This is a genomic window from Mycolicibacterium brumae (assembly GCF_025215495.1).
GTDB lineage: Bacteria > Actinomycetota > Actinomycetes > Mycobacteriales > Mycobacteriaceae > Mycobacterium > Mycobacterium brumae.
The window spans coordinates 1-114,589 of the sequence record NZ_CP104302.1 but is presented as its reverse complement, the minus strand read 5'-3'; the positions used below and the strand labels follow the sequence as shown (position 1 = coordinate 114,589).

The following is a 114,589-nucleotide window of genomic DNA, read 5'->3' as shown; positions in this document are numbered from 1 at the left end:
ATGAAGGCGCGCTCCGGAATGTGCAGGTACTCCTGGCGGATGGCCTCCGAATTGGCCCGATAGGTGTCCGGGTCGACGGCCAGCGCCGACAGGTCGGCGTCGGAGAGCACGGCGCCGTTGCGGTCCTCCGGCGGCGGGTCGTGGTGCACGGTCATCCGGATCAGCCGGCCGACCTCGGAGACCAGCGCGGGCGGCAGGCCCAGCTCGGTCAGTTCCCGTTCGGCCTTGACCGCGGAGAGCTCCTCGTCGTCGGGGGATCCGTTGTAGACCGCGTCGTGATACCAGGCGGCCAACCGGACGGTGTCGGGGTCCTCGGCGTCGGCGGCGAGCTCGTCGACCTTTTCCAGCACGTCCTGCAGGTGCGCCACCGAGTGGTACCTGCGGCTCGGGTCCGACCAGGCCGCGAGCAGGCCGCGGCCGGTGGCCAGCGCGGCGTCGCCGGTCGCGCCGACGCGGGTCGCCAACTCCCGCCACGCCTGCTCCAGATCCACCACGGGAACCATCTTGCACCAGCGGCGAAGTAGCATTCCGGCGATGTCTGAAGTTGTAGGCGAAACCACACCGCCCCTGAGTTTGCGGACCCAGGTGCTGCGGTTCGTGCTGACCGGTGGGTTCTCCGCGGTGGTGGACTTCGGGCTGTACATCGCGCTGATGGCGCTCGGCATGCACCGCGACGCGGCCAAGGCGTTGGGCTTCGTCGCCGGCACCACGACCGCCTACCTGATCAACCGCCGCTGGACCTTTCAGGCCGCCCCCAGCAAGGCCCGCTTTGTCGCGGTCTGGGTGCTCTACCTGGTCACCTTCGCGGTGCAGGTGGGGCTCAACCATCTGCTGGCCGAACGGTGGGACGGCACATCCTGGGGCATTCCGGTGGCGTTCGTGATCGCCCAGGGCACCGCCACGGTGATCAATTTCGTGGTCCAGCGGACGGTGATCTTCCGCGTCCGCTGAGCCGCACGCATCAATGCATCATTGCCGGTGATGCTATGATGCGCATATGCGGACGACGGTCACCCTGGACTCCGATGTGGAGGTGCGGCTGCAGGCTCTGATGCGCGATCGTGGTCTGTCCTTCAAGGAAGCCATCAACACCGCGCTGCGGGCGGGCTTGAACGCCGGCGGGCCGGTTGACGTCGCATTTCCGGTCTACGACATGGGAACGCCGACCGTGGACCTCACCCACGCCGGTCGGCTCGCCGCGGCGCTGGAGGACGAGGAGATCGCCCGCAAGTTGGCATCCGGCCGATGAACATCGTCGACGTCAACGTGCTGCTCTACGCCGTAAACCGCCAATCCGCCCAGCACAGCGCCGCGCACAGCTGGCTGAGCGGCCAGTTGCGCGGGCCCGGGACCGTCGGGCTGTCGTGGACGGCGCTGCTCGGCTTCGTCAGAATCGCCACCAACCCGTCGATCCTGCCCCGCCCGCTCCGTCCGGCCGAGGCCTTCGACATCATCGACGCGTGGCTGGCGTCCCCCGCCGCCGTCGTCGTCGAACCGACCTCCCGGCATCTGGCGATCCTCCGCGGACTGCTCACCGAATTCGGAACGGCCGGAAATCTGACCAGCGACGCGCACCTGGCCGCACTGGCCGTCGAGTACGGCGGCGTCGTGGTGACCTTCGACCGCGACTTCGCCCGGTTCGGCGTCGACACCGTCACGCCGGCCGGATAGCCATCCTGAACGCGGTACCCTGCCAACGTGTCAACGCTGCCGACCAAGAGCCTGTCCGGCTGGGGCCGCACCTCCCCCACCGTCGCCCACGTGCTCTCCACCCCCGACGCCGGCGAGATCGTCGAGGCCGTCACCCGCGCCGCCGACGACCCAGGGCGAGGCATCATCGCCCGTGGGCTGGGCCGCTCCTACGGCGACAACGCCCAGAATGGCGGCGGCGTCGTCATCGACATGCCGGCGCTGAACCGGATCCACTCCTGCGGCCCGGACTCCACGCTGGTCGACGTCGACGCCGGGGTGAGCCTGGACCAGCTGATGAAGGCCGCGCTGCCGCACGGACTGTGGGTCCCGGTGCTGCCCGGAACCCGGCAGGTCACCGTCGGCGGGGCGATCGCCTGCGACATCCACGGCAAGAACCACCACAGCGCCGGCAGCTTCGGCAATCACGTCCGCTCGATGGACCTGCTCACCGCCGACGGCCAGGTCCGCCACCTGACCCCCTCCGGCGGCTCCGAAGACGACACGAAACTGTTCTGGGCGACGGTCGGCGGCAACGGCCTGACCGGCATCATCCTGCGCGCCACCATCGAGATGACCCCGACCGAGACGGCGTACTTCATCGCCGACGGCGACGTCACCCGCAGCCTGGACGAGACCATCGCATTCCACAGCGACGGCAGCGAAAACAACTACACCTACTCCAGCGCCTGGTTCGACGCGATCAGCAAGCCGCCGAAGCTGGGCCGCGCCGCCATCTCCCGCGGCAGCCTGGCCACCCTGGATCAGCTGCCGCCCAAGCTGGCGAAGGATCCGCTGAAGTTCGACGCGCCGCAGCTGCTGACACTGCCCGACGTGTTCCCCAACGGCCTGGCCAACAAGTGGACCTTCATGCCGATCGGCGAGCTCTGGTACCGCAAGTCGGGGACCTACCGCGGCAAGGTCCAGAATCTGACGCAGTTCTACCACCCGCTGGACATGTTCGGGGAGTGGAACCGCGGCTACGGCCCGGCGGGTTTCCTGCAGTACCAGTTCGTGGTGCCGACCGAGGCGGTCGACGAGTTCAAGGCGATCATCCGCGACATCCAGGCCAGCGGCCACTACTCGTTCCTGAACGTGTTCAAGCTGTTCGGGCCGGGCAATGACGCGCCGCTGAGCTTCCCGATCCCGGGCTGGAACGTCTGCGTGGACTTCCCGATCAAGCCCAGCCTCAACGACTTCGTCATCGAGCTGGACCGCCGGGTGCTGGAGTTCGGCGGCCGGCTGTACACCGCCAAGGACTCGCGCACCAGCGCCGAGACCTTCCACGCCATGTACCCGCGCATCGACGAGTGGATCGCGGTGCGCCGGCAGGTCGACCCGGACGGGGTGTTCGCCTCGGACATGGCCCGCCGCCTCGAACTGCTCTAGCCCGCTCGCCCATCAGGAAGGCTTCACCCGTGATCGACGCCATTGGCAACCCCCAGACCATCCTGCTGCTCGGCGGCACCTCGGAGATCGGGCTGGCCATCTGCGAGCGCTACCTGCGCGACTCCCGCGCCCGGGTCATCCTGGCCGACCTGCCGAACGCCCCCAAGCGCGACGCCGCGATCGCCCAATTGCAGGCCGCCGGCGCGCGCGAGGTCACCTACTTGGACTTCGACGCGCTGGACCCGGCGAGCCATCCGGCCGTCATCGACGCGGCGTGGGCGCAGGGCGATGTCGACGTGGCGATCGTCGCGTTCGGGGTGCTCGGCGACGCCGAGGAACTGTGGCAGAACCAGGCCAAGGCGGTGGCCACCGCCACCATCAACTACACCGCCGCGGTGTCGGTCGGGGTGCTGGTCGGGGAGAAGATGCGCGCCCAGGGCTTCGGGCAGATCATCGCGATGAGCTCGGTGGCCGGCGAGAAGGTGCGCCGGTCCAACTTCGTCTACGGCTCCACCAAGGCCGGCCTGGACGGGTTCTACCTGGGATTGGGTGAGGCGCTCGCCGAGTTCGGCGTGCGCGTGCTGGTCATCCGGCCGGGCCAGGTCCGGACCACCACCACCGTCGAGCACTGGGCGGCCACCGGCGCCAAGGAGGCCCCGTTCACCGTCGACGCCGCCGAGGTGGCCGAGTTGGCCGTCGATTCGGCGCTGGCCGGCAAGACGCTGGTGTGGGCGCCCGGGCAGGTCCGCTACCTGATGAGCGTGCTGCGCCACATCCCGCGCCCGATCTTCCGCAAGCTGCCCGTCTGACATGCGGGCCGGGATCACCGGCGCCGGTCAGCTGCTGGCCGCGGCGCTGATCGCCGCCGTCGTCGCGGTCGTCGGGCTGGAGGCCATCGGGCGGGTGGACTGGCCGGCGTTCCCGTCGTCGAACCAACTGCACGCGCTGATCACCGTCGCCCAGTTCGGCTGCCTGGCCGGGCTGACCGCGGCCGGCTGGCTGCACCGGCGCGGCCGGACGCGGTTGGCGTGGGCGGCGGCGGTGACGTTCCTGTCGGCGTTCGTGGTCGCCACCCTGGGCATGGCGCTCGGCGCGACCCGGCTGTACCTGTTCGGGGTGTCGGTCGACCAGCAGTTCCGCACCGAATACCTGACCCGGCTCACTGACAGCCCTGCGCTGTCGGACATGACCTACGCCGGACTGCCGCCGTTCTACCCGCCGGGCTGGTTCTGGTTGGGCGGTCGCGCCGCGGCGCTGACCGGCACGCCCGGCTGGGAGATGTACAAGCCGTGGGCGATCGCCTCCATCGCGATGGCGGTGGCGGCGGCGTTCGCGCTGTGGTCGGCGATGGTCCGATTCGAGTACGCGCTGGTGGTCACGACAGCGACGGCTGCGACGACGCTGGCCTACGCCTCCCCGGAGCCCTACAGCGCGATCATCACGGTGCTGCTGCCGCCGGTGCTGGTGCTGGCGTGGGCCGGGCTGCGAGCGACCACTCACTCCGGGCGCGCCGCCCTCGTCGGCGCCGGGATCTTCCTGGGCGTCACCGCCACCTTCTACACCCTACTGCTAGGGCTGGCCGCGCTGACGGTGACGGTGATGGCGCTCGCGCTGGCGGCGTCGCGCCGTAGCGTCGGCCCACTGCTGCGGTTGCTGGCGATGGCCGCCGTCGCCATCCCGATCGCGCTGATCACCTGGGCGCCGTTCCTGCTGGCCGCCGGCCGGCAACCGATGTCAGGGACCGGCAGCGCGCAGCACTATCTGCCCGGCGACGGCGCGGTGCTCAGCTTCCCGATGCTGCAGTTCTCTCTGCTCGGCGCGCTGTGCATGCTCGGCACGATCTGGCTGATCGTCCGGGCCCGCAGCTCCACCCGGGCGGGTGCGCTGGCCATCGGCGTCGCCTCGGTCTACCTGTGGTCGCTGCTGTCCATGCTGACCACGCTGGCCGGCACCACGCTGCTGAGTTTCCGGCTGCAGCCGACCCTGACGGTGCTGCTGGCCGCCGCGGGCGGGTTCGGGTTCATCGAGCTCGCCCAGTCCGCGGCCCGGCGCTGGGGCGCGAAGCTGATCCCGGTGGCCACCGTGATCGGCTTCATCGGCGCCATGGCGTTCTCCCAGGACATCCCGCACGTGCTGCGACCCGATCTGGCGGTGGCCTACACCGACACCGACGGCTACGGCGAGCGCGCCGACCGCCGCCCGCCGGGCGCGGAGCGCTACTACGCCGAGATCGACGCCGCCATCGGTGAAGCCACCGGCAAACCGCGGGACCAGACGGTGGTGATGACCGCCGACTACGGTTTCCTGGCCTTCTACCCGTACTACGGTTTCCAGGGCCTGACCAGCCATTACGCCAACCCGCTGGCGGAATTCGACGCGCGCGCCCAGACCATCAAGGACTGGTCCAAGATCCGCACCCCGGAGAAGTTCGCCGCCGCGCTGGACGAGCTGCCGTGGCAGGCGCCGACGGTGTTCCTGATGCGTCGCGGCGGCGGCACCGGCTCGAACGCCACCTACACGCTGCGGCTGGCCGAGGACGTGTACCCCAACCAGCCGAATGTGCGCCGCTACACCGTCGAGCTGGACTCGGCGCTGTTCGCCGAACCGCAGTTCGCGGTGACCGAGATCGGGCCGTTCGTCCTGGCAATCCGGCAGAGTCCCTGATGCGCGGCGATGGCGGCGAATTACCATCTAGCACCGTGACCACCCCGTCCGGCGACTACCGCACCGCGAAGCTGGTCGCCGTCGTCGCCGGGGTGCTCGGAACGTTGCTGGCGCTGGCCACCCCGCTGCTGCCGGTCAAACAGACCACCGCGGAACTGGACTGGCCGCAGCGCGGCGAACTGGCATCGGTCACCGCGCCGCTGATCTCCTACGTCGCCACCGACCTGGAGATCAGCGTCCCCTGCGAGGTGGCCGCCGGGCTGACCGGGACCCGTTCGGTGCTGCTCTCGACGGTGCCCAAGCAGGCCCCGAAAGCCGTCGACCGCGGTCTGCTGATCGAGCGGATCAACAACAACCTCAACGTCATCGTGCGCAACACCCCGGTGGTGGTCGCCCCGATGAGCGCGGTGCTCTCCCCCGAGTGCGAGAAGCTGACGTTCACCGCGCACGCGGACAAGGTGACCGCGGAGTTCGTCGGGCTCACCCAGGCCGACTCGATCGACCCCAGCCAGACCGACGCCGACGAGCCGCTGGCCGGTGAGCGCGGCGGATACGACTTCCGCCCGCAGATCGTCGGGGTGTTCACCGACCTGGACGGCCCCGCGCCGCCCGGCCTGAGCTTCGCGGCGACCGTCGACTCCCGCTACAGCAGCGCGCCGACCGCGCTGAAGCTCGTCGCGATGATCCTCGGGGTGCTGTGCACGCTGATCGCGCTGGTCGCGCTGCACCGGATGGACACCGCCGACGGGATGCGGCACCGCCGGTTCCTGCCGGCCCGGTGGTGGTCGGTCAAGCCGCTGGACGTGCTGGTGCTGGTCACGCTGGTGTGGTGGCATTTCGTCGGCTCCAACACCAGCGACGACGGCTACATCCTCACCATGGCGCGGGTGTCGGAGAACGCCGGCTACATGGCGAACTACTACCGCTGGTTCGGCACCCCGGAGGCGCCGTTCGGCTGGTACTACGACCTGCTGGCGCTGTGGTCGCACGTGTCCACCTCGAGCGTGTGGATGCGGCTGCCGACGCTGGCGATGGCGGTGGCCTGCTGGTGGGTGATCAGCCGCGAGGTGATCCCCCGCCTGGGCGCGGCGGTGAAGCATTCCACCGCGGCGCGCTGGACCGCGGCAGGCATGTTCCTGTGCACCTGGCTGACGCTGAATAACGGTCTGCGCCCGGAGCCGCTGATCGCCGTCGGCATCCTGCTGACCTGGTGCTCGGTGGAGCGCGCGGTGGCCACCAGTCGGCTGCTGCCGGTGGCCGTCGCGATGATCCTCGGCGCGCTGACGCTGTTCTCCGGGCCGACGGGCATCGCCTCAATCGGCGCGCTGCTGGTGGCGATCGGGCCGCTGCGCACCATCCTGCGGCGACGCTCGGCGCAGTTCGGGCTGCCCGCGCTGCTGGCGCCGCTGGCCGCCGCGGCGACGGTCTGCGCGATCCTGATCTTCCGGGACCAGACACTGGTCGGCGAACTGCAGGCCAGCTCCTTCAAATCGCTGGTCGGGCCGAGCCTGGCCTGGTTCGACGAGCCGACGCGCTACACCCGGCTGTTCATGGCCACCCCGGACGGCTCCATCTCCCGGCGGTTCGTGGTGCTCTCGCTGCTGGCGGCGCTGGCCGTCGTCGTCGCGATGATGCTGCGCAAGGGCCACATCCCGGGCACCGCGGGCGGGCCGGCGCGGCGCATCGTCGGCATCACCATCATCTCGTTCCTGGCGCTGATGCTGACGCCCACCAAGTGGACGCACCACTTCGGGGTGTTCGCCGGGCTGGCCGGGTCGGTCGGCGCGCTGGCCGCCGTCGCCGTGACCGCGCACGTGATGACCTCGCGGCGCAACCGCAGCATCTACGCGGCCGTGGTGCTGTTCGTGGTGGCGTTGTCGTTCGCCAGCGTCAACGGCTGGTGGTACGTGTCGAACTTCGGGGTGCCCTGGTCCAATGACTTCCCGTCGATGAAGTTCGGCTTCACCACCATCTTCCTGGGCGCCTCGCTGCTGATGCTGCTGCTGGCCGCGATGTTCCACTTCTCCGCGCGTGGGGAGAAACCGTGGGAACCCACCCGACTCGGGCAGCTGCTGCACTCCCCGCTGGCGATCGCGTCCTGGGCGATGGTGGCGTTCAACGTGGTGTCGCTGACCATGGCGATGATCTCGCAGTATCCGGCCTGGTCGGTGGGCCGCTCCAACCTGCAGTCGCTGAGCCCGGCGCCGAATTCGGCGTGCGGGCTGGCCACCGACGTGATGGTCGAATCCAATCCCAACCAGGGCATGCTGACCCCGGTCGACGTCGACCCGGCCAAGGCGCTCGGCGCGGTCACCGCGATCGGGTTCGGCCCCAACGGGATCCCGTCGGACGTGTCCCCGGACTCGGTGATGGGCCAGCCCGGCATCGGGTTGCAGACCGACACCGACCCGACCGAGGTCACCGACGGCGAACCGTCGACCACCGGCGGCACCACCGCCCGGTTGGGCATCAACGGCTCCCGGGCGAAGCTGCCGTATGACCTGGACCCGGCGAAGGTGCCGGTGATGGGCAGCTGGAGCGCCGGTGTGCAGCAGCCCGCCGTGCTGCGCTCGGCCTGGTACCGGCTGCCGGACCGGGACAGCGTCGACGACGACAACCAGCTGCTGGTCATCTCGGCGGCCGGCCGCTTCGACGCCAGCGAGGTCGTCGTGCAGTGGGCCGGCGACGACGGCAAGCCGGCCGGCGCGATGGCGTTCGCCGACATCGGCGCGGCCCCGGCCTGGCGCAATCTGCGCGCGCCGCTGGCCGGCATCCCCGACGACGCCACCCAGATCCGGATCGTCGCGACCGACGACGACCTGGCCCCCAACCACTGGATCGCGGTGACGCCGCCGCGCATCCCGACGCTGGACACCCTGCAGGAAGTCGTCGGGTCGGCGGATCCGGTGATGCTGGACTGGCTGGTCGGGCTGGCGTTCCCGTGCCAGCGGCCGTTCGGGCACAACCACGGCGTCACCGAGGTGCCGAAGTGGCGGATCCTGCCGGACCGCTTCGGCGCGGAGGCCAATTCCCCGGTGATGGACTACATCGGCGGCGGCCCGCTGGGCATCACCGAGCTGCTGTTCCGCGCGGTCACCGTCCCGACCTACCTGAAGGACGACTGGTACCGGGACTGGGGCTCGCTGCAGCGCCTGGACCTGTACTACCCCGACGCGACGCCCGCCGAGCTGCAACTGGGGACCGCGGTGCGCAGTGGTTGGTGGAGCCCGGCGCCGCTGCGGCAGTCCTGACCCGGATCCTGCGCACGCGGACACCCGCGCTTCGTCGCCAGTGACCCTGGGCCGATCCCACACACCCGCGCTTCGACGCGAGTGACCTCAGGACGATGTCCTTCGTCGCCAATAACCACAGGGCGAAATCTGGGCCGATTTTCGCCCTGTGGTTACTGGCGACGGCGCGCTCCGTCCCACCGTTACTGGCGAGCCCCCCGAACCCCATGAGCACCATGAACCTCGCCCTGACGTCACTGGCGTCCCACCTGACCGACGCCGACGGCGAGCCGACGGGGTGCCGACGGGAAGCCAACAGGAATCCAACGGGAAGCCAACGGGATCCGACGGGGATCAGCCCAAGCTGACCGAGGCGAGGTCACGTGAACGCATCAACCTCCCGGCGCGCCGCGGGCGTCGGCAACAGGTGTCAACGCGTCGAATACCATCGATCCTCGTGCCCGACGACCGAACCACCCGGACCGACGAGCCGTCCAGTTCCGCGAAGACGTCGTTGGGCGACCTCAAAACCGCCCGACTGATCGCCCTGTTCGCCGGGATCGCCGGTGTGCTGCTGTGCGCGCTGGCGCCGCTGCTGCCGGTCAAGCAGACCACCGCCGCCATCAACTGGCCCCAGGGCGTCGGCGCCGACGGCTTCGTTCAGGACGTCACCGCCCCGCTGGTCTCCGGCGCCCCGCAGAACCTCTTCGTCAGCGTGCCGTGCGCCGCGGTGGCCACCCTGCCCGACGACGGCGGCTTGGTGCTCTCCACCATCCCGCCCGCGGGCATCGACGCGGGCCGCAACGGCCTGTTCATCCGCGCCAACGCCGACGTGGTGACGGTGGCCATCCGCGACACCATCACCGCCTTCGCCCCGCGTGATCAGGTCGAGTCCGGGGCCTGTCAAGAGATCCGGGTGTGGGCCGACCCGGGCGCCGTCGGCGCGGACTTCGTCGGCATCCCGGACGCCACGGGAACCGTCACCGTCGACAAGAAACCGCAGGTCGCCGGGATCTTCAGCGACCTGAAAACGGGCCCCCAACCGGGACTGTCAGCACGAGTCGACGTCGACACCCGCTTCATCACCTCCCCCACGCTGCTCAAGCTGGCCGCGATGACGCTCGGCGTGCTGTGCGTGATCGCCTCCATCCTCGGCCTGGCGATGATCGACAAAGCGACCGGCCGCAAACCCGCGCACGCCTGGCGGCGCCTGATCAAGGTGTCCCCGTCGACCTGGCTGGCCGATCTCGGCGTGATCGGCACGCTTGGGTTGTGGCACGTCATCGGCGCGACGTCTGCCGACGACGGCTACAACACCACCATCGCCCGGATCTCCGGTGAGGCCGGCTACACCGCGAACTACTACCGCTACTTCGGGGCCACCGAGGCCCCGTTCGACTGGTACCAGTCGCTGCTGGCCCAGTTCGCGCAGATCAGCACCCAGGGGATATGGCTGCGGCTGCCGGCCACCCTCGCCGGGGTCGGCGCCTGGCTGCTGCTGAGCCGGTTCGTCATCCCACGGCTCGGAAGACGCCTCGCCGACAGCCCGATCACGGTGTGGACCGGCGCGGCGGTGTTCCTGGCCGCCTGGCTGCCGTTCAACAACGGCCTGCGCCCGGAGCCGCTGATCGCGTTCGGCGTGCTGGCGGTGTGGGCGCTGGTGGAGAACGCCATCGCGACCCGCCGGTTGTGGCCGGCCGCCGTGGCGATCGTGCTGGCGGTGTTCAGCGCGACCACCGCCCCGCAGGGCCTGGCGGCGCTGGCCCCCCTGCTGGTCGGAGCCCGCGCGCTGGCCGGCATCATCCGCGCCCGCCGCGCCGAAGCCGGTCTGCTGCCGCAGCTGGCGCCGCTGGCCGCCGCGCTGTCGCTGGTCTTCGTGGTGATCTTCCGGGACCAGACGCTGGCCACCGTCGCCGAGTCCGCGCGGATCAAGTACAAGATCGGCCCGACGATCGCCTGGTACCAGGACTTCCTGCGCTACTACTTCCTGACCGTCGAGGAGAGCAACGACGGCACCATGACCCGGCGCTTCGCGGTGCTGCTGATGCTGCTGTGCCTGTTCGGCATGCTCGCGGTGATGCTGCGCCGCGGCCACGTGCCGGGCGCGGCGAACGGCCCGCTGTGGCGGCTGGTCGGAACGACGGTTGTCGGGCTGCTGCTGCTGACCTTCACGCCCACCAAGTGGGCGGTGCAGTTCGGGGTGTTCGCCGGGCTGGCCGGCGCACTCGGCGCGGTGACGGCGTTCGCGTTCGCCAGGGTCGGGCTGCACAGCCGACGCAATCTGGCGCTCTACATCACCGCGCTGCTGTTCGTGCTGGCCTGGGCCACCTCTGGCATCAACGGCTGGTTCTACACCAACAACTACGGCGTGCCGTGGTTCGACAAGCAGCCGGTGCTGGCCGGGCATCCGGTGACGACGATGTTCCTGGTCGCCGCGATCGCGACCGGCCTGCTGACCGCCTGGCTGCACTTCCGGATGGACTACGCCGGGCACACCGAGGTGGCCAACACCCGCCGCAACCGGCTGCTGGCGTCGACCCCGATGCTGATCGTGGCGGTGCTGCTGGTGCTGCTGGAGATCGGCTCGCTCGGCAAGGGCTTCGCGCAGCGCTACCCCGTCTACACCACCGGCAGCATGAACGTCGGCGCGCTGACCGGCGCGAAGTCCTGCGGGATGGCCGACGACGTGCTGGTCGAGGCCGACGTCAACGCCGGCATGCTCACCCCCGTCCCGGGCCAGCGTTTCGGCGCGGACGGCCCGCTGGGCGGCGAGGACCCCGTCGGCTTCACCCCCAACGGCGTCAACGAAACCCTGGAGCCGGCCGAACCCGTCGTCGGCAACCCGGGCACCGTGAACTCCGACGGCCCGCCGGACAAGCCGAACGTGGGCAACGCCTACGCGGCCGGCACCGGCGGCGGATTCGGGCCCGAGGGCGTCAACGGGTCGACGGTGTTCCTGCCGTTCGGGCTGAACCCGGACACCACCCCGGTGATGGGCTCCTACGGGGAGAACAGCACCGCCGCCGAGGCCACCTCGGTCTGGTACCAGCTGCCCGATCCCAGCCCGGACCGACCGCTGGTGACCGTCGCCGCCGCGGGCGCCATCTGGTCCTACGACGAGGAGGGCGCGTTCAACTACGGCCAGGGCCTCAAGCTGCAGTACGGCCGGACGCTGCCCGACGGCGGCTTCGAGCCGCTGCCCGCCAGCCCGGCCGCGATGAAGCCCGACGCGCAGGGCCGGGTTCAGCCGATCGACGTCATCCCGCAGAAGGCGTGGCGCAACCTGCGCTTCCCGATGTCGTGGGCGCCGCCGGAGGCCAACGTGGTGCGGATCGTCGCCGACGACCCGAACTTGAGCGAGGACCAGTGGTTCGCGTTCACCCCGCCGCGCTCCCCGATCCTGACCACCGCGCAGGACTACCTCGGCTCGGACACCCCGGTGCTGCAGGACATCGCCACCGCGGCGAACTTCCCCTGCCAGCGCCCGGCCGGCCAGCAGCTGGGCATCGCGGAGTTGCCGGACTACCGGATCCTGCCGAACTTCAAGCAGATCGTGGTGTCGAGCAACCAGTGGCAGTCCGCCCGCGCGGGTGGCCCGTTCCTCTATATCCAGGCGCTGCTGTCCACCGAGACGGTCCCGACCTATCTGCGTGACGACTGGTATCGGGACTGGGGCTCCATCGAGCGCTTCATCCGCGTGATCCCCTCCGACGACGCGCCCGACGCCGTCGTCGACACCGGCGTCCAGCGCGTATTCGGCTGGTATCGCCCCGGACCGATCAGGGCCCTGCCATGACCACTACCGTGACCCCGCCGCCCGCCGCAGCACCGCCGGCGCCCGACGCCGGTCGGGAGGTGACCATCGCTCGCTGGGTGGCCTCGGTCGCCGGCCTGCTCGGCTTCGTGCTCGCGCTGTCCATCCCGATGCTGCCGGTGGTGCAGACCACCGCGGTGCTGAACTGGCCGCAGGGCGGGCAGCTCGGCGACGTCACCGCGCCGCTGATCTCTCAGGCGCCGGTGTCGCTGGAGGCGTCCATCCCGTGCCAGGTGATGCGAGACATGCCGCCGTCGGGCGGACTGGTGCTGGGTACCGCGCCGGCCAAGGGCAAGCAGGCCGCGCTCAACGCGCTGCTGGTGAACGTGACCAGCACCCGCGTCGACGTCACCGACCGCAACGTCGTGGTGGCCAGCGTGCCGCGCTCCCGGGTGTTCAACGCCGCCTGTGAGCGCCTGGACATCGTGTCCACCGAGGCCGGCACATTCGCCACCTTCGTCGGGCTCACCGACAAGGACGGCAACGAGCTGACCAGTGGGTTCGCCGACCCGAACCTGCGTCCCGCCATCGTCGGGGTGTTCACCGACCTGGTCGGCCCTGCCCCGCCGGGGCTGAGCTTCTCGGCGACCATCGACACCCGGTTCACCAGCTCGCCGAGCGTGTTGAAGCTGACGGCGATCGTGTTGGCGATCGCCTCGACGGTGATCGCGCTGCTGGCGTTGTGGCGCCTCGAGCGCACCGACGGGCACCGCGCGCAGAAGCTGATCCCGGGCCGCTGGCGGAACTTCACCCGCGTCGACGCGGTGGTGATCAGCGCATTCCTGATCTGGTACGTCGCCGGCGCGAACTCCAGCGACGACGGCTACATCCTGGGCATGGCGCGGGTGGCCGAGCACGCCGGTTACATGTCGAACTATTTCCGCTGGTTCGGCAGCCCGGAGGACCCGTTCGGCTGGTACTACAACCTGCTGGCGCTGATGACGCACGTCAGCGACGCGAGCCTGTGGATCCGGCTGCCGGATCTGGTGTGCTCGATGATCTGTTGGCTGCTGCTATCGCGGGAGGTTCTGCCCCGGCTCGGGCCCGCGGTGTCCTCGTCGCGCCCGGCGCTGTGGGCGGCGGGCATGGTGCTGCTGGCGGCGTGGATGCCGTTCAACAACGGCCTGCGCCCGGAGGGCCAGATCGCCACCGGCGCGCTGGTCACCTACGTGCTGGTGGAACGGGCGATCGGCTCGTCGAGGTTGACGACGGCGGCGCTGGCGATCATCACCGCCGCATTCACCCTCGGCATCCAGCCGACCGGTTTGATCGCCGTGGCCGCGCTGGTCGCCGGCGGCCGGCCGATCATCCGCATCCTGGTCCACAAACGCCGTCGGTTCGGGCTGTGGCCGTTGCTGGCGCCGCTGCTGGCCGCGGGCACCGTGATCCTGGCGGTGGTGTTCTCCGACCAGACCCTTGCGACGGTGCTGGAGGCCACCCGGATCCGCACCGACATCGGGCCCAGCCAGGAGTGGTACACCGAGAACCTGCGCTACTACTACCTGATCCTGCAGACCGTCGACGGCTCGATCTCTCGGCGATTCGGGTTCATGATCACCGCGTTGTGCCTGTTCACGTCGATGTTCATCATGCTGCGCCGCCACCGCGTGCCCGGCGTGGCGCGCGACCCGGTGTGGCGGCTGATGGGCGTCATCTTCGCGACCATCTTCTTCCTGATGTTCACCCCCACCAAGTGGGTGCACCACATGGGGTTGTTCGCGGCGGTGGGCGCGGCGATGGCCGCGGTGGCCACCGTGCTGGTGTCGGCGAAGGTGCTGCGCTCGCCGCGCAACCGGATGGCGTTCCTGTCGGCGCTGATGTTCGTGATGGCGCTGTGCTGGGCGTCCACCAACGGCTGGTGGTACGTGTCCACCTACGGGGTGCCGTTCAACGGCGCCGTCCCGGCCATCGGCGGCGTCACCGTCAGCACCATGTTCTTCGCGGCGTTCGCGGTCACCGCACTGTGGGCGTTCTATCTGCACTTCGCTCCGCGTTCGGCGGGTGAGACCCGCGCGGTGCGGGTGCTGACCGCCGCCCCGATCCCGGTGATGGCCGGCTTCATGGTGGTGGTGTTCATCGCCTCGATGCTGATCGGCGCGGTGCGCCAGTACCCGACCTATTCCAACGCCTGGGCGAATCTGCGGGCGATCGCCGGCGGCTGCGGCATGGCCGACGACGTTCTGGTCGAGCCGGACCCGAATCAAGGCTTCCTCACCCCGGTCGGCGGCGGCTTCGGCAAGCTCGGCGCTTTGGGCGGGGATAAGCCCGTCGGCTTCACCCCGAACGGGGTGCCGGAGAAGATCGTCGCCGAGTCGATCCGGCTGAACAACCCGAAGCCGGGCACCGACTACGACTGGGATCAGCCGGTCAAGCTGAAGACCCCGGGCGTCAATGGCTCGACGGTGCCGCTGCCCTACGGCCTGGATCCCGCGCGGGTGCCGGTGGCCGGCAGCTACACCGACGGCCCCCAGCAGACCTCGGTGCTGACCTCGGCCTGGTACTCGCTGCCGGCCCGCGATGACGCGCACCCGCTGGTGGTTGTGACCGCCGCGGGCACCATCACCGGTGACAGCGTGGCCGACGGCCACACCGAGGCCCAGGACGTGGAGCTGGAGTACGGCGTCGCCGGTCCCGACGGCGCGCCGGTCCCGACCGGCCGGCTGACCCCGTATGACGTCGGCCCGACCCCGTCGTGGCGCAACCTGCGCTACCCGCGCGCCTCGATCCCCGACGACGCGACGTTCGTGCGGATCGTGGCCAACGACCGGTCGCTGAGCCAGGGCGACTGGGTGGCGGTGACCCCGCCGCGGGTGCCCGAGCTGCGCAGCGTGCAGGAGTACGTCGGCTCGGAGCAGCCGGTGCTGATGGACTGGGCGGTCGGGCTGGTGTTCCCGTGCCAGCAGCCGATGCTGCACGCCAACGGCGTCACCGACATCCCGAAGTTCCGGATCTCGCCGGACTACTTCGCCAAGCTGCAGTCGACCGACACCTGGCAGGACGGCATGAACGGCGGACTGCTGGGCATCACCGACCTGCTGCTGCGGGCGCATGTGATGGCGGCGTACCTGTCGCGGGACTGGGGCCAGGACTGGGGCACCATCCACCGGTTCGAGACGGTGGTGGACGCTCCGCCGGCCGAGATCTCGCTGGGCACGGCGACGCGCAGTGGGTTGTGGAAGCCAGGTGAGATCCGGATCAAGCCGTAGGGCGTACCGAACCGAGCGCTCGCTGCGCCACGCACCCGCGACCGCTCGGTTACGTACAACGGTGCGCGTACCCAGCCCAGCGTTCACGGCGCCATCCACCCGCGACCGCTCGCTTACGTACGGCAGGGCGGGCGCCCAAGCGGCTTCGGGGGCTGAGCTCAGCCCAGACGGACGACCGTCGGCGGCGCCGGCGCGGGTCCGTCCCAGATCTGGGCGACCGGCGCGGGCATGGACTCGTAGCTGGAGGCGCCTTTGCTCTTGTCCTTGCCGGCCCCGGAGATCAGCCCGATGACGATCACCACCAGCATCAGCATGGCGATCAGGCAGAACAGCCCGATCGGGATCCACAACCACCACCGGCGCGGCGGTCGGTATTCCGGCGCCACCCACACCTGCACGCTCGGGTCGTGCTGGCCGTAGTTGTCGACCCACCATTGCGAGTAGGCCTGCGCCTCGCCCGCCTGGCGGTGCAGTTCTTTGCGCTGACGGGCGTTGCCCGCCATGGTGATCGGGTTCATCACCAGTGACACCGGGCTCCACCAGCCCATCAGCGTGCACCACGTCTGCGCGTCGGACAGCTCCTGCATGCAGTGGTTGTACGGAGCGTTGACGGTGACGGACCGGCTGTGCCAGAGGATCATCGCGCCGGTGTGCTTGGTGGCCTTGATCTGGAATACCGGCACATCGGCCGGTCGCGCCGGAATCTGTTGCGGCGCGGGAGGAACGGTCATGGCCAAATCGCAAAGCGGCGCCGACGCGCTTCAACGCACCGATTCAGCCAGCAGGGTCAGCGCAGGCCCCTAGCGTTCGGCCCTGGCCAGCTCGCGGACGTCGTCAGGAATCGGGTCGCCGGTCTGCTCGCTGGCGGCGACGGCCACCTTGGCGGCGGCGATGCGCACAGCGCGGCTATACCCCCGGGCCTTGCCCTCCGGGGCTCCTCCGACTGGCTAGGTGCGCTCATCGTCGTCCTCCTGACTGAGCTCGGCCATCGCGACTTCCCCCGAGGCTTGACGATGGATGCCTACGCCGAAGCGCGCTCGTCCAGCAGCCGCGAGAACCCCTTGGCGCGGAGGCTGTACTCCATCGCGGGCACGGGGTCGTTGGTTCGAAGCCACTGAGCAATGCCCGCAGCCTGCGCGTCGAACGGGGCATCGGAAAGTTGCAGTTTCCGCAGCAATGCGGCGACGGAACTCGTCACAGTGGAGCCGCGCGGAACGAGGCGGATATCCTCGTCGTCCCACCTACTCATCGCTCACCTCCACTTCGAGTACAGGGATAGTGTACGACGCATCGGCGCCGACGACGTAGAGCACGAGCTCTGGAGACAGCAGAAGTTCCTGCTGGTAAGCGTCCTCCGGACGACCAGCGCTTGCCCACCGATGGCAGAAGCAGCGGCTCGCGCCAGCTCCCCCGCGCTGGAATACCGCTGAACTGGGTCCTTCGCGAGCCCGCGCGAGCTCACCTCGTCGAACGCCGCCAGCTCCGGGCGCGCGTGCGACACCCGCGGGATCGGCGAATTGATTTGCGCGCCAATCAAAGTCGGCGTGTCTGCGGCACCCGCATACGGTTGCGTACCGGTCAGGCACTCGTACAAAACACAGGCCAGCGCGTAGACGTCGCCGCGGTGATCCGCGGTGTCCGGGGCGATGAAGCGTTCCGGCGCGAGATAGGCCACCGTCGAGATGGTCGACCCCGCGCTGGTCAGCCGGGTGTCGCTGGCCGCGTTGGCCAGCCCGAAATCGACCAGGCAGGCGAAGTCGTCGTCGGCCAGCAGGATATTGGCAGGTTTGACATCGCGGTGCACCAATTCCGCGGCGTGCGCGGCGTCCAGCGCCGAAGCGATCTGCCGGACGATCCACACCGCTCGGCCCGGATCCAATGCCCCTCACCCTGAAGCACCGAAGCCAGGTCGCGACCCCGGATCAGCCGCATGTCGATATAGAGCCGGCCGTCGATCTCCCCGTAGGAGTGGATCGGCACCACATGCGGCTCGTGCAGACGGCCGGCAGTGCTGGCCTCGCGGAACAGTCGCTTGCCGAACACCGGGTCCGCCGAGCAGGCCGGGGACATCAGTTTGAGCGCGACCAAGCGCCCCTTCTCGGTGTCCTCGGCCTCGTACACCTCGCCGAACCCACCGGGCCCCAGCAACCGGATCAACCGGTACGGCCCGACTCGCGAGCCCTCCCCCAGAGCCACGCCGGTTTAGATCGGGGTCAACCCGTGGGTGCGGTTCACCCGGTGGTACTGCTGCTTGTCGCGCAGCAGGTTCAGCGACTGGCGCAGCAGCAGCCGGGTCTCGTGCGGCTGGATGACCGCGTCGATGAACCCGCGCTCGGCGGCGATCCACGGGGTGGCCATGTTGAGGTTGTAGCCCTCGATGAAGTCGGCGCGGATCTTCTGCACCTCCGGCGCGGTCGGATCCGGGAACCGCTTCACCAGCAGCTGGGCCGCGCCCTCGGCGCCGATCACCGCGATGCGGGCGGTCGGCCAGGCGAAGTTCAGGTCCGCCGACAGCTGCTTGGAGCCCATCACCGCGTACGCGCCGCCGTAGGACTTGCGGATGGTGATGGTCACCTTCGGGACGTCGGCCTCGACGACGGCGTTGAGGAACCGGCCGCCGCGCTTGATGATGCCGCCCTTCTCCTGCTCCACGCCGGGCAGGAAGCCGGGGGTGTCCACCACGAACACCAGCGGCAGGTGGAAGCTGTCGCAGAACCGGACGAAGCCGGCGGCCTTGTCGGAGGCCTCGTTGTCGATGGCGCCGGACATGTACATCGGCTGGTTGGCGATGATGCCGACCGGCCGGCCGTCGACCCGGGCGAAGGCGGTGAGCATGGCCTGCCCGCGCTGCTCGGCGACCTGGAACACGTCGCCGTCGTCGAAGATCCGCAGCAGGATCTCCATCATGTCGTAGGCCTGGTTGTCGGAGTCCGGGACGATGGTGTCCAGCTCCATGTCGTGCGAGGTGAGCTCGGGCTCCAGGCCCGGGTTGATCAGCGGGGCGTCGTCGAAGATGTTCGACGGCAGGAAGCTCAGGTAGTCGCGCACGTACTGGAACGCGGCGGCCTCGTCCTCGACGACCTGGTGAATGTTGCCGTAGCGGGCCTGGGCGTCGGCGCCGCCCAGTTCGTCCAGCGACACGTCTTCGCCGGTGACGTCCTTGATGACGTCCGGGCCGGTGACGAACATGTAGCCCTGATCGCGGACGGCGACCACCAGGTCGGTCTGGATCGGCGAGTACACCGCGCCGCCGGCGCACTTGCCCAGGATGATCGAGATCTCCGGGACCATGCCGCGCAGCATCTCGTGCCGGCGGCCGAGCTCGGCGTACCAGGCGAGCGAGGTGACGGCGTCCTGGATGCGGGCGCCGCCGGAGTCGTTGATGCCGATCATCGGGCAGCCGACCATGGCAGCCCACTCCATCAGCTTGGCGACCTTGCGGCCGAACATCTCGCCGACGGTGCCCTGGAACACCGTCTGGTCGTGGCTGAACACCGCGACCGGGCGGCCGTCGATCTGGCCGTGGCCGGTGACCACGCCATCGCCGAGCAGCGCGTTTGGGTCACCCGGGGTCTTGCACAGCGCGCCGATCTCCAGGAACGTGCCGGGATCCAGCAGCGCGTGGATGCGCTCGCGGGCGCTCGGGATGCCCTTCTTCGCGCGCTTGGCGATGGCCTTCTCGCCGGCCGGTTCCTTGGCCAGCTCCAGGCGCTCGCGCAGCTCGGCGAGCTTGGCGGCGGTGGTGTGCGGCGCCCCTTCGGTCACTTGGCTGCCTTCCATTCGTTCTGCACGCGGTTGACGGTCTGGCTCATGTGCGCGCCGACCTTGGCGATGATCGGCTCGTCGATGGCCTGGATGTGCTCCCCACCAATCTGCACCACCTCGAGATCGGTGGCGAAGGCGCCCCAACCGCCGTCGGGCGCGCGGGTGCCGTAGGCGGGTTCGAAGGTGATGGCGTCGTCGTGGTAGCGGTCGGCCATGTACAGGGTGACGTGCCCGTCGTACGGCTTCGGCTTGACCACGTCGAGTGCCCGCTGGTCCAGGTACGACGTGCGCTGGTGCTCGATGATGCCGCCCGGGATGTGCACCCCGGACTCGCGGACCGCGTCCAGCACGAACTGCACCTGCCCGGCGTCGTCGCGCTTCTCCAGCTCCTCGTACGGGATCTCCGGGATCGTCACGTTGAACGTCTTCTCGGCGAACTTCGCGTAGCGGTCCCAGCGCGCCCGGACGGCTTCGGAGGTGGTCTCGATCGGGGTGCCCGGGAAGACCGTGTCGATAAGGCCGACGAACTCGACGTCAGCGCCGGCTTCCTTGAGCGCCAGCCCGCAGGCGTAGGACAGCGCCCCGCCCAGGGACCAGCCGGCCAGCAGGAACGGCTTGCCCTTCTTGCCGTCGGTCCAGCCGTTGAGCTCCAGCAGCTTCGGCGCGTACTGCGCGGCCCGCTCCTCGATGGTGCCCTCGACGCGCTCCAGCCCAATCATCGGCGTGTCCTCCGGCAGCCGGTTCAGCAGCGGCTCGTAGACGACGGTGGAGCCGCCGGCGGCGTGGAACACGAACACGGGCACCTGATCGTCCTGCGGCGCGCGGATGGTCCGGACGAAGCCGTCGAGCTCACCGGCCTCCAGGAACTCGCGCACCGTGGTGGCCAGGTCCTCGATGGTCTCGGCCTTGCGGACGTCGTCGACGGTGATGGCGCCCTCGGCGCGTTCGCTCAACCGCTGCGCGAGCTTCTCGGCCTGCGCGTCGTCCAGGGTGGGCAGCGGGTTGAAGATGCCGCCCGGGCTCTTGCCGGTGGCGATCGCCCAGGTGGCGAAGGTGAGCCGCTCGGCGGCGTCCCGGGGCGGGACGTCGGCGTTCAGCGCGGCGGCGACGGCCTCCTGGTTGAGCGCCGCGGCGGCCGCGGCCAGGTTCGGGTTGGCCGGGTCGGCCGGCGTGGCGGCCGCACCGCCGGACGGACCGGACGGACCGGACGGGTCGCTCGGCGGGGGCGGCAGCGGAGCCCCGCCGGGGCCCGACGGAGCAGCGCCTGATTTGTCGGGCTCGTCCGCTCCGCGCTCCGCAGGCTCCGCGCTCACTCCCTCGCCCTCCGAAGGCGGCGGAGGCAGATCCGGGTGGGTGTTGGCGGCCTCGGCCGCAGACACGTTCAGCTCGGCGGCCTCCAGCGGCTGGCCCCCGGCGGCTGCGGCATCGAGTGAGGCCAGCCGTTCCTTCATCTCGGCGGCCGTGGTGGCCCCGCCGAGCAGCTCGGCCTGCGCCTTTGCGACTTCCTCGGCGCTGGCGGTCTGCTGGAACTGGTGCAGCTGGCCGAGCTCCTCGCGGTGCTCGATCGCGTAGACGATCAGCTGCTCGACGTCGTTGACATTGGCGTCGCGGACCGCCTGCAGCTGGATCGGGGGCAGGTCGAAGTCGTACTCCACCCGGTTCTTGATCCGGACCGCCATCAGCGAGTCCAGGCCCAGTTCGATCAGCGGCACCTCGCGCGGCAGATCCTCGGGTTCGTACCCCATCGCCGATCCGACGATGGTGCCCAGCCGGTGCCCGACAGTCTCCCCGGACTCCGGGGTCCACTTGGCGAACCCGGCGCCGACGCCGGCGCCCTGGGTCAGGTGGTCGTGCAGGATCTCGGCGTCGGGATCCTCGTCCTCGACGACGGCGACCTCGGTGACGGCCGACGCCCCGGCGGCGGTCGGCAGCGCCTCGGCGGTGACCGCCACGGCGGCGGCCACCGGCAACGCGGCTGCGGCCCCGCCCCGGCTCACCACCGCGTCGTAGACCAGCGTGAACGACTCGCCGATGCGCGAGTGCACCTGCACCGTCGCGCCACCCGGGTGCCGAGTCAAGGTGGTGACCAGCCGCGAGTCCGGCGCCGGGATGGCGCGCTGCTCGTACGCGGTCACCGTGGCGTCCGAGAACACCTGCGCGGCAGCAGATTTCACCAGCGCGGCGAGTTCCTTGGCGGAAATCTCGCCCTTGGGCGCGTACTCCCAGACGTGCCTGCCGTCCGGGGTGGCGACGTGGTTGCCGGGCATCATCACCGAACTGTCGCCGGTGAAGCGGGCGTTGAGCCAGTGCGGCTTCCGGCGGAACTTCGTCGCCGGGACGTCGGCGTAGGCCGGACCGTCGGTCACCGTCGACGCGGGCGCGAACAGGGTGCGGAAGTCCAGCGGGTGGCCGTAGACGAACAGCGTCGCCATCGCCACGGTCATCGAGTCGACCTCGTCCTGCTTACGGGCCAGGGTGCCGATCAGCTGCGCGTCGGGCAGCCCGGCGGCCATGGTGGTCAGCCCGACCTGCATGAGCGCCACCGGGTTGGGGGCCAGCTCCAGGAAGGTGGTGAAGCCGGAGTCGACGGCGTTGCGGACGCCCTGGGTGAAGTAGACGCTGTGCCGCAGCCCCTTCTTCCAGTACTCCACATCGTGGATCGGGTCGGCGCTCGGGCGGATGTAGGCGCCCTCGTGCACGGTCGAGAAGTAGCCCATCTCAAGGGGTTTCGGCTCGATACCCTGCAGTTCGGCCATCAGCTCACCGAGCAGCGGATCCATCTGCTGGGTGTGGCTGGCGCCCTTGGTCTGCAGCTTGCGGGCGAACTTGCCCTCCGCTTCGCAGCGGGCGACGATGGCGTCGACCTGCTCGGGCGGGCCACCGATGACGGTCTGGGTCGGCGCGGCGTACACGCACACCTCCAGGCCCGGGAAGTCGGAGAAGACGGTTGCGATCTCCTCGGCGGAGTATTCGACCAGCGCCATCAGCCGGATGTACTCGCCGAACAGCATCGCCTCGCCCTCGCCCATCAGGTGGGCGCGCGAGCAGATGGTGCGGGTGGCGTCCTCCAGGCTCAGACCGCCGGCGAAGTAGGCCGCGGCGGCCTCGCCGAGGGACTGGCCGATCACCGCGGCCGGGGCGGCGCCGTGCGCGCGCAGCACCTCGCCGAGCCCGATCTGCAGCGCGAAGATGACGGTCTGCACCACCTCGATCGGGTAGTCCAGCGTCGCATCGGTGTAGTCGATCGCGTCGTCCAGGATGTACTCGACGACGGAGTAGCCGCGCTCATCCTGAATCAGCGCGTCCACCTTGTTGATCCACTCGGCGAAGGTCGCATCCCGCAGGTACAGGCTCTTGCCCATCTTGCGGTGCTGGGCGCCGAATCCGGCGAACACCCAGACGGGTCCGTTGGTGACCGGCCCGTCGGCGGCCAGCACCAGCGGGCTCTGCTTGCCGTCGGCCAGGGCGCGCAGACCCTTGACGGCCTCGTCGTGATCGTGGGCCAGGATGACCGCGCGGGAGCGGCCGTGGTTGCGGCGGGACAGCGAGCGCCCGATCGCCTCCAGCGGGGTGGCGCGGCCGGCCTCGCTGTCGATCCAGTCGGCCAGCTCGGCTGCGGCGGTCCGCTTGCGGGAGGTGAGGAACGCCGAAATTGCGAGCGGCACAACGGGTTTGTGCGGGTTCTCCGCTTCGGCGGCGGCCAGCTCGGCCAGCGCCGCGTCGCGCAGCGCGATCGCTTCCGCGGTCAACTCGGGCAGTTCGTAGGCGTCGCCGTCGTTGGCGTGCTCGAGCGCCTCGTCGATGAACTCGCCGTACTCGTCCATCCGCAGCCCGCTGGAGAAGCCGGACTCCTCGGATTCGGCGGCGATGTCGATCGTCTTGTGCTCGGGCTCTGCGGGCTCGGGCTCCACCAGGTCGGAGTCCAGCAGCTCGCGGACCACCAGGTGCGCGTTGGCGCCGCCGAAGCCGAAGCCGGACACACCGGCGATCTTGTGCCCGCTGTAGCGCGGCCAGTCGCTGACTTCGTCGACGACCTTCAGCCGCTCCTTCTCGAAGTCGATGTACGGGTTGGGGCCCGCGTAGTTGATCGACGGCGGGATCTTGTCGTTGCGGATGGCCAGCGCGATCTTGGCGATGGACGCCGCGCCGGCCGCCGACTCCAGGTGTCCCACATTGGATTTCACCGCGCCCAGCAGCGCAGGCTTGTCGGCGGGGCGGCCGCGGCCGATGACTCGGCCCAGCGCGTCGGCCTCAATCGGATCGCCGAGGATGGTGCCGGTGCCGTGCGCCTCGATCAGGTCGACGGTGCGCGGGTCGACGCCGGCGTCCTTGTAGGCCTTGCGCAGCACCTCGGCCTGGGCGTCCGGGTTCGGGGCGAGCATGCCGTTGGACCGGCCGTCGTGGTTGACCGCGGAACCGGCGATGACGGCGTAGATCTCGTCGCCGTCGCGGCGGGCGTCGGCCAGCCGCTTGAGCACCACCATGCCGCCGCCCTCGGAGCGGGCGTACCCGTCGGCGTCGGAGGAGAAGGATTTGATCCGGCCGTCCGGGGCGAGCACGCCGCCGACCTCGTCGAAGCCGATGGTCACCAACGGGGTGATCAACGCGTTGACGCCGCCGGCCAGCACCACGTCGGCTTCCTTGGAGCGCAACGCCTTGACGCCCTCGTGGATGGCGACCAGCGAGGACGAACACGCGGTGTCGATGGCCATCGACGGGCCGCGGAAGTCGTAGAAGTAGGACACCCGGTTGGCGATGATGGAGCTCGCGGTGCCGGTGATGGCGTACGGGTGGGTGGCGGTCGGGTCGGCGACCGACAGGAAGCTGTAGTCGTTGGTGGACGAGCCGACGAACACGCCGACGGCTTCGCCGCGCAGCGCCGAGGCGGGAATCCTGGCGTCCTCCAAGGCTTCCCAGGTCAGCTCCAGCGCCATCCGCTGCTGCGGGTCGATGTTGTCGGCTTCCATCTTCGACAGCGCGAAGAACTCGGCGTCGAAGCCCTTGATGTCACTCAGGTAGCCGCCGCGGGTGCGGGCGCGGGCCACCCGCTCGGCGATGCGGGGCTCGTCGAGGAATTCCTCCCACCGGCCCTCGGGCAGGTCGGTGATGGCGTCGCGGCCCTCGAGCAGCGCGGCCCAGGTCTCGTCGGGGGTGTTCATATCCCCGGGGAACCGGGTGGACAGCCCGACGATCGCGATGTCGGCGGTGGCGGGGTCGATGTCGGCGGGACGGGACCAGTCCGCGTCGTCGTCGGCGCCTTCGGGTTCCGGCTCGCCCTCGACGATGACCTGCGCCAGCGCCTCGATGGTGGGGTGCCGGAAGGCGACGGTGGCGGTCAGGGTGACGCCGGTGAGGTCTTCGATGTCGCTGGCCATGGACACCGCGTCGCGCGAGGACAGGCCGAGTTCGACCATCGGCGCGGACTCATTGATGCCGTCGGCCGGCTGACCGGTGGCGTTGGCCACCCAGTTGCGCAGCCATTCCCGCATCTCCGGGACGGACATTTCGGTTCGCTGGGTCGGCGTCGACGACGCCGCCTCGACCGCGTCGTTGGTGGCGTTGTCTTCAGACATCAGCTCTCTTACCTCTTCTGGCTTCACTCGCCGCGCTACCGGGGCGGTGGTGGTTCAGTCCGTCTCGTCGGGGAAGGCGTTGGCGACGCGACCCTCGCGCAGCGACCCGTCCAGGTAGGCCGCGCGGCAGGCGCGCCGGCCGATCTTTCCGCTGGAGGTGCGCGGGATCGCTCCGGCCGGGGTCAGCAGCACGTCGCGCACGGTGACGCCGTGGCGCACCGCGATGGCGGCCCGGATGTCGTCGGCGATCGGCTGCGGTTCCAGCTTGTGCGCGCCGGCGGCCCGCTCAGCCACGATCACCAGCTGCTCGGAGCTGTCATCCGGGTCGCGGTGCAGGCCGGAGTGCGTGTCCTCGAACACCGCGTCGGGCAGCTGGTTGGCCGGCACCGAGAAGGCCGCGACGTACCCGACCCGCAGCGCCCGGTTGGCTTCCTGCGCGGAGTACTCCAGGTCCTGCGGGTAGTGGTTGCGGCCGTCGACGATCACCAGGTCCTTGACGCGGCCGGTGATGAACAGCTCGCCGTTGTGGTACGCGCCGTAGTCGCCGGTGCGGACCCAGGTGGCGTCTTCGGCGTTTCCTTCGGCGTGCGACGGGGTGGTGCGCGACTTGAGGATGTTCTGGAAGGTTTCCTTGGTCTCCTCCGGCTTGCCCCAGTAGCCGGTGCCCATGTTCTTGCCGCTGATCCAGATCTCGCCGATCTCGCCATCGGGCAGTTCGGTGGCGCTGTCGTTGTCGACGATGACGGCCCACTCGTCGAGGCCGACCTTGCCGGCGCCGGCCTGGGCGACCGCCTTGGGCGAGTCGTCGGGGACCTCGACGAATTTGCCGGTGTTCAGCTCATCGCGGTCCACCGAGATGATGGTCGGCTCGTCGCTGCTCGGGGTGGTGGACACGAACAGGGTCGCCTCGGCCAGGCCGTAGGACGGCTTGATCGCCTTGGGCGGGAAGCCGAACGGGCCGAACGCCTCGTTGAACCGGCGCACGGTGGCCGCCGAGATCGGCTCGGAGCCGTTCAGCACGGCCTTGACGTTGGACATGTCCAGCGGCGCGGAACCCTCCTTCGGCACGCCGCGCGCGGCGGCGTGGTCGAACGCGAAGTTCGGCGCGACGGAGATGGTGCCGCCGGTGTCTCCGGGTTTGCGGGCCAGCTCGCGGATCCAGCGCTCCGGGCGGCGGACGAACGCGGCCGGGGTCATGAAGGTGAAGTTGTAGCCGATCATCGGCGACAGCAGCGCGGTGATCAGGCCCATGTCGTGGAAGAACGGCAGCCAGGACAGGCCGCGGTCGCCTTCCTCGCCTTCCAGGGCCTCGACCACCTGCAGCACGTTGGTGGCCAGGTTCAGGTGGGTGATCTGCACGCCGGTGGGGATGCGGGTGGACCCGGAGGTGTACTGCAGGTAGGCGATGGTGGTCTCGTCGGGCCGCTCCGGCTCGACCCAGGTGGCGGCGACCTCGTCGGGGATGGCGTCGACGGCGATGACGCGCGGACGCTCCTTGGCGGGCCGGGTGCGGAAGAACTTGCGCACGCCCTCGGCGGCCTCGGTGGTGGTCAGGATCGCCGACGGCTTGCAGTCGTCGATGACGGCGTGCAGCCGGCCGACGTGGCCGGGCTCGGACGGGTCGAACAGCGGCACCGAGATGCGGCCGCCGTACAGGCCGCCGAAGAACGCGACCAGGTAGTCCAGGTTCTGCGGGCAGAGGATGGCGACGCGGTCGCCAGGTTCGGTGACCTGCTGGAGCCGGGCGGCCACCGCCTTGTTGCGGGCGCTGAACTTGGCCCAGGTCAGGTCCTTGGCGACGCCGTCGCGCTCGACGGAGAAATCCAGGAAGCGGTAGGCGAGCTCGTCGCCGCGGAGCTCGGCCCACTTCTCGACGTGCTCGACGATGCTGGCGCCTTCGGGGAACTCGATTCGCCCATCAATGACGAAGGGGTTTTCGAAGGGCATACGTCACTCCTGTCAGCGCTCCATTGGGCGGCACAGTCTCACGATCGTACAGACCCTTAGACTCGCCGACGCCATCTTACTGTCCTCTTAATGTTACGAGTCGGTAGGGCCCGGTCCAAATCCCCGCGCCCCTGGTGAGACAGCCGTCATAACACCGTTACTTCAGTGATCAGCCGTGCTCGATCGGCTGACTCCGGTTCGTCATCAGCCGTGCGGCGGGTGCGGCGCGTTCTCCAAGACGTTGCGGGCCCAGGCCTCGGTCCACTGGGTGGCGGTCTGACCGTCGAGCACCCAGTACTGCGGCGTGGCGTACATGGCGTGCACCGGCTGGCCCGCCCCACCGGCGAGGGTGTCCAGGGTGGCCGGCAGGTTGGCGATATTGAACGCGCCGGTCGGGGCGTCGCAGATCAGATCGCCCTCGGCGCAGATGGTGTTCACCCGGTCATTGAGCACGCCGAACCCGCCGTCGCGCGGGCCGGTCATCTTCAGACCGAGAGAGTCCAACAGCGGCACCTCGGCGAGGGTGATCTCCGCGCCCTGGCCGGTCGGGTTGGGCCCGATGTGGTTGCCCTCGCCGTCCATCCGGCGGCCGTCGGCGATCACCGTCACCCCGAGCACCAGGTCCTCGTCGACCGGGCCGCGGCCATTGCCGACGTCGCTGGCGATATCACCGGCGATCACCGCGCCCTGGGAGAACCCGATCAGCACGTAGCTGGTCAACGGGCACTTCTCGTTCATGTCCTTCATCACCTGGACGGTGGCGCGGGTGCCCTCGGAACGGCTGTCGTTGTAGGACATCTGCTTGTCGGCGGCGAACGGGTTATGGAACTGCGCGGTGTAGGGGATGGTGTAGACCTGCGCGCGGCTGGCGTCGAAGGAGCCGGCCAGCGCCCGGGTGGTCGGCAGCAGCAGCGCCAGCGGGAACTTGCCCGGGTTGAACGGGTCCTCGTCACGCGAGGACTCCCAGGTGCCGGGGATGACGATCAGCTGCGTGTCCGGGCAGTCCGCGGACTGGAACTCCGGGCGCGGCTTCTTCCCGGGCGTGGTCGGCGTCGTGGTGATGACGCCGTCGGGCGGCGGGGTGACCGGCGATTCCGGCCGCCGGATGACGACCACCACGATGGTCACCACCAGCGCGACGGCGACGGCGACAGCGCCGGCGGCGATCAGGCCGAGGATCAGGTGCCGCTTGCGCCGATCCGCGCTCTTGGTCGATGGCATGGATTAAAGGTACCGGGCGGTTTCGAGAGGAATCTAAGCGCGCACGAGCCATCGAGTGCGCCACTGGATCGACTCGGGCCTTCGAGTGCGCCACTGGATCGTGGATCGCGCTAGATTCTCGATCTGGTGGCACACTCGACGATGGATCGATCAGTTGGCGCACTCGACGAACGACGCTTCGACCCCCGCCGTCGGCGAGTGCTGATGTTCGTCAAAATGTGCGCGAAAAGCTGGGGGTAAGCGGCAATGTGCCAGTGGCCACCCCGGTTTCGCGCACATTTTGACGAAAGACGTTCACCGGCGGACGTACCGGTAGGCAATTGGCCCTACGGACCCGTCGCCGGGAACCCCGCGTACTGCTCGCCCTTCAGCGGCGGCGACACCAGCCCGCAGCGGATCAGCTCGTACTTCGGCACCCGGTCGATGCGGTATTTGGTGAACGACGCGGCGTGCGTCAGGTTCGAGAAGAACAGCCGCGGCGTCATGGGCGCGCGGATGCCGAACAACCGGGACTCGGTGGCCGGGCAATCCAGCGCGGCGCGCGCCTCGATGACCCAGTTCTCGTCCAGGTAGGCGGGCAGGTACGGCGGCTCGGCGAGGAACGGCCCCTCGGCGACCGCCCAGTCCGGGAACAGATCCTTGTCGTGCCCGATCCGGCCGCCTTCGACGCGGTGGGTGTGCATGGCGAGGGGGTTGATCAGCCCGATCTGGTCGATCACCCGCACGTTGAGTCCGACGTTCATGCCGACCATGCCCATATTGGTGAAGAACACGGTGTGCGGCGGGTTGAGCCGCTCCGGGGCGTCCGGCGGCAGGTCCGCCGGCGGCGGGATCGCCGGGACCACGTCCCACTGGTCGTAATTGCCCGACGGCAGCAGCAGCGCGCCGTCGGGGGTGTTCTCGATGGCCACCAGCACCGCCCGCATCCGCGGGTAGTCCAGGTAGTCCGCGGCGGTCAGCGGGTGCGCGTTGCCGGTGGCCTGCGAGTAGAACCGGCGTTCGTCGACGATCCCGGTGTCGGTGACCCAGGTGGCGTCGCGGCCCATGCCCGGGGAGTTCGCCGCCCAGGCGGCCCAGCCGGCGAGCATCATCCACAGCACCGTGGTGCCGCCGGCCAGCAGGTAGCCGGCCTCCCGGGACACCAGCCGGCCGTCGGGGACGACGACGGGGATGACGGCGATCGGAGCCATCATGGTGAACAGCGGCAGCAGCAGGACCCGGCCGTGCATGAAGTCACCGCCCTGGTGCACCCAGTACAGCGCCTGGATCAGGCCGGCGGCGACGAACACCCCGACCACCACCAGCGGGGCCTGCAGGGTGCGGGTCAGCCAGCTGTAGCCGGCCGGGATGTCGTGGCGCACCCACCAGGACCGGCTGCGCACCACCAGCAGCACCAGACCCAGCCCGAGCAGCAGCAGCGCCGGGATCCACAGCAGGTACGGATTGTTGAAGTTCGCCAGGTAGGTCAGGCCCTGCGACCACTTGGAGCCGGACGCCTCCTTGGCCAGCGCTGGGCTGGGCACCAGCAGGCCGTAGTAGCCCATCCGGAAGATCTGGTACCCGATCGGCAGCGCGGCGCCGGCGATGAAGATCACCAGTCGTCGCCGCCAGCCGGGGGTGGCGATGAAGATCAGCAGCCAGGCCAGGCCGCCGAGCACCGCCAGTTCCGGACGGATCAGCGGGGAGAAGCCCGCCACAGCGGCGACGGCCGCGGTGAACAGCAGGCCGTCGGAGCTGCCGGCGGTCGGCGTGGAGCGCAGCCGCTGCGACCAGCACACCATCATCCACCAGAGCAGCCCGATGTAGGCCAGACCGAGGCCGGTCTCCAGCCCGGAGGTGGCGAAGTCGCGGGCCGGCGGGATCGCGATGTAGACCAGCGCGCTGGCCGGCAGCAGCAGCGCCTGGCGGCCGACCAGGCTCGGCGCGTACAGCCGCCCGGCGCCCAGCATTGCCAGCACCACGCCGGCGACGCTGCAGGCCAGCGCGAGCGCCAGCGCCACGTACTCCAGCTGCACCGAGCCGCCGACCCAGGCGCCGATCCAGTTCAGGTAGGTCCAGGCGGTGGAGGTGTTGGCCTCCACCCGCTCCCCGGCGTTGAACACCGGGCCGTTGCCGGCCTGCAGGTTGCGGATGGTGCGCAGCACGATCAGGCCGTCGTCGGAGATCCAGCGGCGCTGCCAGGCGCCGAGTGCGAACAGCGCGCCGATGACCGCCACCCCGGACCACAGGCTGACCCGCGCGGACATGGTGAACGGGAACTTCGGCATCACCAGCGCGGGCGCGGTCAGGCCGAAATCGGCCAGCAGGCGCCCGGTGCGCGGGGAATCAGCTCCAGAAGATGGCCGCAACGACCGATCCGATCCAGGCCAGGGCCAAAATCTGCAGCACCCGGTCGCCGAGGGCGATGTCCTCGGGTTCGCCGGCCTCGCCGCCGTCGACGTCGACGGCGTAGCGCAGGATCGCGATGGTGAACGGGATCATCGACACCGCGAACCAGGAGCCGGTGTCGCCGTCGCGCTCGAAGGCCCACAGCCCGTAGCAGAGCACCACCGAGGTGGCCGACAACGTCCAGACGAAGCGCAGGTAGCTGCTGGTGTAGTTCTCCAGCGACTTGCGGATCTTGGCGCCGGTTCGTTCGGCGAGCTGCAGTTCGGCGTAGCGCTTGCCGGCGGCCATGAACAGCGAGCCGAACGCCATCACCAGCAGGAACCACTTGGACAGCCGGATGTCTGCGGCCGCGCCGCCTGCGATGGCGCGGATCAGGTACGCCGAGCTGACGATGCAGATGTCGAGCACCGCCTGGTGCTTGAGGCCGAAGCAGTAGGCCAGCTGCATGCCCAGGTAGACCGCGATGACCAGGGCCAGGTTGGGGTTGACGACGAAGTAGCTGATGGCCAGCGCCGCGACGGCCAGCACGGCAGCGACGGCGTAGGCCAGCGCGGGCCGGACCACGCCGGCGGCGATCGGGCGGTACCGCTTGGTCGGGTGCGCGCGGTCGGCTTCAACGTCCATGGCGTCGTTGACCAGGTAGATCGAGGACGCGGCCAGGGAGAACACGATGAACGCGAGGCCGACCTTGACCAGCACCTCGCGGTGGTCGAACTGCTGGTCGCCGCCCCACGCGGCCAGCGGCGCGGCCAGCACCAGCAGGTTCTTCACCCACTGGCGCGGGCGCATCGCCTTGATGACGCCGGTGACGGCGTTGCTCGGCACCTTGGTTTGGGTGTCGCTCATCGTTGGTCTCCGTCCAGTCTGTCGCTGATCCGGGCGGTCACCGCCGCCACCCCGGCGCCGACGACCGCGCCGGCGGCCACATCACTGGGGTAGTGCACACCCAACACCATCCGGGAAAGCGCCATCGGAGCGACCACCAGCCAGGGCAGCTTGGACCCGGTCGCCCGGGCCATCAGCAGCGCCGCGGCGGTGGTCGAGGTGGCGTGCGCGGACGGGAAACTGAGCTTGCTCGGGGTGCCGACGTTGATCGCGATGTCCGGGTGGTGCGGGCGCGGGCGCCGGACCACCCGCTTGATGACCACGGCCGCGGCGTGCGCGGCGAACGTGCCGACCATCATGGTCAGCCAGTCCCGGCGGTGACGGCGGGAGGTCAGCGCGCCCAGCGCGCCGATCGCCAGCCAGCCCAGGCTGTGCTCGCCGAAATGCGACATGCCGCGGGCGGTCGGCAGCACGCCGGGCCGATCGGCCAGCGCGGTCTGGACCACGACCAGCGCTGTCTCCTCGGCGTTCGGCGCGTCCGGGTCGCCGGGGAATTCGCGGGCGTCGTCCTCGGCGGGCACGCCGTCGGGAGTCGTCATTTCGCGCCGTCCTTGGGCCCGGTGGTGGTCGGCTCCAGCAGGACCGATTCCCACTTCTCCCGGCTGGACAGCATCGGCAGCGCGTCGCGGTAGCGCCGGCGCATGGTGTCGAATTCGCGGCGCAGCCTGGCGGTGCGGCGCAGCGAGTCGCGCAGCAGCGCGGCGGCCTTGGCGCGGTCGCGCTGCCGGAACACCACCCCGCGGCCGTCGGCGGTGGTGACGGTGACGCCGTCGACCTTGCAGAGCAGGAACCAGCGGGCGTCCTGGGTGGGCACGTTGAGCTGCGGGCGGACGTGGCATTCCGGGTCGGCCGGGCGCAGCTGGTGCCGGATGCCCTGCAGCAGCCGCAGCGCGATCATCGGCTTGGCCACCGGCGGGCGTGGCGGGCCGGTGCGCCCGGAGGCGGGCGGCAGCGCGGTGGCGCCCGGCAGCACGACGGCGTCGGGGTACTCCTTGCGGATCCGGTGCACCTCCGGCAGCGCCGACTCCAGGATGTCGAACAGGTTCTCCGGGCCGGCCAGGAAGTCGTCGATGGCCTTGTTCTGGATGGCGACGGTCGAGTACTCCAGGCACATCAGGTGCTTGATGGTGGCCTTGACCATGCTGGCGACCAGGCCCTTGACGTCGCCGTCCCAGTGCATGGCGGCGGCGACCAGCCGGTTGCGCAGGTGGAAGTACGCCTGCCAGTCGATGGCGTCGTCCTTGTCGCTCCAGGCCATGTGCCAGATCGCCGCGCCGGGCAGGGTCACCGTCGGGTAGCCGTGCTCGGCGGCGCGCAGGCCGTAGTCCGCGTCGTCCCACTTGATGAACAGCGGCAGCGGCTGGCCGAGCTCCTCGGCCACCTGCCGCGGGATCATGCACATCCACCAGCCGTTGTAGTCGACGTCGACGCGCCGGTGCAGCAGCAGGCTCTTGTGGTTGCGGTGCGGGTCCTCGCTGGGGTCGACGACCAGCGGGTGCTTGGCGAAGTCGTGGTCGTACTCGGTGAACGGCGCGTTGGTCCACATGAAGTTGGAGCGGTCGACCACCTCGCCCATCACGTGCAGGTGCGACGGCTCCTGCAGGTTCAGCATCTGCCCGCCGACCAGCGTCGGGGTCTTGGCGAACCGGCTGAAGGCCAGCGCCCGCAGGATGGAGTCCGGCTCGATGCGGATGTCGTCGTCCATGAACAAGATCTGCTGGCAGTCGGTGGTGCGCAGCGCCTCCAGCATCACCCGGCTGTAGCCGCCGGAGCCGCCCAGGTTGGGCTGGTTGTGGATGCTGAGCCGGTCGCCGAGGGCGGCGGCCGCCTCGGCGAAACCCGGATGGTCGACGGCCTTGCGGCTGCCCTGGTCGGAGACGACGACCGCGCCGATCGCCTCGTCGACCAGCGCGTCGGAGGTGAGCGCCGCCAGCGCGTTGACGCAGTCCTCGGGGCGGTTGAAGGTGGGGATGCCGACGGCCACGTCGGCCCGGCCGGGGGCTGCCACCGGCGCGTGCCAGGCGGCGCTGTGCACGACGGTCTTGGTGTCGGTGGTGATGTCGAACCAGATCCAGCCGCCGTCCTCGAACGGCTCCAGGCCGATCTCGAGTTCGACGACCGCGGGGGTATCGCTGTTGACCGAGGCCCCGGTGACGCTGATCCGGGCGCCGGTGGATTTCGACCGGTACACGTCCACCCGGGCAGCGCCGGTCAGCTCGACGCGCAGCACCACCGAGGTGACCGTCGTCCAGCGCCGCCAGTAGCTGGCCGGGAACGCGTTGAAGTAGGTGGCGAAGGACACCTCGGACTCCGCGCCGATCTCCAACGAGGTGCGCGTCGGCGCGTGCGCGCGCCGGGCGTTGGTGTCGGATTCGACGATGTAGAGCTTGCGGACGTCCAGCGGCTCGCCCGGCCGCGGCAGGATCACCCGGGACAGCAGGCTGACGGCTTTGGAGTCGGTCATGGTGGTGCCTAGCTTTCCTGCTGGGGCCGCGGCGACAGCGGTTCGCCGTCGCGCAGGTGCGGCGCCAGCACGTTGTCGTACATGCTCAGCGCGCTGGCGATGGCCATGTGCATGTCCAGATACTGGTAGGTGCCGAGCCGCCCGCCGAACAGCACGCCCGCGGCGTCGGTCTCCGCCTTCGCCCGAGCCCGGTAGGTGGCCAGCAGCGCGCGGTCGTCTTCGGTGTTGATCGGATAGTAGGGCTCGTCGTCGGCGTCGGCGAACCGCGAGAACTCCCGCATGATGACGGTCTTGTCGTTCGGGTAGTCCCGCTCCGGGTGGAAGTGCCGGAACTCGTGGATCCGGGTGTAGGGCACGTCGGCGTCGTTGTAGTTCATCACCGGGGTGCCCTGGAAGTCACCGGTGGGCAGCACCTCGGTCTCGAAGTCCAGGGTGCGCCAGCCCAGCCGGCCCTCGGCGTAGTCGAAGTAACGGTCCAGCGGGCCGGTGTAGACCACCGGGGCGTCCGGGTTGGCGGCGCGCAACTCGTCGCGCACGTCGAACCAGTCGGTGTCCAGTCGGACCTCGATGCGGTCGTCGGCGGCCATGTTCTGCAGCCAGGCGGTGTAGCCGTCGACCGGCAGGCCCTCGTAGGCGTCGTTGAAGTAGCGGTTGTCGAAGGTGTAGCGCACCGGCAGCCGGGTGATGTTGGCGGCGGGCAGTTCCTTGGGGTCGGTCTGCCACTGCTTGGCGGTGTAGGCCTTGATGAACGCCTCGTAGAGCGGGCGGCCGATCAGGCTGATCGCCTTCTCCTCGAAGTTCGCCGCCTCGGCGGTGTCGATCTCGGCGGCCTGCTCGGCGATCAGCGCGCGCGCTTCGTCCGGCGAGTAGTAGCGGCCGAAGAACTGCGCGACCAGGCCCAGGCCCATCGGGAACTGGTAGGCCTGCCCGTTGTGCATGGCGAAGACGCGGTGCTGGTAGCCGGTGAACTCGGTGAACTGCCGCACGTAGTCCCACACCCGCTTGTTGGAGGTGTGGAACAGGTGCGCGCCGTAACGGTGCACCTCGATGCCGGTCTGCGGCTCCGGCTCGGAGTAGGCGTTGCCGCCGATATGCGGCCGGCGCTCCACGACGAGCACCCGTTTGCCCAGCTGGGTGGCCACCCGCTCGGCGATGGTCAGGCCGAAGAATCCGGAGCCCACAACGTAGAGGTCAAAGCGATCAGTCATCGGCAGCTAGGGTATCCGACCCCGCCGCGCGCCTTGTCCCACCGCGCCCAGTCAATCTCCGCGCGCTCGACACGCGGGGGCGGGGTACCACTCCGATAACCGTTCGGACATCCCGGTGTCGCGGTTCCCTCACGATTGCATCTCGTCACTCTAATCACACCAGTCTCACTCGTAACATCGACAGCGTCGAAGCCGCACCCGTGTGGCCAATACAGATATTGAGGAGACTTCCCGTGCCGAACCGTCGTCGACGCAAGCTCTCGAGGGCCCTGAGCGCGGTCGCCGCCATGGCCGTCGCAAGTCCGTTCGCAGTCGTTGCCGCCTCCGAACTGGTCGCTGATTCCAAGCCGGCCCCCCAGGAGCGCGATTTCGTCCAGGCAGCGTTCATCACCGACCTGCCCAATGAGCTGCTGAGCGCCCTGACCTCCGGTCTGTCCCAGTTCGGGGTGAACATCCCGCCGCTGCCCACCGGCCTGAACCCCGCCGGCGCTCAGCCGATCACCGGCCTGACCAGCCCCGGCCTCACCTCGCCCGGGCTCACCAGCCCCGGCTTGACCTCCCCCGGCTTGACCTCCCCCGGGCTGACCTCGCCGGGCCTGACCACGCCGGGCCTGACCGATCCGTCGGCCGCCCTGACCACGCCGGGCCTGACCACCACCGCACCCGGCCTGACCACGACCACTCCGGGTCTGACTGATCCGACCACCGGTCTGAGCACCCCGGGTCTGACCACCACCACCCCGGGCCTGAGCACCGACGGCGCCAGCCTGACCACCACCCCGGGCAGCGTGGACCTCAACACCGGTCTGACCAACCCGGCGCTGACCCCGGCCGGCACCTCGCCGATCAGCACCGGCACGGACCTGACCAGCCCGCTGGGCGTCGGCAACCCGATCGGCCTGCCCAGCGAGCAGCCGATCGCCGCCCCGATCGGACTCGGCGCGGACACCTACCCGATCCTCGGCGACCCGTCGCTGAGCGGGCTGGGCACCGTTCCCACCAGCAAGCCGGGCCTGATCAGCGATCTGAGCAGCGCCGCGAACTCGCTGGGCGCCGGCCAGGCCGTCGACCTGCTCAAGGGCGTGCTGATGCCGACCATCATGGGCGCCATCCAGCAGACGGCTCCGGCCGCCGCCCAGGCGCCGGTGGCCGCGGCCACCAACGCCGCCACCACGGCCGCCGCCCCGGTCGAGGCCGCGGCCAACGCCGCCCCGGCCATCGCCGCGGCGATCCCCACCAGCTGACAGGTCGTTCATTCGAAGGCTTGTGACAAAACGGCACCGCAGGGCGGCTCGTTCCCCTGCGGTGCCGTTGCGTATTAACTTTCTTCCCAATAACACCGTGTCGTATCAAATTCCACACATGACACATCCGTAACATCTGCCTCGTGCCGTCGCCCCGCCCGCTGCTCTCCGCGATTGCGGTGACCGCCGTGCTGCTGCCCTGGGCGGTCAACGGCCTGCCCCAGGAACGCCCCCGCCCGAGCGCCGCCGACGTCTCCGTCGTCGAGCAGCCGCTGCCCGAAGTGGCCGGCGGCACCACCATCCGGGAGATCAACCGGGACCAGCCGTTCTCCATGGTCGCCCTCACCGGCGACGACCTGACCGGCACCTCCGCGCAGTTCCGCGCCCGCCAATCCGACGGCAGCTGGGGCCAGTGGTACGAGGCGGACCCGCTGGAGGCCGACGGCGGCCTGGCGCGGGGCACCGACCCGATCTTCGTCGGGCGCACCAACGCCGTGCAGATCAAGGTCACCCGGCCCGACGACGCGCCGGTCACCGCGCCGGACACCACCGCCCGCGACGACAGCCTCGGCTACCGGCCGGTCAATGTCGAAGAGCCGCTGAACAACCTGAACGCGGTGCTCATCGATCCGCCGCTGGCCCCGGCCGACGGGTTCAACCTGCCGACCGCCGCGATCATCCCCGGTCAGCCGCCGGCGGTCATCAGCCGCGCGCAATGGGGCGCCGACGAGGGGCTGCTGCGCTGCGGCAGCCCGACCTACGACGCCGGGGTGCGCGCAGCCGTCGTGCACCACACCGCGGGCAGCAACGACTACTCGCCGGAGGAATCCGCGGCCATCGTCCGGTCGATCTACGCGTATCACACCGTCACCCTGGGCTGGTGCGACATGGCCTACAACGCGCTGGTCGACAAGTACGGCCAGGTGTTCGAGGGCCGCGCCGGCGGCCTGGACCGGCCCGTCGAGGGCGCGCACACCGGCGGGTTCAACCTGGACACCTGGGGCGTGGCGATGCTCGGCGACTTCGAGACCGAAGCGCCCACCGAGATCCAGCTGCGCAACACCGGCCGGCTGCTGGGCTGGCGGTTGGCGCTGGACCACGTCGACCCGAACGGCACCGTGCGGCTGACCTCCGCTGGCGGCGCGCACACCTTCTTCCCGGCCGGCGCCACGCCAACGCTGCCGACGATCTTCGCCCACCGCGACGTCGGGATCACCGAATGCCCGGGCGCGGTCGGCTACACCAAGCTCGCCGAGATCCGCCAGATCGCCGCGCATTTCGACCGGCCGGCGCCCCCGCGCACCCTGGAGGATCAGTTGCGCGGCGGCGCGATCTACGCCACCTGGCAGAACACCGGCGCCGGGAACGGGTTGCTCGGCATGCCGACCTCCCCGGAGTCCGCGGCGGCCGGCGACGCCCGCTACGCGACCTTCGAGCGCGGCGCGGTGTACTGGTCGCCGAGCACCGGCGCCAAGCCGCTGACCGGCGCGATCTACACCGCCTGGGCCACCCTCGGCTTCGAACGCGGCCTGCTGGGCCTGCCCACCAGCCGCGAGATCGCCGAACCGCAGTGGATCAAGCAGAACTTCCAGCACGGCACGCTGAACTTCGACCGGGAGACCGGAACCGTCACCCGCGTGGTCGACGGCGTCGCCCAGCAACTGCCGCACTCCGACGGCGCCCCGCCGGTCCAGCTCGAGCGCATCAGCCGGATCAGCTAGCGACGCTGATCAGCTGAAATACCGCTCCAGCACCCGGGCCAGCCCGTCGTCGGTGTTGCGGGTGGTGACCTCGTCCGCGGCGGCCTTGGCCTCCGGGTGGGCGTTGCCCATCGCCACCCCGTGCCCCGACCAGGACAGCATCGGCACGTCGTTGGGCATATCGCCGAAGGCCAGGATCTCCCCGACGCCGACGCCGTAGGGCGCGGCCACCTCGGCCACCCCGGTCGCCTTGGTGACGCCCAGCGGCACCACCTCGACCAGCCCGTTGTTGGTGCTGTAGGTCAGATCGCCGTGCCCGGCCAGGTGCGGGGCCAGCGCGCGCGCCATATCCGCGCTGGTGGCGCCCGCGTCGCGGATCAGCAGTTTGATGGCCGGGGCCGACAGCAGGTCGGCGACCGACACCTCGGTGTTGTCGGGGTTGAGCCAGGCGTGCTCGTAGCCCGGCGAGCTGACGAACTGCGGGGTCGCGACGTCGTGCGCGCTGGCCCCGATCCGCTCGACCGCCAGCCCCGCGCCCGGGATCACGCTCGCCACGATGCCGGCCAGTTCGGTCAGTTTCTCTGCCGACAGCGTGCGCACCGACAGCACCCGGTCCTGGTCGGGGTCGTAGATGACGGCGCCGTTGGCGCACACCGCGATCGGGGCGAAGCCCAGCCCGTCGACCACCGGGGCGATCCAGCGCGGCGGCCGGCCGGTGGCCAGCACGAATCGGACACCGGCGTCGCGGGCGGCGGCCACCGCCTCCCGGGTCCGGGCGGTGACCCGCTCGTCGTCGTCGAGCAGGGTGCCGTCGACGTCGGTGGCGATCAGCCTCGGGGCGGTGTTCACTGCGCGCCTTCCTGGCGTTGTCGTCGAGCGGCGCGTTCGGCCGCCTCAGCGGCGTCCAGCGCCCGGGCTTGCTCCGGCGTCGGGGCGGACCCGCCGAGGCGCGCGGGCACCCAGGGCGCGCCCGCGGGGTGCGGGTAGCCGCGTTGCACACTATCCAGCAGCGCCGACATCTCGTCGTGCAGCCGGTCGTCGAGTTCACGAACTGTTCCGACCGGGTTCAACGGCGGTCCGACCGCGACCGACAGCGGGATCTTGCGGTGGCCGATCCGACGCGGGTGGCCCTTGGTCCAGATTCGGTGCGCGCCCCAGACGATCATCGGGACGATCGGCACGTTGGCCTCCAACGCCATCCGGGCGGCGCCGCTTTTGAACTCCTTGAGCTCGAAGCTGCGGCTGATGGTCGCCTCGGGGTACACCGCGACCAGCTCACCGGCGCGCAGCTCTCGCACCGCCTCGGCGTAGGCCTGCCCGCCGCGGCTGCGGTCCACCGGGATGAGCTTGGTGTGTCGGATCACGAAGGCGCCCGCGCGGATGTCGCCGACCTCGGCCTTGATCATGAACCGCAACCGCCGCCGGATCGAGGTCATCGCCAGTCCGGCCGGCATCCAGTCGACGTAACTGGTGTGGTTGATCGCGACCACCGCCCCGCCGGTGGCCGGGATGTTCTCGACGCCGACGACGGTCAGCCGGTCGCCGTTGACCCGCAACGCCGCCCGGCAGGCCACCTCCAGCGTTCGGTAGAACGGTTCCATTCCCGCTCTACCGGGGGTCAGGGCGTTCCGCCGATTTCGCTTCCCGGGCCGCGGCACGGCGCGCCAATTCCTCGGCGTCCAGACGGGCGGCCTCGGCGGGGGTGGGCGCCCCGCCACCGAGCCGGTGCGGGGCCCACCACGCACCGGGCGGATACGGTCCGTAGGCGTCCTGCACCTGTTCCAGCAGGTGCTGCATCCGGGAGTGCAGCACCATGGTGAGTTCGTGCGCGGGCAGGTTCGGCTGGATCGGCTCGCCGACGGCGATCGAGATCGGCACCTTCGGCCGCCACATCTTCTTCGGGTGGTCCTTGGTCCAGATCCGCTGGGCGCCCCAGACGATGTGCGGCAGGATCGGCACCTGGGCTTCGATCGCCATCCGCGCGGCGCCGGATTTGAATTCCTTGAGCTCGAAGCTGCGGCTGATGGTGGCTTCCGGGTAGACGCCGACGAGTTCGCCCTCCTTCAGCCGGCGCACCGCCTCGGCGAACGACTCCGCGCCGGAGGCGCGGTCCACCGGGATGTGCTTGCAGCCCCGCATCAGGGGGCCGGTGATCTTGTTGTCGAACACCTCCTGCTTGGCCATGAAGCGGACCTTGCGCTTGGGGTCCTTGAGATAGAACGGCAGCCCCGCGAAGGTGAAGTCGAAATAGCTGGTGTGGTTGATCGCGACCACCCCGCCACCGGAATCGGGCAGGTTCTCCACTCCGGTGACGGTGAAGTTCAGGCCCTGGACCTTCCAGGTCAGCCGGGCCAACTGGATGATCGTGCCGTATACGGGTTCCACAGCTGCGAGCCTAACGCGGACGCCACCGCGCAGGCGGGCGGTTGTCCGACGGTTAAGCTCGACGGTGCGCGCGGACAGCCACCGCGACGCCATCGGGAAAGTTCAGACGGTTTTCGAAGGGCACGAAGTGCAGCTCACCAGTGTCGGCCACGCCGGCTTCCTGATCCAGACCAAGGCGGGCAGCATCCTGTGCGACCCGTGGGTCAACCCCGCGTACTTCGCGTCCTGGTTCGTCTTCCCGGACAACTCACGCTTGGATTGGGACGCCCTGGGCGATTGCGACTACCTGTACGTGTCGCACCTGCACAAGGACCACTACGACCCGGCGAACCTGGCCGCGCACGTCAACAAGGACGCCGTGGTGCTGCTGCCGGACTACCCGGTGCCGGACCTGCGCCGCGAGCTGGAGTCGCTGGGCTTCCACAACTTCTTCGAGACCCGGGACTCGACCAAGCACACCGTCAGCGGACCCAAGGGCGACCTGGATGTGATGATCATCGCGCTGCGGTCCCCGGCCGACGGCCCGATCGGCGACTCCGGGCTGGTGGTGTCCGACGGCGAGACGGTGCTGTTCAACATGAACGACGCCCGCCCGATCGAGCTGGACATGGTCGCCGAGGAGTTCGGCGACGTCGACGTGCACCTGCTGCAGTACTCCGGCGCCATCTGGTACCCGATGGTCTACGACATGCCCGCCCGGGCCAAGGAAGCGTTCGGGGTGCAGAAGCGCCAGCGCCAGATGGACCGCTGCCGCCAGTACATCGCGCAGGTTGGAGCGACCTGGGTGGTGCCGTCCGCGGGGCCGCCGTGCTTCCTGGACCCGGAGTTGCGGTTCCTCAACGACGACCACGGCGACCCGGCGAACATCTTCCCCGACCAGGTGGTGTTCCTGGAGCAGCTGCGCGCCAACGGGCACGACGGCGGCCTGCTGATGATCCCCGGCAGCGCCGCCGAATTCCAAGGCGCACAGCTGCTTTCGCTGAACCACCCGCTGCCCGACGATGAGGTCGAGGAGATCTTCACCACCGGCAAGGCGGACTACATCGAGGCCTACGCGCAGCGGATGGCGCCGGTGCTGGCGGCGGAGAAGGCGGCCTGGGCGCCGGCCGACGGACCGTCTCTGCTGGAGCCACTGCGCGAGTTGTTCGAGCCGGTGATGGTCCAGTCCGATCAGATCTGCGACGGCATCGGCTACCCGGTGGAGCTGCGGCTGGGCCGCGAGACGGTGGTGCTCGACTTCCCGAAACGCATTGTCCGCGAGCCGATTCCGGACGAGAAGTTCCGGTACGGGTTCGCGATCGCCCCGGAGCTGGTGCGCACCGTGCTGCGGGACAACGAACCGGACTGGGTGAACACCATTTTTCTGTCCACCCGGTTCAAGGCCTGGCGGGTCGGTGGTTACAACGAGTACCTGTACACCTTCTTCAAATGCCTCACCGACGAGCGGGTCGCCTACGCCGACGGCTGGTTCGCCGAGGCGCACGACGATTCCGCGTCAATCACCAAGGACGGCTGGGAGATTCAGCGTCGCTGCCCGCACCTGCTGGCCGACCTGTCCAAGTTCGGCATCGTCGAGGGCAAGACGCTGACCTGCAACCTGCACGGCTGGCAGTGGAATCTGGAGAACGGCCGCTGCCTGACCTCCAAGGGCCACGAGCTGCGCTCCCGCAAGCTGTAGGGTCAGCGCTCCAGCTCACGGGCGCACGCGGCGAGCACCGAGCCGAGATTCCAGCGCAGCAGCGGCGCGGTCAGGGCGTTCATCGCGCCGCCGCCGGCCCAGGCCGGGATGTTGTACGCGGTGGACCAGTCGACATGCGCGCCGTCGCCGGCCGGAGTCACGCGGACCGTCCCGCCGTGGTGGCCGAGCGCCGGCACGGATCGGATGATCCGGTAGGAGTAGCGATGCGGCGGGTCGTATCCAGTGATCTCCTCGCGCACCCACAGGCCAGCGGCCACCACCTGGCGCACCGCGCCGACGCCCGGCGGCGGCGAATTCTTCGCCCACCCGGCCCGCAGCGTCATCGGCGCGGCCGCCAGATTCGCCGGATCGGTCAGCCAGGCGAACACCCGCTCCGGGGCGGCGGCGATCCTCCGTTCGAAGTTCAGCTCGACCATGGTGCCCAGTATTGCTCAGCGCACGGCCTGCTTCAGGGTCGACGTCGCGGACTCCTGCTCGGAGTACACCCGCACCATCGCGGTGTCCCCGGGCTTGAGGAAGGTGCTCGCCCCCAGCTCGGTGTAGCGGGTCGCGCCGATCCCGATCAGCACCTTCTCCGGGCGCCCGGCGGCGACCAGCAGCGCGCCGACGTCCTCCAGCGGGGTCTCCGGGGAGCCCTTCTGGTTGGCCAGCCGGTCCACGATCCAGTCCAAGAGCCGGTCGCCGAAGTACGAGTATTCCTGCAGTCCGCTGTTCACCCCGTAGGCGTGCGGTTGTCCGTCGTCGCCGATCAGCAGGCATTCCAGCCGCAGCCGCGACGTCGGCCCGGCCGGGGACAGGTCGGAGACCTCGAAGAAGTACCGCGCCACGCCCTTGGAGGCCGGGCCCCAGTTCTTCTTGTCACTGATCTTCGGCGCGCCGGGGCGGCGGATGGAGCAGTCGTTGAACGCGCCGAGGGCGAACGGCTCCAGCTCCGCGACGGTGTCGCCGTCCCAGATCACCCGGGCGGCCAGCGCCACCTCGGGCTCGATCTGCAGGTTCACCGGAGACCCGTCGGCGTTGGGTTCGGGCATCCGCAGCTCGGTGTTCGACAGCGGGAACTCTCCGAGCAGCCCGGGATGCCCGGGCAGGTACCACGGGAAGATGCCCTTCGGCGCGACGCCCTCGGAGGCGACGTTGACGAAGTCGACGGCCTCCCCGGCCTGCTCCAGGTGTCCGGCGAAGTTGCCGGCCACGCCGAACCCCGCCCAGCTGCGCAGTTCCTCGACGTCCAGTTCGAACATCATCCGAGCACTTCCGTGCCGACGTAGGGGACCAGCGCGGCCGGCACCCGCACCGTGCCGTCGGGCTGCTGGTGATTCTCCAGGATCGCCACCAGCCAGCGCGTGGTGGCCAGCGTGCCGTTGAGGGTGGCGGCGGTCTGCGGCTTGCCGTTCTGGTCGCGGTAGCGGGTGCCCAGCCGGCGGGCCTGGAACGTGGTGCAGTTCGAGGTCGAGGTCAGCTCCCGGTAGGCGCCCTGCGTCGGCACCCAGGCTTCGCAGTCGAACTTGCGGGCGGCCGAGGAGCCCAGGTCGCCGGCGGCGACGTCGATCACCCGGTAGGGCACCTCGATGGCGGCGAGCATCTGCCGCTGCCAGCCCAGCAGCCGCTGGTGTTCGGCCTCGGCGTCCTCCGGCTTACAGTAGACGAACGCCTCGACCTTGTCGAACTGGTGCACCCGGATGATGCCGCGGGTGTCCTTGCCGTAGCTGCCGGCCTCCCGGCGGAAGCACGACGACCAGCCGGCGTAGCGCAGCGGGCCGTCGGACAGGTCCAGGATCTCCTTGGCGTGGTAGCCGGCCAGCGGCACCTCGGAAGTTCCGACCAGGTACAGGTCGTCGTCGGGCAGGTGGTAGATCTCGTCGGCGTGCGCGCCCAGGAACCCGGTGCCGCCCATCACCTCCGGCTTGACCAGCACCGGCGGGATCATCAGGGTGAAGCCCGCCTCGGTGGCCATCCGCACCGCCAGTTGCAGCAGCCCGAGCTGCAGGAGCGCGCCGCGGCCGGTCAGGAAGTAGAACCGCGACCCGGACACCTTCGCGCCGCGTTCCATGTCCAGCAATCCGAGCGACTCGCCCAGGTCCAGGTGGTCCTTGGGGCTTTCCAGCGACGGTGGCGTCCCGACGGTGTCGAGCACTGCGAAGTCGTCCTCACCGCCGGCCGGGACGCCGTCGACGATGACGTTGCCGATCGCCAGGTGCGCCGCGTTGAACGCGGCCTCGGCCTCGTCGCGAGCCGCCTCGGAGGCTTTGACCTGCGCGGCGAGGTCCTTCGCGCGGGCCAGCACGGCGGGTCGGTCCTCCGGGGTGGCCGCTTTGACCTGCGCGCTGACGGTCTTCTGTTCGGCGCGCAGCGTGTCCGCGGACGCGATCGCGGCGCGGCGTTCGGCGTCGGCGGACAGCAGCACGTCGACCAGCGCGGGGTCCTCCCCGCGGCTGATCTGGGACCGGCGGACGCGCTCGGGATCTTCGCGAAGAACTTTGAGGTCGATCACGCCCGCCAACCCTACTTTTGTCCGCATCCAGCGGATAGCCCGGACCCTGCTGTCACAATGGAGGTGATGTCCGATTCACCGACTCCCGAAGCTGCCGTGCCCGACGACGCCGACGAGGCCGCCGACGTGTCGACGGACGACGACACCACCGTCGAGGACGCCGCTGCGGACCCTGCGCTCGACGCCGCGGAGGACGCGGACCCCGACGCCGACGACAGCGACCCCGCCGGCGAGACCGACGCGGAGGCCGGCGAGGACGCGGACGCGGAGTCCGACCTTGAGGATCCCGACGCGGACGAGCCCGTCGTGCTGGACTCCGCGGCGCCGAAGAAGGCCAAGAAGAACCGTGGCTCCCTGCAGGCCACCTCGACCCGGCGGGCGCTGGCGCTGACCGCGTTGGGCGCGTTGCTGATCGCGGGTCTGGTGACCGTGCTGCCGTTGGCCGGGGACAGCAGCCCACTGGGCGGCCTGGCCAAGAACGCGGTCAACCCGGTCGCGTCGCGGGCCACCGAGACCTTCGACAACGCCAAGGCCGGCGACTGCCTGACCTGGGACTCCACCCCGGACCAGTCGACGGTTGTGGACTGCGCCGAGGACCACCTGTTCGAGGTGGCCGAGGCCATCGACATGAAGACCTTCCCCGGTTCGGAGTACGCCCCCGGCGCCCCGGCGCCGTCGCCGACCCGGATCCAGCAGATCGTCTCCGAGCAGTGCCAGGTCGGTGTGCGCAATTACCTGGGCGCCCGCTACGACCCGGACGGCCGGTTCACCGTGAGCATGCTGTGGCCCGGCGAGGAGCACTGGAAGAGCGGCGAACGCCGGATGCTGTGCGGCCTGCAACTGCCCGGCGCGAGCGGCCAGCAGGCGTTCCGCGGCCGGATCGCCGAGACCGACCAGTCCAAGGTGTGGTCACCCGGCACCTGCTTGGGCATCGCGCCCACCACCAATCAGCCGACCGACACCCCGGTGGACTGCGCCGAGGCGCACGCCGAGGAGATCACCGGGGTGGTGAACCTGGCGGAGAAGTTCCCCGGCGGCCTGCCCAGCGACGAGGACCAGGACACCTTCATCAAGGAGCAGTGCGCCGATCTGACCGAGGCGTACCTGGACCCGGTGGCGTTCCGCGCGACCACGTTGACGCTGTTCTACAAGACCATCGGATTGCCCAGCTGGACCGCGGGCAGCCGGCAGGTGGCCTGCCGGATCGGGGCCACCCTCGGCAACGGCGGCTGGGCCACCCTGGTCAACACCGCCAAGGGCCCGCTGCTGATCAACGGTCAGCCACCGGTGCCGCCGCCGGACATTCCGGCCGAACGGCTGAACATGCCGGCGGTGACCGTGCCGACGACGCCGAGCTACACCCCGCAGTACGTGCCGCAGTACACCCCGCAGTACGACGACTCCTCGCAGTCGCAGTCCAACAGCAATAGCAACTCGAACAGCGACTCGAGCTCCAGCAGCAGCGACCAGTCCTCGGACGATTCGTCGTCGGACACCGGGGACCGGCCGGAGCAGCACGGCAACACCTTCAACCCGGGCGCTCCCGGCCCGCCGGCCGAACCCGCTGCGCCGGCCGCTCCCGAGCCGGCTGCCCCCGCCGCGCCAGGTCCGGCGCCGGGCGGCGCCCCACCCGGGCCCGTCGTCCCCTAGCCGCGATGCCGGTGCGGATGACCGCGCGGCGGTTCGAAGAACTCGTCGGCGACGCGTTGGATCTCATTCCGCCGAAGCTGGCCGGCGCGATCGACAATGTGGTGGTGCTGGTCGCCGACCGCAACCCCGACGAACCCGATCTGCTGGGGCTCTACGAGGGCGTTGCGCTGACCGAACGGGACACCCACTATGCGGGGTCGCTGCCGGACACCATCACCATCTACCGCGGGGCGTTGCTGCGGATGTGCGACTCCGAGGAGGAGGTCGTCGAGGAGGTCGTGATCACCGTGATCCACGAGATCGCGCACCACTTCGGCATCGACGACGACCGCCTGCACGAACTCGGCTGGGGCTGACGATCAGCCCATCGGGTCGCCGGGCGCCGGGTCGGCGGGCGCGGTGTTCGCCGGGGCGTCCGGGCCGAACGGCGGCGTCAGCGGACCCCACTGCAGGCAGCTCCACCGGCCGTCGGTAACCGGCGCCAGCGCCACCGCCTCGGTGTTGGCGAGGTGCCGATCGACCGCGAACCCGGGGTCGACGCCGGTCAGCGCGGCCGCCACCAGCCGGATCGCCGCGCCGTGGCTGACCAGCACGATGTCGCCGGCCCAGCCGTCGGCCTCCAGGTAGCTCGACCGCAACTCGCCGACCACCGGCAGGAAACGCTCCAGCACCTGCGCGCCGCTCTCCCCACCGGGCATCGCGACGTCCAGCGCGCCGGTGTGCCAATGCTGGTAGACGCGGGCGAACTCGGCGTGCGCCGGCTCGTCGTTGCGGCCCTCCAGCTCCCCGGCCTGCACCTCGTGGACCCCCTCGGCGACGACGGCCCCCATCCCGGCCACCGTGGCGATCTCACCGGCGGTCTGCGCCGCGCGCACGGCCACCGAATGCACCAGCAGCGCGGGCGCCTGCGGGCGGCCCAGGGCGAAGGCGCGGGCCTGTTCGCGGCCCAGCGGGGTCAGTTCGGCGCCGGGTGGGCGGGTGTCGAGACTGCGTTCGACATTGGCCCAGGACTGGCCGTGCCGGACCAACAGCAGCCGGCCGTGCCCAGAGGTGCTCACGGGTGGCCTTCGCGCAGCCGGGCCAGCCAGCGGTCGGCTTCGTCGAGTTCGGGTGGGGCGGACCCGTCGGGATGGTCAACCGGCCACGAGCCCAGGTAGCGGACCTCCGCGCAGCGCCGGTGCAGCGCCTTGAGCGCCTCGGCCACCGCCTCGTCGTCGAGGTGGCCGATGAAGTCCACGAAGAACACATACGTGCCGAGTTGCTGTCGGGTGGGCCGCGATTCGATGCGGGTCAGGTCGATGCCGCGCATCCCGAGCTCGGACAGCGCCGCGGCCAGACCACCGGGCTCATTGGCCATCCGCAGCACCACCGAGGTGCGGTCGCTGCCGGTGCGGGCCGGTGGCGGCGCGGGCCTGCCGACCAGCACGAACCGGGTCCGCGCATTGGGTTCGTCGACGACGGCGTCGGCCAGTGAGTCCAGCCGATAGCGGTCGGCGGCCAGCGCCGTGGACACCCCCGCGTCGGCGCGGCCCTCGGCCACGTCGAGCGCGGCGCCCGCATTGGAGATCGCCGGAACGATCTCGGCGTTCGGCAGGTTGTCCGCCAGCCAGCGCCGGACCTGGGCGGCGGCCACCGGGAACGCGGCGACGGTCCCGACCTGGTCCGCGGTGCGCCCGGGAGCGACGACGATGGAGAAGGCGACCTCCAGGGTGATCTCGGCGAAGATCTGCAGCGGCTCGCCGGCCTCCAGCGCGTCCATGGTCGGCAGCACCGAGCCGTCGATGGAGTTCTCCAGCGGGACGCAGGCGAAGTCCGCGTCCCCGCTGCGGATCGCCGCCAGCGCGGCGGGCGTGCTGTCCACCGGGACCGGCTCGACGGTCGGAGCGCCCGGGATCAGCCCGGCCGCGGCGATCTGGATCAGCGCGGCCTCGGTGAACGTCCCCCGGGGTCCCAGGTATCCGATGCGCGCCACAGGCAAAACCTTATCCCTCGGGTTGGAGGGCTGAGGGACGGCTTGCGCGATCCGCGCGACGTAGCTTAGGTTAGCCTTACTTAAATGAGAGGAGCTGCCGTGTCGATCGCGTCCAAACCGGCGCCCACCACCGCCGAACGCATCCGCAGCGCCTGCCTGCGGGCCCGCGGCGCCATCCTGGCCCTCGACGGCGCCGAGCCGGAAACCGCGACCATTCACCACCTGCTGCCCGACGGCATGGTGGCCATCACGGTCCCGGCCGACGGGGTGGCCGCCACCCGCGTCGGCGACGCGCCCGATCCGGTGCAGGGCCTGCTGGAGCTCACCGACTACGCGCCGCTGCCGCTGCGGGAGCCGGTGCGCTCGCTGGTCTGGATCCGGGGTCCGCTGCACCCGGCCCCGCCGCACGAGGTGGCCGCCATCCTGGACGTCATCGCCACCCAGGACCCGAACCCCGCGCTCCTGCAGGTCGGCGCCGAGGACACCCTGCTGCTGATGGAGGTGGAGTCCGTCGTCGTCGCCGATTCCGACGGCGCCGAATCCGTCGGCCTGGACGCGCTGCTGGCGGCCCGGCCGGACCCGTTCTGCGCCATGGAGACGCCCTGGCTGCGGCATATGGACTCGGCGCACCAGGACGTCATCGAGCGGCTGGCGGCCAAGCTGCCCAGCTCACTGCGCCAGGGCCGGGTCCGGCCGCTGGGCCTGGACCGCTACGGGTTCCGGCTGCGGGTCGAGACCGACGGCGGCGACCACGACGTCCGGCTGCCGTTCCCGCAACCGGTCAACGACGTGCACGGTCTGAGCCAGGCCATCCGCATCCTGATGGGCTGCCCGTTCGTCAACGGCCTGCGGGCGCGCCAGTAATCTCGCGCGGGTGAGCACCCGCGCCCTGCGCATCGAAGTCGCCGTCGTCCTGGCGGTGACCTTCGGGCTCAGCGCGTTCACCGCGGCGCTGCGGTTCACCGATTACGCGTTGCGCGGTCTCGGCGAGCAACAGGTCGCGCTGAACCCGCGGCGCTCCTACTACGACCTGATCGACCTCGGCCTGAACCTGGCCGGCATCGTCCAGCTGCTGGCCTGGGGCGCGCTGGCGATCTACCTGCTGTGGCGCAGCGGCGTCAGCCCGCAACGCATCGGGCTGGGCCGCTTCCGACTGCGGCCGGACCTGCTCGGCGGGCTCGGACTGGCCGCGCTGATCGGCATCCCCGGCCTGGGGCTGTACCTGGTGGCCCGCCACCTCGGCCTGGCCGCCGAAGTGCTGCCCGCCGAGGCCGACGGCAGCTGGTGGCGGTTGCCGGTGCTGGTGCTCGCGGCGTTCGCCAACTCCTGGGCCGAGGAGATCATCGTGGTGGGCTACCTGCTGACCCGACTGCCGCAGCTCGGGGTCTCCCCGCGGGTCGCGCTGCTGGCCTCGGCGCTGCTGCGCGGCGCGTATCACCTGTACCAGGGCGTCGGCGCGGGGCTGGGCAACATCGTGATGGGCCTCATTTTCGGCTACGCCTGGCAGCGGACGGGCCGACTGTGGCCACTGATCGTCGGCCACGCCGTCATCGACATCGTCGCGTTCGTCGGCTATGCGCTGCTGCGCGACCACTTGAGCTGGCTGGGCTGAGCGCCACGAGCGCGGCGAACACGTGCTCTCGATACGCGGAGCAGGCCGGCGCCACCACGTACATTGAGCCGATGACCGGCAGGCGTGACCCCGAGCCGCCGCCGTTCCAACCCAGGCGGCCCGGCCCGCCGCGCCAAAATCCGCCGCAGCAGCGTCCCGCACAACCGCCACCCCAGGGCGGCCCGTGGCCACCACCCCAACGTCCCCGCGGTCCGCAACCGCCGCCCGGCCCGCGCCAGAACCCGCCCCGCCCGAACCTCCCGCAATCCGCGCAGCCCACCCGCCGCCTGCCACCGGTGCCGCCCGCTCCGACGCAGCGCCCGCAGCAGGCTCCGACCCAACATCCCCAGCAGGTTCCGGGCCAGCTCCCCCGGCAGGCGCCCCCGCCGCCACAACCTCCACGGGACCCGAGCCTGCGGACCCGTCGTCCACCGCCCGCGCCGCCGAGCACGCCAAGCACCGCGCGCAGGCCCAAACCCGCAGCGCCCCGACCCGCATCCGCACCGCCACCCGCGGGCGAAACACCGAAGAAGCCCAAGCGTCGCTGGATCAAACGCACCCTGGCGCTGCTGCTGGCGCTGCTCCTGGTGGCGGCGGGCGGGCTGGTCGCCGGGACCTTCTGGGTGGACCAGAAGCTCAACCGGATTCCCGCGCTGACGGCCTATCCCGACCGACCGGCCGCGGCCGACGGCGTGACCTGGCTGCTGGTGGGTTCCGACAGCCGCCAGACCCTCAGCGAGGCGCAGCAGAACGACCTGGCCACCGGCGGGGACATGGGCGACGGCCGCACCGACACCATGCTGCTGGTGCACCTGCCGGGCCTCGGCTCGGACACCCCGGCCACCATGGTGTCCATCCCGCGGGACTCCTACCTGGAGATCCCCGGCTACGGCAGCGACAAGATCAACGCCGCGTTCGCCCTCGGCGGGGCGGCGCTGCTGGCCCAGACCGTCGAACAGGCCACCGGGCTGCGGCTGGACCATTACGTGGAGGTGGGGTTCGGCGGTTTCGCCGAGCTGGTCGACGCGCTCGGCGGCGTGACGCTCTGCCCGGCCGAACCGATCGACGACCCGCTGGCCGGGATCAACCTGCCGGCCGGTTGCCAGGACCTGGACGGCCGCAGCGCGCTGGGCTTCGTCCGCAGCCGCGCCACACCGCGCGCCGACCTGGATCGGATGGTCAACCAGCGGGCGTTCCTGTCCGCGATCCTGGCCAAGGCGCAGTCCCCGTCGACCTGGCTCAACCCGGGCCGCTGGTTCAGCGCCCCGCAGGCGGCGGTCAACGCGTTGACCGTCGACGAGAACGCCCGCGCCTGGGACCTGGCGCGGCTGGGCTGGTCGCTGCGCGACGCCGTCACCGTCACCGTCCCGATCGGGCAATTGACCTGGAGCTCCTCCGGCGACGTGGTCATCTGGGACGATGAGGCGGCCGCAGCGCTGTTCGCCGCGCTCGGCGCCGACCAACCCATTCCGCAGTCCGTCCTGGACGCCCAGCCCTGACGTAAGGTCTCGCCATGCCCTCCGATTCGACGTTCCTCGACCTGCTGCGCGACCAGGTGACCAACGAGTTCTTCGCTTCCCAGCAGTACGTCGCGGTCGCGGTGTATTTCGACGGCGAGGACCTCCCGCAGCTGGCCACGCGCTTCTACGCCCAGGCCATCGAAGAGCGCAACCACGCGATGATGATCGTGAAGTACCTGCTGGACAAGGGCGTCAAGGTGGAGATCCCGGCGGTCCCCGCGGTCCGCAACGACTTCGACTCGGTGCGCGCGCCCGTCGAGCTGGCGTTGCAGCAGGAGCGCGAGGTGACCAACCAGATCACCGCGCTGGCCAAGGCCGCCCGCGCCGAAGGCGACTACCTGGGCGAGCAGTTCATCGGCTGGTTCCTCAAGGAGCAGGTCGAGGAGGTGGCCTCGATGACGACGCTGCTGACCGTCGTCGACCGCGCCGACGGCAACCTGTTCCACCTGGAGACGTTCGTCGCACGCGAACTCAACACCGCGGGCGCCGCGGACCCGACGGCGCCCGAAGCCGCCGGCGGATCGCTCTGATGCCCGACACCGCCTTCCACACCCTGCTGGCCGGCCAGGTTCGACACGAGTTCACCGCCGCCCAGCAGTACCTGGCGATCGCCGTCTACTTCGACGGCGCGGACCTGCCGCAGTTGGCCGCCTTCTTCTACCAGCACGCCGACGAGGAACGTCAGCACGCGATGATGATCGTGCGCTACCTGCTGGACCGCGGGATCCCGGTGCAGATCCCCGGCGTGAACGACGTCCGCAATGAGTTCGACGGGATCCGCGACGCAGTGCGGGCCGCCCTGGAATCCGAGCAGACCGTCACCGGGCAGATCACCGACCTCGCCGCCGCGGCCCGCGCGGAGATGGACTTCCTCGGCGAGGAGTTCATGAGCTGGTTCCTCAAGGAGCAGGTCGAGGAGGTGGCGACCATGTCGACGCTGCTGAAGGTCGTCGACCGCGCCAACGGGAACCTGTTCGACATCGAGGATTTCGTGTCCCGCGAGATGGGCGCCGGGACCGCCGACGCGACCGCGCCGGAGACCGCCGGCGGCGCCTGAGTCAAGCTCCGGCTTCGCTTGCGACTAGCCCAGCCACTCCCGGGTGCGGCCCGGGTGGTTGGTGGCAATCCAGGCCACGCCGACGTCGCGGCAGAAGTCGACGTCGGGACGCTCGTCGACCGTCCAGCAGTACAGCGCCCGGCCGGCGGCCGCGGCCTTGTCCACCAGTTCGGGGTGGCCGCGCAGCACGCCGATCGACGGACCGACGGCGGTGGCGCCGACGGTCATCGCCGCGCTGCCGCCCAGGTAGCGCGACGTCTCGCCGAGCAGCACGGTCGGCAACAGCGGCGCGGCCCGGCGGATCCGCCACATGGCCGCCGCCGAGAACGACATGGCCACCACCCGGGAGTGCCCGGCCGAGACCGGCGCGGCGAGGCCGTAGCGCTCGAGCAGGGTCAGCAGTTCGGTTTCCACCAGCGCGCCGGCCCGCACCGGGTGCTTGGTCTCGATGAACAGTTTGACCGGCCGGCCCCAGTCCAGGGTCAGCTCGATCAGCGCGGCCAGCGTCAGCACCCCGGTGTCGCGCGCCGCGTCCCCGCCGCTGTGCCAACTGCCGAAGTCCAGCGCCCGCAGTTCGGCCAGCGTCATCTCGCTGACCAGGCCGGCGCCGTCCGAGGTGCGGTCCACCCGCCGGTCGTGCACGCAGACCAGCTGCCCGTCCCGGGTCAGCCGGATATCGCATTCGAGCCCGTCGGCGCCCTGCTCCAGGGCCAGTTCGTAGGCCGCCCGGGTGTGCTCAGGGCGTTGCGCGGAGGCCCCACGGTGCGCGACGACGAACGGGTGGCCTCCGTCGACGACGTCCATCGGGCTAGGCCGCCGCTTTCTCGGCTTCGGCCTGCGCGCCGACCATCACCCAGCGGCGGGCGACGCGCTGCGTGACGGGCTGCTCGAACCCGTCGAACACCCGTCGCACCGCCAGCAGCGTCGCCGCCGCCAGCAGGTAGGCGAACACCGCGGCCAGGGTGGTGTCGGCCACGCCCTGGGTGTCGGCCGCGAAATGCCAGGGCAGCACAGCCAGCAGCGAGATGACCGTCACCACGGTGGACAGCAGCGCGCTCAGCGCGAACAGCACCCACCACACGGTGATCGGCTTGCGCAGCCGGTTGTGTCGATTGTCGGCGCGCGCCAACTCGACCACATACGTCGGCGCCCAGAACAGGTTCCACAGGGGCATCAGGCAGCCGATCCAGATCTCGGCGGCGGAACGCGGCTCGGTCTGGCCGAGTTCGGCGAACGCGCGGCGGCGCCGGTCGATCAGCCAGGCCGTCAGCGCCATCGTGCAGGTGAACACCGCGGCGACGGCCAGCGCCGCGGTCAGCACGGTCAGCACGTTGATGGCGACGGCCACCACCGGGTACAGCAGCACCGTCCGATTCAGCACCAGCGCCAGGTAACTGAGCAGGTGCGCGCCGGCCGCCACGCCCAGCGCCCACAGTGTCAGGGTGATCATCAGCCGCACCACCGACGGCGATCCGGCGCGCTGCGGCGCGTCGTGGGCGTCGGTTTCGACGGGGACGATGTCGTCGGTCAGGCCCCAGCGCGGAATGTAGGAGTAGCGCGGGGTGGGGCCCAGACCCTGGCTACGCTGCCGGCGCTGGGGTGGACCACCCGGGCGGACGGCGATCCAGCGGAACCCGGCCGGCAGGCCCGGGCTGCGCGGCGGTTCGGGCGCTGCCGGGGACGACACCGGCGGCGGCGTGGTCGGGGTGCGGGCGGGCGTCTGGCCGGTCGGGGGCAGCAGCGAACCGCGGCACCGCGGGCACCAGACCCGCTCGCGGTCGCGGACATTCCACCGCGTCCCGCACGTCGAACACACCTGGATCACGCCGACCAGCCTAACCAGCGTCGCCGAGGGCGGGTGACAACAAACCCGGGCGCCGCGTTCTCTCCACAGTTTCCACCGTTTTATCCACAGGCCGTCGAGCCGCTACCCGGCGGGTTGTGCACAACTGCGCCGGAGGCGTAATGCGCTTTTCACACCCCCGGAAGTTCACCGACATGTCACCGGGATTTTCGCATTCGGCGCCGCGCGCATATGATGGCTGACCAAGTATTTGTGAGCGACCTCACCGCGTCGGTGCTTGCAAATGCTCGCAATTGTTAGCACCTGAGAATTCATGGAGCTTCGGATGGCGACGCAGCCGTTTGGACCTGGTGGGCCCGGCTCTTCCGGGAGTTTCCAGGCGCCTTCGCCGCTGTACAACCGCTCCTACGTCCCGGCCGCCGTCCGGGCCGGGATCATCGCGCTGGTGCTGGCGGCGCTTCTGCTCATCGTGATCCTGTAGCGCCACTCCCGGTCGCACGTTTATCGAGCCGTCCCAACGGGCACCCCGTTGCGGACGGCTTCTTGCTAAGCGAGTAGACATGAAGGAAGGTGGTCTGGAGCCTTGCGATCGACGCTCACTTCGCCGACCACCGCCGCCTCACAACTGAATTGAGAAAGGACACTTCGTGGCCGATTACACCTTGCCCGATCTGGATTGGGACTACGGCGCACTGGAGCCGCACATCTCCGGTCAGATCAACGAACTGCACCACAGCAAGCACCACGCCGCCTATGTGGCCGGCGTCAACTCCGCGGTCGCCAAACTCGAAGAGGCCCGTGCGAACGACGACCACGCGGCGATCTTCCTCAATGAGAAGAACCTGGCCTTCCACCTCGGCGGCCACGTGAATCACTCCATCTGGTGGAAGAACCTGTCCCCCAACGGCGGCGACAAGCCCGAGGGCGATCTCGCGGCCGCCATCGACGACCAGTTCGGCTCGTTCGACAAGTTCCGCGCGCAGTTCACCGCCGCCGCCAACGGCCTGCAGGGCTCCGGCTGGGCGGTGCTCGGCTACGACAGCCTCGGCGACAAGCTGCTGACCTTCCAGCTGTATGACCAGCAGGCCAATGTGCCGCTGGGCATCATCCCGCTGCTCCAGGTCGACATGTGGGAGCACGCCTTCTACCTGCAGTACAAGAACGTCAAGGCGGACTACGTCAAGGCCTTCTGGAACGTCGTCAACTGGGAGGACGTGCAGAACCGCTACACCGCAGCCCGCGAGAAGACCGAGGGTCTGATTTTCGGCTAGACCGCAAGCGAAGCCAAACCGGCGGGGCGTCGCGCTTTCGAGCGCGGCGCCCCGTCGTCGTCTGCGCATCGTTACCCGATGGGTACCGGTTTCCGGTTGCGAACCACCAGGTGGGTGGATCATGCTGAGGCCACCGACCCGTCGGCGTGTCGTTCTAGCGGATGAGAACTGACCACTCCCGGAGGTGCGCATGTACACCGGACCCGGACCAGCCATCGGCCTGGCCCCTTTTCACTCCCATGGCTCGCTGATGGGTTTCGTGGTCTCCGGGCGCTGGCCCAACACCACCCATGAGTGGGCGCAATTGCTGACGGTCACCGTGCGGATCGCCTCGATCCCCGGGCTGCTGGCCACCACGACGATCTTCGGCGTGCGCGAGGAGGTCCCCGAGCAGCCCGAGCCCGACGCCATCGGCCTGGTCCTGGCCGAGGGGCCGGTGGTGGGCGACGCGGCCGTCGAGCCGGGCCGGTTCGCCGGTTGCCCGCCGCCCGCCCTGCTGGTGCTGCACCCTCCGTCGGAGACCAGCCCGACGCTGCCCGAGTGCGTCGGCGCCGCGTCCGGCTGCGTGCTGTTGCCCGGGCTGCCGCACCTGGGCCTGGACCACCGGGCGGCCTGGGTGGAGGCCGAGGCCGATGGCACGGTCACCTCGATGGTGAGCCGGGTGGGCATCGACCCGATCTCCGATCCCGACACCGCGGTGCTGGCGATGCTGCTGGCGGCCTGACAACGCCGTGCAGCAAATACCGGCGCGGCGCATCGCCCGCGAACCCCGGGGTTGCTCACAGCAAGCGTCCAGCACGTCCGGCGCCGCCCCGAAACGATGTCCCACCTACCGGCCGGTAACCGGAATCCATCATTCTTGCTGTGACATAACCTCGAAATGTCTGCCCCCCGGCCGACGGCGCGGTGATTTGTCCGAACTTATGGGGCTGATGGGGGCCGGTTGGATTGTTTGCACTTGGTTGAGCCCAGCCGTGTGGTTACGATAGTCAGCAAACCAAGACGATCCGAGGTTCTCCGCCTGATGAGTGCGACCTTCGCTGCCCGGCTCAACCGGCTGTTCGACACTGTCTATCCCCCGGGGCGCGGCCCCCACACCTCCGCAGAGGTGATCGCGGCGCTCAAATCCGAGGGCATCACCATGTCGGCGCCGTACCTGTCGCAGCTGCGGTCGGGCAACCGGACCAACCCGTCGTCGGCGACCATCACCGCGCTGGCCAATTTCTTCCGGATCAAGCCCGGCTTCTTCACCGATGACGCTTACTTCGAGCAACTCGACCGCGAATTGACCTGGATGTCCACGGTCCGGACCGACGACGGCGTGCGCAGTATCGCGACCCTGGCCATCGGCCTGCCACCGGCGGCGCAGCGCGAGTTGGCGGACTTCGCCGAAGGACTTCGGCGCCGCGAACAGCTCGACGGTTAAGGTTTGCCGATGGGCGTGTTCAAGAAGCAGCGCAAGAGCAGGGCAACCCGTCGCGCCGAGGCCAAGGCGCTCAAGACCAAGGCGAAATACCAGGCGAAATACGAGGCCAAGAACGAAGAACGCCGGATCAAGGCCGACGAGCGCGCACAGGCCCGCGCCGCCGAGGCGCAACTGCGCCGCCAACGCGAAGCCGACCGCAGCGCGCTCAAGGCCGCCCAGGTCCAGGCCAAGGCGGCCCGTGACGGCAAGTTCATGTCCCCGGCGCGGGTGCGGCGGACACTGACCGTCACCCGGCTGCTGGCGCCCGTGCTGGTGCCGCTGTTCTACCGGCTTGCCACCGTCATCCGCGGGCACCTCGACCAGCGCCGCGCCGACCAGCTCGGTGTCCCGCTGGCGCAGCTCGGGCAGTTCTCCGGCCACGGCGGCGCGTTGAGCGCCCGGATCGCCGGTTCGGAGAAGTCGCTGCGCACCGTCGCCGCGGACAACCCGAAGGATCCCGAGACCAAGCAGTTCGTCGCGGCCACCACGGCCCGGCTGAACGACCTCGCCGCCGCGGTGAACACCGCCGAGACGATGCCCCCGGCGCGGCGCAAGACGGCGCTGGCCGCAGTGTCCGATCAGCTCGACGGCATCGAGGCCGACCTGCTGAGTCGGCTTGGGGTCGGCTGAGCCCACCTGAGCGCCCTGGCATGATGGGGATCACAGCGCCCCACCGTCGATGAGCCGAGAAGGAGCCCCGTCGCATGGCCGACCCGCAGGATCAGCCCGCCGAGAACACGGCGCCGTCGCAGGACGCGCCCGCCGCCAAGGCCACCCCCGCGCCGGCCAAGAAGGCTCCCGCGAAGAAGGCCCCCGCGAAGAAGGCTCCGGTGAAGAAGGCCGCCCCGGCCGCCCCCGCCAAGGCCGTCGCACCCGAGCCCGATCCCGAGCCCCCCGTCGAATCCGCGCCGAAGCCCGAGGAGGCGGCGACGTCGGCCGCCGAAGCCCCGACACCGCGCAACGCCTCGACGGTGACCGCCAAGGAAGCCGCCGCCGCGGCGAAGTCCATCGTCGACCGCGCGACCGCCCCCGCCCCGCCCAGCGCGCCCGTCGCGACCGACGAGGGTCGTTCGCTGATCCCGATGGCAGTGGCGCTGGTCGTCGCGCTGGCCGCCCTGCTGCTGGTCCGACGGCTGCGCAGCGCCGAGTAGCATCCTCGGGGTGACTGTGACCCCGATCCCCACCGCTGACCTGGTCGACGAGATCGGCCCCGACGTCCGCAGCTGCGACCTGCAGTTCGGCCAGTACGGCGGCCGCCCGATGTTCGCCGGCGAAATCGTCACGGTGCGCTGCTTCCAGGACAACGCGCTGCTGAAGTCGATCCTCGGCGAGCCCGGCGAAGGCCGCGTGCTGGTCATCGACGGCGATGCCTCGGTGCACACCGCCCTGGTCGGCGACATCATCGCCGAGCTGGGCCGCAGCAACGGCTGGGCCGGGCTGATCGTGCACGGCGCGGTCCGCGACGCGGCCACCCTGCGCACCTTGGACATCGGCATCAAGGCGCTGGGCACCAACCCGCGCAAGTCCACCAAGACCGGCGCCGGCGAGCGGGACGTCCCGGTGTCCTTCGGCGGGGTGACCTTCACTCCCGGTGACATCGCCCACAGCGACGACGACGGCATCGTCGTCATCGCGGGTTGATTCAGTTCGGCAGTCTGTCCAGGATCTGCTGAGCGAAAGCCTGAACGTCGATGTCGTTGAGGGCGAGGGCCTCCACGTCGACGACGTAGGCGTCCTTGACGGCCATCGCGCGCAGCCGCTTGAGCTCGGGGGCCGGCGAGTACTCGGCGACGGCCGTCAGAACGTTCGGCGCCGGGGCGCCGATCTCGGTGATGTCCCAGGCTTCCGGGGTGCCGTCGACCTTCCAGGTCTGTCCCCGGCAGGTTTGCCAATCCTGTCTCGCGCTCTCGAGCAGGTTCGTGGCGACCTGGGGCGTGGCCATCAGGACGGCGGTTTAAGTGGCGCGGCCCGGATTGTGGTTGTCGAGGGTGGTCTGGTCGAAACCCGCCAGTCGGGCGGTGCGCCAGGCGTGTGCGCTGTAGGTGGGCGTAGACCCCGGAAACACCAGGCCGAGGCACCGGTCCGAGGGCACGGTGGCCTGCGACGACGGCCGGTTCAATCCGTTGCTCTGCGCGAAGACCTTCATCGGCTGGCCGATCACGGCGCTCACCTGATCGGCGTCCAGCAGCGCGTCGGCGAGCTCCGGCAGTGGCGGGTCCACCGTGGACGGTTTCGCCGAGGTGATCTTGGCCGCCACCCGATCGGCTGCGACGCGCGCCTGGTCGGTGACGCCCATATCGCACGCCTTCATGTACACCAGGTACGCGTGCACGCGGGTCAGCACGCGTTGGCAGGCGTGCCCCTGGGGCGCGTCCAGCATCACCAGGGACGTCGACGCGGTGTCGCCCTCCCGGGTGATCTCGCCGGGGTGGTACGTCAGCGTCTTCGCGCTGTGGCCGCCGCGCACTTCCTTCACCTCTGAGCCCGCGCAGCCCTGGATCGCCGTCACCTGCCGGTCCAGCATGGCTGCGGCGTCGTCCACACTGTCGAACTCGACGACGTACTGCCCGAGGATCGTCGGATCGCTGGCGTCGGAGGTTTCCTCCACCGAGTAGCGCAGCTGGCGGACCGACGGATCGCTGATCAGGTTGTCCGGCATGACCACCGCGGCTTCGCAATCGGCCGGCTGGTAGGCGTACTCGACCCCGTCGTCGACCCGGTCTCCGGTGTCGCCGCGTTTGATGGTGACCATGTCCTGGCGGCCCATCACGGTGTTGACCTCGGAATCGCCGAGCAGCAATCGGTTGGTGTCCGGTGGCGGGCCGGAATCCGCGACGGGCGCCGGATCCGAAGGAGCCTCATCCGGCCAGAACGCGAACGCCAGCCCGGCGACCAGCAGCACGACGGTCCCCAGCGCGCCGGCGACCAGCGCCGCCTTGCGCCGCACCGGGGATCCACTCGGCGCGGCGTCGAAGGCCGTCGGCCCGGGCGTGTTCCCTGGCAGGGGTCCGGCGAGCGTCGGCGCGGGCGGGTGGAACGGCGCCGTCGCCGCGCCGCCCGGACCCCAGGCCACCCGGGCGGCCTGGGCCAGCGCGTCGGCGCTCGGGTACCGATGGTCCGGGTCCTTCGCCAGCCCGATCGCGATCACCTCGTCGAGCGCCGGCGGGAAGCCGAGTTCGGAGGGTCGTGGCGGTGGTTTGAAGAGGTGGGCCGCCATGGCTTCCGCCGCGCCTCCGGCGCCCGGGAACACCGGCTGCCCGGTCAACGCCTCGTAGAGGACGCAGGTCAGCGCGTAGACATCCGCGCGCGCGTCGCACTGGCCGGTCTGGAATCGTTCGGCGCCATGTAGGCGACCGAGCCCAGCGTCATGCCGGTGCCCGTCAAGCTGGTGTCGGCCATCGACCGCGCGATGCCGAAGTCGATCAGATACACGAAATCCCGCTCGGCCAGCAGGATGTTCGACGGCTTGACGTCGCGGTGCACCAGTCCCTCGCGGTGCGCGCCGGCCAGCGCCGCGGCGGCCTGGTCGATGATGTTGAGCACCCGCTCGGGCGCGAGGCGGCCCTGCGCGATCACCGCGGCCAGGTCCTGCCCCTCGATCAGCCGCATGTCCACGTAAAGCCGGCCGTCGTGTTCGCCGTAGCGGTGGATCGGAACGATATGCGGCTCGTTCAGCGCGGCGGCAGTTCGAGCCTCGCGCAGGAACCGGGCCCGGAACTGTTCGTCGTCGGCCAGGTGCGCCGGCAGAACCTTGAGCGCCACCACCCGCTCGGTGGAACGGTCGTGGGCCCGGTAGACCTCGCCCATCCCGCCTCGGCCGAGCAAACCCAGAAAAACGTACGGTCCGAACTCTTGGTCCACTCGTCACCCCTCGATGCGCGTGCGGTCCAACCCTATCGCCTCCGCAAACGGGAAAAGCGCACGAACTCGGAGGTCCGTGCGCTTCCCGTCATACCTACGCGCTACGCGTTGACCGGCTCCGCGGCGCGGTGGTGGCTGAAGTGCAGCGCGTCGTCCTCGATCTTGTCGAAGCGCAGCACCTTGACGTCGTGCAGATAGTTCTGCTTGACCCGCCACGGCCCGGAGTCACCGGACTTCGGCAGCTTCGGCATCGCGCGCTGCAGGTACCCCGAGCTGAACTCCTGGGTGTACGGCAGCGGCGTGACGTCGGCGGGCGCCTCCGGCACGACCTTGTTGTAGCCGTGGTCGTCCATGTACTTCAGCAGGCGGCAGGCCCACTCCGAGAGCAGGTCGGCCTTCAGCGTCCAGGAGGCGTTGAGGTAGCCGATGGTGACGGTGGCGTTCGGGACGCCGGTCAGCATCGCCGTCTTGTAGAGCATCGACTCCGACAGGTCGATGGGCTGCCCGTTGCGGGTGATCGTCGCGCCACCGCCGATCTGCATGTCCAGACCGGTCGCGGTGATGATGATGTCGGCCTCGAGTTCCTCACCGGAGCTCAGCTTGATGCCGGTCGGGGTGAAGGTCTCGATGGTGTCGGTGACGACGCTGGCCTGGCCCTTGCGGATGGTCTTGAAGATGTCGCCGTCCGGCGCCAGGCAGACGCGCTGCTCCCACGGGTTGTAGCGCGGGCCGAAGTGCTTCTCCACGTCGTAGCCCTTGGGCAGCTTGTGCTTGGCCATGGTCAGCAGCGTTTTGCGCATGTAGCCGGGGAAGCGCCGGGACAGCTGGTACTGCACGGTGCTGAACCCGACCTTGTAGGTGCGGTTGACGATGCTCGCGACCGAGGCCGGCAGGAACTTCAGGGTCTTCTCGGTCAGCGGGTCGATGCCGGGCAGCGCGCCGATGTAGGTCGGCGAGCGCTGCAGCATGGTCACGTGCCCGGCGCCGGAGTTGGCCAGGGCCGGCAGCAGCGTGACGGCGGTGGCGCCGGAGCCGATGACGACGACCTTCTTGCCCTGGTAATCGAGGTTCTCGGGCCAGTGCTGCGGGTGCACCAGGGTGCCGGTGAAGTTCTCCTCACCCGGGAAGGCCGGGCGGTAGCCCTGGTCGTAGTTGTAGTAGCCGGTGCACACCATCGCGAAGCCCGCGGTGATCTGCGACTGCTCGCCGTCGACGTCGATGTTCAGCGTCCACTGGTTGTCGGCGTCGGACCAGTCCGCGTTGAGGACCTTCTGCCCGTACCGGACGTGCTTGTCGATGCCGTTCTCTTCGACGGCTTCGCGCAGGTAGTTCTTGATGGCTCCGCCGTCGGCGATGCCGCGCGCGGAGTTCCACGGCTTGAAGTGGAAGCCGAGGGTGTACATGTCGGAGTCCGACCGGATGCCCGGGTAGCGGAACAGGTCCCAGGTGCCACCCAGATCGTCGCGGCGCTCGAGCAGCACGTAGCTCTTGTTCGGGCATTCCTTCTGCAGGTGGTACGCGGCGCTGATGCCGGAGATGCCGGCGCCCACGATCACCACATCAAAGTGTTCGGTCATGAGCGCCACGTTATCAACGCCCTGTCGATCAAGTCAACAATCTGTCGAAAACAATCAACACCGTGTAAAGTCAGCCGTGTGAGCACCCTCGACCAGCGCCGCGGCCGGCGTTCCACCCGCCCCACCGGCGACGAACGCCAGCAGTCCATCCTGGACACCGCGGAGCGACTGCTCGCTGAACGCGCCTTCGCCGATATCTCGGTCGACGACCTGGCCAAGGGCGCCGGACTGTCCCGGCCCACCTTCTACTTCTACTTCGCCTCCAAGGAAGCGGTCCTGCTGCGACTGTTCGAGCAGATGATCGCCGAATCCGACTCGATCTTCGAGGAACTGGTCGGCACCCTGGACCCCGACAATCCGCTGCGCTCCATCCGCAACGGCATCAGCGCGTTCTTCACCGCGTTCGGCAATCATCGGGCGGTCAGCCTGGCCGGCGCGGCGACCAAGCCCACCAATCCCGAATTCCAACAGACCTGGTCGGCGTTCATGCAGCGCTGGGTCGACTACACCGCGCTGCTGATCAACGTGGAGCGCGACCGCGGGAACGCGCCGGTCACCCTGCCGGCCGAGGACATCGCGGTGTCGCTGAACCTGATGAACGAACGCGCCATGTACGCCGCGCTGGCCGGTGAGCCCCCCGCCGTCGCCGACGACAAGGTCGTCGACACCCTGGCGTTCCTGTGGTTCACCACCATCTACGGGCGGCCGCCGCAGGGGTAGGTGTACTCAATCCGGCAGGCCGACCAACACGCCGTCCATCTCACCCTCCACGCTGACCAGCAGCCCGCGGCCGGGCGGCAGCTGCTGCGCGCTGACCCGGCCGAACACCTTCACCATGCTCGGATCGTTGTCCATGAACAGCGTCGGCGTCCGGGCCGCGGTCAGCCGCTGCAACAGCGGATTGATCATCGACACCCCCGCCCAATTGCCGGGCATCCGCGCCGCGACCACGTGCAGGCCGATCTCCCGACTGCGTTCGATCAGCGGCCACAACGGCGCGCTGGCCGCGGGTTTGCCGAGCACCGCGCCGCCCGGCCGCAGCTCCTGCTCGTCATCGATCAGCACCAGGTAGTGCGGGCCGGCCCAGGGCTCGCGGTCCAGGAGTTCCTGCTGGGTCAACCCCGACGGCGGCAACCGCTGGGCCAGTAGGTCGGCCAGCACCGTGAACGCGGTGTCGATGTCGTCGGCGGTGTAGGCGTAGGCGCTGACGTGCGGCCCCTGCACCCGTCCGATCAGGCTGGTCTTCGGATCGATGATGACGATCCGCAGCTGCTCCGGCGTCAGTCGACCCATCGCCGACTGCGCGACGGCCGCCAGCGCCGTCGTCTTTCCGCAGCCCTGCCGACCGACCACCAATAGGTTCGGCACGCTCGCGGTCGGCAGCGCGACGGGCGCCAGCAGGCTCTCGCCCAGCGCGAACGGGACCTGCCACGGATCCGCGCCGGTGAACGCCCGGGACAGTTCCCCGAGGCCGACGGTCCCGGGCAGCCGGGCCAGGGTGTCCACCCGCTGCGCGCCGGTGGCTTCGGCGATCGCCAGCCCGACCTGGCGGGTGGTCAGCCGCCCGTTCGGGCCGTCGATCTCGGGCACCCCGACCAGCAGCTCGTGCCCCTCGGCGGTGACGCCGAACCCGGGCCGGTCCGGCACCCGGCGGGCGGCGCGGCGGTGGTCGATGCCGGTCCCCATCTGCGTCTCGTCCGGGTTGGACAGCCGCAGCTGGACGCGGGCGTTGGACACGTTGATCAGCGCCTGACGCTGCCCGACCAGCCACCCGCTGGCGCTGCTCATCACATGCACGCCGTAGGACAGGCCCTGGCGCGCCAGCGCAATCACCCGGTCCCCGGTGGCCATGTCCTTCTCGTAGAGGTCGCCGAAATTGTCGACGACCAGGAACACGTCGCCGAACCTGTCCTGCGCGTCGGTGCCGCGGCCGTCGGCGCCCGGGCCGAAGCGCCGCGCCCGGAACTCGGCGATGTCGATCTGGTGCTGCTTGAACGACGCCTCCCGGGCGCGCACCAGCGCCTCCAGCGTCGCCACCGTGCGCGACACCCCTTCGGCGTCGGCCAGCGAAACGACCGCGGCGACCTGCGGCAGCCCCTCGACCGGGTACAGCGCGGCGCCCAGGCAGTAGAAGGTGATCCGCTCCGGCCGGTAGAGCAACGCCGCCGTGATCATCAGCGTCATCAGGGTGGTGGACTTCCCGCGCTGGGTGGTGGCCACCACCATGACGTTGTCCATTGCGGCGTCGATCACGTGCACCCTCTGGGCGTGCTCATCCGGCAGGTCCTCCATGGCGATGGGGAACACCAAGCCGGGATTGTCCCCGTAGTCCTCGCGCCATGGCCGGCCCCGCCACAGTTCGACGAGCCGGTCGGCGGGTTCGGAGTCCTCCAGTGGCGGCAGCCAGATCCGGTGCGGTGGCCGGGTGGGCAGCGCGGCGACCGCATCGCGGATCACCTCGAGCAGCTTCTGCTTCCGGAATCCGTCGGCGTGATAGAGGAACTCATCGGGCGGTTCCGGCGCGTGCAGCAGTTCCAGCGCCGCGCTGTCGGCCGCCGACAGCGGCTGATGTTCCCAGCTCAGCGCGCGCGGCCGGCCGAAGCTCAGATCGACGGTCCGCGGCCCGGCGTCGCGTTTGGGCACCACGAACGGCGCCGACACATAGAAGCACCGGAACGCCTCCAGGTCCCGCGGGCCGACCTTGAGCAGCGCGTACCCGTTGTCACGGGACGGCAGATGCAGCGCGGCCTCGCTGCCGATCACATCGCGGGAGTCCTCGCCGGTCTCGGCCCGCAGCGCGACGCGGAAGGCGATGTTGCTCTTGGCCTTGCTGAGCGACGACAGGTCCAGCCGCTGACCGCCCAGGGTGAAGAACACGTTGCAGCCGCGGCCCTCCTGCCCGATGTGGATGACCAGGTCGATCCAGTCCGGGTGGTGCTGGAACAGCTCCAGGTACTCGTCGATGATCACCAGCAGGATCGGGACCGGCTCCAATTGCCGTCCGGCCAACCGCATTTCCTCGTATTCGTTGGCGTCGCGGGCGCCGGCCTGTTTGAACAGCCGGTACCGGCGAGCGATTTCTCCGTTGATCGCCTTGCGCATCCGCTCGGCCAGGTGTCGGTCGTCCTTGCCGAGGTTGGACAGCGACCCCGCGACGTGCGGCAGCCCCTCCAGGTCCTGGGCCGCGGACTCGAACTTCATATCGACGAAGATCACGGTGAACGTCTCCGGGGAGTGCGTCAACGCGATCCCGTTGCACAGCGACAGGAAGTATTCGGACTTCCCGGACCCGGAGGTGCCGATCACCACCGAATGGAACCCGAAGCCGTCGAAGTCCTTGGCCCGCAACACGATGTGTTGCAGCTCGCCGCCCGGTTTGACGCCGACGGGAACCATCGCCCACTTCGGGTCACCACGGCCCCGCCGCTCCGCCCACAATCTCTCGAAGTCGAAGTGTCGCGGGTCGCCGATCCCCAACGCGCGCAGCAGCTCGCCACCGGCGGAACGTTCGCCGCGCTCCGCCGCGGTCAGCGGGGTCCACCGCGACAGCGCACGGGCGTGCCGAGCGGCCGTGGTCTCGGGCAGCAGGTCGGGTTTGGCGTAGAAGGCCCCGCGGTGACGGAGGACCCCGTCGCGCAGTTCGAAACGTTCGTCCGCGGCGCCGAACCCGACCCCGACGCCCGGGCGGGCGGCCAGCCGGAGCACGGTGATGCCCGCCATGCCCTTCTGGCCGGTGACGCCTTCCCACCCTTCCGGCGTGCCGGCGCCGTCGTCGACGATGAGCCAGTGCGGCCCCAGCGACGGGCCCGGGGACTCCATCGGCGACCCGATGGTCACCGGGCTGGCGCCGCTCGGCGGGGCCCACGGGCCTCGGCCCTTGCGGTGCAGCTCGGCGTCGAGGGTCTCCTCCAGATCCGTCGGCGCGGCGAACACCAGGCGGCGCATACCGCACGCGTCGAACAGCTCGTCGTGCTGGTTGTGCGGCAGCCACAGCAGCCAGTCCCAGCGCTGCGGAGCCCGGGTGACCACCATGATCTTCAGGTCGGCCGGGCTGTGCTGCACGGCGAGGCTGGTCAGCATCGCGCGGGTGAGGTCCCGCAGCGCCGCGGCGTCCTCCCCGACGAAGCTGAACCCTGGCCGCGAGCGCAGACTCAGCACCTTCGCCACCCCGCGGATCCGGCTCTGCTCCAGCATGAAATCGCGCAGCGCGCCGCCGGTGACGGGTTCGAGCTCCTCGGCGATCGGCACCTCGGGCCATTGCAGCGACACCGCGGCGTCGCTGCTCTGCTGCTCGCCGACGCCGAGGCGCACGTCGAGGAAGTCGGGGTCGGCCGACCGTCGCTCCCACATCCGGGGGCCGCCGATGACGGAGGCCAGCTGTTCCGGGGCCGGATGGGTGCGCAGTTGGTGATTGCGCAGTTCGGTTGCGGCGCGCTGGATTTCGTCACGGTCTTCATCGAGCTGGCGCAGGTAGATCCGACGCTGCTTCTCCTGTTCGCCCCAGCTGATCTTGCGGGTGCGGCCGAACCGTCCGCTGAACATCATCGCTCCGAACGCGACCAGGCCGACCATCGGGAAGAACCCGGACTGCAGTGAGCGCACCCCCGAGGCGTACATCACCACCAGGGTGCCGATGATCCCGACCAGCAGCGCCGGGATGGCGATCATCAGCAGGATGTTGCGCGGTTCGCGTTCCGGCAGCGCCAGCGGCGCGGCGACCGCGACCCGGGCCGGGGGCGGGGCCGGCGACAGGACCCGGGCCGCGCGCACGTATCCGCGTTTGGACATCTCAGCTCCCGCCGACGCTGTCACGGGCGACCAGCGCCGCGGTCCTGCTGATGGCCGGCCCGGGGGCGAAGACCCGCACCAGCGGCCAGGGCGCCTGCACCGCGGCAGCCGCGTCGACGCCGAGCGCGGTCAGGGTCCGCTCATCCCATTCGATGCCGTATCGCACGCCCTGCGGCGAGATCCAATACAGGCTCTCCCGGGTGCCGGACACCGGGAGGGCGCTGGTGCTGGCCACCAGGTTCGCCGCGCCCGGCAGCACCAGCACCTGATCGGCCTCCACCGCGTCGGGGCTGCGGTCGTCGCGGACCAGCCGCACCAGCCGCGCGTCGGCGCTGACCGGGGTGGGCAGACCCCGTCCGGACAGCACGGTGCTGATCGCCTGCCGGTCCGTGCCGAGTTTCTCCCAGCTCAGGCAGGTCACCGGGCGGGCGCCGGTGTCCACGAATTCCAACCGGCGATTCGGGTAGTGGTCGACGGCCAGCAGGTCGACGTCGGGGACCCCGACCAGCCGGTCCGGGGCGATCAGCGGCGGCGCCGCGGTCTGCTGCCCGACGGCGGTGCGCAGTAGGTCCGCGACGAACTCGCTGATCTGCTGGATCCCGTCGGGCAGCAACACGTAGAACCCATTGGACGTGCCGGTCGCGGCGCGGGTGGCGAGCACCGTCCCGACCGGGGTGCCGGGCAGCCACCGGGAGTCCTGCCCGGCGCCCGGGATCCGCGGAACCACGATGGGCTCGCTGGCCGGCAGCGCGTCGAACAGCGCGGTGGAGATCGGGACCGGCCGGGTGTGTCCGGGGTCCAGGCCGAGATTGAAGGTCAACGCGCGGTCGCGGTAGTCGATGCGGGCGCGGTGGCCGTTCCAGACCAGCAGGGTGTCGCCGTCGTGGGACGCCAGCACCGCCTGCTGTTCGGGCAGTTCCGCGGCGCGCCCGCGGTCGAGCGGCCCGGCGATGGCGGTGACCAGCGGCTCGGTCCGGCCCCCGACGGTGGGCGCGGTGTCGCACAGCGTCCACACCGATGCCGCACCGGTCACCGCGAAATCGTCTGGGGCGCCGGGGATCCCGATCATCGGACCGGTCGGGCTCTTGGCGATCTCGGCGCTGCTGACCCAGGTCGGGGCGGCCGCGTTTCCGGTCACCAGTCGGGCCGAGGTGAGGTTCAACGCGGGGTGCAGCCGGCCGTCGATGCGAGCGTACACGGCGCCGGTGCGCCGATCCCCGACGATGTCGGAGTCGCCCACCAGTCCGGCCGGTTTCATGATGTGCAGCAACGCCATCCAGCCGACACCGATCAGCACGAACACCATGCCGAGGGCCAACGCGGCCTGCTGCTTGCGGTCGTCGTGGCGCATCCGAACCGAGAACCGGGTGAGCGCCGCCCGCAGCCGCCTGTTGTAGAACAGGTGCCCGGAGTTCTGGTCCCGGTTGGACAGGTTCAGCGGCATGTCGGCGGACCGGTCACGTCGGTTCGGTTCCGTAGCGGGCCCGATTGTCGGCGCGGGCTTCTTCGCGGAGGATCCGGAATGCGGAGTTGATCCGCGCGCTGAGTTCGTCGTGGCGGTAGGCGGTGACGACGTGGGGTCCGAGCGTCAGGTCGAGTAGTCGTCCGTCGGCGTTGACAACGGCGCGGACATCCCCGAAGTCGACGCAGTAGGTGATGTTCTCGGCCTCGGCGACCAGCGCCTCCCAGCGGTCCGCCGCTTCGCGGAGGTCGCGGAGCACAGCTTCCACCAGTGCGCCGTCGTCGCGGTCGCCCTCGCTAGAACCCCCGGTGAGCGTCACATCGCTGCCACCCCCGCATTACAGGGTACGACGCGCAAGGCGTTTGTCCCAGGGGTGATTCGGACTGAATTGTGCCGGCCGGGCCGGCGGATTAGCGTGCTGATATGTCGGACGCGACCCTGCAGCAGCAGCTCGATGAGGTGCGGGCGCTACTGGCCCGGGCCCAAGCGTTGTTCGGCGCTCAGCAGGTGGCGCCGCCGACCGATATCGTCCCGGATCCGGACGCCGTGCAGACCTGGGCCCGCTGATCCTCCTCAGGCCGGATGCAGTCGGTGTTCGGCCAGCCGCGCGACGGCTGCCCGGAGGTCCGCCGGGCCGGCCAGTTCCGCCGACGGACTGTGGCCCGCGGCGATGATCTCCTCCCGCACCGCGAGCGCCGCGCGCAGATACGACACATCGGCGGTGCGGACGATCGCTTCCGCCAGGGTGGCGGCGTCGGCGCCCAGTGCCGGCTCGGTCAGCACCACCGAGTCCAGGTAGCCGCCGCGGCAGCTGCGGAACATCAGCTGTCCGCTGGGGTGGGTGGCGTCGAAGGCGGGGTCGGCCTCGGACATCACGGCTCGTCGACGACGGCTCGGAGGGTTTCGGCGCCGGCGGCGTCCTGCTGCTGCCACAGCGTCGCCGAGGCGCCGAGGTTCTGGGACAGCCGCTGGTGCGCGTCGGCCTGCGCCTGGTAGCACCGTCGGCGTTCCTCCAGCAGGGTCCGCGCGGCGGACCGGAATTCGCTGAAGATGGGGCCCAGCGAGTCGACGCTGCGCTGGATCGCGGGGTGGGTGGCCGGCACCGCGCTCAGGTAGCCGGCGGCCTCGTTGTGCAGGTCGGCGATGCGGCGCAGTTCATCCGTGTCGATGTCGATGTGATCGGCCATCGCAGTTGTCCTTTCGGCAGTTCCGAGATTAGGCCGCGGGCCGGGTCGGCGCGGGGGTTTGTGGCGCTTCGGCGGCGGGCTGGTCCGCGCGCACGTGTTGCCAGCCCAGGAAGCTCGGCCCAGAGACGGTGGCGATGGGCTGGATCTGCCCGTCGTGCCAGGCGCGCTCGTCGTCCAGCGCGACGGCGAGTCGGTCGGTGAACACCCCGATGTCCCCGGTGCTCAGCTTGCCGGGGTCCAGCGGATGCTGCGGCGCGACGCCGGGTTGTGCCGCGGTCAGACCCTGCTGGCGGAACGCGTCCTCGACAGGCGTGCCGGACAGCGCCGCGGTCAGCGCGGCGGCGATCTGCGGGGTGGGCGCGGTGACGGTGTCGCCGTCGGGCAGCGTGACGGTGCGAGTCGGCTCGTCCGCATCGCCCGCCGGTTCCTCGTCGGCACTGTCGGCGGGGTTCTCTTCACCCTCATCGAGATCGTCGAGTCCGTCGAGGTCGTCGAAGTCGTCCGGGGCCTCAAGCTCGGCGAGCAGGTCCGCGTAGGGGTCCTGCCCGAAATCGGTCAGCCTCGGCGACGCCGCGCTCGGATCGGCCGACGCGGGTGAGGACGTCAAGGTCGGCAGGGAGAACGGGACGCTGGACGCCGGGCTGCCGGCGGGGACGCTGCTCGCGGGGGTCGTGGTGGCCGGGGTGGCTTGGCTGGTTCCGTCCGGTTCCCACGTTTCATAGCCGCCGGCTTCCAGCGGCCAGTCGGAACTTGCGGACTGGTCGGCAGGGGCGACGGGCGACGAGGAAACACCGGTGGGTTGGTCGGTCTGCGACGCGGCCGAAGGTTGCGACTGTTCGGCGGGCACGGGTTGCGCTCCTCCGGGGCGCTCGGTTCCCGACGTCTGCTCGGGTTTCTGCTCCCCCGGCTGCTCGGCGCCTACTGGCTCGGTGTCCGCCGGCGCCGGGTCTTCCGAGTTCCGGGTGGCCGATTCGTACAACGCTGTCCATGCGCTGGCCATCGCCGCCTTTGAGGTGGCGTCCAATCCCGCGGCCTCGACCACCGAGCCGATCTGGCGGAGTCTCCCGATCAGGTAGCGCTGGAAATCACGCGCGCCGGCCGGGGTGTCCAGATCGGTGCGCTCGGCGACCGAGGTTTCGATCTGACGTTGCAGTTCGGCCAACGCGCGCCGACCTTCGGCGGTGGTGGAGTGCGCAGACATCACCGCGGACACCACGTGCAGGTCCGTCATCGCGACAGCCGAATGCTGCTTCACCAGTGCGTCTTCCGCGCGCCGTATCGCCTCCGCGCCGTCGCCCTGCGTCGACGGCCGGTCCTCCGGCGGGTGCGGACTGGTCATGGACCGGACGCTACGCCCGAGCGTCGGAGGCGCCAATTCAGTTCCGGATCACCCTGTGGATCGTTCCGCCAGCACCCGGTATCTATCGGAAAGGGATTGCAGCTCAGTCGCTTTCGCGCGGCTTTGTGCCGCGGTGTCCGCGACGACGGCTTCCATCTCACGCAGCGTGGCGGCCAGCTGTCTGCGTAGATCGGCCGCTCCGGCGGGCGTTTCTGCCGTGCGGGCGGTTTGCGGCGTGGCAAGGGATCGAATTTGCGCGCCGAGTTCGTTGAGCCGGCGTCGCGCGTCGGCGGCGATCCGGCTCGCATCCGACAGCGTGGAGCTCAGGTCGTGATCGGCCGCCAGTGCGGACTCGTAGTCGCGGCGCAGCGCTTCCTCAGCCCGGTTCAGGGCTGTCCGCCCCCGCTGGCCCGCCATGGCGTCACGCTACTCCGGGCCGGCGACGGGTGACAATGCTGTTGTGCGTCCGCGCTACCCGACTCGACGGATTGCGATCGCCGGGCCGAGCGGCGACAGCTTCACCGACTGGCCCGGTGTCGGCGACTCGATCACCATCCCGTTGCCGACGGCCATCTGCACGTGCCCGGTGTGCGGGAAGACCAGATCTCCGGGACGGATATCGGCCCGCGACACCGGGATCCCGGCGTTGATCTGGTCGTAGGTGGTGCGCGGCAATTCCACCCCGGCCTGGCGATAAGCCCATTGCATCAGGCCGGAGCAGTCGAAGGAGTCCGGCCCGGTGGCTCCCCACACGTAGGGGCGGCCGAGCCGGCTCATCGCCGCCCGGACTGCTGCGGTGGCCCCCACGCCTCCTGGAGCGCTACCGGGTTCGACGATTCGCCGACCGCGCCGACGGGACCGATACCGCAGTGCGCGCAGCAGCCGCGCCCGGCGGCGGGCGCGAGCCCGCGCGAGCAGCACGTAGCGGCGTTGGGCGCGCAACCGGGCGATTCTCCGGCGCAGCGCCTCACGTTGGGCGATGGGTGAGTCATATTGCGTGACTTGGTCATTGCGGGCTGCGGCGACGATTCTTCCGGTCGCCTCCCGCGCCTCGGAGTGATCCTGGTGCGCCGCGGCGAGGATGACCCGCACCTGAGCGTCGGTGTGAGCGGCCTGTCGCAGCTCCGCGCCCTGTAGCTGCGTTTGACGCAGGTAGCCGGCCGGTGGCTGTCCGCTGCGCGGTTCGTCGAGCCGGGTGGACAGCGGGTCCGCGCCGAGCTGCGGAGGCGTCACGACGTCGCCGAACAATCGGTGCGCCCGTTCCAGGATCTCCAGCTCGTTCACGCCGCCCTCCGCTCAGTCGTCGTCCGGGCGGGCGTGCAGGTCGATGAACTGATGGACCCGATCGGCTGCGCCGGCGGGCGTCACGCCTGACGTCCGGATGTCCCACACCTGGTCGGTCTCGACACCGAGCATCGTGGCGATCACCCGTTCCGGAAGCCCGGATCGCCGGCAGGCGCGCTCGAACCGGGCGGCCAGGCTCGCCGGCAATCGGGCCAGGAGGTCGGTGCGGATCTGCTCCAGCTCCCGCAGGGAGTCCAGCAGCGGTCCGCGCGGGTCGGCCCCGGCATTGCGCGCCACCCGCCAGGAGTCGGCCGCCAGCAGCTCGGCGGTCGCGCATTGAGTCAGCACAGAACGAATATACGTCTCGTATTCGTTTGATGTGTTCACCGGAAGCCGCGTGATGACGGTCCGAAGCGCGTCCAACTGGGCTCTGGCATAGCCCTCCAGCACGTGCACGTCGATGTTGCGGTCCACCCGCGCGACCGTCGGCGCGCGTGCGGCGGCGGGCTTCAGCTCAGCCAGCACCGTTTCGGGATCTTCGGCCTGTGTCATCCGCCCGTAGGTCCCCGGCGGTAGACCGAGACCTATCTCAACCTTGTGAACTGTGCTTTTGTGCGGTTTCCTGGCGCCGCGCTCCAGGTAGCTCAGCCCCATCACACTGACCCCGGTCGCTGCGGAGAACTCCGCGAGCGACCACTGCCGCGCTTCCCGTAGCGCCCGGATCGCCGCTCCCGCAGCTTCGCGGCTCACGCGGGTTCTCCGACCATGGCGGGAATGCTACACAGCCGGTCCGGGGGTCACTTCGTATACAGTTCTGTGTACAGATACGTTGCTTTCCCGATGTCGGAGTTATACGATTCCATCATCGTTTTACTACCGACGGGAGCGAGAGATGGACCACCAACCGTGCGCAGCCGACCCGGATCTGTGGTTCGGCTACCCCGATGACGACGACACCGACGGCCAGGCCAAGGCCCGCGCCTACGAGTTGGCCTCCCTGGAAGCCCGGACTGCGTGCGTGCGTCGCTGCCCGTTGGCTCAGCAGCGCCGCTGCGCCGGGTACGCCGTCGAGCAGGGCGAAGCGTTCGGCGTCTGGGCGGGGGTGAAACTCCCCGGCAATCAGTACCGGAAGCGTCACGAACTGGCCCGCGCACACCAATTGCTGGCGCAGATCGCGGCCGGCGAGATCACGCCACGGGAGCTGCCGGAAAACGCGCCGCTGTTGCGCCGCCGGCTGACCGCCGTCGACTCCGTCGCAGTTCTGCACGTCCCGACCCACCGCGCTGCGGCCTGAGCTGCATTCGGGCCTTAGTTCGCCAGTGCGCCCGCTCTCGGGCTGAACCTGGAATGGTGGCCGGATGCGCTTTGTGTTCCCCCACAGTCACGCTTTCCGGAGCGGTCGCCTCCTCATCGATGACGACGAGAAGCCGGGGCCGGCCTGCACCGTGGAGTTCGGCGACGGCGTCAACGTCATCGCCGAATGGCACTCCGACGCAGACGCCATCCGGCTGGACGTCCCCGACTACCGCACCGCCAGCGGGACGCTCGTGACGGCACGTTCCTGGCGACTCGCCAAGACGCGGACGGCGTTTGGCGCTCGACACTGCTGCCCTGAGCCGCCCGCCGACGTCCTGACGGCCGATGGATCGCCGGGCTAAAATCGCGGCCGTGAGTTGGCTGATCACCCCCACAGAGCTGAATGAACTGCCCGATCCGTCGCCCCGCGTGCTCGATGTGCGCTGGAAGCTCACCGAACCCGACGGCCGCGAGGCTTACCGGGCGGGCCACATTCCCGGCGCGGTGTACGTGGACCTGGACGCGGAGCTGTCCGATCACTCCCGCTCCGGGGAGGGACGCCACCCGCTGCCGAGCGTCGAAACGCTCCAGGACGCGGCCCGGCGCTGGGGCCTGAACGACGGTGACTCCGTCGTCGTCTACGACGACTGGCACTCGCAGGCCGCAGCTCGGTGCTGGTGGCTGCTGCGCGCCGCCGGCGTCGCCGACATCCGCGTCCTCGACGGCGGATACGCGGCCTGGACGCGCGCCAAGCTGCCGGTGGCGACCGGCGACGAATCACCGGCGCCCGGCGACATCACCCTGTCCGAACTCGATCCGGACATGTTCGTCGACGCCGACGGCGCCGCCGCCCTGGCCCAGGACCCCGACGCGACTCTGCTGGACGCCCGCGCCACCCCGCGGTACCGCGGGGACGACGAGCCGATGGACCCGCGGGCGGGTCACATCCCTGGCGCGGTCAGCGCCCCGACCAGCTACAACCTCAGCCTCGACGGGAGCTTCCGCTCAGCAACGGACCTCGGCCACCGCTTCGAGCTGCTGGCCCACGGGCCGACGGCGGTCTACTGCGGGTCGGGGGTGACGGCCTGCCATCAGATTCTGGCGATGGCCGTCGGCGGTTTCGACGCGAAACTGTTCCCGGGATCCTGGTCGCAGTGGTCAGCAGACCCGGACCGTCCGATCGCGACCGGCGACGCTCCCTAACTTGCTTCGTCGTGGTCGATGAGTGTCTGCAACAGGTTGACGATCTGCTGCTGACCTGCCGCCATTGCGTCGAACTTCCCGCGCATCTCAATGAATCCGCGGTCCACGTGGTCACGGAGATCAACGAAATCTTGCCGCTGCGCGTTGAAACTGGCAGCCGTCGCCTTCCTATGCGCGGCCAGGTCCGTCTGCAGGCCGCCCACCTCACCGCGCAAGTCGCCCACCTCACCACGCAGGCCACCCACCTCGCCACGCAAGTCGCCCACCTCACCACGCAGGCCACCCACCTCGCCACGCAAGTCGCCCACCTCACCACGCAGGCCATTCACCTCACCACGCAAGTCGCCCACCTCACCACGCAACCCGCCCACCTCGCCGCGGATCGCTCGAAGGTCTCCACTCATCGCCGCCACATCCCGGTCCGCTCCGCCCGCCAGGATCCGTGCCGCCGCCGCGTCCTGATTCGCCTCGCCGAGGTTCCTGTGCAGGCCGCTCACCTGCTCCTCCAAACCGGAAACGCGTGATTCAAGATCGTCGGGCTCCATCAGCTCAGGCTACCGACCCACTCCCCAAGCGACCCAGCAGTTTCGACCCCCTGTGGATAACCGACCACCGGGCCGGCGACCCAATCTCCATGACGCACGGGCATCCGCTGAATCTGCGCCGCGCACCGCTTACAGTCTGCGCATGACGTCCTTCATCGACGGGTACCTGCGCTCACCGCTGTCGGGCATCGCGCCCTGGGTGTTGATGTCGCTGCTCGCCACACCCGGGCATTTCGAGATCGCGGTCTGCACGGCGCTCGGCCTGGCGTTGGCGACGATGTGGCTGGGCAGCCGCCGCGGCATGGCCGTCCACGCGCTCGACGTGTTCGGCGCGGTGTTCTTCGCGGCGCTGGCGGTGGTGGGCGTCTTCGCCCCGCCGGAGACCATCACCTGGTTGACGAACTGGGCGGGCCAGCTGACCAACGCCTCGCTGGCGCTGTTCGTGCTGGTCACCATCCTCATCCGCCGGCCGTTCACCCTGCCGTACGCCAAAGAGCAAGCGCCGCCGGAGTATTGGGACTCGCCGCTGTTCAGCAAGGTCAACTACGTCATTTCCGGCGTGTGGGCCGCCGCGTTCACCTTCTCCGCCGCCGTCGGCGCCTACGGCGCCGGTGTGCTGGGAGATCCGGACAACTTCTGGACCGGCTGGGTGCTGCAACTCGGCGCCATCTTCTTCGCCGTCGCCTTCACCGAGTTCTATCCGGACTATGCCGGCGCGAAGGACGCGGCTTCCCGCGGCGAGAATGAGCCCGCTCCCCCACTGGCCAAGCTGTTCGATTGGTTGCCGACGTTCGTGTTGATCGCCGGGATCTTCGGTTGGGTCACCGACGCGCTGCCGGACGCCGCGGGTATCGGCATGATCGTGGTCGGCGTGCTCGGCAACGTCGCGGTGAACAAGCTGGTGCCCGCCAAGCCGAAGAACTGACCTCCCGGTCAACTCGTCGCGACGCGCTCCCCGCCCCCGGTCAACTCGTCGGGCTCCTCATCGCGGCTCGTTCCTCGCCGCTTGATCGTCGCCCGACCCCATCCGCCGGACCCGCCAGTACAGCCAACCGACCAGCGCGGTGAACGCCACGATTCCGATCACCTGGCCGACATCGCCGGTGTCGAGGAAGCTGACCGCCAACGGGCTGTCACTACCGGTCCCCGCGACGATCCCGGCGAACACCACGCCCCAGAGGCTTTCCCCGACGATCATGCCGGTGGCCAACAGCACTCCGAGTCGCTTGCGGCGCTCCGGGTCGGCGGACCGGTCAGCCCACCGGTTGTAGGCGAGGCCGAGGAACGCCCCGATCGGGATGATCAGCGTCAGCGACATCGGCAGGTACATGCCCATCCCGACGGCCAACGGCGGCAGCCGCCAGTTTCGCTCGGACGCCCGCAGCGCCAGCAGCTCGTCGACCACGATGATCCCGACGCCGATCGCCGCGCCCAGCCCGAGCAGCCCCCAGTCCAGCGACGCCCCGAACACGCCGTCGGCCAGCGACGAGATGAGCGCGGCCTGCGGCGCCGCGAGCGCCTCCGGCCCGGCGCCCGGGGTCCCCATGAAACCGAACGCGGAGTGCATCAGCTCCAGCACCGGCGGGATAACCGCGGAGCCGAACAGCACGCCGATGACCAGCGCCACCTGCTGCTTCCACGGCGTCGCGCCGACCAGCTGGCCTGTCTTGAGGTCCTGCAGGTTGTCGTTGGAGATGGTCGCGACGCCGAAGGTGATGGCGGCGGCGAACAGCGTGAACGCGACCAGCGCGGTGGACTGATCCGACTCGGCGGGCCCGAAGACCAGTTTGATCAGCACCGCGGCGATCAGCACGACCAAGATCCCGACGCCGGAGATCGGACTGTTCGACGAGCCGATCAGACCGGCCATGTAGCCGCAGATCGCGGCGATGACCAGACCGATCACGAAGATGAACGCCAGGCTCGCGGCGATGATCCCGAACGAATGCCCGCCGAGCACGGTGCCGTGCACAAACCCCTCGAGCAGGAACGCGATAGGGACCAGCATCACGACCACGGAGCCGGACACGATCGGGAACGGGATGTCTCGCTCGGTGACGTCAACCAGACCGCCGGCCTTGCGGGTCCGCGCCGAGGCCAGCGCTTCGGTGACGCCGCGGACGATGGGCCGCAGGATCTTGATCAGCGTCCAGATCGCGGCGACGGCGATCGCGCCGGCGCCGATGAACCGGACCTGGTGGACGAAGACGTCGTCGACGACGTCGGCCAGCGGCAGTCCGGCCGCCAGATCGCCGATGGTGCGCACCGGCAGCAGGATCCCGAAGGAGATGACCAGCCCGACCAGCATCGCCATCCCGACACTGACCCCCACCAGGTGTCCGACGCCGATCAGCGCCAGCGACAGGCTGCCGCCGAACATCGTCGCGCCGGGTCCGGCGCGGAAGTACAGCGCGATTTCGCTGGCCCAGACCTTCACATTGGCCAGCAGGGCGAACCCGGCGGCGGCCAGCGCCCCGGTGGTGATGGCGCGCAGACCGGCCCGGCTCTCATGCGTGCCGCGGGAGCTGTCGCCGACCTTGAGCACCTCGGCGGCCGCCACCCCTTCCGGGTAGGGCAGATCGGACCCGGTGACCAGCGCCCGACGCAGCGGGATGGAGTACATGACACCGAGGATTCCGCCGACTGCGCAGACCGCGACGGTGGTCCAGTACGGGAAGCCGGACCACCAGCCGACCATGACCAGGCCCGGCAGCACAAAGATGATCGCGCTCAGGGTGCCCGCCGCCGACGCGACGGTCTGCACGATGTTGTTCTCCACGATGGAGTGGTTGGCGAAGTTGCGCAGGACCGCCATGGAGATCACTGCGGCTGGGATGGCGGTCGCGAATGTCAGTCCGACCTTGAGGCCAAGGTAGACGTTGGCGGCGGTGAAGACCAGGGTGATCGCGCCGCCGAGCAGCACGCCGCGGACGGTGAGTTCCCGGGCCGTCAGCGGCGCGGGTTGGGTGGCGGTCATCAGCGGTCCTCTCGCACGACGGGTGCGGACCACCGCGGCCGCAGTAACAGTGTGCGGCGCCGGTCGAGGTTTGCGCGCGATTAGAGTTATGTAGTCCGCCTAACCCTGGAGAGCGCATGTTCATCGTCATGCTGACCGCGGCTTTGGCGCTGATGCACTTCTACCTCTGGCGGCGACTGATCCGCGGAACCAGCACCCCCGGCTGGACCCGGCGAGCCCTCACCCTCGCGTTCCTGGTCCCGACGGCTGCGCTGGTGGTGACCATCGGTTCCCGCGTCGCGACGGTGCTGTCCTGGGCGTTCGGCGAGGACGGCCTGGCGTGGGTGGAGCGGGTCGGCTATATCTGGCTGGGGCTGGTTTTCTATCTGACGCTGACCCTGCTGGTGACCGAACCGGTGCGGTGGGCGCTGCGCGGTTGGGCCCGCCGCCCGGTCGACGGCGCCGCGCCGGCCGGCGCGTCCGGTGGTCGTCGACTACTGGTGAATCGCGCCACCGCGGCGGTGGCGGCCGTGGTCTCGGTGGCGGTGGTCGGCGTGGGGATCAGCACAGCGATGGGCCCGCCGAACCTGCTGACCGTGCCGATCCGGCTGCAGGGTTTGAACCCGGCGTTCGACGGCTACCGGATCGCGATGGTCAACGACGTTCACCTGGGGGTCTTCTCCAACCGCGCGCAGACCGAGCGGATCGTGGCGATGGTCAATGACACCGACCCGGATCTCGTCGTGATCGTCGGCGATCTGGTCGACGACACCGTCGGGCACCTCGCCCCGGCCGCCGAGCCGCTGCGCAACCTGCGCTCGGCCGACGGTGTCTACTTCGTCACCGGCAATCACGAGTACTACGTCGACGACACACCCGAGTGGATCGACGAGCTGTCCCAGCTCGGTGTGCGGACGCTGGCCAATGCGAACACCACCATCCGGCGCGGTGATGCGTCGTTCAACCTGGCCGGGGTGACCGACATTGTGGGAGAACGGCTTTCACAGCCGCCGGACTTCGACCGGGCGATGGAGGGCGCCGACGATTCCGTTCCCACGGTGCTGCTGGCGCACCAGCCGGTGCAGGTGCGCGAAGCCGCCGAGCACGGCGTGGACCTGCAATTGTCCGGACACACCCACGGCGGCCAGATGTGGCCGTTCCACTACGCGGTGCTGTCACAGCAGCCTGCGCTGGCCGGCTTGTCGACGATCGACGGCGTGCAGCTCTACATTTCCCGGGGCGCGGGGTTCTGGGGGCCGCCGGTCCGGGTCGGCGCGCCGCCGGACGTGAGTCTGCTTGTGCTGCAGCCGTAGTCCGCTGCCGCACTCCTGCCAGTTTGCTGCGAACATGGCCGGCCGGTGGCCGCAGCGGTTCTCGAGACCGCCGCGCAGTGGGCCGCGGGCCGAGTTTGACTCCGGCTTCGGATACGTGATCCGCCGGCCGTCGACGCGGGCGATCTCCTCGATCGCCGCCGACCGGGCCGAAGTCCGGTGCTCGAGACCTTCGATATTGCTGGTGGCGCGCCCGGTCGTCATATAGCCGCCCGGCTTCAGCGGGATCAACCGGCCGTCGTTGGGGAAGGTCACCGAGAATCCCGAGCCGTCCTGGACGAACTGTGTCGTGCTGTAGGTGTTGGTGTGCGCCGCCCACGTGCCATCGGGTTGCTCATTCGAGATGGACATGTCCATCTCGAGCACCAGCGGCGTGCTGCCGAGATTGGTGGCGCAATTCTGGGCAGTGAACGCGGCGCCGACGTACTGCTGGCCGTCCTGTTCGTAGATGAACGGTGTGCCCACCTCGAAATCGCACCGCACGAAGATCCCGTCGGCCTGCGCTACCGGCGCCGCAGCGAATGTCAGCGCGCCCACGACCGTGCCGGCGAACCATCGCGCGCTTGCCTTCATCGCTATCCCCGCCTGTCGAAACGCCTGATCCGGTCGACTCCAACAGCGCCTTTCCCGCCTCTCGGACGGCAAATTTAGGTGGTCCGCCTGTTCAGCGGGTGGTGTAGCCGCCGTTGACGAACAGTGTCTGCCCGGTGGTCCAGTGCCCGTCACCGGCCAGGAAAACCACCAGTGGCGCGATGTCGGTGATCTGCGTCAGCCGGTTGCCCATTGCCTGGGACTTGTGGAACTCGACACGTTCCGGGGTTTCCTGCGGGTAGAAGAACGGGGTGTCCATCGGCCCCGGGGCGATGCTGTTGACATTGACGCCGAATTGGCCGAACTCCTTGGCCGCTGCTCGGGTGAAGTGCTCGACCGGGCTCTTGGATCCGGCGTAACTGGCATACCCATCGGTGAACGCCGCGAGCAGCGAGGTGACGATCGTGGTGATCGATCCCCCGTCGTTGAGGCGGCGACCGGCTTCCTGCAGAAAGAAGAACGCGGCCTTGGCGTTGACGTCGAACATCTCGTCGTATTCGGCTTCGGTGATGTCGGCGATCGGTTTGCGGAGCACCTTTCCGACCGCGTTCACCGCGATGTCGACCGAGCCGAAGGCCTCGACGGCGGCGTCGAACAACGCGGTGATGTTCGCCGGGGTGGTGAGGTCGCCCTGGACCTTGATCGCCTGGGCTCCGGCGGCCCGCACCTGCTCGACCGTGCGGTCGGCTTCGGCCTCGCTGCCCGGGCTGTTGTAATGCACCGCGACGTTGACGCCCTGGCGGGCCAGTTCGGCGCTGATCAGGGACCCGAGGTTCTTCGATCCGGCCGCGACGACGGCCGACTTCCCATTGAGGTTGCTCATGTTCATTGACGGTAGGACTCATTTTCACCAAGGGGAAACAGTTCTTTCCGTCTATTTCACAAGTAGCGTTTGTGAATGTGTTGGCTGATCTGCGCCGTCTGCGGCAATTCACGGCGGTCGCCGAGACCGGCAGTTTCACCGCCGCCGCGGCCGGGCTGCACCTGAGCCAGCAGGCGCTGAGCGCGTCGGTGCGCCAACTCGAGGCCGAGCTCGGCGTCACGCTGTTCTCGCGGGCAGGCCGCCGGATCGCCTTGACCGCCGCCGGGCGGGCCCTGCTCGCCGAGTCCCGCCCGTTGCTCGCCGCGGCCGAGACGGTCGGGCAACGGGTCCGCAGCGCCGGTGTTCAGACCCGGGAATGGGTCGTCGGGCACAGCCCGGCGATCAGCGGATCCGAGGCCTACACCCTGCTGGAGCCGGCCATCACCGCATTCCCCGAGCTGTCAGTGACGTTCCGGCAGCTCTACCCCGACGGGTTGGCCGCCGGGGTGCTCGACGGAACGCTGGACCTGGGGCTGCGCCGTGGGGTTGCCACCGGAGACGAACTGGCCGGCGCGGTCGTCGGCTACCACCGGGTGCGGGCCGCCTTCCCCGCCGCCCACAGGCTGGCCGCGAGCCCGTCGGTCACTCTTCCCGATCTCGCCGGGGAGCCGTTGGCGCTGTGGGCGCCGCCGGGCGCGTCGTATTTCAGCGATTTCCTCATGGCGGCGTGCCGGCGCTGCGGATTCGAGCCGGACTACGTGGTCAGCCGAGTTCAGGGGGCGGCGATGGTGACCGCGCCGCTGACCACCGGCGCCGCCGCACTGGTCACCGCGGAACCCGGGCCGGCCGTCGACGGCCGGGTCGTCGTGGTGGAACTGGAGCCGGCGCTGCTGCTGCCGGTCCAGGCACTCTGGCAGCGACACACAATGTCAGATATCCGGGACGCCCTGCTCCAGGGCCCTTGACGCTCAGGCGAAGTGCGCCGCGAGTCGGCGGTGTCGGTGCCGGAAGAACGCGGTAAGAACCTTGGCGATGATCGGTCCGGAAGGCGCCATCCCGAGCCGGGGGCTGAAGGTGATCCGGTCGGTGATCCGGGTGCGGTCCAGGCCCACCGGCTCGACGGTGCGCTGGTGCGTCCAGCGGCGCATGCTCATCATGGTCGACTCCTCCCGGAAGTACCGACCGGGATCGAGCTCGACGATAGACAAATGGTCGAAGTCGTACGGCAGCACCCCGAACAACTTGACCCAGGCCCGGCCGATCGGGCGGCCGAGTTCAAGGGTGTCGATGGTGAGGTCGTCGGGGCCGCGCGGGATCGACATCGTCATCCACGGGCGCATCTCGTCGTTGATGCCCTCCGGCGTGACGACGCGGTCCCACACGGCCTGGCTCGGCGCGGGGATCTCACTGGAGTGCTCGAAGGTCCAGGTGCGCTTCATCGTGCAAGCCTAGCGAGGCCCGCTACGGCGAGGGCAGCTCCGTGCCCGCGACCCTTCGCAGTGCGCTGACCTGGCGCTTCGGTAACCCTTTCCTTGCTGGCGGCGCCCCAGGGACGCTTCTACAGTCAGGGCGTGACCGCACCAACGCATCCCGGCGAACCGCACACCGGCTCCCTGGCCCAGCGACTGAATTGGCTGCGCGCCGGGGTGCTCGGCGCGAACGACGGCATCGTCTCCACCGCAGGCATCGTGGTCGGCGTGGCGGCCGCATCGACCGAGCGGGCTCCGATCCTGACCGCCGGCATCGCAGGTCTGCTGGCCGGCGCGGTGTCGATGGCGCTTGGGGAGTACGTGTCGGTCAGCACCCAGCGTGACACCGAGAAGGCGCTGCTGATCAAGGAGCGCGGCGAGCTGCGCGCCGACCCCGCCACCGAGCTCGACGAGCTCACCGACATCTACCAAGCCAAGGGCCTGACCCGGGCGACCGCCCGTCGGGCAGCCGAGGAACTCACCGAGCACGACGCGTTGACAGCACACGCCGAAGCCGAGTTGGGCATCGACCCCACGGAATTGACCAACCCGTGGCAGGCCGCGTTCTCCTCGGCGCTGTCCTTCACCATCGGCGCGCTGCTGCCCCTGGTCGCGATCCTGTGGCCGCCCACCGAGTGGCGGATCCCGGTGACCGCCGTCGCCGTGTTGGTGGCGCTGGCCCTGACCGGCGTGGTGTCCGCCCGGCTGGGTGGAGCGGACCCGCGGCGCGCACTGCTGCGAAATGTCATCGGCGGCTCTCTGGCGCTGGCGATCACCTATTGCATTGGCAGTTTGGTGGGCGTGGCGATCGGGTGACGGGCAATCTGCGCGCTTCCGCTGGAGTGGCGCACTCGGTCAGAGATAGCGCTTGAAGCGCTCCCGAAGTCCCGGGTCGCACACATACACATAAGTGCCCTGCGTTAGGTCTGGCGCTGGCGATCACCTATTGCATTGGCAGTTTGGTGGCTCTTCCGGATTCGGAGTGCGTTGGTGAGGGTGGCGACGCGGTGGTAGTGCCTGGGATGTAGGTGGGTCCTGGGGTGTGACGATGAGAGTTCCTACACAATTATCGACCACCCACAGGACCCATGTCTGAGCCTACGTGCCTTGTCGCTGACACGATTTGTCGAACCGTTGAGTTGGGGGTGGCGATCACCGGCGCGGCGATCGCCGAAGACCTCACCTGGATCGACTGCCGGCCTGTGGAAGCCGATCCGGGGTGTCCGGTGTGCGGGCTGCCCGGTCGGCTTCGTGATCACGTCGTTCGGGTGTTGACGGATCTGCCGGTGGTGGGCCATCCGACCCGCCTACGGGTTCGCCTGCCCCGGTTCACCTGCGACAACGATGGCTGCGAGATGACGATCTTCCGGGCGCGCATCGACCGGGTCGCCGAAGCCAAGGCGTCGGTGACCAGGCGGTGCGGACGCTGGATCCTGCAGCGCCTCGCGGTCGACAAGATGGCGGTCGCCGCGATCGCCACGGCGCTGCGCCTGGGGTGGGACACGGTCAACGCGATCGCTGCCGAGTCGGTTCGTGAGCTGGTGTCCGGCGACCCCGGACGACTCGATGGGGTGCGTTATCTCGGGGTCGACGAGCACAAGTGGAAACACCGCCGCGGCCAGGGTGAGGCCGACTTCGTGACGGTCATCGTCGATCTGACCCCGGTCATCGACCGCACCGGCCCGGCCCGGCTGCTCGACATGGTCGCCGGGCGCTCGGCGAAGGCGTTCGCCGACTGGCTGGCGGCCACCGATGCGAACTTCCGCAGCCGCATCCAGGTGGTGGCCATGGACGGCTTCGCCGGCTACCACAGCGCGACCGCCCAAGCGCTGCCAGCTGCGCGGGCGGTGATGGACCCGTTCCATGTGGTGCATCTGGCCGCCGAGAAGCTCACCCGGTGCCGACAGAGGGTTCAGCAGGACACCTGTGGGCACCGCGGCCGCGCCGCCGATCCGCTCTACCGGATCCGGCGGATCGTGCTCACCCGCACCGAACTGCTCACCGAGCGACAGAAGACCCGGCTGGCCACCGCCCTGGGCGCCGATGACGCCCACATCGCGGTGGAGGTCACCGCCGCCTGCTACCAAGAGCTCATCGCCGCCTACGACAATCCTGACCGCAGAGCCGGCAAGCTCTCGATGTTCAAGTGCCTCAAACGAATTCGCAGCGACCTGCCCAAGGGCCTGGAAGAACTCGCCCAACTCGGGCGCAGCCTGTGGAAACGCCGCGCCGAGATCTTGGCCTACTTCGACGTCGGCGTCTCCAACGGCCCCGTGGAAGCCATCAACGGCCGACTCGAGCACCTCCGCGGCATCGCCCTGGGATTCCGCAACCTCGACAACTACACCCTGCGATCACTCATCCACTCCGGCCAACTCCAAAACCGAATCAACGCACTCTGAATCCGGAAGAGCCAGTTTGGTGGCTCTTCGTGAACGAGAGTGCACGGCTGGGCGGGTTGAGACCGGGGCGGGTGTCGTGTCGGTGAGCTGAGGTGGGGCCTCGGTGGGTGACGATGCGGGTTCCTACACCGAGCTTCATCAACACCACCGAGGGAACCCGTGCCTGAGGCTACTGCCTGTCCGCCGTCTGTTGTTGCCGACACGATTATGCGCACCATCGAGTTGGGGGTGACGATCACCGACGCTGCCGTCGATGAGAAGCAGACCACGATCTTCTGCACGCCGGTGGCCCGTGATGCACGTTGCCCGGACTGCGGTCATGACGGCCGCTATCGTGACACGGTCGTGCGGCCGTTGACCGATCTGCCGGTGGCCGGCTACCCGCTGGTGCTGCGGGTGGCAATCCCGCGTTACCGATGCCTGACACCACAGTGCGGGCGGTCGGTGTTCAACCAGGACCTCGGCAAACTGGCCGCCCCACGTTCCTCGACGACGCGGCGCTGTGCCCGCTATGTGTTGCGGCGGTTGATGATCGACCGCACCACCATTTCGGCGATCGCCGCAGAACTCGGGGTGTCCTGGCATACCGTCAGCACGATCGCGATGCGTGCTGTGGCCGATCTGATCGCTGCGGCCGGCCCCGATCGGCTCGACGGTGTGCGGGTCATCGGGGTTGATGAGCACCGCTGGGCTCCAAGGAGGCGCGGGACTGCGGGGTTCGTCACGCTGATCATCGACCTCACCCCGGTCCAGGACAACACCGGCCCGGCGCGGCTGCTCGACCTCGTCGAAGGGCGCTCTGCGGCAGCACTGGCCAGCTGGCTCGATAAACAGCCCTCGGCGTTCCGCGCCCAGGTCGAGGTCATCGCCATGGACGGTTTCGGCGGCTACAAGACCGCCGCCACCGCGCAACTGCCTGAGGCCACTGCGGTCATGGATCCGTTCCATGTCGTGGCCCTGGCCGGCTTGAAGTTGGATCTGTGTCGCCAACGCATCCAGCAGCTGACCTGCGGACACCGGGGCCGCACCGGTGACCCGCTCTACGGTGCGCGCCGCACCCTGCGCACCCGGTGGCCGTTGCTCACCGCCGGGCAGCAGACACGCTTGGAAACCGTGTTCGCCGAGGACGATCATCTCGGCGTCATGGTGACCTGGAGCGTCTACCAGCGCATCATCGCCGCCTACGCCCACCCCGACCGCCGGCGCGGAAAGGCCATGATGACCGCGATCATCGACTCGCTACGCCGCGGCGTCCCCGCAGTCCTGACCGAACTGGCCCAACTCGGCCGCACCCTGTGGCGCCGCCGCCACGACATCCTGGCCTTCTTCGACCACCACGCCTCCAACGGACCCACCGAAGCCATCAACGGCCGCCTCGAAGCACTGCGCCGCAACGCCCTCGGATTCAGAAACCTCACCCACTACCGGCTGCGCTCACTACTGCACAGCGGCGCCCTGCACTCACTGGTCAATGCACTCTGAATTACGAAGAGCCCACAAAGGCCGCGAACTCCGAAGAATTCGCGGCCTCTGTCTCGCTGGTGGGCGAAGGGGGACTTGAACCCCCACGTCCCGAAGGACACTGGCACCTGAAGCCAGCGCGTCTGCCATTCCGCCACTCGCCCGAGCAACCCGGAGAGCTTATCAGGGTGCTCCCCCGCCCACCAAACCGCCCGTATGCGGCCATCCGCGGAACGCTAAACACGCCCTGACCTGCGCATAAGCATTTCTCAGAGTTTTGCCGGTGCCGAGGGCCGTGGACTGACCCTTACCATTGACGCGAAACGACACGATGGCGCGACACGCGGAAATCACCGCGGGCGGCGCACAAAGCACTGAGACGGGCGGTGACGATGGGACGAGTGCGGCGATTGGATCGCAAGCTCGAATCCACCGTCGGCGACGTCTTTGCCAGGGTGTTCGGCGGATCGGTGGTCCCCCAGGAGATTCAAGGGGCGCTGCGCCGGGAGTCCGCAGACGGCGTCCGCTCACTGGCCGGCGGTCAATTGTTGGCCCCCAACGACTATGTCATTACCCTCAGTGAGTCCGACTATCAAAAGACCCTCGCCGATCCCCATCTCACTTCGGATACTTTTGCCAGGCATCTGCAGGGATATATCGGGGAGCAGGGGTGGCAAACGTATGGTGAGGTGGTCGTTAGATTCGACCAGTCCGCGCAGCTGCGCACCGGCCAGGTGCGCGCCCGTGGGACCGTCAATCCTGACGCCACCCGAAACGGAAACCGCGGAAGTCCCCTAGCGCCGCACCCCGCACAACCTGAACAGTCTTTGACCGCAGAACCAGGAGTACCACCAATGAGCGACAACCCGAGCCAGCGCGGCAACCAGGGGCAGGGCGGCGACTACTACGACTACAGCCGCTCGTCCGAGGACCAGGGCCAGGACAACCCCGGCCAGGACCGCCAGGACCGCCCGCAGCAGGGCTACAGCCAGCCGCCCAGCGGCGACTACGGGCAGCCCCCGCAGCAGAACTACGGACAGCAGCCGAACTACGGACCGCCCCCGGGCTACGGCCAGCAGCCCAACTACGGACAGCCGCAGGGTTACGGCCAGCACAGCGGCGGCCACTCCCCGCAGCAGGGCGACCGCGGCTACGACTACGGCCAGCAGCCCAACTACGGGCAGCCCCCGCAGCAGAACTACGGACAGCAGCCGAACTACGGACCGCCGCAGGGCTACGGCCAGCAGAACTACTCCCAGCCGCAGCGGCCCAACTACGGCCAGCAGAACTACGGTCAGTCCCAGCAGCCGAACTACGGCCAGCCCGACTACGGCCAGCAGCGTCCCGATTACGGCCAGCAGGACTACCAGCAGCCGAACTACGGCGACCAGGGCCGCGGTGGCGATCAGGGTCGCGGTGATTACAACTATGGTCAGCAGGACTACGGCCAGCAGGACTACCAGCAGCAGGATTACGGCCAGCCCGACTACGGCCAGGGCCAGCAGCCCTACGGCGACCAGCAAGGCGGCGGTTACGATCAGGGTGGATACGACCAGGGCGGCTACGGTGCCCCATCGTCCGGCGCCTCGACGGTGACCCTGCAGCTCGACGACGGCTCCGGCCGCACCTACCAGCTTCGCGAGGGCGCCAATGTGATCGGCCGCGGTCAGGACGCCCAGTTCCGGCTGCCCGACACCGGCGTCTCCCGCCGGCACCTGGAGATCCGCTGGGACGGCCACGTCGCGCTGCTGGCGGACCTGAACTCCACCAACGGCACCACGGTGAACAACGCCCCGGTTCAGGAGTGGCAGCTGGCCGACGGCGACGTTATCCGGCTGGGTCACTCCGAGATCGTGGTCCGCGTCCACTGACCCGCCGGGCGGGCCATCTCGCCGTCGCGGACAGCGCCAAGTATCGTGACGTTGCCTCAGCGGCGGCGGGGAAGGGACGAAGGGACGACAGATGCAGGGAATCGTTCTGCAACTGTCGCGCGCGGGTTTCCTTCTGTTGCTGTGGGTTTTCATCTGGTCTGTTCTTCGCGTGTTGAAAACAGATATTTACGCCCCGACCGGGCCGGTGATGGCACGCCGCGGGCTGAATTTGCGGGGTTCATTGCTGCCGGCCCGACAGGGGCGGACAACGCCGCGGTACCTGGTGGTCACCGACGGCGCGCTGGCCGGAACCCGGATCACGCTGGGTTCCCAGCCGGTATTGATCGGACGTGCCGACGATTCCACCCTGGTCCTCACCGACGACTACGCCTCGACGCGCCACGCGCGTCTCTCACAACGCGGTTCGGAGTGGTACGTGGAGGACTTAGGATCGACCAACGGTACTTACCTTGACAGGGCGAAAGTGACGACGGCGGTACGAGTTCCCATAGGCACACCGGTGCGCATCGGCAAGACAGCAATCGAGCTGCGGCCGTGACACTGGTGCTCAGATATTCAGCGCGCAGCGACCGCGGTCTGGTGCGTCAGAACAACGAAGACTCGGTGTACGCCGGCGCGCGACTGTTGGCGTTGGCCGACGGCATGGGCGGCCACGCCGCCGGCGAGGTGGCCTCGCAGCTGATCATCGCCGGCCTGGCCCACCTCGACGACGACGAGCCCGGCGGCGACCTGCTGTCCAAGCTCGATGAGGCGGTGCACCAGGGCAACGCGGCGATCGCCGCCCAGGTCGAGGCCGATCCCGAGCTCGACGGCATGGGCACCACGCTGACGGCGATTTTGTTCGCCGGCAACCGGCTGGGCCTGGTGCACATCGGCGACTCCCGCGGCTACCTGCTGCGCGACGGCGAGCTGACCCAGATCACCAAGGACGACACGTTCGTCCAGACCCTGGTCGACGAGGGCCGCATCACCGCCGAGGAGGCGCACAGCCACCCGCAGCGGTCGCTGATCATGCGCGCCCTGACCGGACACGAGGTGGAGCCCACCCTGATCATGCGGGAAGCCCGCGTCGGGGACCGCTACCTGCTGTGCTCCGACGGGCTGTCCGACCCGGTCAGCTCCGAGACCATCGCCGAAGCGCTGCAGTTGCCGACGGTCACCGAGGCCGCCGACCGGCTGATCGAGCTCGCATTGCGCGGCGGCGGTCCGGACAACGTCACCGTCGTCGTCGCCGACGTCGTCGACGAGGACTTTTCCGGCCAGACCCAGCCGATCCTGGCCGGCGCCGTGTCCGGTGACGACGGCAGTTCCAACCCCCCGCCGAACACCGCCGCCGGCCGCGCGTCGGCGCTGAATTCGGCCCGACGACAACCGGCGCCACGCGCCGCCGCCGTCACCCAACCTGAGACGTCCCCGCGCAAGCCGCGGGGACGTCGTCGCCTGATCCTCGCCGTGGTGCTGGTGGCGCTGCTGATCCTGTCCGGGATCGCCGCCACCGCCATCATCCGCAGCAACTACTACGTCGCGACCAACGACGGCGTGGTGTCCATCATGCGTGGGGTGCCCGGCTCCATCCTCGGGGTGTCGCTGCAGTCTCCGCACGTGCAGGCCTGCGTCAACAGCCGCAGCGAGCTGTCGCTGATCGACTACGGCGCCGAGCCTCGGGACTGCCAGATCCTCACCCCGGCCGACCTGGACCAGTCCGGCCGCAAGACCGCCGAGCAGGGCCTGCCCACCGGCAGCCTGGACGAATCGATCCAGCGGCTGCAGACCCTGGTGACCGGATCTCTGCTGCCGGTGTGCGAAGCCGCCCCCGAACCTGAGTCCGAGCCCGCCCCGAAGCCGAAGGCCACCCCGACGCCGACCACGGCCACCGCCCCGACCACCGAGGCCGCCCCGACCACCGAGGCCGAGGGTGGGCCCGACTCCCCCACCGAGGCCGGCGCCGAGCAGTCCGAAGCCCCCGACACTTCCGCGGCGCCGTCGGCGACCCCGGTCCCGCACGGCCAGAAAACGCCGGTTCCGGCGCAGGCGACCATGACGCAGGTACCGGGCACCGACTGCCGGGAAGCGGCGTGACAGCTGGCGACCAGAGCATCCCGACGGCGGCGGCGCCGTCGCTGCCGAACCGGCGTGACACCGAGCTGGGCCTGCTGTGCCTGGCCGCCCTGCTGACCGCGGTGGCGCTGGCCATCGTCGAGATCAACCAGGATCAGGGTCTGGGCGTCGGCACCTTCCTCTACCCGCTGGCCTACCTGGGCCTGTTCGGCGTCGCGCACCTGGCCATCCGCCGCTTCGCGCCCTACGCCGACCCGCTGCTGCTGCCCATCGTGGCCGCCCTCAACGGACTCGGTCTGGTGCTGATTCACCGCCTCGACCTGGCCAATCAAGCCAACGAGGTCTCCGGCCCCGGCGCCGGTCAGCAGATGCTGTGGACGCTGGTCGGCGTCAGCGGCTTCGTGGCGCTGCTCATCGCGCTGCCGGACCACCGCCAGCTGGCCCGCTACGGCTACGTCTGCGGGCTGGCCGGGCTGATCCTGCTGGCCATCCCGGCGCTGCTGCCCAGCAAGCTGTCCGAGCAGAACGGCGCCAAGATCTGGATCCAGTTCCCCGGCTTCTCCATCCAGCCCGGTGAGTTCTCCAAAATCCTGCTGCTGATCTTCTGCGCCGCCGTGCTGGTCTCCAAGCGCGATGTGTTCACCAGCGCCGGCAAGCATGTGCTGGGCATGGACCTGCCGCGCCCGCGCGACCTGGCGCCGCTGCTGGCCGCCTGGGTGGTCTCCATCGGCGTGCTGGTGTTCGAGAAGGACCTGGGCGCCTCCCTGCTGCTGTACACGTCGTTCCTGGTGATGGTGTACATCGCCACCAACCGGCTCAGCTGGGTGGTGATCGGGCTCGGCCTGTTCTTCATCGGCGCGTTCATCGCCTACCAGCTGTTCCCGCACTTCCAGCTGCGGGTGCGGATCTGGCTGGACCCGTTCGCCGACCCCGACAACGCCGGCTTCCAGATGGTGCAGTCGCTGTTCAGCTTCGCCACCGGCGGCATCTTCGGCGCCGGCCTGGGCAACGGCCAGCCGAACACCGTGCCGGCCGCGTCCACCGACTTCATCATCGCCGTCGTCGGCGAGGAACTCGGCCTGGTCGGACTGGCCGGGGTGCTGATGCTCTACACCATCCTGATCGTGCGCGGCCTGCGCACCGCGCTGGCCGTCCGCGACAGCTTCGGCAAGCTGCTGGCCGCCGGCCTGGCCACCACCCTGGGCCTGCAGCTGTTCATCGTCGTCGGCGGGGTCACCAAACTGATCCCGCTGACCGGCCTGACCACTCCCTGGATGTCCTACGGCGGCTCATCGCTGGTGGCCAACTACCTGCTGCTGGCGATCCTGGTGCGCACCTCGCACGCCGCGCGCCGACCGCTGGGCAACACCGCCGCGGCCCCGCAAACGCCGATCGCCGTGGCGCGGACCGAGGTGATGGACAAGCTGTGAACACCTCACTGCGCCGCGTCGCCATGGCGATCATGGGCCTGATCGTCCTGCTGCTGGCCAACGCCACCCTCACCCAGGTGTTCACGGCCGACGGCCTGCGCGCCGACCCGCGCAACCAGCGGGTGTTGCTCGACGAGTACTCGCGGCAGCGCGGTCAGATCACCGCCGACGGGCAGCTGCTGGCCTACTCGGAGGCGACCACGGGGCGGTACCGCTACCTGCGGGTCTACCCGTCCCCCGAGGCCTACGCGCCGGTGACCGGCTTCTACTCGCTGCGGTTCTCCTCCAGCGGGCTGGAGCGGGCCGAGGATCCGATCCTCAACGGTTCCGACGAGCGGATGTTCGCCCAGCGACTGGTGGACTTCTTCACCGCCCGCGACCCACGCGGCGGCAACGTGGAGACCACCATCGAGCCGCGCGTGCAGCAGGCCGCCTGGGACGCCATGCAGCAGGGCTGCGGCGTCGGCCCGTGCAAGGGTTCGGTGGTGGCGCTGGAGCCCAAGACCGGCAAGATTTTGGCCATGGTGTCGGCCCCGTCGTACAACCCGAATCTGCTGGCCAGCCACAACACCGAGGAGCAGTCCCAGGCCTGGGCCGAGCTGCGCGACGACGAGGACTCCCCGCTGACCAACCGCGCGGTGGCCGAGATCTACCCCCCGGGTTCGACGTTCAAGGTGATCACCACCGCGGCCGCGCTGGAGGCCGGGCTCTCGGAGAATGAGCAACTGACCTCGGCCGCCTCGGTGCAGCTGCCCGACAGCTCCTCGCGGTTGCAGAACTTCGGCGGCACACCGTGCGGCCCGGCGCCGACGGCCACCCTGCGCGAGGCGTTCGCACGGTCCTGCAACACCGCCTTCGTCGAGCTCGGCGCCAAGCTGGGTTCCGAGCAACTGCGCAAGACCGCAACCGCGTTCGGCCTCGACGTTCCGGCCGACCCGATTCCGCTGCAGGTGGCCACGTCCACCATCGGCCCGATCCCGGACGCCGCCGCGCTGGCGATGACCAGCATCGGTCAGCGCGACGTCGCGCTGACCCCGCTGCAGAACGCGCTGGTGGCGGCGACGATCGCCAACGGCGGGGTCACCATGACGCCCCATCTGGTGTCCGCGCTCAAGGGCCCGGACCTGGCGAATCTGAGCACGACGCCGCCCAGCGAGCTCCGGCGTGCGGTTTCTCCGGAGATCGCGGCTAAGCTAACTGATTTGATGGTCGGCGCCGAACAGTACACACAGCAAACCGGCGCCATCCCGGGCGTTGCGATCGCCTCCAAGACCGGCACCGCCGAGCACGGAACCGATCCGCAGAACACGCCGCCGCATGCGTGGTACATCGCGTTTGCGCCGGCCGAGGCGCCCGAGGTGGCGGTGGCTGTGATGGTTGAGAACGGCGGCGACCGGCTGTCCGCGACCGGCGGGGCCATCGCCGCGCCGATCGGGCGTGCCGTCATCGCGGCGGCGCTTCAGGAGGGAACATGAGGCACTCGGGAGGTGACCAACGATGAGTCCGCGCGTAGGCGTGACGCTCTCGGGCCGCTACCGGCTGCAACGACTGATCGCCACCGGTGGCATGGGCCAGGTGTGGGAGGCCGTCGACAGCCGGCTGGGCCGGCGCGTGGCGGTGAAGGTGCTCAAGGCCGAGTACTCCTCGGACCCGGAGTTCGTGGAGCGGTTCCGCTCCGAGGCCCGCACCGTCGCCATGCTCAACCACCCCGGCATCGCCAGCGTGCACGACTATGGCGAGACCGACATGGACGGCGAGGGTCGCACGGCATACCTGGTGATGGAGCTGGTCAACGGCGAGCCGCTGAACTCGGTGCTCAAACGCACCGGCCGGCTGTCGCTGCGGCACGCCCTGGACATGCTGGAGCAGACCGGCCGGGCCCTGCAGGTCGCGCACACCGCGGGCCTGGTGCACCGCGACGTCAAACCCGGCAACATCATGATCACCCCCACCGGACAGGTGAAGCTGACCGACTTCGGCATCGCCAAGGCCGTCGACGCCGCCCCGGTCACCCAGACCGGCATGGTGATGGGCACCGCCCAGTACATCGCGCCCGAGCAGGCGCTCGGCCACGACGCCACCCCGGCCTCTGACGTCTACTCCCTCGGCGTGGTCGGCTACGAGGCGCTCTCGGGCCGAAGGCCGTTCACCGGAGACGGCGCCCTGACGGTGGCGATGAAGCACATCAAGGAGCCGCCGCCGCCGCTGCCCAGCGACGTGCCGCCGAACGTGCGTGAGCTCATCGAGGTCACCATGAGCAAGAACCCGGGCGCCCGCTACCGCAGCGGCGGCCCGTTCAGCGACGCGGTCGCCGCGGTGCGCGCCGGCCGTCGCCCGCCGCGCCCGAACAACAATCCGACGCTCGGCCGGGCCACCCCGGCCGCGATTCCCGGCGAGGCTCGGACGACGGCCGCGCCGGCGCGGGCGGCCGCCGCGGACACCCGGGCCCCGTCGACAGCGATGCGGCCGCGCTCCGGGGCCGGCAGCCGCCCCGCGCCGGCCCGGCGCAGCTTCTCCTCCGGCCAGCGGGCACTGCTGTGGGCCGCCGGGGTGCTGGGCGCGTTGGCGATCATCATCGCCGTGCTCATCCTGGTGAACTACGGCGGCAACAAGAACGACGGGCCTCGGGAGACCATCACCAACACCGTCGTGCCGCCCCCGCAAACCGTCCAGGAAGCGCCCGTGGAGCCATCCAATTGGACTCCGGGGCAGGTGACAGGACATTCTGATGCCCAGCAGCGGTTCGTGGCCGCCACGGTGCTGCTCATCGAACCCGCAAGCGACGAGATACCGACATGACAACCCCCCAGCACCTGTCCGGCCGCTATGAGCTCGGCGAGATCCTCGGCTTCGGCGGGATGTCCGAGGTCCACCTGGCCCGGGACACCCGCCTGCACCGCGATGTCGCGGTCAAGGTGCTGCGCGCCGACCTGGCGCGGGACCCCAGCTTCTACCTCCGGTTCCGCCGTGAGGCGCAGAACGCGGCGGCGCTGAACCACCCGGCGATCGTCGCCGTCTACGACACCGGCGAAGCCGAAACTTCGGCGGGGCCGCTGCCCTACATCGTCATGGAGTACGTCGACGGGGTCACGCTGCGCGACATCGTGCACACCGACGGCCCCATCCCGCCGCAGCGCGCCATCGAGATCATCGCCGACGCCTGCCAGGCGCTGAACTTCAGCCACCAGCACGGCATCATCCACCGCGATGTGAAGCCGGCCAACATCATGATCAGCAACAACAAAGCGGTCAAGGTGATGGACTTCGGCATCGCGCGGGCGCTGGCCGACTCCAGCAGCGTAACCCAAACCGCCGCGGTGATCGGCACCGCGCAGTACCTGTCCCCCGAACAGGCCCGCGGCGAGGCCGTCGACGCCCGCTCGGACGTCTACTCGCTGGGCTGCGTGCTCTACGAGATCCTCACCGGGGAGCCGCCATTCGTCGGCGACACCCCGGTCGCGGTGGCCTACCAGCACGTCCGCGAGGACCCGGAGCCGCCGTCGCACCGCAACCCGGAGCTGTCGCCGCACCTGGACGCCGTCGTGCTCAAAGCCCTGGCCAAGAACCCCGAGAATCGGTACCAGACGGCCGCCGAGATGCGCGCCGACCTGATCCGGGTGCACAGCGGGCACAGCCCGGAGGCCCCGAAGGTGCTCACCGACGCCGAGCGGTCCTCGATGCTGTCGGCGGTGGGTCCGGCGGCGCCCGTCGGCCCCGACCGCACCGACGAGCTGCCCCGGGTGGGCGCTCGCCGCAGCTCGGCCAGCCCGGTGCGGCGCTGGCTGATGGCCGTCGCGCTGCTGGCGGTGCTCACCGTCATCACGACGATCGCCATCACCATGTTCGGCGGCAAGACCCGTGACGTGCAGGTGCCCGACGTGCGCGGCCAGCTGTCCGCCGACGCGGTCGCCGCGCTGCAGAACCGCGGTTTCAAAACCCGCACCCAGCAGCAGCCGGACTCCATCGTGCCGCCCGACCACGTCATCAGCACCGATCCCGGCGCCAACACCGACGCCCGGGCCGGCGACGAGATCACCGTCAACGTCTCCACCGGCCCCGAGCAGCGCGAGATGCCCGACGTGTCGCAGCTGACCTACGAGGACGCCGTGAAACGGCTGAACTCGGCGGGCTTCAGCACCTACAAGCGCACCGAGTCACCCTCGACGCCGGAGCTCAAGAACCGGGTGGTCGGCACGCTGCCGTCGGCCGGCCAGTCCGCGGCGATCACCAACGAGATCACCATCGTGATCGGCACCGGGCCCGCCACCAAGGAGGTGCCGGACCTGCGCGGGCAGACCGTCGACACCGCCACCCAGAACCTGACGGTGTACGGGTTCACCCAGACCACGCAGGTTCCGGTGGACAGCACCGCGCCGTCCGGCCAGATCATCGGCACCAATCCCCCGACCGGCACCGTGGTGCCGATGGACACCGTGATCGAGCTGCAGGTCTCCCGCGGCAACCAGTTCACCATGCCCGACCTGGTCGGGATGTTCTGGACCGACGCGGAGCCGCGGCTGCGGGCGCTGGGATGGACCGGTCAGCTGGACAAGGGCGCCGAGGTCCGCGACAGCGGCCAGCGCACCAACGCCGTGGTGATCCAGAGTCCCGCCGCGGGCGCCGGGGTGAACTTCGGCGCCAGCATCACGCTGCGCTTTGCCGCCTAAATCGCGGACACAACACGCGATTCCAGCTGCGACTCAGCTCCGCAAGCTCCGCTGAGCCTTGCTAAATCGCGGTGCAGACACGCGATTCCAGCTGCGACTCAGCTCCGCAAGCTCCGCTGAGCCTTGCTAAATCGCGGAAACCGCGTCGGCGACCTCGGCCTCGAGCTGGCACACCAGCTGCTCGGCGGGCGGCTGCCCGCAATAGCCGAGCCAGTTGGCCAGCATCCGGTGGCCGCCCTGGGTGAGGATCGACTCGGGGTGGAATTGCACCCCGTGAATCGGCAGCTCGACATGCCGCACGGCCATCACCACCCCGCCCTCGGTGCGCCCGGTGACCTCCAACTCCGCCGGCATGGTCTCGGGCAGGATGGTCAGCGAGTGGTACCGGGTGGCGGTGAACGGATTGGGCAGCCCGGCCAGCACTCCCCGATCGGTGTGCAGCACCTCGCTGGTCTTGCCGTGCAGCAGCTCGGGGGCGCGATCCACGGTGCCGCCGAACGCGACGCCGATCGCCTGATGGCCCAGGCACACCCCGAGCAGCGGGGTGCCGGCCGCCGCGCAGGCGCGCACCAGCGGGATCGACGCGCCGGCCCGTTCCGGGGTGCCCGGTCCCGGGCTCAGCAGGATGCCGTCGAACTGGCCGGCGACCTCGTCGGCGCGGACGCCCTGGGGGCCGCCGAGCCGCTCGTCGTCGTTACGCCAGACCTCCGCGGTCACACCCAGCTGGCCCAGGTACTGCACCAGGTTGAACACGAAGCTGTCGTAGTTGTCGACGACCAGGATTTGCACGGGTCAAGGCTACCCGCGCAGGCCAGCGAGTTTCGCGCGGGCAGACGGGCTCAGTACGGGATGGGGCCGGTGGGCTTGGCGTACTGCACCCGGATCGGTTCGCTGTGCGCGACGACCTCCAGTTGCTCGCGAACCTCTTCGGAATAGCCGAGCCCGAACCGGACCACGTACTGGCGATACAGCGTCACCAAGGGCGCCTCGGCCAGCGCCGCCCGCATGGCGGCCGGGTCTCCGATCGCGGAGATGGTGTACGGCGGGCTATAGGTGCGGCCGTTGAGCAGCAGGGTGCTGCCCACGCAGCGCGGCGCCGAGGTGGCGATGATCCGCTGGTCCTGCATCTGCACGGCCTCCGCGCCGGCACTCCACAGCGCGTTGAGCACGGCGCTGATGTCCTGCTGGTGCACCACCAGGTCGTCCGGGGACGCGTCGCGGGGGAATCTGCCGTCGACGTCGCGCTGGGCGTCGGTCATCGTCACAACCAACCCGCGCCCGCGCATCGCGGTCTGACCGGCCTGCTCCCCCAGTTCGGCGATCCGGGTCTGCATCGCCGACAGCGCCGCGTCGGCCGAGCGGCCGTGGAAGCTGTCGACCTCGGTGGCCAGCGTGTCCCGTCGTTCGGTGAGCCGGTCCACCGATCCCTGCGCGTCGCGCACCAGGTCCACCAATCGGGGCGCGTCACTGCGGCGGATATCGGAGCCGCCAGCCAGGCCGTGGGTGGTCGAGAGCAGCAGCCCCGCCATGAGGGTGACCGCCGGGACCCCGAACCGCCAGATCTGGCGGCTTTGTCGGCGCGGCCGGGACATCGGACCTCCGGACGGGATTCTCGCTGGAGACTGCGCTGGGATAGTCTCGTAGGGATTTCATCCTCGCACCTGTTGCACCAGCTTCGAAGGTAGCCATGCCCAAGTCCAAAGTCCGCAAGAAGACAGACTTCACCGTCCGGCCGGTGAGCCGCACCCCGGTGAAGGTGAAGACGGGCCCCTCCAGCGTCTATTTCGTGGCGTTCTTCATCGGTCTGATGCTCTTCGGGTTGATCTGGCTGATGGTTTTCCAGTTGGGCGCCAGCGGCCTCAACGTCCCCACCTACCTGGAGTGGATGGCCGACCTCGGCCCGTGGAACTACGCGATCGCGTTCGCGTTCATGATCACCGGGTTGTTGCTGACCATGCGGTGGCGCTGATCGGCTATACGGTCGTGGCCGGCCCGCTGGGCGTTCGGCCCACGGTTGTCCCCAACCCGAGTCAGCACAAGTCCCTGACCTGCCCAATCACATACGTGTAGTTCATCCCCAATGTGGATAACGCCTGTGGATAACTTCCATTCACCGAGGTAAGAGGGGTTATGTCGCCCACCGAGCAGGCGTCCTGGGGCCCGCAGTCGGCGGGCGTGGTCGTCATCGGCGTAGCCGGGCTGGCACTGCTGTGCGGATCGGTGACCCTCGCCTCGGACCCACCCGGCCGGCTGCTCACCGGGATCGGGGGAGTGGGCCTGGTGGTGTTTGCTGTGCTGACCTGGCGGGCCCGCCCGAAGATCGCCGTCACCGACGATGGCCTGATGCTGCGGGGCTGGTTCGGAACCCAGCAGGTCAGCCGCGACGAACTGGAGCTGGTCCGGATCAGCGAGTTTCGGCGGTTCGGCCGCCGGCAACGGATGCTGGAGATCGAGACCACCGACGACCGGCTGCGCGTGTACACCCGCTGGGACCTGGGCGTCGATCCGATTCAGGTGCTCGACACGCTGACCGCCGCCGGGTTGGCCAAACCCCGCCGGCAGCGCGACAGCTAGCCGTCCACCGGGACCGGAGTTCCCGAGGCCGCCGCGGACCATATCGCGGGCGTGGAACTCGCGGCCTTGTTATTTTGCCGCGTTGGGGGACAGACAACAGGGAGGGGCGATCATGAGCGGGAAAGCAATGTGGGCGGGGGTACTCATCGCCGCGACTGGGCTGCTGCTGGCGGGGGCGCCGGCGGCCTACGCCGGCCCCGATCAGCAGAACAGCGACCAGCAGTGCCCGGCGGAGCAGCAAACCGCGGACGGTCAGTGCGCGCAGGACGACACCGCGAACAAGGTCATCGACCAGGTCCAGGACGGGGTGGACCAGGCCAAGGACGCCGCCGAGCAAGCGCAGAAACAGGCCCAGCAACAGCAGGACAACCGGCCGATCCCGGAGGTCGGGTACCTGTACAACCTCTACGGCGGCGGGACGGTGTGCCTGCACACCTATGACGTGACCGTGCCGCCCGGCGCGACCCCGGTCACTCCGGTCACGACCTGCTGAGGTCCCGCCCGTAGCAGCGCCTAACCGAGCGGTGAAGGCGTCCGGGCGCTGCGACCGCTCGGTTACGTACGCGGGGCGTTGTGCCTAGCCATGCGTTCGACCTCACCAAATGCGGCGACCGCTCGGTTAAGTACGCAGGTGGCTGTACCTAACCGAGCGGTCGCGGCAGAACGGGTCAGCTGATGGTGATCGACTCGATCACGACGGGCTCCGTCGGACGGTCGGAACGGTCCACGGCCGTGCCCGCGATAGCGTCGACGACCTGCTGCGAGGCCGGGTCGACGACCTCGCCGAAGATGGTGTGCTTGCGGTTCAGGTGCGGGGTCGGGCCCACCGTGATGAAGAACTGCGATCCATTGGTGCCCGGCCCGGCGTTGGCCATCGCCAGCAGGTAGGGCTTGTCGAACACCAGCTCCGGGTGGAACTCGTCGGCGAACCGGTAGCCCGGGCCCCCGCGGCCGGTGCCGGTCGGGTCGCCGCCCTGGATCATGAAGCCGTCGATCACCCGGTGGAACACGGTGCCGTCGTAGAACGGACCCGAGCTGCCACCCGAGGCGTTCTCGGTGGTGTACTCCTTGGTGCCCTGGGCCAGGCCGACGAAGTTGCCGACGGTCTTGGGGGCGTGGTTGCCGAACAGCGCGATCTTGATGTCGCCGCGGTTCGTGTGCAGCGTTGCAGTGGCGGTCTGAATGGGGCTAGTCACAGTCACACAGTCTGCCACCCGCGGGCGTGGCGGTGGCGGCCAGGTCCAGGCGACGGCGCGCTTGACGGTCGGCCTCGTCCTCGCTCGTCGAACCGCCCGGGCGTGGCGTTCCGGCCCCAACTGACCTCCCCGGATGGCAGGGTGGATGTCATTTCCATGGACTCCCAGAAAGGGACGGGCAATGACGACCACCGAAGAGCGGTTGACGCCGGGTAAGCGACTCACCCAGGGCCTGGCGCACACCGCCACCGGGCCGCTGGACGTCGGCAGGGGAATCGTCGGCCTCGGCGTGGCGACCGCTCGCGCCGCCGCGTCCAACGCCCAGGTCCGCTACGAGCGGGCCCAGGTCCGTCGTCAGCTCGAATCCGCCCAGCAGACCATCGCCGACGAGTTCTCCGCCGCTCAGGAGGTGGTCGCCGGCATCCCGCAGGCGCTCGCCGACGCCCGAAAGTCCGGGCGCGCCCGCAAGATTGGGCTGATCACCGGGATCGGACTGGCCACGGCCGTCGGGGGAGCGGTGGCGTTCTCCATCATCCGGCGCTCCATGCAGCCCGAGCCGTCCCCGTTGCCGCCGAGCGTCGAGGTCGACGCTCCGCTCTAAACCGCGTCGGCGGCCGCCACATAGGCCCAAGCTTGACGCCCTGAGCCCAGCGTCACCGGGATGCGCGCGTAGTCGTCGACCTCGTAGTCATCGGCAGCGGCGAGTTCTTCGTCGTTGAGCCGCAAGCAGGCGCCGGCGACGACGTCTTCCGGCGTGCCGCGCCGCAGGATCGGATGCCGATCCGAACCGCTGGCCGCGATCACCGCCGGATCGGTGATGAGCACTTCGGCGAGTTCGAAGCCGGGCAGGCTGTCGTCTTCGCACGGAACCGGGCGGCCGAAAAGCGCCTGCTGGACGTTGGGGTCACGCAGGGTTCCGTAGCTGAACAACAGATGCACGCGCTCACCCTACGGCCGCTCCACGGATTTCGTCGGGCGGGTTCAGGAGGGGTGCGCGGCGAACCACTCCAGCAGCATGTCGGCGATGGTGTCGGGGACCTGATCAACCATCCAGTGCGTCACCCCGTGCAGGATCTCGTAGCGGTAGTCGGCGTCGACGAAGCGGGCGGTGTCGCGGCCGCCGCGTTCCATCAGCGCCTTGTCTTTGTTGCTCCAGATGTACATGGTCGGCACCGTGATCCTGGTCCGCGCCTGCCGGAAGTCCGAAAACGGCAGTGCGCGATACCAATTCAGCGCCGCGGTCAACGCGCCGGTCTGGGCCATCGTGGCCATGTCACGTTCCGCGAACTCCGGAAGCTGGCCTCCGTACTCGGCGAGAAACTTCTGACCGGCGCGGCCACGCAGGAACCGCTCCGGCAATTTGGGCAGCTGAAACGCGAGCATGTACCAGGAGGCCAGGCCCTGCTTGCTGGTGACCATCGCCTTCAGGAAGGCGGCATTGTGCGGCACCGAAAGCGCGGTCAGGCTGGCCAGTCGGCCGGGCGCGCGGCCGGCCACCGCCCAGGCGACCGCGGCGCCCCAGTCGTGTCCCACCAGGTGCGCCTTGGGCGCGCCGATGGTGTCGATCAACCCGATGACGTCGTCGGCCAACTGATCAGCGGTGTAGTCGCGCCGCCGGAGTGGCCGGGCGCCGGGGGAGTAGCCGCGCTGGTTCGGCGCCAGACACCGATAGCCTTGTGCCACAAGGCGATCCATGATCGGGTTCCAGCTGGTGTTGAATTGCGGGAAGCCGTGCAAGAGGATCACCGGCGGCCCGTCGTCCGGTCCGCGGTCGAGGACGTCGAAAACCAGGTCTCCGCGACGGTACTGCTCCATGAATGATCCTGCCTAACCGTCGGGTCGACCTGAGTGTGCGACTATTCGCCCGGCTCGAAGGTGGTCTGGCCCGGCTCCGGCGGAGCGTCCGCGTCCTGGTCGCCGTCCTCGCCCGCGCCATGGTTCGGGTTGGTGCACACCGTGCCCTCGCACGGCACGGTCTCGCCGCTGCCGTCGGGGCTCTCCATGTCGGCGCCGCCGTTCTCCTCGGGATCGGAGCCCGCGCCATGGTTCGGGTTGGTGCACACGGTGCCCTCACACGGCACCTCGGACCCGTCGCCATTCGGGTTCGGCATCATCGGGACCGTCGTGGTGTCCTGCGGAGCGGGGGCGGGCGCCGGGGCCTGCGACGTGGTGGTCGCGGCCGGAGCGGTATTCGCGGCGGAGCTGGTGGTGGTGGTGGTCGTCGTGCTGCTCTCGGCGGGCTCTTCACTGCCCCCGCCGCAGGCGCTCATCCCAAGTCCCAGGACGCCCACCGCTGCCAGCACACCGACGTTTCGCGCAATCCGGATTGAAGTCATAGTGCGGCCCAGGCTAGCCCCGTGCGGCTATTCGTCAACCGTCGTTGGCCGAATCGTCGATGGTGGCGATTGAATCACAGCGATGTAACTTATCCACACTGTGCACAAGTCCTGTGGATAACTTCGGGTGTGCACGCGACCAAGACCCGCGGGATCCCGCACCGCGGCCCATGCCCGCCCACTAGCCTCAGAGCCGTCAGCGCTCTGCCCCGGCGCCGTGGTGTGACCATCGACCCGGCCCACGGGTGCGGGTTTCCGGGTCACAACTTGAATCCGAGCGCGCCGTCCACCGAGTACACGTCGTGGACCAACCTGTCGGATCTGAACCGCAGCCGGCTGCTGGTGCGCGGCTACACCTCGTTCAACTACACGTCCTTCGACCTAAAGGCCCTGTCGGACAAGAACGAGCTCCTCGTCGCCATGCTGTCGGACCTGCCGTCGATGGGCGGCGACGGCGCCGCCGCCATGGCGCCTCTGAAGGCCGGCTGACCCTTCGACGCGACGAAACCCCAGGCCGCCGGGCCTGGGGTTTCGTGTTTGTGGAGCCTAGGAGATTCGAACTCCTGACATCTGCCTTGCAAAGGCAGCGCTCTACCAACTGAGCTAAGGCCCCTCGACCCGCCGCGGGGCGGGGGATTCGGTGTGTTCGCCGACGGTGTGCCAGACCTCGCCGCGGAATCGGGACCAGGCGATTGCGGCCGCGGCAGCCACCGTGACGACGATGAATACCCGTTGCAGCAGCTTCACGGGGAGCCTTTCTGCGTGAGTGGCAGTCCGCCGGCGTGAACCGGTGGGCCTAGGAGGACTCGAACCTCCGACCTCTTCGTTATCAGCGAAGCGCTCTAACCGCCTGAGCTATAGGCCCGTGTGACCAACCGAGCAGCGAGATTACCGCACCGGGTGGCCGGTCTCCAAAACGGCTAATCCCGATCCGCCAAGGTGACCTCGATACCACCGACGATGTCGGTGCTGAGGTTGTAGATGAACGCGCCGATGGTGGCCATCGCCGTCATCAGAACAATGTTGACCAGGCCGATCAGCAGCGCGGTGCTGAAGATGCTGCCGGCGGACACCAATTCGCCCGCCCCGCCCGCGCTGCTGAGCAGATCGCCGACGTTGCTGTTGAGTTTCGTCCACACTCCCATCGCGCCGAGCACCAGGTACAGGATCGCGACCGCGATCATCCACACGAAGAAGATCGCCACCGACAGCAGCAGCGACACCTTCAGCGTGCTCCACGGGTCGATCCGGCGGATCTGCATGCTCGCCCGCACCGGCCCCGCGGTCCGCGACCGCGTTCCGACCTGGACCCGGGCGCCCGAGCGGCCGGCCGGAGCCTCCGACGGACCGCTGTTGGGCCCGGAATCCGTGGCCGGCTTGCGTTCCGGGGTCGACGGCCGCACCGCCGGACGGGGACCGGACAGATCGGGCAGCTCGCTGGCGTACTCCTTGGCCCGACCCGCGTCGGCCTCGGCCGGCGCGCTCACCCCGCCCGCCGGGCTGGCCGCGGCCACCGCCGGCGTCGGACCCGACGGGGCGCTCACCGGCGCGGGCATCGGATCCCGGGGCGCGGGGGAGGACCCGGCCGCGTGCGCGGCTGTCGTGGGTCCGGAACCCGCCGCGCTCTGGGCCGGGATGCGGGCGGTGGGCCGCGGATCGGGCTTCGGGGCCGCCGGCTTCCGGGCGGCGCGCTGCCACGGTGGCGTTTCCCCGGTCTCGGTCAGCCGCGGGGTCGGGCGGGGGTCCCCCGACCGTTCCGCGGCCGAGGACTCACCCGCCGTTGCGCCGTTGGATCCCGAACCCGACTCCTCGGTGGGGTCATTCGGTGCCGTCACACTGCTCCCTTACCGCTCTGGCGCGCCGCTAGGCGTTCGCGCCGTCGACCTCGTCGTCCACTTCGTCGGCATTGCGCGCGATGGCAATCAGTGTGTCGCCCGCGCCCAGGTTCATCAAGCGAACGCCCTTGGTCTGTCGACCGGCCTTGCGAACCTGACGCGCCGCGGTGCGGATCACCCCACCACCGGAGGTGATGGCGTACAGCTCACTGTCGTCATCGACGATCAACGCTCCGACCAGACTGCCACGACGCTTGTCGTACTGAATGGTGAGGATGCCTTTGCCGCCGCGACCCTGCACGGTGTACTCGTCGATCGAGGTGCGCTTGGCGTATCCGCCGGCCGTCGCGACCAGCAGGTAGGTGCCTTCGCGGACCACATTCAGCGACAGCAGCCAGTCCTCTTCGTTGAACCGCATGCCCTGCACACCGGAGGTGGCCCGGCCCATCGGCCGCAATGCCTCGTCGGTGGCCGAGAACCGAATCGACTGGCCCTTGCCGGACACCAGCAGCAGGTCCTCGTCGGCCGAGCAGAGCACCGCGCCGACCAGTTCGTCCTCGCCGCGCAGGTTGATCGCGACGATGCCGCCGGAGCGGTTGGAGTCGAAGTCGGTCAGTCGGGACTTCTTGACCAGGCCGTTGCGGGTCGCGAGCACCAGGTACGGCGCGTCCTCGTAGCTCTTGATCTGGATGACCTGGGCGATGCGCTCCTCCGGCTGGAACGCCAGCAGGTTGGCGACGTGCTGGCCGCGCGCGGTGCGCGAGGCCTCCGGCAGGTCGTAGGCCTTGGCCCGGTACACCCGGCCCTGCGTGGTGAAGAACAGGATCCAGTCGTGGGTGGAGCAGACGAAGAAGTGCGCGACGATGTCGTCCTGCTTGAGCCCGGCGCCCTGAACGCCCTTGCCGCCGCGCTTCTGGCTGCGGTACAGGTCGGTCTTGGTGCGCTTGGCGTACCCGGTCTCGGTGATGGTGACGACGACGTCTTCGCGGGCGATGAGGTCCTCGTCGGTCACCTCGCCCTCGGCGGCGATGATCCGGGTGAGCCGGTCGTCGCCGTACTTGTCGACGAGCTCGGTCAGTTCGTCGCGGACGATGGAGCGCTGCCGCTCCGGCTTGGCCAGGATGTCCTCGAGGTCGGCGATCTCGGCTTCGATCTTGGCCAGGTCGTCGACGATCCGCTGCCGCTCCAACGCCGCCAGGCGCCGCAGCTGCATGTCCAGGATCGCCTGCGCCTGGATCTCGTCGACGTCGAGCAGCTCCATCAGGCCGGTGCGGGCGACGTCCGCGCTGGCCGAGGCCCGGATCAACGCGATGACCTCGTCGAGCGCGTCGAGCGCCTTGACCAGGCCGCGCAGGATGTGGGCCCGTTCGTTGGCCTTTCGCAACCGGTAGGTGGTGCGCCGGACGATGACGTCCAGCTGGTGGTTGACGTAGTGCCGGATCAGCTGGTCCAGCCGCAGGGTGCGCGGCACCCCGTCGACGATGGACAGCATGTTGGCGCCGAAGCTGGTCTGCAGCTGGGTGTGCTTGTAGAGGTTGTTCAGCACCACCTTGGCCACGGCGTCGCGCTTGAGCTCGATGACGATCCGCAGGCCGACCCGGTCGCTGGACTGGTCCTCGATGTTGGAGATGCCGGCGAGCTTGCCGTCGCGCACCTGGTCGGCGATCGAAGTGATGAAGTTGTCGTGGTTGACCTGGTACGGCAACTCGGTGATGACCAGCGAATTGCGGCCGCGACTGTCTTCTTCGATCTCGACCACGCCGCGCATCCGGATGGACCCGCGACCGGTCTTGTAGGCGTCGGCGATGCCCGAGGATCCGACGATCAGGCCGCGGGTGGGGAAGTCGGGTCCCTTGACCCGCTCCATCACCGCCGCCAGCGTGCTCTCCTCATCGGCTTCGTGGTGCTCCAGGCACCAGTAGACCGCCTCGGCCAGCTCCCGCAGGTTGTGCGGCGGGATGTTGGTGGCCATACCGACCGCGATGCCGCCGGAACCGTTGGCGAGCAGGTTCGGGAACCGGCTCGGCAGCACCGTCGGCTCCAGCACCCGACCGTCGTAGTTCGGGATGAAATCGACTGTCTCCTCGTCGATTTCACGCAGCATCTCCATCGCCAGCGGCGTCAGGCGAGCCTCGGTGTAGCGCATGGCGGCTGGCGGGTCGTTGCCCGGCGAGCCGAAGTTGCCCTGGCCGTCGACCAACGGGTAGCGAAGCGACCACGGCTGGGCCATCCGGACCAGGGTGTCGTAGATCGACGAGTCGCCGTGCGGGTGGTAGTTGCCCATGGTCTCGGCGACCGAGCGGGCCGACTTGGCGTGGCCGCGGTCGGGACGGAACCCCGAGTCGTACATGGCGTACAGCACGCGGCGGTGCACGGGCTTGAGGCCGTCTCGAACCTCCGGCAACGCACGGCCGACGATCACGCTCATCGCGTAGTCGATGTAGCTGTTCTGCATCTCCTGCTGAATGTCAACAGGTTCGATGCGGTCGGCGGGCCCATCGCCGGGCGGCAACGTGGTGTCTGTCATCTGATCCTCAGTGGCTTCTGCTAGTGGCCTGGTGGCTAAACGTCAAGGAAGCGAACGTCTTTGGCGTTTCGGGTGATGAAGCTGCGACGCGCCTCGACGTCCTCGCCCATCAGGATGGAGAACAGCTCGTCGGCGGAGGCGGCGTCATCGAGGGTGATCTGACGCAACACCCGGACGGTCGGATCCATCGTGGTCTCCCACAGTTCCTTGGCGTCCATCTCGCCGAGGCCCTTGTAACGCTGAATGCCGTCGTCCTTGTTGATCTTCCGGCCGGCCTCCAGGCCGGCCTTCAACAGACCGTCGCGTTCGCGGTCGGAGTAGGCGAATTCCGGTTCGCTGCGTTGCCATTTCAGCTTGTACAGCGGCGGCTGCGCCAGGAAGACGTGTCCGTTCTCGATCAGCGGCCGCATGAACCGGAACAGCAGGGTCAGCAGCAGGGTGGAGATGTGCTGGCCGTCGACGTCGGCGTCGGCCATCAGCACGATCTTGTGGTAGCGCAGCTTCGCGATGTCGAATTCGTCGTGGATGCCGGTGCCGAGCGCGGTGATGATGGCCTGAACTTCGGTGTTCTTCAAAACCCTGTCGATACGCGCCTTTTCGACGTTGATGATCTTTCCGCGCAGCGGCAGGATCGCCTGGAACATCGAGTCGCGGCCGCTCTTGGCCGAGCCGCCGGCCGAATCGCCCTCCACCACATAGAGTTCGGACTTGCTCGGGTCGGTGGATCGGCAGTCGGCGAGCTTGCCAGGCAGACCGCCGATGTCGGTGGCGCTCTTGCGCCGCACCAGCTCGCGGGCCTTGCGCGCGGCAAGGCGTGCCTGCGCGGATGAGACCGCTTTGTTCACAACAGTTTTCGCTTCGGCCGGATTCGCCTCGAACCAGTGCGTCAACTGCTCGTTGCACACCTTCTGGACGAAGGATTTGACCTCGGTGTTGCCGAGCTTGGTCTTGGTCTGGCCTTCGAACTGCGGGTCGCTGACCTTGACCGAGATGACAGCCGCCAGTCCTTCGCGGATGTCATCGCCGGTGAGGTTCGGGTCCTTGTCCTTGAGCAGCTTCTTGTCTTTGGCGTATTTGTTGACGATGGAGGTCAGCGCCGCGCGGAAGCCCTCCTCGTGGGTGCCGCCCTCATGGGTGTTGATGGTGTTGGCGAAGGTGTGCACCGATTCGGAGTAGCCGGAGTTCCACTGCATGGCGATCTCGACCTCGTGGCCGGTGCCCTTGCCCGCGAAGTCGATGATGCTCTGCTGGATCGGGGTCTTGGTCCGGTTGATGTGCTTGACGAAATCGACCAGGCCATCGGGATAGTGGAAGGTGCGGTGCTTGACGCGCTGCGGCGCGGCTTTCTCGGCTTCCTGTTCCTCGGCGGTCTTCGGGGCCTCGGCGGTGTCGCTGACAATCTCGTCGACGACTTCGGCCGGGGTGACCCGCTCGTCGGTGAGGTCGATGGTCAGGCCCTTGTTCAGGAACGCCATCTCCTGGAGTCGGCGGGCGATGGTCTCGAAGTCGTAGGTGGTGGTCTCGAAGATGTTCGGGTCGGCCCAGAACCGGATGGTGGTTCCGGTGCCCCGGGTCTTGCCGCCCTGCCGAAGGGTGCCGGGCACCGACCGGTCATAGGTCTGGAACCACTCGTAGCCGTCCTTGCGGATGTCGGCTTCAAGCCGGGTGGACAGCGCGTTGACGACGGAGACGCCGACGCCGTGCAGGCCGCCGGACACCTGGTAGGCGCCTTCTTCGAACTTGCCGCCGGCGTGTAGCACCGTCATCACGACGTCGACGGTGGGGATACCGGTCGAGTGCATGGCCACCGGGATGCCTCGGCCGTCGTCGGTGACCTGGATGCCGCCGTCTTCGAGGATTCGGACGTCGACCTTGGTGGCGAATCCGGCCATCGCCTCATCGACGGCGTTGTCCACAACTTCCCAGACCAGGTGATGCAGGCCGCGTTCACCGGTGGAGCCGATGTACATGCCCGGCCGCTTGCGAACGGCTTCCAGACCTTCGAGGACCTTGATGGAATCTGCGCCGTATTCTTTGGGTCCGGACTTTTTTTGGGCAGCCACGTTCGGACGCTCTCCTCGGAGTTCGCGGGGCCTGCCGGCCGACGGCCTTGGCAGGTAGTTCCTTCGCATCCTACCGCGCAGACCCGACAGCACCGATTCTCAGGGGGTGTTTTGAGCGTCCTATTTGCGCCGTGGGCGGAATATCTCCGATCTAGGCGCGTCCTGACGCCAGAAACGCGGGCTTTCGGCGTTGGCGGGCGATCTAGCCGTAGGTGTCCCGGGGCCCGCGGCCACCCGGCATGCTGCGGGGTCCCTTTCGCCAGGACGGGGCCGTCGGTCCGGTGATGCGGACGCTGGTGACCACTCCGTCGCCGACCGCGGTCGCGATTTTCGCCAGGATCTGACTCTGAACCATTCGCAGCTGAGTCGCCCAGGCCGTCGATTCAGCAGATATATGGAGAACGCCGTCACGCAGCGCGACCGGGCTGGCGTGTTCGGCGATCTGTTCACCGACGACGGTGGCCCACTGGCCGAAGACCGAGCCCTCGGCGACCCGCGGCGTCCAACCGCGCGATCGCGCCACATTATTGGCCACCGACCCCAGGGTCTGCGGGTCACGGCCGTCGGGACCGGGCCCTGACCAGCGCCGACGGCGACTCGCCGCGCCGGATTTTCGGGGTTCGGCGGGGGAGGAGCGGCCCCGCCCGACCTCTTTGCCCTGTGTTCGCGCCGCGCCACGGGCCTCTTCCAAGGCTCGCCTGACCAGATCCATGCCGGCCGGTTCCGCCGACGGATCGGTTTCCGGTGGCTGGGGATCTGTCATGTGATCATCACCGAAGCCCTCCCCTCATCGGTGTCGCGGAGCTCGACACACACACGCCTGGCCTCCCAATTATCCGGGATGTCATCGCCGACGGCGGCGGTCACCAACACCTGTTCGGCGTCTGCGACCGCGTCGGCCAGCGCGCGACGTCGGGCGGTGTCCAGCTCGGCGAACACATCGTCGAGCAGCAGCACGGGTTCGCTGCCGTCCTCGCACAACACCCTGTAGGCGGCAAGTTTGAGCGACAGCGCCATCGACCAGGATTCACCGTGACTGGCGAAACCCTTCGCCGGCTGGTCACCGAGCCGAAGTTCCAGATCATCGCGGTGCGGGCCGACGAGGCAGAGACCCCGCTCGAGTTCCGCCGCCCGGCGACGGTCGAGTTCCTCATGCAGGGCGCCCTTGATCTCGGGGACCGCCACGGCCGAACCTTCGGTGATGGCGGCCACCGCACTGCGATATCCGATCGCCGCCGGACGAGACGCGGGCGCCAATGCGTGATAGGCGCCGACGACTTCCGGGGCGAGGATCTCGATCAACTCCAAGCGGGCCGCCACCAGTTCGGCGCCGTGCTGGGCCAACTGGTCGTCCCACACCTCAAGGGTGGAAATGACACTCGGATCCTGTCGCCAGCGCCCGCCGGTCGCGGATTTCAGCAACGCGGTGCGTTGTTTGAGGACTTTGTCGTAATCGGCGCGCACCCCGGCGATCCGAGGCCTGCGCTGGGTGGCGAGATCGTCGAGGTAGCGGCGCCGCTCGCCGGGTTCGCCTCGGACCAGCGCCAGATCCTCGGGAGCGAACATCACCGCGCGCAGCGCGCCGATCACTTCGCGCGCGCTGCGGACCGGGGAGCGGTTCAAACGCGCCTTATTGGCCCGGCCGGTCACCACCTCGAGGTCGACGGCGAGTTCGCGGCCCTCGTTGACCACGATCACCGAGATGATTCCGCGGGCGGCGCCCGATCGGATCAGCGGTGCGTCGGTGGCCACGCGATGAGAACTCAGTGACGCGCAATACCACAGTGCCTCAACGAGATTCGTCTTGCCGAAGCCATTGGATCCGACGAAGACCGTGCGGCCGGGGGACAGTTCCAGATCGGCCGAAGGCCAGGATCTGAAGTCGGTCAGGGTGAGATGACGGACGTACACCGTCGCCGTCCGCGCCGGGTCAGCCCGGGAGCCGGACCGGCATCAGCAGGTAGACGTATTCGGTGTCCACCGCGGGGAACGGTCCCGAACCCGTCGGCGCGGAATCCTGCGGGGCCGGCCGCAGGACCGCCGGCTTGTTCGAGGTGGTGAAGCCGAACGACACCTTCGAGGAGTGCAGCGCGCCGAGGCCGTCGGTGAGATACGCCGGGTTGAAGGCGATGGTGAGTGGCTCGCCGGCGAACTCGACCGCCAGTTCTTCCTCGGCCCGTCCGGTGTCCTCGGTCCCGGCGGACAGCCGAAGCGAATCATCGCCGAATTCCATCCGGACCTGGGCGCCGCGATCGGCGACCAGCGCGACGCGCTTGATGGCTTCGGTCAGCTCTGCGACGTCGATGGTGGCCACGGCGGTGTGCTCGGCCGGCAGCAGCTGGCGGAACTTCGGGAACTCGGCGTCCAGCAGACGGGTGGTGCTGCGCTTGCCTTCACTGCGAATGCCCAGCAGACCTTCCTTGCCGACCGTCGGCCCGGCCCCGAGGGCCAGGTGGACGTCGGTTCCGGCGGTGCCGGCCTTGGCGGCTTCGGCCAGTGTCTTCGCGGGGGCCAAAACGGCGGCCTCCACACCGGCCGAACTCGTCGACCAGGTCAGCTCGCGGACAGCCAGCCGGAACCGGTCGGTTGCGGCCATCACGATTTTGTCGCCGGAGATCTCCACCCGGATGCCGGTGAGCATCGGCAGGGTGTCGTCCTTGCCGGCCGCCACCGCGACCTGGCTGATCGCCTCGGAGAACACATCAGTGGGCAGCACGCCGGTTTCTTCCGGCAGCGTCGGCAACGTGGGGTAGTCCTCGACGGCCATGGTGGGCAGCGAGAACTTGGCGCTTCCGCAGGTCAAGAGCACCCGGGTGCCCTCAACGCTGACATCGACCGGCTTGGCCGGAAGCGCCCGGGTGATATCGGAGAGCAGTCGACCGGAAACCAAAACCGCACCCGGAGAAGCGATTTCGGCGGCCACCTGGACCTGCGCGGAAACCTCGTAGTCGAATCCCGAGATGGACAGGCCGTCGTCACTGCTGGCCAGCAGCACACCGGCGAGGACCGGAGCGGTCGGCCGGGACGGAAGGTTGCGGGCCACCCAGGCCACCGCGTCGGCGAAGTCCTCACGAACGACACGGAATCGGAGATCGGACAGACCGACAGACGACGTCACGACGTAACCACCATGTTGTGGGGCGTCCCTTTCCTCAAGATTGTCCGCCTCAAGCTTCCCCGGCGACCGAAGAACAACCGTAGAGCCTTCCGGCTCAACTTGAAAGCGTATCGGTGCAGTCGGATCGGTGTGCGCAGCGGCGCCCGCGCCGAGGCCTGTGCGGCGTTGTTCCCCAGCCGCTGTCTTCTAAGAAGAATCTAGATAGATATTCAAGTAACAGTATTAGGGGTTGTGCAATCTGGGGATAACCCGGTGTTCACCCTGGTCCGCGTCGGTTTCGGGGTGGGGATCGGGTTGGGATGACTTCGCCGGCCCGCCGGCTGGGGTGTGGATGGTCGGAGGTTGTGGGATCTGTTCACATCTGCGGTCCCAATCGGCAACGGGTGTTGTCCCCAGGCGATCCCCAGCCCGGGACTGGTGTGGTTGTGACGGGAGAGACTCAAGTTTCTTCGCATGGATCGGGCGCCCCAGGGAACGCTCGGTGTGTCGCAGGGTGTGTCGGCCTACGCGAGGTCGTCACGACGCGTGGCGGCGGTGTCACAGCGGCGGTGAATCAGTGCCGGGAGCGCTGCCGGATCCGGGTGGTGAGCTCCTTGACGTGATCGAAAACCTCACGCCGGTAGGCCATCTCCTTGAGGATCTTGCGCTGCGCGTACATCACTGTGGTGTGATCTCGGCCGAACGCCTGGCCGATCTTGGGCAGTGACAGATCGGTCAGTTCGCGGCACAGATACATGGCGATCTGGCGAGACTGCGCGAGTTGACGGGTCTTGCCCGGCCCGCGCAACTCCTCGACCGTGGTGTCGAAATATTCCGCGGTCGCGGCCATCACGGTGGCCACGCTGATCTGGATGGTGCCGGCGTCGGCGATCAGGTCGCGCAGCACGATCTCGGCCAGCGCGGTGTCGATCGGGGTGCGGTTCAGCGACGCGAACGCGGTCACCCGGATCAGAGCGCCCTCGAGCTCCCGGATATTGCGCTCGATGCTGCTGGCGATCAGCTCGAGCACATTGTCCGGCACGGCAAGCCGCTCAACCTGTGCCTTCTTCCGGAGAATCGCGATTCGGGTCTCCAGGTCCGGCGGCTGCACATCGGTGATCAAGCCCCACTCGAATCGGGTGCGGAGCCGGTCCTCGAGGGTCGCCAACTGTTTGGGCGGACGGTCAGAAGAGATGACGATCTGCTTGTTGGCGTTGTGCAGGGTGTTGAAGGTGTGGAAGAACTCCTCCTGGATGCCTTCTTTGCCTTCGATGAACTGGATGTCGTCGACCAACAGGATGTCGATGTCGCGGTAACTGCGCTTGAACGACGCCTTGCGGTCGTCGCGCAGCGAGTTGATGAAGTCGTTGGTGAATTCCTCGGTGCTGACGTACTTCACCCGCATGCCCGGGAACAGCCGCTGGGCGTAGTTGCCGGCCGCGTGCAACAGGTGCGTCTTACCCAATCCGGACTCACCCCAGATGAACAGCGGGTTGTAGGCGCGGGCCGGCGACTCGGAGATCGCCAGCGCCGCAGCGTGGGCGAAGCGATTCGACGCGCCGATGACGAAGGTGTCGAAGGTGTACCGGCGGTTGAGGCTGACTTCGCCGGATCCGTCCCGGCCGGGATCTGGGGAGAAGTGGTTCGGCCAGTTGTCGTGGGCGAGGTCGACGTCGTGATCGGAGGGTTCGTCGTCCGCCACCGGGGCGACGGCCTCGGGCCGTGGCGCCGGCGCCGGCGGGAAGTTCTGTGCGCCGTTCTCATCCGGCGGCGCGATTCGGACGCCGAGTTCCACGCGCTGTCCGAGTCGCCGGCTCAGGGCGTCGATGATGGGCGCGCGCAGATGACGCTCGATCTCCTGCTGCACAAATCCGCTGGGCACCGACAGCAGCGCGAAACCTTCGACGATCGTCAACGGGTGGACCAGCTTGAGCCACGCGCGCTGCTGCTTGGAGAGGGCGGGAGCGGAGCCGTCGCCGTCACTGTTCAGTTCGATGACGACGTCATTCCACAGGCTGGCGAAAGAGGTCGCGGCGTCGTCAGCCAT

The 114,589-nt window shown here is 69.4% G+C and carries 100 protein-coding genes, 3 tRNA genes and 2 pseudogenes (1 of these 105 cut by a window edge); 49 read left to right on the top strand and 56 right to left on the bottom strand.

Annotated elements, in window-relative coordinates:
- On the bottom strand, positions 1-494 hold the 5' portion of the coding sequence (locus tag L2Z93_RS00525) for an HD domain-containing protein (RefSeq protein ID WP_202971890.1). 187 nt of this gene lie to the left of the window's left edge; 494 of the gene's 681 nt are visible here — the first part of the coding sequence; the start codon lies at positions 492-494; its stop codon lies beyond the left edge, outside the window.
- Between the two features lie 40 nt (positions 495-534).
- Here L2Z93_RS00525 and L2Z93_RS00520 point away from each other — a divergent pair, with 40 nt between their 5' ends.
- The 9 genes from L2Z93_RS00520 (at position 535) to L2Z93_RS00480 (ending at position 15,992) form a co-directional block, all read left to right on the top strand.
- The gene (locus tag L2Z93_RS00520; protein WP_090587218.1) at positions 535-951 is read left to right on the top strand and encodes a GtrA family protein; all 417 of its coding nucleotides are present in this window, start codon (positions 535-537) and stop codon (positions 949-951) included.
- 46 nt (positions 952-997) lie between these two features.
- Positions 998-1,249 (top strand): hypothetical protein, encoded by a 252-nt coding sequence (locus L2Z93_RS00515; RefSeq protein WP_090587220.1) that lies wholly within the window; start codon positions 998-1,000, stop codon positions 1,247-1,249.
- On the top strand, positions 1,246-1,671 hold the full coding sequence (locus tag L2Z93_RS00510; RefSeq protein ID WP_090587223.1) for a type II toxin-antitoxin system VapC family toxin: 426 nt from the start codon (positions 1,246-1,248) through the stop codon (positions 1,669-1,671). The genes L2Z93_RS00515 and L2Z93_RS00510 overlap by 4 nt, the downstream gene beginning before the upstream one ends.
- Before the next feature lie 27 nt (positions 1,672-1,698).
- Entirely contained in the window at positions 1,699-3,078 is a 1,380-nt protein-coding gene (locus L2Z93_RS00505) for a decaprenylphosphoryl-beta-D-ribose oxidase (RefSeq protein WP_090587225.1), read from the top strand.
- Positions 3,079-3,107: 29 nt separating this feature from the next.
- Positions 3,108-3,887: a decaprenylphospho-beta-D-erythro-pentofuranosid-2-ulose 2-reductase gene (locus L2Z93_RS00500; RefSeq protein WP_090587229.1), complete on the top strand. Its 780-nt coding sequence runs from the start codon at positions 3,108-3,110 to the stop codon at positions 3,885-3,887.
- A gap of 1 nt (position 3,888) precedes the next feature.
- Positions 3,889-5,742 (top strand): galactan 5-O-arabinofuranosyltransferase, encoded by a 1,854-nt coding sequence (locus tag L2Z93_RS00495; protein WP_090587231.1) that lies wholly within the window; start codon positions 3,889-3,891, stop codon positions 5,740-5,742.
- Positions 5,742-8,993 carry an arabinosyltransferase domain-containing protein gene (locus L2Z93_RS00490; RefSeq protein WP_090587234.1) on the top strand — a complete coding sequence of 1,084 codons (3,252 nt, stop codon included), beginning with the start codon at positions 5,742-5,744 and terminating at the stop codon, positions 8,991-8,993. Before L2Z93_RS00495 ends, L2Z93_RS00490 begins: the two co-directional genes overlap by 1 nt.
- A 493-nt stretch (positions 8,994-9,486) precedes the next feature.
- Positions 9,487-12,768 carry an arabinosyltransferase domain-containing protein gene (locus L2Z93_RS00485; RefSeq protein WP_090587324.1) on the top strand — a complete coding sequence of 1,094 codons (3,282 nt, stop codon included), beginning with the start codon at positions 9,487-9,489 and terminating at the stop codon, positions 12,766-12,768.
- Positions 12,765-15,992: an arabinosyltransferase domain-containing protein gene (locus L2Z93_RS00480; RefSeq protein WP_090587236.1), complete on the top strand. Its 3,228-nt coding sequence runs from the start codon at positions 12,765-12,767 to the stop codon at positions 15,990-15,992. Before L2Z93_RS00485 ends, L2Z93_RS00480 begins: the two co-directional genes overlap by 4 nt.
- Before the next feature lie 158 nt (positions 15,993-16,150).
- Here the strand turns inward: L2Z93_RS00480 and L2Z93_RS00475 are convergent, their stop codons facing one another.
- The 12 genes and pseudogenes from L2Z93_RS00475 to glf all read right to left on the bottom strand — a co-directional run bounded on the left by L2Z93_RS00475 (position 16,151) and on the right by glf (position 35,443).
- Positions 16,151-16,723, bottom strand: coding sequence for a hypothetical protein (locus tag L2Z93_RS00475; protein WP_090587239.1), 573 nt, complete (start codon positions 16,721-16,723; stop codon positions 16,151-16,153).
- Between the two features lie 290 nt (positions 16,724-17,013).
- Positions 17,014-17,241: a hypothetical protein gene (locus L2Z93_RS00470; RefSeq protein ID WP_090587242.1), complete on the bottom strand. Its 228-nt coding sequence runs from the start codon at positions 17,239-17,241 to the stop codon at positions 17,014-17,016.
- A 129-nt stretch (positions 17,242-17,370) separates the two neighbouring features.
- Positions 17,371-18,188 (bottom strand): annotated as a pseudogene (locus L2Z93_RS00465) (serine/threonine-protein kinase); the annotation flags it as partial.
- A 6-nt stretch (positions 18,189-18,194) separates the two neighbouring features.
- Positions 18,195-19,772, bottom strand: coding sequence for an acyl-CoA carboxylase subunit beta (locus L2Z93_RS00460; RefSeq protein ID WP_090587245.1), 1,578 nt, complete (start codon positions 19,770-19,772; stop codon positions 18,195-18,197).
- Positions 19,754-25,330 (bottom strand): polyketide synthase Pks13, encoded by a 5,577-nt coding sequence (gene pks13, locus L2Z93_RS00455; RefSeq protein ID WP_162561880.1) that lies wholly within the window; start codon positions 25,328-25,330, stop codon positions 19,754-19,756. The genes L2Z93_RS00460 and pks13 overlap by 19 nt, the downstream gene beginning before the upstream one ends.
- 54 nt (positions 25,331-25,384) lie before the next feature.
- Positions 25,385-27,277: a long-chain-fatty-acid--AMP ligase FadD32 gene (gene fadD32, locus L2Z93_RS00450; protein WP_090587248.1), complete on the bottom strand. Its 1,893-nt coding sequence runs from the start codon at positions 27,275-27,277 to the stop codon at positions 25,385-25,387.
- A gap of 204 nt (positions 27,278-27,481) precedes the next feature.
- Positions 27,482-28,498, bottom strand: coding sequence for a carboxylesterase Culp6 (gene culp6 / locus L2Z93_RS00445; RefSeq protein WP_090587251.1), 1,017 nt, complete (start codon positions 28,496-28,498; stop codon positions 27,482-27,484).
- A gap of 326 nt (positions 28,499-28,824) precedes the next feature.
- Complete coding sequence (gene aftB, locus L2Z93_RS00440) at positions 28,825-30,846, bottom strand: terminal beta-(1->2)-arabinofuranosyltransferase (RefSeq protein ID WP_370745912.1); 2,022 nt, start codon at positions 30,844-30,846, stop codon at positions 28,825-28,827.
- Complete coding sequence (locus L2Z93_RS00435; RefSeq protein ID WP_090587257.1) at positions 30,824-31,732, bottom strand: decaprenyl-phosphate phosphoribosyltransferase; 909 nt, start codon at positions 31,730-31,732, stop codon at positions 30,824-30,826. The genes aftB and L2Z93_RS00435 overlap by 23 nt, the downstream gene beginning before the upstream one ends.
- Complete coding sequence (locus L2Z93_RS00430) at positions 31,729-32,310, bottom strand: phosphatase PAP2 family protein (RefSeq protein ID WP_090587260.1); 582 nt, start codon at positions 32,308-32,310, stop codon at positions 31,729-31,731. The genes L2Z93_RS00435 and L2Z93_RS00430 overlap by 4 nt, the downstream gene beginning before the upstream one ends.
- Positions 32,307-34,235, bottom strand: coding sequence for a glycosyltransferase (locus L2Z93_RS00425; RefSeq protein WP_090587263.1), 1,929 nt, complete (start codon positions 34,233-34,235; stop codon positions 32,307-32,309). The genes L2Z93_RS00430 and L2Z93_RS00425 overlap by 4 nt, the downstream gene beginning before the upstream one ends.
- Positions 34,236-34,243: 8 nt before the next feature.
- Positions 34,244-35,443 (bottom strand): UDP-galactopyranose mutase, encoded by a 1,200-nt coding sequence (gene glf / locus L2Z93_RS00420; RefSeq protein ID WP_090587265.1) that lies wholly within the window; start codon positions 35,441-35,443, stop codon positions 34,244-34,246.
- A 233-nt stretch (positions 35,444-35,676) separates the two neighbouring features.
- Here glf and L2Z93_RS00415 point away from each other — a divergent pair, with 233 nt between their 5' ends.
- Both L2Z93_RS00415 and L2Z93_RS00410 read left to right on the top strand, forming a co-directional pair.
- Complete coding sequence (locus L2Z93_RS00415) at positions 35,677-36,687, top strand: hypothetical protein (protein WP_090587267.1); 1,011 nt, start codon at positions 35,677-35,679, stop codon at positions 36,685-36,687.
- Between the two features lie 143 nt (positions 36,688-36,830).
- Positions 36,831-38,408, top strand: a complete 1,578-nt coding sequence (locus L2Z93_RS00410; RefSeq protein ID WP_090587270.1) for an N-acetylmuramoyl-L-alanine amidase — start codon at positions 36,831-36,833, stop codon at positions 38,406-38,408.
- 9 nt (positions 38,409-38,417) lie between these two features.
- Here the strand turns inward: L2Z93_RS00410 and L2Z93_RS00405 are convergent, their stop codons facing one another.
- Genes L2Z93_RS00405 through L2Z93_RS00395 form a run of 3 tightly spaced genes read right to left on the bottom strand, consistent with a single transcriptional unit; the run spans position 38,418 to position 40,772 of the window.
- The gene (locus tag L2Z93_RS00405) at positions 38,418-39,236 is read right to left on the bottom strand and encodes an HAD family hydrolase (RefSeq protein ID WP_090587274.1); all 819 of its coding nucleotides are present in this window, start codon (positions 39,234-39,236) and stop codon (positions 38,418-38,420) included.
- Positions 39,233-39,988 (bottom strand): lysophospholipid acyltransferase family protein, encoded by a 756-nt coding sequence (locus L2Z93_RS00400; RefSeq protein WP_090587277.1) that lies wholly within the window; start codon positions 39,986-39,988, stop codon positions 39,233-39,235. Before L2Z93_RS00400 ends, L2Z93_RS00405 begins: the two co-directional genes overlap by 4 nt.
- 7 nt (positions 39,989-39,995) lie before the next feature.
- Entirely contained in the window at positions 39,996-40,772 is a 777-nt protein-coding gene (locus tag L2Z93_RS00395; RefSeq protein ID WP_090587280.1) for a lysophospholipid acyltransferase family protein, read from the bottom strand.
- Between the two features lie 127 nt (positions 40,773-40,899).
- On the opposite strand from L2Z93_RS00395, the gene L2Z93_RS00390 reads away from it, so the two are divergent.
- Positions 40,900-42,450, top strand: a complete 1,551-nt coding sequence (locus L2Z93_RS00390; protein WP_090587329.1) for an MBL fold metallo-hydrolase — start codon at positions 40,900-40,902, stop codon at positions 42,448-42,450.
- 2 nt (positions 42,451-42,452) lie between these two features.
- On the opposite strand, the gene L2Z93_RS00385 is transcribed toward L2Z93_RS00390, so the two are convergent.
- From L2Z93_RS00385 to serS, 3 genes are read right to left on the bottom strand one after another with little or no spacing between them, the layout of a single operon-like run.
- Positions 42,453-42,887: an SRPBCC family protein gene (locus L2Z93_RS00385; RefSeq protein WP_090587282.1), complete on the bottom strand. Its 435-nt coding sequence runs from the start codon at positions 42,885-42,887 to the stop codon at positions 42,453-42,455.
- Positions 42,888-42,902: 15 nt separating this feature from the next.
- The gene (locus tag L2Z93_RS00380; RefSeq protein WP_090587333.1) at positions 42,903-43,712 is read right to left on the bottom strand and encodes a DUF5718 family protein; all 810 of its coding nucleotides are present in this window, start codon (positions 43,710-43,712) and stop codon (positions 42,903-42,905) included.
- Positions 43,712-44,962, bottom strand: a complete 1,251-nt coding sequence (serS, locus tag L2Z93_RS00375; protein WP_090587285.1) for a serine--tRNA ligase — start codon at positions 44,960-44,962, stop codon at positions 43,712-43,714. Before serS ends, L2Z93_RS00380 begins: the two co-directional genes overlap by 1 nt.
- 96 nt (positions 44,963-45,058) lie before the next feature.
- On the opposite strand from serS, the gene L2Z93_RS00370 reads away from it, so the two are divergent.
- On the top strand, positions 45,059-46,612 hold the full coding sequence (locus L2Z93_RS00370; protein WP_370745917.1) for a septum formation family protein: 1,554 nt from the start codon (positions 45,059-45,061) through the stop codon (positions 46,610-46,612).
- A 5-nt stretch (positions 46,613-46,617) separates the two neighbouring features.
- Positions 46,618-46,968 (top strand): metallopeptidase family protein, encoded by a 351-nt coding sequence (locus L2Z93_RS00365; protein ID WP_090587287.1) that lies wholly within the window; start codon positions 46,618-46,620, stop codon positions 46,966-46,968.
- A 3-nt stretch (positions 46,969-46,971) separates the two neighbouring features.
- On the opposite strand, the gene L2Z93_RS00360 is transcribed toward L2Z93_RS00365, so the two are convergent.
- Complete coding sequence (locus tag L2Z93_RS00360; RefSeq protein ID WP_099541292.1) at positions 46,972-47,670, bottom strand: histidine phosphatase family protein; 699 nt, start codon at positions 47,668-47,670, stop codon at positions 46,972-46,974.
- Positions 47,667-48,584 carry a prephenate dehydratase gene (gene pheA / locus L2Z93_RS00355; protein ID WP_090587293.1) on the bottom strand — a complete coding sequence of 306 codons (918 nt, stop codon included), beginning with the start codon at positions 48,582-48,584 and terminating at the stop codon, positions 47,667-47,669. The genes L2Z93_RS00360 and pheA overlap by 4 nt, the downstream gene beginning before the upstream one ends.
- Before the next feature lie 84 nt (positions 48,585-48,668).
- Here pheA and L2Z93_RS00350 point away from each other — a divergent pair, with 84 nt between their 5' ends.
- The 5 genes from L2Z93_RS00350 (at position 48,669) to L2Z93_RS00330 (ending at position 52,773) form a co-directional block, all read left to right on the top strand.
- The gene (locus L2Z93_RS00350) at positions 48,669-49,448 is read left to right on the top strand and encodes a DUF2470 domain-containing protein (protein WP_090587295.1); all 780 of its coding nucleotides are present in this window, start codon (positions 48,669-48,671) and stop codon (positions 49,446-49,448) included.
- A 10-nt stretch (positions 49,449-49,458) separates the two neighbouring features.
- The gene (locus L2Z93_RS00345) at positions 49,459-50,196 is read left to right on the top strand and encodes a CPBP family intramembrane glutamic endopeptidase (RefSeq protein WP_090587298.1); all 738 of its coding nucleotides are present in this window, start codon (positions 49,459-49,461) and stop codon (positions 50,194-50,196) included.
- A 296-nt stretch (positions 50,197-50,492) separates the two neighbouring features.
- Positions 50,493-51,695, top strand: a complete 1,203-nt coding sequence (locus L2Z93_RS00340) for an LCP family protein (protein ID WP_420873671.1) — start codon at positions 50,493-50,495, stop codon at positions 51,693-51,695.
- 14 nt (positions 51,696-51,709) lie between these two features.
- Positions 51,710-52,246: a ferritin gene (locus L2Z93_RS00335; protein ID WP_090586647.1), complete on the top strand. Its 537-nt coding sequence runs from the start codon at positions 51,710-51,712 to the stop codon at positions 52,244-52,246.
- Positions 52,246-52,773: a ferritin gene (locus L2Z93_RS00330; RefSeq protein WP_090586642.1), complete on the top strand. Its 528-nt coding sequence runs from the start codon at positions 52,246-52,248 to the stop codon at positions 52,771-52,773. The genes L2Z93_RS00335 and L2Z93_RS00330 overlap by 1 nt, the downstream gene beginning before the upstream one ends.
- Positions 52,774-52,797: 24 nt before the next feature.
- Here L2Z93_RS00330 and L2Z93_RS00325 read toward each other — a convergent pair whose 3' ends face one another.
- Positions 52,798-53,577 carry a glycerophosphodiester phosphodiesterase gene (locus tag L2Z93_RS00325; protein ID WP_090586638.1) on the bottom strand — a complete coding sequence of 260 codons (780 nt, stop codon included), beginning with the start codon at positions 53,575-53,577 and terminating at the stop codon, positions 52,798-52,800.
- Between the two features lie 4 nt (positions 53,578-53,581).
- Complete coding sequence (locus tag L2Z93_RS00320; RefSeq protein WP_090586634.1) at positions 53,582-54,598, bottom strand: DUF4328 domain-containing protein; 1,017 nt, start codon at positions 54,596-54,598, stop codon at positions 53,582-53,584.
- Positions 54,599-54,902: 304 nt separating this feature from the next.
- Here L2Z93_RS00320 and L2Z93_RS00315 point away from each other — a divergent pair, with 304 nt between their 5' ends.
- From L2Z93_RS00315 to rraA, 7 genes are all read left to right on the top strand, one after another.
- Positions 54,903-55,058, top strand: a complete 156-nt coding sequence (locus tag L2Z93_RS00315; RefSeq protein WP_162561869.1) for a hypothetical protein — start codon at positions 54,903-54,905, stop codon at positions 55,056-55,058.
- Positions 55,059-55,224: 166 nt separating this feature from the next.
- Positions 55,225-55,848 (top strand): superoxide dismutase, encoded by a 624-nt coding sequence (locus L2Z93_RS00310; RefSeq protein ID WP_090586632.1) that lies wholly within the window; start codon positions 55,225-55,227, stop codon positions 55,846-55,848.
- Positions 55,849-56,038: 190 nt separating this feature from the next.
- The gene (locus L2Z93_RS00305) at positions 56,039-56,572 is read left to right on the top strand and encodes a peptidase (protein WP_090586628.1); all 534 of its coding nucleotides are present in this window, start codon (positions 56,039-56,041) and stop codon (positions 56,570-56,572) included.
- Positions 56,573-56,872: 300 nt separating this feature from the next.
- On the top strand, positions 56,873-57,274 hold the full coding sequence (locus L2Z93_RS00300) for a transcriptional regulator (RefSeq protein WP_090586624.1): 402 nt from the start codon (positions 56,873-56,875) through the stop codon (positions 57,272-57,274).
- 9 nt (positions 57,275-57,283) lie between these two features.
- Positions 57,284-57,943, top strand: a complete 660-nt coding sequence (locus L2Z93_RS00295) for a DUF6474 family protein (RefSeq protein WP_090586620.1) — start codon at positions 57,284-57,286, stop codon at positions 57,941-57,943.
- 74 nt (positions 57,944-58,017) lie between these two features.
- Positions 58,018-58,464, top strand: coding sequence for a nucleoid-structuring protein H-NS (locus L2Z93_RS00290; protein ID WP_128111900.1), 447 nt, complete (start codon positions 58,018-58,020; stop codon positions 58,462-58,464).
- Positions 58,465-58,474: 10 nt separating this feature from the next.
- Positions 58,475-58,954 (top strand): ribonuclease E activity regulator RraA, encoded by a 480-nt coding sequence (gene rraA / locus L2Z93_RS00285; protein ID WP_090586609.1) that lies wholly within the window; start codon positions 58,475-58,477, stop codon positions 58,952-58,954.
- A 1-nt stretch (position 58,955) separates the two neighbouring features.
- Here the strand turns inward: rraA and L2Z93_RS00280 are convergent.
- The 3 genes and pseudogenes from L2Z93_RS00280 to L2Z93_RS00270 form a co-directional block, all read right to left on the bottom strand.
- A pseudogene (locus L2Z93_RS00280) lies at positions 58,956-60,530 on the bottom strand (sensor domain-containing protein).
- Positions 60,531-60,598: 68 nt separating this feature from the next.
- Positions 60,599-61,174, bottom strand: coding sequence for a serine/threonine-protein kinase (locus L2Z93_RS00275; protein ID WP_234786021.1), 576 nt, complete (start codon positions 61,172-61,174; stop codon positions 60,599-60,601).
- A gap of 101 nt (positions 61,175-61,275) precedes the next feature.
- Positions 61,276-62,751, bottom strand: coding sequence for a flavin-containing monooxygenase (locus tag L2Z93_RS00270; protein WP_090586602.1), 1,476 nt, complete (start codon positions 62,749-62,751; stop codon positions 61,276-61,278).
- A 78-nt stretch (positions 62,752-62,829) separates the two neighbouring features.
- Here L2Z93_RS00270 and L2Z93_RS00265 point away from each other — a divergent pair, with 78 nt between their 5' ends.
- Complete coding sequence (locus L2Z93_RS00265) at positions 62,830-63,471, top strand: TetR/AcrR family transcriptional regulator (RefSeq protein ID WP_090586599.1); 642 nt, start codon at positions 62,830-62,832, stop codon at positions 63,469-63,471.
- Positions 63,472-63,477: 6 nt separating this feature from the next.
- On the opposite strand, the gene eccCa is transcribed toward L2Z93_RS00265, so the two are convergent.
- The 3 genes from eccCa to L2Z93_RS00250 are packed head-to-tail and all read right to left on the bottom strand — an operon-like array spanning position 63,478 to position 69,320.
- Entirely contained in the window at positions 63,478-67,539 is a 4,062-nt protein-coding gene (eccCa, locus tag L2Z93_RS00260) for a type VII secretion protein EccCa (RefSeq protein ID WP_090586595.1), read from the bottom strand.
- 1 nt (position 67,540) lies between these two features.
- Positions 67,541-68,983: a type VII secretion protein EccB gene (eccB, locus tag L2Z93_RS00255; protein ID WP_090586591.1), complete on the bottom strand. Its 1,443-nt coding sequence runs from the start codon at positions 68,981-68,983 to the stop codon at positions 67,541-67,543.
- A 13-nt stretch (positions 68,984-68,996) separates the two neighbouring features.
- Positions 68,997-69,320: a DUF2710 family protein gene (locus tag L2Z93_RS00250; protein ID WP_090586587.1), complete on the bottom strand. Its 324-nt coding sequence runs from the start codon at positions 69,318-69,320 to the stop codon at positions 68,997-68,999.
- 104 nt (positions 69,321-69,424) lie between these two features.
- Here L2Z93_RS00250 and L2Z93_RS00245 point away from each other — a divergent pair, with 104 nt between their 5' ends.
- Entirely contained in the window at positions 69,425-69,568 is a 144-nt protein-coding gene (locus L2Z93_RS00245) for a hypothetical protein (RefSeq protein WP_164886137.1), read from the top strand.
- 6 nt (positions 69,569-69,574) lie between these two features.
- On the opposite strand, the gene L2Z93_RS00240 is transcribed toward L2Z93_RS00245, so the two are convergent.
- The 6 genes from L2Z93_RS00240 to L2Z93_RS00215 are packed head-to-tail and all read right to left on the bottom strand — an operon-like array spanning position 69,575 to position 73,561.
- Positions 69,575-69,874, bottom strand: a complete 300-nt coding sequence (locus tag L2Z93_RS00240) for a DUF2694 family protein (protein ID WP_090586584.1) — start codon at positions 69,872-69,874, stop codon at positions 69,575-69,577.
- A complete protein-coding gene (locus L2Z93_RS00235; RefSeq protein ID WP_090586580.1) occupies positions 69,874-70,188 on the bottom strand; it encodes an ESX-1 secretion-associated protein in 315 nt (104 codons plus the stop codon). The genes L2Z93_RS00240 and L2Z93_RS00235 overlap by 1 nt, the downstream gene beginning before the upstream one ends.
- 28 nt (positions 70,189-70,216) lie before the next feature.
- Positions 70,217-71,527 (bottom strand): DUF4226 domain-containing protein, encoded by a 1,311-nt coding sequence (locus tag L2Z93_RS00230; RefSeq protein ID WP_090586577.1) that lies wholly within the window; start codon positions 71,525-71,527, stop codon positions 70,217-70,219.
- Between the two features lie 48 nt (positions 71,528-71,575).
- Positions 71,576-71,944, bottom strand: coding sequence for a DUF4226 domain-containing protein (locus tag L2Z93_RS00225; protein WP_090586575.1), 369 nt, complete (start codon positions 71,942-71,944; stop codon positions 71,576-71,578).
- A gap of 54 nt (positions 71,945-71,998) precedes the next feature.
- Positions 71,999-72,811, bottom strand: a complete 813-nt coding sequence (locus tag L2Z93_RS00220) for a C40 family peptidase (protein ID WP_090586572.1) — start codon at positions 72,809-72,811, stop codon at positions 71,999-72,001.
- 12 nt (positions 72,812-72,823) lie between these two features.
- On the bottom strand, positions 72,824-73,561 hold the full coding sequence (locus L2Z93_RS00215) for a helix-turn-helix domain-containing protein (protein ID WP_090586569.1): 738 nt from the start codon (positions 73,559-73,561) through the stop codon (positions 72,824-72,826).
- A 142-nt stretch (positions 73,562-73,703) separates the two neighbouring features.
- Between L2Z93_RS00215 and L2Z93_RS00210 the strand changes: the two genes are divergently transcribed.
- The 3 genes from L2Z93_RS00210 (at position 73,704) to L2Z93_RS00200 (ending at position 75,310) form a co-directional block, all read left to right on the top strand.
- A complete protein-coding gene (locus L2Z93_RS00210) occupies positions 73,704-74,105 on the top strand; it encodes a WhiB family transcriptional regulator (RefSeq protein ID WP_090586566.1) in 402 nt (133 codons plus the stop codon).
- Positions 74,106-74,169: 64 nt separating this feature from the next.
- Complete coding sequence (locus L2Z93_RS00205) at positions 74,170-74,469, top strand: hypothetical protein (protein WP_202971891.1); 300 nt, start codon at positions 74,170-74,172, stop codon at positions 74,467-74,469.
- A gap of 10 nt (positions 74,470-74,479) precedes the next feature.
- Positions 74,480-75,310, top strand: a complete 831-nt coding sequence (locus tag L2Z93_RS00200) for a sulfurtransferase (protein ID WP_162561868.1) — start codon at positions 74,480-74,482, stop codon at positions 75,308-75,310.
- Here the strand turns inward: L2Z93_RS00200 and L2Z93_RS00195 are convergent.
- A complete protein-coding gene (locus L2Z93_RS00195; RefSeq protein WP_099541299.1) occupies positions 75,307-75,855 on the bottom strand; it encodes a hypothetical protein in 549 nt (182 codons plus the stop codon). The two genes, L2Z93_RS00200 and L2Z93_RS00195, sit on opposite strands and share 4 nt — an antisense overlap.
- Before the next feature lie 142 nt (positions 75,856-75,997).
- Here L2Z93_RS00195 and L2Z93_RS00190 point away from each other — a divergent pair, with 142 nt between their 5' ends.
- Positions 75,998-76,780, top strand: a complete 783-nt coding sequence (locus L2Z93_RS00190) for a DUF3159 domain-containing protein (protein WP_090586553.1) — start codon at positions 75,998-76,000, stop codon at positions 76,778-76,780.
- A gap of 57 nt (positions 76,781-76,837) precedes the next feature.
- Here L2Z93_RS00190 and L2Z93_RS00185 read toward each other — a convergent pair whose 3' ends face one another.
- The gene (locus L2Z93_RS00185; protein ID WP_090586551.1) at positions 76,838-78,832 is read right to left on the bottom strand and encodes an OPT family oligopeptide transporter; all 1,995 of its coding nucleotides are present in this window, start codon (positions 78,830-78,832) and stop codon (positions 76,838-76,840) included.
- A 116-nt stretch (positions 78,833-78,948) separates the two neighbouring features.
- Between L2Z93_RS00185 and L2Z93_RS00180 the strand changes: the two genes are divergently transcribed.
- Positions 78,949-80,124 carry a metallophosphoesterase gene (locus tag L2Z93_RS00180; RefSeq protein ID WP_090586547.1) on the top strand — a complete coding sequence of 392 codons (1,176 nt, stop codon included), beginning with the start codon at positions 78,949-78,951 and terminating at the stop codon, positions 80,122-80,124.
- Positions 80,125-80,806: 682 nt separating this feature from the next.
- On the opposite strand, the gene L2Z93_RS00175 is transcribed toward L2Z93_RS00180, so the two are convergent.
- Complete coding sequence (locus tag L2Z93_RS00175) at positions 80,807-81,556, bottom strand: SDR family oxidoreductase (RefSeq protein ID WP_090586682.1); 750 nt, start codon at positions 81,554-81,556, stop codon at positions 80,807-80,809.
- A gap of 80 nt (positions 81,557-81,636) precedes the next feature.
- Here L2Z93_RS00175 and L2Z93_RS00170 point away from each other — a divergent pair, with 80 nt between their 5' ends.
- Positions 81,637-82,500: a LysR family transcriptional regulator gene (locus L2Z93_RS00170; RefSeq protein ID WP_090586679.1), complete on the top strand. Its 864-nt coding sequence runs from the start codon at positions 81,637-81,639 to the stop codon at positions 82,498-82,500.
- A 3-nt stretch (positions 82,501-82,503) separates the two neighbouring features.
- Here L2Z93_RS00170 and L2Z93_RS00165 read toward each other — a convergent pair whose 3' ends face one another.
- Positions 82,504-82,974, bottom strand: coding sequence for an Rv1443c family protein (locus tag L2Z93_RS00165; protein WP_090586544.1), 471 nt, complete (start codon positions 82,972-82,974; stop codon positions 82,504-82,506).
- A gap of 132 nt (positions 82,975-83,106) precedes the next feature.
- Between L2Z93_RS00165 and L2Z93_RS00160 the strand changes: the two genes are divergently transcribed.
- The 3 genes from L2Z93_RS00160 to L2Z93_RS00150 all read left to right on the top strand — a co-directional run bounded on the left by L2Z93_RS00160 (position 83,107) and on the right by L2Z93_RS00150 (position 86,888).
- A complete protein-coding gene (locus tag L2Z93_RS00160) occupies positions 83,107-83,820 on the top strand; it encodes a VIT1/CCC1 transporter family protein (protein ID WP_090586677.1) in 714 nt (237 codons plus the stop codon).
- Between the two features lie 272 nt (positions 83,821-84,092).
- The gene (locus L2Z93_RS00155) at positions 84,093-85,406 is read left to right on the top strand and encodes an ISL3 family transposase (protein ID WP_090586542.1); all 1,314 of its coding nucleotides are present in this window, start codon (positions 84,093-84,095) and stop codon (positions 85,404-85,406) included.
- Between the two features lie 159 nt (positions 85,407-85,565).
- Positions 85,566-86,888, top strand: a complete 1,323-nt coding sequence (locus tag L2Z93_RS00150; RefSeq protein ID WP_409347457.1) for an ISL3 family transposase — start codon at positions 85,566-85,568, stop codon at positions 86,886-86,888.
- Between the two features lie 57 nt (positions 86,889-86,945).
- Here the strand turns inward: L2Z93_RS00150 and L2Z93_RS00145 are convergent.
- Positions 86,946-87,031, bottom strand: a tRNA-Leu gene (locus L2Z93_RS00145).
- 228 nt (positions 87,032-87,259) lie between these two features.
- Between L2Z93_RS00145 and L2Z93_RS00140 the strand changes: the two genes are divergently transcribed.
- The 7 genes from L2Z93_RS00140 to pknB all read left to right on the top strand — a co-directional run bounded on the left by L2Z93_RS00140 (position 87,260) and on the right by pknB (position 96,914).
- Positions 87,260-88,738 (top strand): FHA domain-containing protein, encoded by a 1,479-nt coding sequence (locus L2Z93_RS00140; RefSeq protein WP_090586537.1) that lies wholly within the window; start codon positions 87,260-87,262, stop codon positions 88,736-88,738.
- Positions 88,739-88,829: 91 nt separating this feature from the next.
- Positions 88,830-89,297: an FHA domain-containing protein FhaB/FipA gene (locus L2Z93_RS00135; RefSeq protein WP_090586534.1), complete on the top strand. Its 468-nt coding sequence runs from the start codon at positions 88,830-88,832 to the stop codon at positions 89,295-89,297.
- A complete protein-coding gene (locus L2Z93_RS00130) occupies positions 89,294-90,838 on the top strand; it encodes a PP2C family protein-serine/threonine phosphatase (RefSeq protein WP_090586531.1) in 1,545 nt (514 codons plus the stop codon). The genes L2Z93_RS00135 and L2Z93_RS00130 overlap by 4 nt, the downstream gene beginning before the upstream one ends.
- Positions 90,835-92,247 carry a peptidoglycan glycosyltransferase RodA gene (locus L2Z93_RS00125; RefSeq protein WP_090586526.1) on the top strand — a complete coding sequence of 471 codons (1,413 nt, stop codon included), beginning with the start codon at positions 90,835-90,837 and terminating at the stop codon, positions 92,245-92,247. Before L2Z93_RS00130 ends, L2Z93_RS00125 begins: the two co-directional genes overlap by 4 nt.
- The gene (gene pbpA / locus L2Z93_RS00120) at positions 92,244-93,722 is read left to right on the top strand and encodes a D,D-transpeptidase PbpA (RefSeq protein WP_090586522.1); all 1,479 of its coding nucleotides are present in this window, start codon (positions 92,244-92,246) and stop codon (positions 93,720-93,722) included. The genes L2Z93_RS00125 and pbpA overlap by 4 nt, the downstream gene beginning before the upstream one ends.
- Positions 93,723-93,744: 22 nt before the next feature.
- On the top strand, positions 93,745-95,046 hold the full coding sequence (locus L2Z93_RS00115; RefSeq protein WP_090586519.1) for a serine/threonine-protein kinase: 1,302 nt from the start codon (positions 93,745-93,747) through the stop codon (positions 95,044-95,046).
- The gene (gene pknB, locus L2Z93_RS00110; protein ID WP_090586516.1) at positions 95,043-96,914 is read left to right on the top strand and encodes a Stk1 family PASTA domain-containing Ser/Thr kinase; all 1,872 of its coding nucleotides are present in this window, start codon (positions 95,043-95,045) and stop codon (positions 96,912-96,914) included. The genes L2Z93_RS00115 and pknB overlap by 4 nt, the downstream gene beginning before the upstream one ends.
- A 126-nt stretch (positions 96,915-97,040) precedes the next feature.
- Here pknB and L2Z93_RS00105 read toward each other — a convergent pair whose 3' ends face one another.
- Both L2Z93_RS00105 and L2Z93_RS00100 read right to left on the bottom strand, forming a co-directional pair.
- A complete protein-coding gene (locus L2Z93_RS00105) occupies positions 97,041-97,703 on the bottom strand; it encodes an aminodeoxychorismate/anthranilate synthase component II (RefSeq protein ID WP_090586512.1) in 663 nt (220 codons plus the stop codon).
- Positions 97,704-97,753: 50 nt separating this feature from the next.
- Positions 97,754-98,506 carry a DUF881 domain-containing protein gene (locus tag L2Z93_RS00100; protein WP_090586509.1) on the bottom strand — a complete coding sequence of 251 codons (753 nt, stop codon included), beginning with the start codon at positions 98,504-98,506 and terminating at the stop codon, positions 97,754-97,756.
- Positions 98,507-98,601: 95 nt separating this feature from the next.
- Here L2Z93_RS00100 and crgA point away from each other — a divergent pair, with 95 nt between their 5' ends.
- The 3 genes from crgA (at position 98,602) to L2Z93_RS00085 (ending at position 99,981) form a co-directional block, all read left to right on the top strand.
- The gene (gene crgA, locus L2Z93_RS00095) at positions 98,602-98,883 is read left to right on the top strand and encodes a cell division protein CrgA (RefSeq protein ID WP_090586505.1); all 282 of its coding nucleotides are present in this window, start codon (positions 98,602-98,604) and stop codon (positions 98,881-98,883) included.
- A gap of 161 nt (positions 98,884-99,044) precedes the next feature.
- Complete coding sequence (locus L2Z93_RS00090; RefSeq protein WP_090586501.1) at positions 99,045-99,488, top strand: PH domain-containing protein; 444 nt, start codon at positions 99,045-99,047, stop codon at positions 99,486-99,488.
- Between the two features lie 112 nt (positions 99,489-99,600).
- Positions 99,601-99,981, top strand: coding sequence for a hypothetical protein (locus L2Z93_RS00085; protein WP_128111790.1), 381 nt, complete (start codon positions 99,601-99,603; stop codon positions 99,979-99,981).
- A gap of 175 nt (positions 99,982-100,156) precedes the next feature.
- Here L2Z93_RS00085 and L2Z93_RS00080 read toward each other — a convergent pair whose 3' ends face one another.
- Positions 100,157-100,702 carry a peptidylprolyl isomerase gene (locus L2Z93_RS00080; protein WP_193438956.1) on the bottom strand — a complete coding sequence of 182 codons (546 nt, stop codon included), beginning with the start codon at positions 100,700-100,702 and terminating at the stop codon, positions 100,157-100,159.
- Positions 100,703-100,865: 163 nt separating this feature from the next.
- Between L2Z93_RS00080 and cwsA the strand changes: the two genes are divergently transcribed.
- Positions 100,866-101,285, top strand: a complete 420-nt coding sequence (gene cwsA / locus L2Z93_RS00075; RefSeq protein WP_090586490.1) for a cell wall synthesis protein CwsA — start codon at positions 100,866-100,868, stop codon at positions 101,283-101,285.
- Here cwsA and L2Z93_RS00070 read toward each other — a convergent pair.
- The 3 genes from L2Z93_RS00070 to L2Z93_RS19390 are packed head-to-tail and all read right to left on the bottom strand — an operon-like array spanning position 101,282 to position 103,020.
- Complete coding sequence (locus tag L2Z93_RS00070; protein WP_090586486.1) at positions 101,282-101,623, bottom strand: gamma-glutamylcyclotransferase family protein; 342 nt, start codon at positions 101,621-101,623, stop codon at positions 101,282-101,284. The genes cwsA and L2Z93_RS00070 overlap by 4 nt on opposite strands.
- Positions 101,624-101,665: 42 nt before the next feature.
- Positions 101,666-102,499: an alpha/beta fold hydrolase gene (locus L2Z93_RS00065; RefSeq protein ID WP_090586484.1), complete on the bottom strand. Its 834-nt coding sequence runs from the start codon at positions 102,497-102,499 to the stop codon at positions 101,666-101,668.
- 41 nt (positions 102,500-102,540) lie between these two features.
- A complete protein-coding gene (locus L2Z93_RS19390; protein ID WP_234786020.1) occupies positions 102,541-103,020 on the bottom strand; it encodes a hypothetical protein in 480 nt (159 codons plus the stop codon).
- A 222-nt stretch (positions 103,021-103,242) separates the two neighbouring features.
- Between L2Z93_RS19390 and L2Z93_RS00055 the strand changes: the two genes are divergently transcribed.
- Complete coding sequence (locus L2Z93_RS00055; protein ID WP_099541409.1) at positions 103,243-103,509, top strand: hypothetical protein; 267 nt, start codon at positions 103,243-103,245, stop codon at positions 103,507-103,509.
- A gap of 51 nt (positions 103,510-103,560) precedes the next feature.
- Here the strand turns inward: L2Z93_RS00055 and L2Z93_RS00050 are convergent.
- From L2Z93_RS00050 to dnaA, 10 genes are all read right to left on the bottom strand, one after another.
- Positions 103,561-103,633: transfer RNA gene (locus tag L2Z93_RS00050), tRNA-Ala, on the bottom strand.
- Positions 103,624-103,767, bottom strand: a complete 144-nt coding sequence (locus tag L2Z93_RS00045) for a hypothetical protein (RefSeq protein WP_162561867.1) — start codon at positions 103,765-103,767, stop codon at positions 103,624-103,626. The genes L2Z93_RS00050 and L2Z93_RS00045 overlap by 10 nt, the downstream gene beginning before the upstream one ends.
- 44 nt (positions 103,768-103,811) lie before the next feature.
- Positions 103,812-103,885: transfer RNA gene (locus tag L2Z93_RS00040), tRNA-Ile, on the bottom strand.
- A gap of 55 nt (positions 103,886-103,940) precedes the next feature.
- Positions 103,941-104,855 carry a DUF3566 domain-containing protein gene (locus L2Z93_RS00035; protein WP_090586478.1) on the bottom strand — a complete coding sequence of 305 codons (915 nt, stop codon included), beginning with the start codon at positions 104,853-104,855 and terminating at the stop codon, positions 103,941-103,943.
- 28 nt (positions 104,856-104,883) lie between these two features.
- Complete coding sequence (gene gyrA, locus L2Z93_RS00030) at positions 104,884-107,382, bottom strand: DNA gyrase subunit A (protein WP_090586476.1); 2,499 nt, start codon at positions 107,380-107,382, stop codon at positions 104,884-104,886.
- A gap of 35 nt (positions 107,383-107,417) precedes the next feature.
- Positions 107,418-109,445 carry a DNA topoisomerase (ATP-hydrolyzing) subunit B gene (gyrB, locus tag L2Z93_RS00025; protein WP_090586472.1) on the bottom strand — a complete coding sequence of 676 codons (2,028 nt, stop codon included), beginning with the start codon at positions 109,443-109,445 and terminating at the stop codon, positions 107,418-107,420.
- Between the two features lie 202 nt (positions 109,446-109,647).
- The gene (locus L2Z93_RS00020; RefSeq protein WP_090586469.1) at positions 109,648-110,208 is read right to left on the bottom strand and encodes a DUF721 family protein; all 561 of its coding nucleotides are present in this window, start codon (positions 110,206-110,208) and stop codon (positions 109,648-109,650) included.
- On the bottom strand, positions 110,205-111,356 hold the full coding sequence (recF, locus tag L2Z93_RS00015; RefSeq protein WP_090586465.1) for a DNA replication/repair protein RecF: 1,152 nt from the start codon (positions 111,354-111,356) through the stop codon (positions 110,205-110,207). Before recF ends, L2Z93_RS00020 begins: the two co-directional genes overlap by 4 nt.
- Positions 111,357-111,375: 19 nt before the next feature.
- Positions 111,376-112,563: a DNA polymerase III subunit beta gene (gene dnaN / locus L2Z93_RS00010; RefSeq protein WP_090586463.1), complete on the bottom strand. Its 1,188-nt coding sequence runs from the start codon at positions 112,561-112,563 to the stop codon at positions 111,376-111,378.
- A gap of 553 nt (positions 112,564-113,116) precedes the next feature.
- Positions 113,117-114,589 (bottom strand): chromosomal replication initiator protein DnaA, encoded by a 1,473-nt coding sequence (dnaA, locus tag L2Z93_RS00005; RefSeq protein ID WP_090586459.1) that lies wholly within the window; start codon positions 114,587-114,589, stop codon positions 113,117-113,119.

Coding starts and splice junctions, on each gene's coding strand:
- L2Z93_RS00210 (WP_090586566.1), top strand. CDS start 73,704: ATGGACCACCAACCGTGCGCAGCCGACCCGGATCTGTGGTTCGGCTAC.
- L2Z93_RS00495 (WP_090587231.1), top strand. CDS start 3,889: ATGCGGGCCGGGATCACCGGCGCCGGTCAGCTGCTGGCCGCGGCGCTG.
- L2Z93_RS00240 (WP_090586584.1), bottom strand. CDS start 69,874: ATGTCCGAGGCCGACCCCGCCTTCGACGCCACCCACCCCAGCGGACAG.
- eccB (WP_090586591.1), bottom strand. CDS start 68,983: ATGCCGCTGAACCTGTCCAACCGGGACCAGAACTCCGGGCACCTGTTC.
- cwsA (WP_090586490.1), top strand. CDS start 100,866: ATGACGACCACCGAAGAGCGGTTGACGCCGGGTAAGCGACTCACCCAG.
- L2Z93_RS00235 (WP_090586580.1), bottom strand. CDS start 70,188: ATGGCCGATCACATCGACATCGACACGGATGAACTGCGCCGCATCGCC.
- L2Z93_RS00335 (WP_090586647.1), top strand. CDS start 51,710: ATGCCCTCCGATTCGACGTTCCTCGACCTGCTGCGCGACCAGGTGACC.
- L2Z93_RS00140 (WP_090586537.1), top strand. CDS start 87,260: ATGGGACGAGTGCGGCGATTGGATCGCAAGCTCGAATCCACCGTCGGC.
- L2Z93_RS00020 (WP_090586469.1), bottom strand. CDS start 110,208: ATGACAGATCCCCAGCCACCGGAAACCGATCCGTCGGCGGAACCGGCC.
- L2Z93_RS00315 (WP_162561869.1), top strand. CDS start 54,903: ATGGCGACGCAGCCGTTTGGACCTGGTGGGCCCGGCTCTTCCGGGAGT.
- L2Z93_RS19390 (WP_234786020.1), bottom strand. CDS start 103,020: ATGACTTCAATCCGGATTGCGCGAAACGTCGGTGTGCTGGCAGCGGTG.
- gyrA (WP_090586476.1), bottom strand. CDS start 107,382: ATGACAGACACCACGTTGCCGCCCGGCGATGGGCCCGCCGACCGCATC.
- L2Z93_RS00385 (WP_090587282.1), bottom strand. CDS start 42,887: ATGGTCGAGCTGAACTTCGAACGGAGGATCGCCGCCGCCCCGGAGCGG.
- L2Z93_RS00510 (WP_090587223.1), top strand. CDS start 1,246: ATGAACATCGTCGACGTCAACGTGCTGCTCTACGCCGTAAACCGCCAA.
- L2Z93_RS00330 (WP_090586642.1), top strand. CDS start 52,246: ATGCCCGACACCGCCTTCCACACCCTGCTGGCCGGCCAGGTTCGACAC.
- L2Z93_RS00245 (WP_164886137.1), top strand. CDS start 69,425: ATGTCGGACGCGACCCTGCAGCAGCAGCTCGATGAGGTGCGGGCGCTA.
- L2Z93_RS00230 (WP_090586577.1), bottom strand. CDS start 71,527: ATGACCAGTCCGCACCCGCCGGAGGACCGGCCGTCGACGCAGGGCGAC.
- L2Z93_RS00325 (WP_090586638.1), bottom strand. CDS start 53,577: ATGGACGTCGTCGACGGAGGCCACCCGTTCGTCGTCGCGCACCGTGGG.
- L2Z93_RS00185 (WP_090586551.1), bottom strand. CDS start 78,832: ATGACCGCCACCCAACCCGCGCCGCTGACGGCCCGGGAACTCACCGTC.
- L2Z93_RS00380 (WP_090587333.1), bottom strand. CDS start 43,712: ATGTTCGAACTGGACGTCGAGGAACTGCGCAGCTGGGCGGGGTTCGGC.
- L2Z93_RS00470 (WP_090587242.1), bottom strand. CDS start 17,241: ATGAGTAGGTGGGACGACGAGGATATCCGCCTCGTTCCGCGCGGCTCC.
- L2Z93_RS00180 (WP_090586547.1), top strand. CDS start 78,949: ATGTTCATCGTCATGCTGACCGCGGCTTTGGCGCTGATGCACTTCTAC.
- L2Z93_RS00135 (WP_090586534.1), top strand. CDS start 88,830: ATGCAGGGAATCGTTCTGCAACTGTCGCGCGCGGGTTTCCTTCTGTTG.
- L2Z93_RS00480 (WP_090587236.1), top strand. CDS start 12,765: ATGACCACTACCGTGACCCCGCCGCCCGCCGCAGCACCGCCGGCGCCC.
- culp6 (WP_090587251.1), bottom strand. CDS start 28,498: ATGCCATCGACCAAGAGCGCGGATCGGCGCAAGCGGCACCTGATCCTC.
- L2Z93_RS00460 (WP_090587245.1), bottom strand. CDS start 19,772: ATGGAAGGCAGCCAAGTGACCGAAGGGGCGCCGCACACCACCGCCGCC.
- L2Z93_RS00100 (WP_090586509.1), bottom strand. CDS start 98,506: ATGTCCCGGCCGCGCCGACAAAGCCGCCAGATCTGGCGGTTCGGGGTC.
- crgA (WP_090586505.1), top strand. CDS start 98,602: ATGCCCAAGTCCAAAGTCCGCAAGAAGACAGACTTCACCGTCCGGCCG.
- fadD32 (WP_090587248.1), bottom strand. CDS start 27,277: ATGCCCTTCGAAAACCCCTTCGTCATTGATGGGCGAATCGAGTTCCCC.
- L2Z93_RS00515 (WP_090587220.1), top strand. CDS start 998: ATGCGGACGACGGTCACCCTGGACTCCGATGTGGAGGTGCGGCTGCAG.
- L2Z93_RS00175 (WP_090586682.1), bottom strand. CDS start 81,556: ATGAGCAACCTCAATGGGAAGTCGGCCGTCGTCGCGGCCGGATCGAAG.
- eccCa (WP_090586595.1), bottom strand. CDS start 67,539: ATGTCCAAACGCGGATACGTGCGCGCGGCCCGGGTCCTGTCGCCGGCC.
- L2Z93_RS00430 (WP_090587260.1), bottom strand. CDS start 32,310: ATGACGACTCCCGACGGCGTGCCCGCCGAGGACGACGCCCGCGAATTC.
- L2Z93_RS00190 (WP_090586553.1), top strand. CDS start 75,998: ATGACGTCCTTCATCGACGGGTACCTGCGCTCACCGCTGTCGGGCATC.
- L2Z93_RS00155 (WP_090586542.1), top strand. CDS start 84,093: ATGTCTGAGCCTACGTGCCTTGTCGCTGACACGATTTGTCGAACCGTT.
- L2Z93_RS00225 (WP_090586575.1), bottom strand. CDS start 71,944: ATGGCGGGCCAGCGGGGGCGGACAGCCCTGAACCGGGCTGAGGAAGCG.
- glf (WP_090587265.1), bottom strand. CDS start 35,443: ATGACTGATCGCTTTGACCTCTACGTTGTGGGCTCCGGATTCTTCGGC.
- L2Z93_RS00490 (WP_090587234.1), top strand. CDS start 5,742: ATGCGCGGCGATGGCGGCGAATTACCATCTAGCACCGTGACCACCCCG.
- pknB (WP_090586516.1), top strand. CDS start 95,043: ATGACAACCCCCCAGCACCTGTCCGGCCGCTATGAGCTCGGCGAGATC.
- L2Z93_RS00085 (WP_128111790.1), top strand. CDS start 99,601: ATGAGCGGGAAAGCAATGTGGGCGGGGGTACTCATCGCCGCGACTGGG.
- L2Z93_RS00295 (WP_090586620.1), top strand. CDS start 57,284: ATGGGCGTGTTCAAGAAGCAGCGCAAGAGCAGGGCAACCCGTCGCGCC.
- pks13 (WP_162561880.1), bottom strand. CDS start 25,330: ATGTCTGAAGACAACGCCACCAACGACGCGGTCGAGGCGGCGTCGTCG.
- L2Z93_RS00400 (WP_090587277.1), bottom strand. CDS start 39,988: ATGGAACCGTTCTACCGAACGCTGGAGGTGGCCTGCCGGGCGGCGTTG.
- L2Z93_RS00520 (WP_090587218.1), top strand. CDS start 535: ATGTCTGAAGTTGTAGGCGAAACCACACCGCCCCTGAGTTTGCGGACC.
- L2Z93_RS00300 (WP_090586624.1), top strand. CDS start 56,873: ATGAGTGCGACCTTCGCTGCCCGGCTCAACCGGCTGTTCGACACTGTC.
- L2Z93_RS00195 (WP_099541299.1), bottom strand. CDS start 75,855: ATGGAGCCCGACGATCTTGAATCACGCGTTTCCGGTTTGGAGGAGCAG.
- L2Z93_RS00115 (WP_090586519.1), top strand. CDS start 93,745: ATGAGTCCGCGCGTAGGCGTGACGCTCTCGGGCCGCTACCGGCTGCAA.
- L2Z93_RS00290 (WP_128111900.1), top strand. CDS start 58,018: ATGGCCGACCCGCAGGATCAGCCCGCCGAGAACACGGCGCCGTCGCAG.
- L2Z93_RS00350 (WP_090587295.1), top strand. CDS start 48,669: ATGAGAGGAGCTGCCGTGTCGATCGCGTCCAAACCGGCGCCCACCACC.
- L2Z93_RS00065 (WP_090586484.1), bottom strand. CDS start 102,499: ATGGAGCAGTACCGTCGCGGAGACCTGGTTTTCGACGTCCTCGACCGC.
- dnaA (WP_090586459.1), bottom strand. CDS start 114,589: ATGGCTGACGACGCCGCGACCTCTTTCGCCAGCCTGTGGAATGACGTC.
- L2Z93_RS00270 (WP_090586602.1), bottom strand. CDS start 62,751: ATGACCGAACACTTTGATGTGGTGATCGTGGGCGCCGGCATCTCCGGC.
- L2Z93_RS00305 (WP_090586628.1), top strand. CDS start 56,039: ATGTACACCGGACCCGGACCAGCCATCGGCCTGGCCCCTTTTCACTCC.
- L2Z93_RS00205 (WP_202971891.1), top strand. CDS start 74,170: ATGCGCTTTGTGTTCCCCCACAGTCACGCTTTCCGGAGCGGTCGCCTC.
- L2Z93_RS00475 (WP_090587239.1), bottom strand. CDS start 16,723: ATGACCGTTCCTCCCGCGCCGCAACAGATTCCGGCGCGACCGGCCGAT.
- L2Z93_RS00435 (WP_090587257.1), bottom strand. CDS start 31,732: ATGAGCGACACCCAAACCAAGGTGCCGAGCAACGCCGTCACCGGCGTC.
- L2Z93_RS00425 (WP_090587263.1), bottom strand. CDS start 34,235: ATGACCGACTCCAAAGCCGTCAGCCTGCTGTCCCGGGTGATCCTGCCG.
- L2Z93_RS00165 (WP_090586544.1), bottom strand. CDS start 82,974: ATGAAGCGCACCTGGACCTTCGAGCACTCCAGTGAGATCCCCGCGCCG.
- L2Z93_RS00365 (WP_090587287.1), top strand. CDS start 46,618: ATGCCGGTGCGGATGACCGCGCGGCGGTTCGAAGAACTCGTCGGCGAC.
- L2Z93_RS00090 (WP_090586501.1), top strand. CDS start 99,045: ATGTCGCCCACCGAGCAGGCGTCCTGGGGCCCGCAGTCGGCGGGCGTG.